This is a genomic window from Candidatus Darwinibacter acetoxidans (assembly GCF_041936445.1).
In the GTDB taxonomy this organism is placed as follows: domain Bacteria; phylum Bacillota; class Limnochordia; order Darwinibacteriales; family Darwinibacteriaceae; genus DTU010.
This window is the reverse complement of the sequence record NZ_JBHGXH010000045.1, coordinates 1-106,255: the sequence shown is the minus strand read 5'-3', so window position 1 is coordinate 106,255 and position 106,255 is coordinate 1. Positions and strand designations below refer to the sequence as shown.

The following is a 106,255-nucleotide window of genomic DNA, read 5'->3' as shown; positions in this document are numbered from 1 at the left end:
GGTAATCTGGTATTGAGCCATTTCTGATGTCTCCTCTCTAGGATGTTATGGTTGCAACTTCATTCTAACCGAGGGACACAAGAAATGGCTTCTTTTATTTCATGGGGAAACCAATTTTACACAATTATACGGGCTCAACTGAGTTCGCTGGAATAGCGTGTTATAATACTTAGTGTCAGTAAACTATGCTGACACTTTTTTTATTTGTGAACTGATTGCAAGTGGGGAGGTACCCATGTCATATCGCGGACTGCATCTGCCGGCCGCCGTTTTGGCCTTTGTGCTAGTTCTGGCTGTCGGCTTGTTGGGAAAACACGTATATGAACAGAACCAAATCATCGCTCCCCTGGAGGCAGAGCTTCAGCAGGTGGTGGGCGTTAAGAAAGTGGCCGTACAGCGTTCCCGGGGTGGATGGGGATCGGTGCTGGAGATCTACCTGGATCTGGATGCCCAGGTGCCCCTCGGTGCCGCCTTAGGCCGGGTGCGGCAGATCGCGGCAGACTTCGGCGAAAACCTAGTTATCCATCTGCGGGATTCGGCCAGCCCCGAGCTCCTGCAGTTGTATGAACAGGTGCAGCTGGCCGCAGAAGAGGCGGTTATCACTGGCAAGTTCACTCTGCTGGCGGAGCGGGTTGGACAGCTCGCGGGAAGCCGCGGTGCCGGATGGGAGCTGTCTGTGGATCGAAATTTCATTTATATCTCCCTAACTGATGGGGAACACATGCTCCGGCGGGTGATCAGCCGCGCCCCGGAAGGTCAGGAGCTTGAGTTTCATGTGGATGGAGGTGCTTGGGGTTGAAAGCGTGGGCGAAGGGGCTGGTCCTCGGTGGGGGATTGGCGCTTCTGGTTCTGGCTGTGCTCTCCGGCCTGGACATGACGATACTTCTTTTTCCCTTGAGCCTTTTGGCCTTGGGAGCGCTTTTGATCCACGGCCGCGGGGGGCTGACATCCCGCTTCGCCCCGGCCAGGCTGGGCGGCGAGGAGAGCAGCGTGCCCGCGGTTACCTTTTCCCAGATCGGAGGACAGGAAACGGCCAAACGGGAACTGTTGGAAGCCCTCACCTTCCTTAAGGAAAGTTCCCGCACTAAGCAGCTGGGGATCAGGCCGCTCAAAGGCGTTCTCCTTGTGGGCCCTCCCGGCACAGGCAAAACACTCATGGCCAAGGCCGCGGCCAATTACACGGCTTCCGTTTTCCTGGCTGCTTCAGGCTCCCAGTTCGTGCAGATGTATGCTGGAGTAGGTGCCAGCAGGGTGCGTCAGCTGTTCAAGCAGGCCCGAACCATGGCTGAAAGGGCCAATAAGCCCAGTGCCATCATCTTCATCGACGAGATCGACGTTTTAGGTGCAAAGCGGGGGAAGAACGTAAGCCACCTGGAGTATGACCAGACCCTCAATGAGCTGCTCACCCAGATGGACGGGATAGAAAGCGGCGAGGATGTGCAGATTTTGGTGGTGGGCGCCACCAATCGCGCTGATCTCCTGGACCCAGCGCTGCTTAGGCCGGGGCGGTTCGACCGCATTGTCCAGGTGGAGCTGCCGGACAAGGCGGGCCGCCTCCATATCCTGAACATCCACGCAGCGAACAAACCCTTGGCTGCCGATGTCTGCCTGGAGCAGATTGCCGCAGAAACCCACGGCTTTTCCGGGGCCCACCTGGAAAACCTTTTGAACGAAGCGGCCATCACTGCGCTGAGAGACGGCAGGCAAGAGATCACGCAAGCGGATCTGCGGGAGGCTGTGGAGAAAGTAATGCTGGGCGAGAAATCAAGCCGCCTGCTGCAGAAAGAAGAGCGGGAGCGGGTGGCCTACCACGAAGTGGGGCATGCCGTCATAGGTGAATTGGTGCGGCCCGGTTCTGTGGCCTCCATTACCATTGTCTCCCGTAACCGAGCCTTGGGCTACATCAGGCAGGCCTCCCAAGATGACCAGTATCTCTATACAAAAGATCAGCTGCTCCAGGCCATCCAGGTATGCGTGGCGGGGGCGGTTATGGAAGAGATCATCTTCGGCCAGCGTTCCACTGGAGCCGCAAACGACATTGAACAGGCGGTAAGCCTTGCCAAGCGCATGGTGTTTGCGGGCCTGTCCCCCTTGGGCATTGTCAGTTCCGATCTGCCCGCGGCTGAACTTAACGCTGCTGTCGTGCAGATCATTCAGGAACAGGAAAAGCAGGTGAGGAAGATCCTATCCAGCAGGGTAGATGAAGTGAGAAGCATTGCCGCCCATCTGCTGCGGGAAGAGACAATGAACGGAGATGAGTTCCGCCTGCTCCTGGAGGCGAAACAAGCTTCCTGAATTGGGGCTGGGGAACGGTCTGAACCCGGCCCCTTGCGCGCCTAGAGCCTTACTCCCAGAAGTTCAGCATTGAGCCCTTCTATGATCTCGGGAACGATGTGTGGATAGCGCCGGCTCAAGTACTTGAGCCAACTCTCGGTGTTCTTGTCCTCCAACTCCACAAAAGCCCTGAGGAAGTCCTTGATTACAGCCAGCCCATGTTTCCGATAGAGGCCATGAAAGAGAAGCGTTCCCTTGAGGTGCACCTGCTGAGGCCTTTGACCGTCGCGAGTTCGAATCGGCTCCGGCTTTTCTTCAGTGCAGTAGCCGAGTATAGTGTCGTGCACATAACTCTCCTGGCCGTTTTCCAGCAGAAAGGCTAAGGCCGACCATTCGGCACTTGTTTCATTTAGCCAATCTTCCCAGTTGCCGGGGGCGCCACAGCACCAGTTGTGGGCCAGCTCATGCCCTAGCATATGGATCAGCTGTGTCTCTGTACTCAAAAATCGGTTAAGGATTATGGTGCGGTCTATGTTGTAGGCTCCCGCGTTGAGATCTGTTGGCAGCAAGACAATGGGCACCTCACCTGCGGTGCTGCAGCCATATAAACTCTCGAAGTACGGGAGCAGCTTGTCCAGACTGTGCACGCACACCGCCGCCTTCTGGTCGTCCATTTCAGTTTGGGGATAGTAGTAGATAACTCCACGCCTCGACGTCTGGCGTTTGCAGTTTTTCAGGGCGATAATAAAGAGCTCGTCTTCTTGTGGACGATAATGCCAGGCGTTCTCGTTGGGTACGAAGTGAGAGTTCAAAACCACGTAATCCTGGCCAAGGTGGATGAACACTTCCGCATCCCACCAAGTCCCACCCGGAGAGATGCGGCCTGGATACCATCCGCTTGCCGCGTTGACTGCCAAAATGTCGTCCGTGAATATCGTGTGCTGGGCGCGGGATGCACCAGAGTATAATACGGAGAATTCTGTGCCCAGGGAATCTTGGACTATATAGCGCTTCCGATCTGCCCGATAGGGAGAGCCACGGCTGTCTTCTCTCGCGACCTTAAACTCGAGACTTCTACCGCTGCTGTCGACTATTTTTTCCACCTGATAACCGCGAGCCAGTTCAAAGGAAAAGAAGCCGGCAGGCGGTTCGCAGAAGGTCAGCAAGCATTCTACTTGAACAGCCGCGCGTTGTTTCCAGAGTCTGAGCCGCATCCGGTCCATATCTAACCACCTTTACCGCCCTTGAGGGATTCTGTCTTTCCTGCGCGAAAAAATTCGCCAGAGACGAATAGAAACCCTGTTAGCCGGCGCGCAGTGCAGCGGACAACACTTCTTGGTTGTTCGCCCAATTCGAACCTGCTATAATCAAAGGGGTCCAGACTAACGGATCAGAAGACGTGCAAGCAGCGCCGTGATGCCGGCGGCCATGATGGGGCCCACAGACACCCCGCCAAAGAAGGAAACACTGATCATCACGCCGATCAGGATGCCGGGGACGATGGAAGGCTCGGCGGCTACGAACTCCAGGCCCTGGCTGTTGAGGTACGCCCCCAGCAGACCGCCTACGATGGACATGATGCCCACCGGGCTGAGCAAGGACGAAACCAGGCTCTTCAGGGTGACCTGTCCAGAAGCGAAGGGTACCATGAGGGCAATGGTCAAAAACAGCAGTCCTGCTTCCAGGCCGCGGGTCTGAATCAGCGGGAAAAACCTGTTGAGGCGCATGAGATCAAGAAAAAAGACGATGGCCGCGGCCGCACCCAAGAGGTTGTTCCTGGACAGGATGGCCGCGACAAAAATGATCAGCAAGGGCAGCGAGGAGTGCATTTTCATCCCCCCTTGGATCATCCTATTCCCAACTCGGCGCGCTATGAAAGGGATGATGGCTATCAACGCCCGATCTCACTTGGGATTCATTACAGACAACTCTGTTTTCATGACCTCTCTGTTAGCTTGGGCCATTGCCCAGCTCTTGAAGATCGTTTCCTGGGCAGTGATGCGGCGCAAGCTGAATTTCAAGCGCTTGGTGGAGCCAGGTGGAATGCCCAGCTCCCACAGCGCCTTTGTCACCTCGTTGGCTACGGGTGTGGGCCTTGTGGAGGGGTTTGACTCTACGCTGTTTGCCTTGGCCGCGGTGTTCGCCTTGATTGTGATGTACGATGCCGCGGGCGTGCGGCGCGCGGCGGGCAAGCAGGCCCGGGTGCTCAACGCCATTATTGAAGATCTCAACCGCCGGGAGCTGCACCCCGAACGCCTGCGGGAACTTTTGGGGCACACCCCGGTGGAAGTGGTGGCGGGGGCACTGTTAGGCGTACTTGTCGCTATCTGGCGGCTTTAGCAGAAAGGCACAGGGGATTCCTGTGCCTTTCTGCCCTTCAGGGACTCCAGATCTGGGGGGTGGAGTAGTAGCCAACAAAGCCGTTCATGCTCACCGCGGCCACTACATACCTGATTTCCGAGGGGAGGTCCTCGGGATCTAGAGTATGGAGGAAAGATGTTGTAGGGATGGGTATAGAATTTAGGGGCTGGAAGCGTTCTAGAGGGCTGTTTTTGGCTAAGACGATGTAGCCCTGGAGGTTGAGGTGTTCAACTGGTGCCCACGTGATCTCCACCTGTGGGCCGCTGCCGTTCACGTTGAGCCAAGCTGGGGCTGGAAGCAGGGTGTCCACCCGTCCGGTGATAAAGAGGTCCTCCGTTTCCGGGCGCCAGGTTATGGACACTTCCTCGTTTTCCGCAATGTCGATTAGCTGCCAGATGCCGACGCCTAGTCTGTTGCCCACGTGGAAGGTTTCGGTGTACAGCTCGATCTTAAACTCATAGCTTCCGGGGCTGATTTCCAGGGTTGCTTCGAAGGGAGCGTCCGCATCTTCTCGGATTACTTCATACAGATCGTCGTTGAAGTAGATACGGGCGCGCAGGGCTTCTTTGCGGAAGATGTAACCGTCCAGATCGATGGTGATATGCACGGTGCTGGCCGCGGGCTGGAGTACTAGCTCAACCGTGGTGGGGCGGCCGTAGGTGATTTCGACGGGCTGGGGTTTGCTCTGGAAATGCACCATTCCTTCGGCATCAACCAAAAACACGGTGAGTTCCCAATTGCCGATGGGCACCTGCAGGACGCCCTGGAATTCGTTGTTCTGTACAGGAACGGTGGTTTCCACCATGTGTTTGCCCCGGCTGAGGATGATGCGGGCTTCCACAACTTCCACCGGTGTGGAGTCTAGGCTGCCCACAACTGTGAGGGGCGAAAGAGGGGTCAGGGGTGCAGCGGTTAGGCAGGCACTGGTGAGCAGCGCCAGGGAAGTTGCCAGCAGGAGAAGCACACTGGGTACGCTGCTTTTCCTCACGGTGAGCCTCCTTGCTCTCCCTGGGCGCGCTTTTAGTATAACATAGGCATACAGAAAAGTAAAGAGAAAAAGATAATATTCTGAAAATGGAGTGAGGGCCATGCGGGCAGAGTTGGTTATAGTGGGTACGGAGCTCCTGTTGGGGGAGATCGTGGACACCAACGGGCCGTTCATCGCCGGCCATCTGGCGGATCTGGGCATCGATGTCTACTATAAATCCACCGTGGGAGATAATCTGACTAGGCTGCAAGAAGTGCTCAGCCGCGCCCTGGGCCGCTCCGACCTGGTGCTGATCAGCGGAGGCTTAGGGCCAACGGAAGACGATCTAACCCGGGAAGCGGTGAGCCTGGCCGCCGGATGCCCCCTGGAGGAGGATGCCCAGGCCCTGCGCTGGATCGAAAACCGCTTTTTAGAGCGCTACGGCTCCCTCAGCGCCATGAGCCCCCTCAACCGCAAACAGGCACTCTTTCCCCAGGGGAGTGAGGTGATTCCCAACCCCGTGGGTACCGCGCCCGGTTTCTGGTTGGAAAAACAGGGGAGGATTGTGGTGGCCCTGCCGGGAGTGGCCCAGGAACTGCGGGCTATGTTCAGCGAGACAGTTCTGCCCAAACTGCGGAAGCTCTCTGGCCCTGAAGCCCTGATCATCCGCAATTTGCACTTTTCCGGCATTGGCGAGTCCAGCCTGGCTCAGCTCCTGGCCGATCTCATCGCGGAACAGACCAATCCCACCCTGGCCCTTTATGCCTCCGGGGGCACAGTGCGGGTCCGCTTAGCGGTGAAGGCCGCCAGCAGGGAGCAGGGCTTGGCGCTCATCGCCCCCCTGGAGGAGGAAATCAAGCGCCGGGCCGGGGATTACTTCTACGGGGTAGACAAAGAGTCCCTGGAAGAGGTTGTAGCCAAGGCTTTCTTGGAGCGGGGACTCACCCTGGCGGTGGCTGAATCCTGTACAGGCGGGCTCATCGCCCACCGCCTCACCAACATACCCGGCAGTTCAGGGTTCTTCCAGCGGGGCTATGTGGTGTACACTAACCAAGCGAAGATTGAGGATCTGGGTGTGCAGCCGGCCACTTTGGCCGCCTTCACTGCCTACAGCCCCGAAGTGGCCCGGGAAATGGCGGCAGGTGTGCGCAGCCGCGCCGGAACCGATTACGGCCTGGCGGTTACGGGCATTGCCGGCCCCGGGGGAGCTGCTCCCAATAAGCCAGTTGGCCTTGCATATATCGGCTTAGCTTGCGGGGACAATACTATCGTGCAGAGGCATTTCTGGAAGGGCACGCGGGAGCAGATCAAGGAGAGGCTGGCCTGCGCCGCCCTGCAGCTTCTGTGGAAGACCATCAACACTGGAATCTGACTAGGGGAGGATGGGGTGCCCATGGAGCAGCGGACCAAGAACCGGACCAGACATCTGCCGGTTCTTTTTGTTGTTTTGGGCCTCATCTTCTTCCTCAATCTGTTCTCCAGCACCGACTACCGCTTCTTCGCGGTGGTGGTGAACCTGAAGGTACTGGTGGGCGGTACGGCGCAAACCCGCCTGGTGCTGCCCCCGGTGGGAGAGGTCAGGGCCCGCACCCACTGGCTGCCTGTGAGAATCAGTGCCGAACTGCGCAGCGTGGAGCTGGGTGCTCTGCGCCAAACGGTGTTTTCCCCCCAATTTCAGGCAGACCAGGTGCTGAATCAGGTGCAGGCAGCAGCATCCAGGATCATCTTTCATTTCCTTTTGAAACTGGTCCTCCTGGCTTTCTTGGGCGCGATGACTGGCCTTTTGCTTTTGGGTGTACGCAGCGGCCGCAAGCTGCTCCAGGGAGGGCTCCTGGGTATACTGGTGGTCTTGACCGCCGCCGGGCTGATTTATATCACCTACGAGCCTGACGCCTTTCAGGAGGTGGAATATGAAGGGATGATCGAGGCGGCACCCTGGCTGCTCACAGTGGTGCGGGACGCTTTGGACCAAGTGGAGGAACTGGGGATGCGGGTGCAGACCCTGGCGGCAAACCTCTACTCCGCGCTGCAGCGGCTGGAAGAGGTCGGACCCGTGGGCCTGGTGGAAGCGGATGTGCTGGTACTGCATGTCTCCGATATCCACAACAACCCCGTGGCCTACAACTTCGCCGCGCAGGTGGTGGAAAGCTTCGATGTGGATCTGATCCTGGACACGGGTGATCTCACCGATTGGGGGACCGCCCTGGAGGCGGAGATCACCAGGCGTATTGAGGCGCTGGGCCGGCCCTATGTCTTTGTTTCCGGCAATCATGATTCACCCCAGGTGGTGCAGCGTCTTCTGGAGACCTCCCACGCTGTGGTGCTGGGGGAACCGGTGGTCATCGCCGGGCTCCACATTGCGGGCACGGGCGATCTGGTGGCAGGCAGTTACCTGCCCACTCCAGCTTCCCCTGGGGAACTGGCTTCCCTTGCCGAGGAGATCAACGCCTTCTGGGCCGCTAGGCCAGATCGACCCCACATTTTCATGGTGCACAATCACCGCGTGGCTGAAGCGTTGACTCCCGGCCTTTTCCCTGTGGTGGTTTACGGTCATACCCATCTTTGGGGGGTCAGGCAGGAGGGTACCACCGTGTACAGCAACGCCGGCACCACAGGTGCCGCGGGCATCCGTGGTTTCCAGGCTAAAGAGCCGCTGCCCTACAGCCTTTCCCTGCTCTACTTCGTGCGCTCGGAGGATGGCAGCTTGCGGCTGGAGGCGGTTGATGGGGTCCATGTGGCGGGACTGGGCCAGAGTTTTTCCCTGCAGAGAACATTTGTGGAGCCCGGCAGGAATAGGGGAGGCGATGTAGAACTATCACTCTGAAGTTCTGGAGAAGGTCTTGGTTACTTGTGCTTTGCTCGGGGAAACGCTTTGGGCTTAATGGGACCACTGTGCGTCTTGTTGGGCAGTTTCTCCTCTTTTTATGAGCCGCGGGCGAACATGTGTTTTAAGAGAAAGGAGCGAAATCTGCAGTGGAAGAGAAGCAAAAGGCTTTAGATAGAGCCATCTTGCAGATAGAAAAGCAGTACGGCAAAGGCTCGATCATGCGCTTGGGCGAGCAGACCAGCTTAGATTTGGAGGTCATCCCCACCGGCTCCCTGTCTTTAGACATTGCCCTGGGCGTGGGGGGCATTCCCCGGGGCCGGATCGTGGAGATCTACGGGCCCGAGGCTTCAGGGAAAACCACTTTAGCCCTGCATGTCATGGCTGAAGTGCAGAAAACCGGGGGCATCGCGGCCATGGTGGATGCGGAACACGCCCTGGATCCCAGCTACGCCCGGGAAGTGGGGGTCGACATCGATAATCTGCTCATTTCCCAGCCGGACCACGGCGAACAGGCCTTGGAGATCGCTGAACACCTGGTCCGCAGCGGTGCGGTGGATGTGGTGGTGATCGATTCGGTGGCCGCGTTGGTGCCTAGGGCAGAAATCGAGGGCGAAATGGGGGATGCCCATGTGGGCCTCCAAGCGCGCCTGATGTCCCAAGCCCTCAGGAAACTTACCGGGGCCATCAGCAAGTCCAACTGCACGGTGATCTTCACTAACCAGCTGCGGGAGAAGGTCGGCGTCATGTTCGGCAATCCCGAAGTGACCCCTGGCGGCAGAGCTCTGAAGTTCTATGCATCCATCAGGCTCGATGTGCGGCGCATCGACTCCCTGAAGCAGGGAAGCGAAATCGTGGGGAACCGTACCCGGGTGCGGGTCTTGAAGAACAAAGTTGCGCCCCCCTTCAAAGAAGCGGAATTCGACATCATGTACGGTAAAGGAATCTCTAGGGTTGGCGACATTTTGGACTTGGCAGCCGCTTTAGATCTGGTCAACAAGAGTGGCGCCTGGTACTCCTACGGCGATGTGCGCCTGGGTCAGGGGCGCGAAGCCGCTAAAGAGTATCTAACGCAGCATCCCGAGCTCGCGGACGAGCTGGAGATGAAGATCAGGATAGCCAAGGGCTTGATCAAGGCAGGCGCCCAGGAGGTTGCAGAAAAGAGTGAGTGAGACCAAGGCTGAGGATGCCAAGGCGGCGGCACTGCGCCTTCTCGCGGCGCGGGACCGCAGCACCCAGGAACTGCGCATCCGTCTAGAACGCAGGTTTGCCCCGGCGGAAGTGGAAAAGACCATCAAGTATCTGCAGGAGATCGGCTATCTAGATGATCTGCGTTTTGCCCGCATCTACGTAGACTACCGGAACCGGAACCGACCCACCGGCAACTACCTGCTGCGCATGGAGCTGAGCAGCAAAGGGATCCCCGACAGCCACATCGAAGAGGTGCTCAACTCGCCGGAGGAGGAATATGAACTAGCCCTGAATCTGGCGGCACAGCGCCTGGGCCGCCTGGAGAGGGCCGATGCCCTGGAGCGCTGCGCTAAAGTCTATCGATTCCTGCAGCGCAGGGGATTTCCCGGCGCGGTGGCCAGGAAAGTGATTAGGGAACTCCTTGACAGGGATCCAGAAAAAGAATACAATTAAAGCGAGTTGTTCGGCTGTGCTAGCCTAGGTATTCGAAAACGAAATGAGAAGTCTGAGCTGAAAAGGAACTTGAACACTGGGGAAAGCTGAGTTGCGGCTCGGCTTTCTTTTCTAAGGGTGTGAAACGAAGGAGGTGAATGCTATCGAGCTATTGATTGCGTTGATTAAGTACGGATTAGTGGCAGTGGTTGCCCTGGTGGCTGGCTACTTTGTGAGAAAACTCTCAGCTGAGGCCACCATCCGCTCCGCCGAGGAAGAAGCCCGCAGGATCGTGCAGGAAGCTGAACGTGATGCGGAAAGCAAGAAGCGGGAAGCCTTGGTGGAGGCCAAGGAGGAAATCCACAAACTCCGCTCGGAGATGGAAAGGGAAGCTCGGGAACGCCGGGCTGAACTGAACCAGTTTGAGCGGAGGGTCTCGCAAAAGGAAGAGGCCCTCGACAAGCGGGCCGAAGCGCTGGAGCGCAAGGAAGAAGCACTGCAGCGCAAAACGCGGGAAGTGGAACAGCGGCAAAATGAGGTGAGCGAACTTCTGGCCAAGCAGCGGGGGGAGCTGGAGAGAATATCCCAGCTGACCACGGAAGAAGCCAGAGATATGCTGCTTAAGGCTGTGGAGGAAGAAGTCAAGCACGAAACTGCAATGCTGATCCGTGACCTGGAGAATCAAGCACGGGAGGAAGCCGAAAAGCGGGCCCGTGATATCATTTCCCTGGCGATTCAGCGCACCGCTGTGGATCATGTGGCCGAATCCACCGTTTCTGTGGTGGCGCTCCCCAATGATGACATGAAGGGGAGGATCATCGGCCGGGAAGGCAGGAACATCCGCGCTTTGGAGACGCTCACAGGTATCGACCTGATCATCGATGATACGCCTGAAGCCGTTATCCTGTCTGGATTCGATCCGGTGCGCAGGGAGATCGCCCGCATTGCTCTGGAGCGCCTCATTGCCGATGGACGCATCCATCCGGCCCGCATTGAGGAAATGGTGGAAAAGGCGCGCAAAGAGGTTGATGCGGCGATCCGCGATGCTGGGGAGCAGGCAACACTCGAAGCAGATGTGCATGGCCTGCATCCTGAACTGGTTAAGTTGTTGGGCAGACTTCGTTTTCGAACTAGCTATGGCCAGAACGTGTTGAAACATTCGATTGAGGTAGCTCATTTGGCCGGGATTATGGCCGCCGAGTTGGGGGTCGATGAGCGCCTGGCTCGCCGGGCCGGTCTGCTGCATGATATCGGCAAGGCCGTAGACCATGAAGTGGAAGGTACCCATATCCAAATCGGCATTGAGCTTTTGCGTAAGTACAGAGAGAATGAAGATGTCATCCACGCCGTGGCCTGCCACCACGGGGACTATGAAGCTCAAAGCGTGGAGGCGGTCTTGGTGGCTGCCGCGGACTCCATATCCGCAGCGAGACCAGGTGCCCGGCGGGAGACTCTGGAAAGCTACATCAAGCGCCTGCAGAAGCTGGAGGAGATCTCCTCTTCCTTCGATGGGGTGGAGAAGTCCTACGCGATTCAGGCAGGCCGGGAAGTGCGGATCATTGTGAAACCCGAGCGGGTCAGTGATGCTTCTGCGGTTCAGTTGAGCCGGGAAATTGTGAAGAAGATCGAGTCTGAGCTGGAATACCCGGGTCAGATTAAGGTGACCGTGATTCGCGAAACCCGCGCGGTGGAGTATGCCAAATAGGACCAGGCAGCTGCCTGGTTCTATTTTTCCAGATGTTGAGGGGAAAATGGAGGAGAGAGCTTGGACATCGGCGGCACTCAGGTAGATCTACTCATTGCCATTCTAGTACGTTTTCCAGCCATAGGAACCATCCACTGTGAACCTGAGACGGGGACGCTGCGTTTGGTCTTTCTGATTAGAGGGGCTGAGCAGGACTTCGAGGATTTTGCCAGGCGCTTCCAGGCGCATTTGGCTTTGTTCCACAGGCTCAGGAGAAAAGGGTCCCCGGAGGCGGTGCTGAGCCAAAAGGAGAACGGACAGCTCACCGTGGTGGAAGTCACCCGTGACCTGGCAAACATCTCCCTGGCGGAGTTGAAGCTCATCGTGGAGCTGTTTCGGGACTATTACGGCGAATGCCTGGTTCAGGACGGGCCCGCGATGGTTGAAGAGGATGCCTTCGAGCAGGATCTGCTCATCGAGGCCCTCCTCAATGAACGGGGGGAAGTGGGACCGGAACGCCTAACAGGATTCAGGGAAAATGGCAGGGTACTGGTGTACAGCACCATTTGGGGGGTGGATAGGCGATGAATGTACTTATCTTAGGCGACATCTACGGCCGCCCCGGGCGGCGGATCGTCGCGGAGTACCTGCCAGAATTGGTGGAGCAGTATAAACCCGTCTTGATCGTGGCCAACGGCGAGAATGCCGCGGGTGGTTTCGGGCTCACCCGCAAGGTGGCGGAAGAGCTGTTTGCCCTGGGTATCCATGTGCTCACCAGCGGCAACCACATCTGGGATCAGAAAGAGATGTACGCCTACATCGGCGAAGATCCCCGCATTTTGCGCCCGGCCAACTATCCGCCGCAGGTCCCTGGGAACTCCGTTTACCTGCACCGCTGTCAGGGTGCTGTTGTAGCGGTGGTCAGCCTCATGGGGCGGGTGTTCATGGGCGACTATGACTGTCCCTTCCGTACAGCCGACCAGATTTTGGCCTCCCTGCCCCCGGAGGTAACCCATGTGATCATCGATTTCCATGGGGAAGCGACTTCGGAAAAAATCGCCCTGGCTCACTATCTTGACGGGAGGGTGAGCGCGGTTGTGGGTACGCATACCCACGTTCCCACCGCGGACGAGCAGATCCTGCCGCAGGGTACCGCTTACATAACGGACCTGGGCATGTGCGGGCCCATCCACAGCGTCTTGGGGGTGGATCCCCAGATTGTGATCAACAAGTTCTTAACCCAGCTGCCCGCGCGGTTTGCCGTGGCCAAGGGGCCCGCAGCCTTGAACGGCGTTGTGATTTCGTTAACTGAAAACGGACTGGCAGAAGGAATTTTGCGCCTGAATCTTCAATAAATGCGTATAATAGGAGGATTTTCCCAGTATATATCTAATAAGATATTTGAGGATACCACGTAAGTAGTAGCGCTTTCACCTAAGGAGGTCACACGAACATGGAAGTATTGAAAGTGTCGGCACACTCCACCCCCAACAAAGTCGCCGGTGCGCTCGCTGGGAAGGTGCGCGAAGAAGGCCGCGCGGAGATTCAGGCCATCGGCGCGGGTGCCTTGAACCAGGCAGTAAAAGCGGTGGCTATTGCCAGAGGTTTTGTGGCCCCTAGCGGAGTGGACCTAGTGTGCATTCCGGCGTTCACCGACGTCATAATTGACAACGAAGAAAGAACTGCCATCAAACTGATTGTGGAACCAAGATAGCGGCGCAAGAAGTAAAAGCGACGGACAGCCCATCCCACAGGGGTGGGCTCTTTTACTAGGCTGAAGCTGGGAGGCTGAGACAGTGTTCATTTTTGATGCCCATATCGATACCTTGTCGCGCCTTCTGACCCGGGGTGAGAAACTGGAGGATGCCCAGGGCCATGTTAAACTGGAAGATCTGCAAGCAGGAGCGCGGGCCCAGTTTTTTGCGGCCTTTGTCGATCCCCAGTACTACCACGGGTTAGCTCTGCACCGGACCATGGAAATGATCGACCTCTTCTGGGAGACTCTAGCTGCCTACCCAGAGGCTTTAGCCTTCGCCGGGTCGGCGGAGGAGATCATTCAAGCAACCGCCCAAGGCCGCACCGCCTGCCTCTTGGCCATCGAAGGCGGGGAGGCGCTGGAGGGGAAGCTCTCCATGCTCCGCCTCTTTTACCGGCTGGGGGTGCGGCTTTTGACCTTGACCTGGAATTTCCGCAATGATCTGGCCGCGGGCCAGTGGGAGGGTCCCCAAGGGGGAGGCCTGAGCAGATTCGGGCGGGAAGTGGTGGAGGAGATGAACAGCCTAGGCATGCTGGTGGACGTGTCCCACCTCAATGAGCCTGGGTTCTGGGATGTTCTGGAGGTAAGCACAGATCCGGTCCTGGCCTCCCATTCCAACGCCCACGCCCTGTGTCCCCATCCCCGCAATCTCACTGATCAGCAGATCCGGGCTTTGGCGGATCGGGGGGGAGCGATCGGCGTCAATTTCTGTGCCGCTTTTTTGGAACCTTCGGCCCAGGCCACCAGCGAACATGTGGTGGAGCAGATCGCCTATCTGCTCCAGGTGGGCGGTGAGGACTGCCCCGCCCTGGGCTCGGATTTCGACGGCATCAGCCAGGTTCCTGAGGGGCTGGAAACCTACAATCAGATTCCAAAGCTGATCGGGCTTCTGGAGAAGAGGGGATTTGGTGCAGCGGTCATCGAGAAAGTGATGGGCGGTAATTTGCTGCGCCTCTGCCGGGAGGTCCTTGGTTAAAACCCCTGCCCCGGGGTTATGCTACAGGAAAAAAGGGGGCTTACCGTTGGCAAGTCATGTGGTCAAGGTAATCGAGCTTGTGGGTGAGTCGGATCAGAGTTGGGAAGATGCTGTCCAGGTTGCAGTGAAGCAGGCCAGCAAGACCCTGCGGGGTATTACCGGCGTTGAAGTGCTTAACTGGTCCGGCAAGGTGGATGAACAAGGTGAAATAGTCGGCTATCGCGCCAATGTGCACGTGGCCTTTGCAGTGGAAAACTAAAGCGGATGGAAGCGGCTTAGGATAACTAAGCCGTTTTTTGGTTATACTACCCTCAGCAAATCAAGAAATGGGTGACAGGAGATGGATTGGATGGGTGCTGTTATACGTTTTATCGTTTCCGCTTTGGTGCTCATGTTGGTGGGTTTTATCCTTCCCGGCTTTAGAGCCCTCTCCTTCTTCCATGCCCTGTTTGCAGCGGTGGTCATCGCCGTTTTGGGCTGGGTTGTGGAAAGCCTGCTGGGTCGAGCTGTCTCTCCCTACAGCAGGGGGATCGTGGGCTTTTTGGTTTCGGCGGTGATCATCTGGGCCGCGCAGTTCATCGTTCCGGGTATGGAGGTTTCGGTGATCGGAGCTCTGCTGGCAGCTTTTGTCATCGGTATCATTGATCTTTTCGTGCCCACCACCATACGCTGAGGCACATTTCCCACTGCCTCGCCCCGTGGAGCTCCGCTCCGGTCAGGGGCGGTTTTTTTAGGGAGTGATGGTATGCCCAAGGCTCGGTTTGCCGTGTCCAAGAAGCTCGAAGAGAACCTGGAGGTGCTCAAGGAGGAACTCGGGTACGGGGTTACCTTCGATCTGGTCTTCCGCAGGCTGCGGGTGGCCCACAAACAGGCCTGTTTGATCTTTTTTGATGGTTTTATCCAGGACGAAGCGGTGATCCATATCCTCAGGGCCCTGCAGGCGGTGCCCCGGATGGGGGTCACCCTCGCCGCCCTCCAGCAGGATCTAGAGAATGTGATACCCTACTTCGAAATGAGTATGGCCGACAGTTTAGAGGCCGCCATGGACCAGGTCCTTTCCGGTGCCATGCTGCTGCTCATCGATGGCGTCCAGGAAGTTGTGGTGCTGGATGTGCGGCAGTACGTGGTGAGGGGTTCGGAAGAACCCACCCTGGAGAAGGTGACCCGGGGTTCCCGGGATGGGTTTGTGGAGACTGCCCTGTTCAACATCAACTTGATCAGGCGTCGGATCCGCGATCCCCAGCTGCGCTTTGAGGCCCTGCAGGTGGGGCGCCGCTCCAAAACGGATGTAATGGTGGGTTATATCGAAGATGTGGCCGACCCCAGCCTGGTCAACGAGGTGAAAAGCAGGATTGAGGCCATCGACCGCGATGCAATTCCCATGGGCGGCAAAAACCTGGAGGAGTACATTCTGGGCACCGTGTTCAACCCCCTCCCGGTAACCCGCTATACCGAGCGGCCCGATGTGGCCGCGGCCCACCTTTTGGAAGGCCATGTGGTGATCATCGTGGATACCACTCCCTTTGCCTTGATCGTACCGGTAACCCTGTGGCACTTCACGCAGCACGCGGAGGAGTATTTTCAAAATCCTCCGGTGGGGACTTACCTGCGCTGGATCCGCACCGCTGGGATTATCGGTTCTTTGATCCTGCTGCCCCTCTGGTACACCCTGGCGGTGAGCCGCAACCTGCCTCCCTGGATCTCCTTTATCGGGCCGAAGGATCCGGGGCGTTTGGCCTTGTGGCTGCAGCTTTTGCTGCTGGAAGTGGGCTTGGATCTGATCCGCATGGCCCTGATCCACACCCCCGATTCCCTGGCCACTTCTTTAGGTATAGTGGGAGCCATTATCCTCGGCGATTTGGCCGTGTCCATCGGCCTGTTTACCGGAGAAGCCATCCTCTACACGGCCATCACCGCCATCTGCGGTTTTGCCACGCCCAGCATTGAGCTGAGCAACGCCCTGCGGCTCTTTCGCTACGTCCTTTTCTTGGGCGCGGTGGTGGGCGGGTGGTGGGGCCTGGGCGCAGGGCTCTTGGTTACGCTGCTCACCATGGGCTTGACCAAATCTTTCGGTATCCCTTATCTGTGGCCTTTGGTTCCCTTTGACGGTCCGGCTCTGCTCAGGGTGCTGTTCCGCTATCCCATCCCCCAGGTGGCGGTACGGCCCCGCCTTACCCAGCCCCAAGATCTGCGGGCCCAGAAAAGGGATCGCCCAAGGAGGTAGCCGCCATCAGACAGGTTGGGATTCCCCGTGCCTTTTACTATTTCCACTACTACCCCCTGTGGCAGACTTACTTGGCTGAACTGGGTTTTCAGGTGGTCAGCTCGCCCTGGACCAATCAGGAGCTATTGGAACTGGGCCTGGCCTCCTGCGTGGACTGCGCCTGCCTGCCCTTGAAGGCCTATGTGGGGCATGTGCAGTTCCTGGTCCAGCAGGGACTCAGCCTGCTGTTTGTACCCCAGGTGGTCAGCCTTTTCCCCAAGGAATGGACCTGCTCCGTGCTCCTGGGGCTGCCTGATCTGGTCAAGCAGTATGTCCCTCCCTCAGTGCGGCTGCTCACACCTGTGCTGGATGCCCGGCGGGGCATCCACCAGCTGACCCTGCAATATCTGCACTTCGGGCTCCAGTGGGCAAGGCCCTCCCCAGTGCTCAGGGCCTGGCGTAAGGCCGTAAGGGCCCAGCGGACGTGGGAAAGGGCCTATCAGGCCGTAAGCTCCCCAGGGCGCTTTCGCTTACTGCTCCTCGGTCCGCGCTATCTCACTGATGACCCTTACCTCAACGGAAATCTCCGGGAGAAGCTGCGGGACTTGGGGGCGGAAGTGCTGTGCCCCGCCGATTTTTCCGATGCCACCACCGCCGCAGCCTGCAGCCTTCTCCGCAAGCGTCCCTACTGGACCTGTACCCGCCGGTCCCTGGGCGCGTTGGCGCATGCTGTACCCCAGCTGGACGGGGTGGTGACCATCTCCCCCTTTGGCTGCGGGGCAGAGGCCATGCAGGGCGTTCTGATTACCAGCCTCACGGGGACAAGGATCCCCCACTTGGAGCTCCATGTGGACGAGCACACAAGCCCCGTGGGCCTGTTCACCCGGCTGGAGGCCTTTTGTGACCTTCTGGAAAGGAAAAGGAGCGGATGAAGATCACCTTTCCCCACATGGGAAATGTGTACATAGCTGTGGAAGCCTTTCTGCGGGGGCTGGGCCATGAACCGGTCACCCCGCCGCCCAGCAGCCGCAGGACTTTGGAGCTTGGCAGTTTTCACAGTCCGGCGGAGGTCTGCCTGCCCTTCAAAATCGCCCTAGGGAACATGCTGGAGGGAATGGCCCAAGGGGCGGAGGCGGTGCTCATGATCGGCGGTTGGGGCCCCTGCCGTTTGGGCTACTACGCCGAGATTCAGCGGCTGCTGCTGCAGGCCCTGGGCCGGGAGGTGGAGTTCATCACCCTCGAAGTGCCCCGGCGGCCCTATGCCCCTTACGCAGCTAACCTGCGCAAGCTCATCGCCCCCACGAGGTTCAGTTCCTTGGCCCGGGGCGCGGGTCTCAGCTGGGCTAAGCTCAAGGCGGTGGAAGAGCTGGAAGGCCTTGCCCTCAAGGTACGGCCCAGGGAGATGCGGCCCGGTGCCGCCACGGAGTATCTCCAGGAGCAGCTGGAACGTTTGCGTGCCGCCGAGACGGCAGCAGAGGTGGAAGAGCTCCGACAGGCGGCGCGCCGGGACCTCCCACAGCTTGCGGGCCGTGAACGGAACCAGCCCCTGCGCCTCGGGATCGTGGGGGAGATCTATACGGTGGTGGAGCCCTTTGCCAATCTACGCCTGGAGGAGCGCTTGGGTTACCTGGGCGTGGAAGTGGTGCGCACCATCAGCTTGGTGGAGTGGGTGACCAACCACATCTTCAAAAAAGCGGCGGGCCTTTCCAGCCTGGCACCACTTAGGCGTTTGGCCGCCGGCTACCTGCGGGGTTTCATCGGCGGCCACGGTTTAGAAAGCATCGCCCGCAGCGTGGCTTTGGCCAGGCAGAACCTGGACGGCATCATCCACATCCTTCCCCTATCCTGCATGCCCGAGATTGTGGCCAGGGGAATTCTGCCGGGCCTCAGCAGGGAACAGGGGATCCCCGTGCTGTCCTTGGTGGTTGATGAGCATACGGCGGAAGCGGGCTTCCAAACCAGGTTGGAGGCCTTTGTGGATTTGGTGGGGAGGAGAGTGGGGAGCCTTGGGCACAGGCAGAGCAGTGTATCTCGGAGTTGATGTGGGCAGCGTGAGCACCAATTTCGTGCTGTTGGATGCCCAGGCGCCAGGTGCGGCGGTGGTTTGGAAGCAGTACCTGCGGACCCAAGGCGCGCCGCTGACCGCCTTGAAAACCGGCTTGAGCCTGCTGAAGGAGGCAGGTGATTGGGAGATCCGGGGAGTGGGTACCACCGGCAGCGGCCGGGAACTGGCGGGGGTGGTGCTGGGAGCCGATCTGGTGAAAAACGAGATCACGGCCCATGCCGCGGCGGCACTGAGCTGCGACAGTACCGTGGCCACCATCGTGGAGATCGGGGGCCAGGACTCCAAATTGATCATCCTGAGGGATGGGGTGGTGGTGGATTTTGCCATGAACAACGTGTGTGCCGCGGGTACCGGCTCCTTTCTGGATCAGCAGGCCCATCGGCTGGGCATTCCCATCGATGAGTTTGGCGCCCTGGCCCTGCGCAGCAAGAATCCCGTGCGCATTGCCGGCCGCTGCACCGTTTTTGCCGAATCGGACATGGTGCATAAACAGCAGCTGGGCGTAGATCTGGCGGATATCGTGGCGGGATTGTGCGCGGCCATGGTGCGCAACTTTCTCTCCAGTCTCGCCAAAGGAAAAGAGCTGCGCCCCACCGTGTTTTTCCAGGGAGGGGTGGCGGCCAATGCCGGCATGCGCCGCTTCCTGGAAGAGGCTTTGGGGTACGAAGTGTGCGTCCCGGAGCATTACGATGTGATGGGGGCCCTGGGCATTGCCCTTTTAGTTAAGGAATCCCTACAGGCGGCGGCCAAGACGCGTTTTTGCGGTTTCGAGAAGATCCTCCAGAGCGAAGTCAACACCCGCAGCTACCAGTGCCGGGGCTGTCCCAACGCCTGCGAGATCTCTGAAATTTGGCGCGAGGGAATCTTCCTGGCCAGCTGGGGAGCGCGCTGCGGACGGCAGGGCCGGGCTGAGCAGAGCAGTTGAGCTAAGTTCGGGCCCTATCTGGCAGGAATCCCCTTTTTGTGCTACTATGAAGGGGAGTGGATAACTGGGAGGTTTTCTCGATGCCGAGTCTCGAACAGATCATCCTGGCGGTACCAGCCATTCTTCTTGCCATCTCCTTCCATGAGCTCGGGCATGGCTATGTGGCCTACAAGCTTGGCGACCCAACACCCAAGTACCAGGGGCGCTTAACACTGAACCCCTTGGCCCATCTGGATCCCCTGGGCACAATCATGCTCGTCCTCTTCCGCATCGGCTGGGCGAAGCCGGTAATGATCAACTCCCAATATTTCAAGAATCGGCGCCAGGGTACCCTGCTGGTGTCTTTAGCAGGCCCCATGGCTAACGTGCTCTTGGGCTGGTTTTTCTACAATGTGCTCAGGCTGGCCGCGCCTCGGCTACCGTATACCAGCTTTTCCAACACCCTCATGGTGTTTCTGCTGATCAACGTTAATGTAAATCTGAACCTTGCCGCCTTCAACCTCATACCTATTCCACCCCTGGACGGATCCCACATTGTCGCGGGGCTGCTGCCGCCGAAGGCGTCTTATAGGTACGCTCAGCTGGCCCGTTATGGGCCTGTGCTTTTGGCTGTACTGCTCATCTCCGGCAGGGCCACTTGGATCATCAGTCCGATCTATCGCGTTTTGTCCCAGCTCTTGATGCGTTTATCCCTTTAGGTGGCGCTGCCATGGGCTATGTGGTGAAACTGGAGGTCTACCAGGGTCCCTTTGACCTCCTCCTGGATCTCATTGCTAAGAACGAGGTGGATATCTGGGATATTCCCATTGCCACCATCGCCGAGCAGTACCTGGAGTATCTGTATTCCCTGCAGGAGAAGGATCTGGCCATTGCCGGTGAGTTCTTGGTCATGGCTGCCACCTTGATCCGCCTCAAGTCGCGGCTGCTCCTGCCCCAGGAGCCGGTGGAAGAGGATGGGGACGCAGAACCGGAGGATCCCCGCCGAGAACTGGTTGAACAGCTGCTGCGCTATAAGTTCTTCAAGGAAGCGGCGGAGTTTCTCAAGGCCCGCTATGGCGAGGCTGTGCGCTTTTACACCAAAGGCCAGCCCCTGCAGCGGTACAACCTCACGCCCATCTATACCCGGCCGGTGGGGGACTTAACCGTGGACGACCTGCGGGCTGCCTATGAGCAGCTCCTCAGTGAGCGGGTCAAGGAGCCCCCGGTGCACGAGGTGTATTCCCGCATCTCGCTGCAGGAGCGCATCGCTCTCGTACGCCTGAGGCTTGTGGGCAAGCCCCGAATTGGTTTTCGCGACCTTTTGGAGGAGTCAACTCCCAGCGAAGTTGTGGGCACTTTGCTGGCCATCTTAGAACTGGTGCGCCTGGGCGAAATCCGGGTGGTGCAGACGGGTTTGTTCGGGGAAATCAGCATTCAACCCTACCTTTGGGAAGTGGAGGTCAACACATGACGCTGGCAGAGGCAAAAGTCATCGTGGAAGGGCTGATCTTTGCCGCGGAGCGTCCCCTCAGTGCCCAGGAAATTGCCGAAATCATCGAGCTGGATCCAGCCACGGTGGAGGCACTGGTGGAGGAGATCCGCAAAGACTACGGGCCCCGGGCGCTCACCATCCGCATGGTGGCCGGGGGCTACCAGCTGGTGACCAAGCCGGAACTTGCTCCCTGGATTGAGAAGCTGGGCAGGCCCGTGATCCATGCCCCCCTTTCCACGGCGGCCACGGAAACGCTGGCCATCATCGCCTACGAACAGCCCATCACCAGGGCGGAGATCGAGCAGATTCGCGGCGTGCGCTCGGACAGTGCCCTGAACAGCCTGCTGGAGCGGGGGCTCATCTGCGAAGTGGGCCGCAAAGAAGGCCCAGGTAGACCCATCCTCTATGGAGTTACCGAGCGATTTCTGGAGCATTTTGGTCTGCGCAGCCTCGACGAGCTTCCCCTGAAAAGCATAGGTGAATGAAAATGATGGCAGATTAAGACTGAGTGGAGGTGGCCCCATGCTGCTCAGTCTTTTTTTGCTGCTGATCATCTTGCTCCTCACCGCAGCTTTTCAGGTGGATCTGGAGTTCAGCCTGGATCAAGGTAGTGTGCGCTCCAGAATCAGATTCGGGGCTGCGGGGCTGTCCTTCACCGTTCCCCAGAGGCTTCTGGCCCGAGTGGGACAGCTGGTGCGCCGGCGCGGGCTGCAGACCCCACGGCAGATTTGGCAGGGTCTTAAGCTGGGCCTGCGCCTGCTGGATAGCTTTGTGCAGCGAGTGGAGCTCTTTGACCTGCAGGCAATCTGTGGTACAGGTGACCCTTTCCTCAGCGCTTTGGGCTGCGGTGGGCTCTGGAGCGTCCTCGGCCCCTTTTTCGCGGGACTGGGCGCCACCGGCCGGCTGAAATCTCCTCCCCAAGTTTCCGTCCAGCCCGAGTACGAGCAGGTTCGCCTGCGGCTTTACCTCCACTGCATATTCCGCTTTCGACTTGGTCAGATTATAGTCAACGAGTTGAAACGAGCAGCCTTACCCCGGCAGGCAAGAACTAAGGGCTAAAGGAGCGGAGTTATGACCAACAGACATCCCATTGAAGGACTCATGCAGACTGCCATGGAAAGCCTCAAGACTATGGTGGATGTGAATACCATCCTCGGTGATCCGGTGGAAACGCCCGATGGGGCGGTGATCGTTCCGGTCAGCAGGGTAAGCTTCGGGTTTGCCGCAGGCGGCAGTGAGTTTGCCACTGCCGGCGGGAAAGGAAGTGAGGAACACCATCCCTTTGGGGGAGGAAGCGGCGCCGGCATTGCCCTCAACCCGGTGGCCTTTTTAGTGGTGAGCCGGGAGAGCGTGCGGCTTCTGCCTGTGAGCCAGTCGGCCATCTACGACCGCCTGATCGATGCGGTACCCCAGCTTCTCGACCGCATTCAGGGCATGGTGCAAGGTGAGCGCACCACCGATGGAGTAGTGCGCACAACTTACAAGGTCTAACGGCAAATATCCCAAGCGGAGGGTTCCAGGTCGGAGCCCTCTTTTTTCTTGCTGTTTGCCCTAAACTTGGGTATTATTGGACTGAAAGGGGAGTCGGCGGTGGAGCGGCTGCAGAAAGTCATGGCCCAAGCTGGAATTGGCTCCCGCCGGGCCTGCGAAGAGCTGATCAAAAACAACCGGGTGCTGGTGAACGGCAAGCCAGCCGTTTTAGGTCAGAGGGTCGATCCGGAAAAAGACGAAATCCTCGTGGACGGCAGGCCCCTAGGTGCCCGTGAACCAAAACGCTATATCATCCTGCATAAACCCCGGGGCTATGTGACCACCAGCCGGGATCAGTTTGGACGCCCCAGTGTGCTGGATCTGGTTTCGGTGCAGGAACGGGTTTATCCCGTAGGCCGCCTGGACTATGATTCAGAGGGCCTGGTACTGCTCACCAACGACGGTGAGCTCGCTTTCCGGGTAATGCATCCCAAGTTCCAGCTGCCGAAAACCTACAGGGTGCAGGTGCGGGGTCAGGTGACGCCCCAGGCCATCGACCGCCTGGCCAGGGGCATCGTCCTGGAAGATGGCCCCACGGCGCCCGCGGAGGTGGAGCTCCTGCAGGCCAGCGGCGACAGCTCGGTGCTGAAGATCACCATCCGGGAGGGGCGCAACCGGCAGGTCAGGCGCATGTGCGCAGCGGTGGGGCATGAAGTGCTCCGTTTAGTCCGGGAAGCCATGGGCCCTCTTACCCTTGGGGGCTTGGCCGCCGGGAAGTACCGCGTCCTGCGCCCCCAGGAGATCCAGCAGCTGCTGAGGGCGGTGGGACTATGAGCGGCCCCGTTGTGGTCATTGGTGCGGGGGCCTCAGGGCTCATCGCCGCAGGTTTCTTGGCCCAGAGGGGTGCCCGGGTTCATGTTCTGGAGAAAATGCCCCGAACCGCCTGTAAGCTGCGCATTTCCGGTAAAGGCCGCTGCAATCTCACCAACAACATGCCCCTGGAGGACTTCATTGCCCAATATCCCGGGAACGGCAGGTTTTTGTACAGTGCTCTACACCGCTTTTCCAATCGGGACTGTATGGATTTCTTTGCTGGGCTGGGCGTGGAGCTCAAGGTGGAGAGGGGGCAGCGGGTGTTCCCAGTCTCCGACAACGCCCACGAAGTGGCAGATGCCCTGGAGCGCTTTGCCCGCAGCAATGGTGCCCAGATCTACCTCGGGCACAAGGTGGTTAGCATAGAGCTCTTGCCCTCAGGCGGTGTTGGCCGGGTGGTGGCCGTCCACGGCGGCCAAGAGAGAGTGTTTGCTGCCTCCGCAGTGATCGTGGCCACAGGTGGCTTGAGCTATCCGGGAACCGGTTCCACCGGGGATGGGCTGCTTTTTGCCCGCAGCTTAGGCCACACCATCGTAGAGCCCAGGCCGGCCCTGGTGCCCATCAAGGTGGAAGAGCAGTGGGCCCCGGAGCTGGCGGGTCTGAGCCTTAGGAATGTGGAGTTCCAGGTGGAAAACCCCCAAGGAGGAAGAGCGCGATTCTTTGGCGAATTAATGTTTGCCCACTTTGGCTTAACAGGGCCCATTGTGCTCACCGCCAGTGAGCAGATCGGCCTTTGGCTCAAGGCCAGCACCGGCAAGCTCAAGGCCTGGATCGACCTAAAACCCGCCCTCAGCCATGAGCAGCTGGATCAGAGACTGCTGCGGGATTTCGAGCGTTTTGCCCGCAAGCAGTTTAAAAATGCCCTGAAGGCGCTGCTTCCCAAGGGTTTGATCCCTGTGATGGTGGAGCTTTCCGGCATCGATCCGGAAAAACCGTGCCACCAGATCACCAAAGAGGAGCGGGCTAGGCTGCGGGGGCTGCTCAAGGGCCTGCCCCTCACCATCACCAGGACGCTGCCCATTGCCGCGGGCATCGTCACCGCGGGCGGAGTTGATGTGCGGGAAGTGGATCCGCGCACCATGGAGTCGAAGAAAGTGAAGGGGCTGTCTTTCTGCGGAGAAGTACTGGACGTGCATGGAGTGACGGGCGGTTTCAACCTCCAGGCGGCGTTTTCCACCGGTTTTTGCGCCGCGCATGGTGTTAACCTGACCTAAGCTCCCCATGGCAGTGCGCTGAGGAGAGGTGACTGTAAGTCGTGAAGATTGCTATAGATGGCCCGGCAGGGGCGGGCAAGAGCACCATCGCCCGCTTGGTGGCCAAACGCTTAGGGCTGCGCTATTTGGACACAGGTGCCATGTACCGCGCCCTGACCCTGGCCGCTTTAGAGCGCGGCGTCCCCTGTACAGATGAGGAAGCGCTTTTGAGGGTGGCCACCTCGGTGGATTTGGAGATCGTGTTTGATGAGGAGACCAAAGGCAACCGGGTTTACCTGGATGGCCAGGATGTCACTGACCTGATCCGCCGGCCCGAGGTCAATGCCTATGTGTCTTTGGTTTCCAGCCACAAGAAGGTTAGAGATTTCATTGTGGCCCTGCAGAAGGAAATCGCACGGCGGGGCTGTATTGTTATGGATGGACGGGATATCGGGACGGTGGTCATGCCCGATGCCGATTGGAAGATCTTCCTCCATGCCAGCGTGGAGGAAAGGGCCCGGCGGCGTCTAAGGGAACTGCGGCGCAATGGGCACGATGTTGATCTCCAGGAACTGGCGGAGCAGATCCGCCAGCGGGATCACTTCGATTCCACGCGCGCCATTTCACCCTTGAGGAAAGCTGAGGACGCCGTGGAGGTGGATACCACCCACCTGAACATCGAGGAAGTGGTTGCTCGGGTGCTGGCCATCATCAAGGGGGAAGCATAGGATGTATATGGTCCTACGGGCTATCGCGCGCCTGATGCTACTCCTGCTCTGCGGGCTGGAGGTCTCGGGGTTGGAGCATGTCCCCAAGCAGGGCGGGGCCATTATTGCCGGAACTCATACCACCATGATGGATCCTGTGGCCATCGCCGTTGTTGTGCCCAGGCCCGTTCATTTCATGGGCAAAGTGGAGCTGTTTAGAAATCCCGTTCTGCGTTTTCTGTTCACGCGCCTGCATGGCTTTCCCGTGCGGCGGGGGCTGGCGGACAGGGAGGCCATCCGCACCGCGCAGGACAGGGTCAAGGCAGGTCATGTGCTGGGCATCTTCCCCGAAGGCACCCGCAACACCACTGCCGAGGATCACCTGCCCCTGCAGGGGGGAGCCAGCCTGATTGCCATCAAGACCGGCGCGCCCATCATTCCCGTGGTGATCTCTGGTTTTAAGCCCTTCAAGCTGCGCCAGCCTGTGCGGGTGGTCTTCGGCCGCCCCATTGACCTGGGTGGCCCCCGCCGGGCGACAAAAGCTGATGTTTTGGAAGGAACAAAAGCGATTTCCGCCGAATTTAGTTACCTATTAAGCAGGAATAATCAAGGGAGCAGAGAAATACAATCAGGGACGCTTGTTTAGAGTCCCTGTTTCGGAGGCATAATAAGGGAGGGGGAAGGGTGGAAATAGTATTGGCAGATGCCGCAGGCTTCTGCTTTGGGGTCAAGCGAGCCTTAGACTTGACCACCAAGACTCGCAAAGAAGTCGACCCGGCCACTCCAATACACACTCTAGGTCCACTTATTCATAACCCCCAGGTTGTGGCCCAGCTCGAGGCCGATGGCATAAGAGTTATGGACCGGCCTGGAGACGCCAGTTCAGGAGTAGTCATTGTCCGCTGTCATGGTGTTGCACCGCAGGTAATGGAAGAGCTGAAAGCACGGAACTTCCAGGTGGTTGATGCCACTTGTCCTTTTGTCCAGAAGTCCATGCGGTGGGCTAAACAGTTGAGCGAAGAAGGGTATCAAGTCATTATTGTCGGTGACAGGTTTCATCCAGAAGTACAAGCCGTTTTGGGTTATGCCGGTGAAACTGCACTAGTTGTAAGTAACCCTCAAGAGATCCGCAAGCTGCCGATAGCAAGTCGCGTCGGTGTTATAGCACAAACAACTCAATCAGTCCAAAACTTCCAAGCTTGCGTCGAGGAACTGGTTGGGAAAGTGGAGGACCTGAAAGCCTTTGATACCATCTGTATTGCTACCGAACAGCGGCAGACGTCGGCACAGGAATTGGCCGCCAAAGTGGATGTTATGATTGTTATTGGAGGTCGAAACAGCGCCAATACAAGGCGATTGGCGGAGATATGTGAGGAGCAGGGGACGGTCACGTATCATATAGAAACACCAGATGAGTTGCGGCGCCAGTGGTTTGCTGGCGTGCGACGGGCTGGGGTGACGGCCGGAGCCTCTACTCCAGATTGGTTAATTGAGGGGGTACTTGCAAGAATGAGCGAATTTAGTGAAGAGAAAGGGACAGAAACCATGGAAGAGACAGTACAACCTGTCGAAGCAGAGCTGGAAGCATCCACAGCACAACCAGTGGAAGCACAGCCCGAGGAAACCACACCAGAACCGGCTGCAGCAGCGGAAGCGGCGGCAGAGGTCACCGAAGAGGCCACAGAGCCTTCTTCCCAGGAGGAAGCAGTGGAGCCGGCGCAGGAGGAGGCAGCGGAACCTACGGCCTCCGCAGCGGCAGAGGCTGAACAACCAGGCGAAGCCGCACCTGAAGAGGCGAAGCTAAATGAAGTCCAGATGAGCGAATATGATGTCCAGATGCCCACTCCCGGAGCCATCATCCAGGGTAAAGTGGTGCAGATTTCCAGTGATGAGGTCCTGGTGGACATCGACTATAAATCTGAAGGACGCATTCCCCTAAGCGAACTCAGCTTCATCGCCAATGCCAATCCTGAGGACATCGTGAGCGTGGGCGATGAGATTCACGTTAAGGTCTTGAAGGTGGATGACACCGAAGGCAACGTGATTCTTTCCAAGAGACGGGCCGATGCCGACCTGTCTTGGGAAAGGCTAGAGAAGCTTTACGAAACAGGGGAAACCCTGGAAGCTAAGGTCATTCAGGTTGTCAAGGGCGGTCTGTTGGTCAACGTGGGCGTACGTGGCTTTATCCCTGCTAGTCATGTTTCCCGCGGTTTTGAGAATAATCTAGAGAAATACGTTGGCCAGACCCTGGAGCTTAAGATCATCGAGCTGGACCGCTCCAAGAACAACGTGGTCTTCTCCCACAAGGTAGTACTGGAAGAGCGGCATGCCCGGGCCAAGGAAAAGGCCTTTGCCACCCTGGAACCTGGCATGAAGATTCCAGGTGTCGTCCGCCGGCTGACCGACTTCGGTGCCTTTGTGGATATCGGCGACGGCGTGGAAGGACTGCTGCATGTGTCTGAGATGGCCTACAGCAGGGTAAATCATCCTTCCGACGTGGTTGCTGAAGGCGATGAGATCACGGTCATGGTCTTGGGCGTGGACAAGGAAAGGGAGCGCATCTCTCTCGGCTTGAAGCAGACCATTCCTGATCCCTGGACCACCGTGGGCGAGCGCTACGCGGTTGGCCAAAAAGTAAGTGGGGAAGTCACCAGGGTGGTTGACTTCGGTGCCTTCGTCAAACTGGAGGACGGCATTGAAGGGCTGGTCCACATCAGCGAGCTCTCCCACAAACATGTGGCCAAGGCCGAAGATGTGGTTAAGTCGGGCGATCAGGTGGAGGTCAAGGTGATCAGTGTAGATCCCGAGGCCCGCCGCATTGGCCTGAGCATTAAGGAGCTGGAGCCCAAGCCGCAGCCCCAGCCCAAGGCCAAACAGGCCCAACCCAGTGTGATGGAAAGCAGCGATCAGGAACTGACAACCAATATTGGCGACATGTTTGGGGATCTGTTCAAAGACGATCTGCTGCAGTAACTCAAGCTCGCAAAATCCTGTAGGCTGAAGCCTGCAGGATTTTTTTATGGATACACTACCTTCAGCAGGGAACACTAGAGGCAGGCGTTTCAAACAACCGGGGAGGGATCTGCATGCCCGTGGGAACTGTCCTGCTTTTGGTGGTGGCCGCCTTGATCTATTTCGGCGTCGGCCAGCGCCTGCTGGACCGCATGCGCCTAACAGATACCCAGGCACTGATTGCCATCGCCTTAATGATCGGAGGAAGCTTCATCACCCTGCCGCTGCGCACCGGCCGCACCACGGTGGGCATCAACCTGGGCGGCGGCTTAGTTCCCCTGGGCCTGGTGGTCTATCTGCTGATTCGGGCAGATACGGCCCGGGAGAGGGTGCGCTCCCTTGTGGCCGCATTAGTGACCGGCGGGGTGGTCTATGGGATAAGCCAGTTCACCGACTTTGACCCCTCCAGCCCCTACCTCTTCATCGATCCCCTGTGGCTGTTCAGCATCGTTGCAGGCATTGTAGGCTACTTAGCAGGCCGCTCCCGCAGGGCCTCCTTCATCGCGGGCGTTTTGGGGCTTTTTGCCGTGGATTTGGTCCACTTCGCCCAGGCTCTTCTGTCCAACATGCCCACCCGCGTCGTCTTGGGAGGTGCCGGAGTGTTCGATGCCCTGATCGTCTCCGGGCTGATCGCCGTGGGCTTGGCTGAGTTTGTAGGCGAGACCAGGGAGCGCCTGCAAGAGGGGGGTGAAGAGCTGTGAGAGTGGGAATGCGCTTAGCTTTGGCCCTGCTGGCGTTCTGCCTTCTCATCGCTTTCCCCGAGGTTACCAAGGCGGATGAAAGAAGGGATGGGGGCTACTTCACCCTCCGGGATGAATCCGGGGAAATGATCACCATGACCGCCAGGGAACTGGATCCGGGCGATCAGTACATCGCCGGGGACAACCGCCTGTTTGACGTGGTGCGCACCGAGGGGGACGAAGTGCTGGTGCGGTTTGTGGAAACGGTGGAACTGCCCGATGTGAGCGGCGAACTCCTGGGGGCACAGGTGGCCCAGGCCGAAGAAGGGGGAGGTGTGGTGGGCATCTACCACACCCACAACGATGAATCCTATGTACCCACCAGCGGAACTGAATCCCGGGATGATGGGCGGGGCGATGTCCTGGAAGTGGGTAAGACCCTGGCCAGCGGCTTAGAAGAGCAGGGGCTCACCGTGTACTGGTCCGATAACAGCCATATTCCCCACGACGGCCAGGCTTACATACGCTCCCGGCGCACCGCGGTGGAGCTGCTGCAAAACGAGCCCGATACCCTCATCGACGTCCACAGGGACGCCACCCCGCCTGAAGTCTATGAAACGGAAGTTGAGGGTGTCCCCGCAACCAAGGTGCGCCTGGTGGTGGGCCGGCAGAACCAGAACCGGGAAGCGAACCTGGAATACGCGAAACGGTTGAAGGCGGTGGCGGATCAGCTCTACCCGGGCCTGGTCGAGGGAATCTTCGATGCGAAAGGCAACTACAACCAAGATCTCGGCCCCAAAACCATCCTCTTGGAGTTCGGAGCCCACACCAACCGTCTGGATCACGCCAAGCAGGCAGCGGAATTCTTCGCCAAGGTGATCCCCGCTGCCGCAGGACTTACCCCCAGCAGTAAACAGGCGGCTGAGGAGCAGATCAGCGGTGGAGCGAGCCGTTCGCTGGTTTGGACGGTGCTCATCGTGGGGGCAGTGGGCGGGGCCTTTCTCCTGATCAGCCGGGGGAAGATCGGGTCCCTCGCAGGCTTTTTCCGCAGGGAAGCGGGCCTTGGGGAAAGGGATCCGGAGACGGATGATGACCGGTGAGCCACATCCCCAATTTGATCCTGGCCACCTTGGCGGGCTTTTTAGCCCGCCTCTACATGCTGCGCCGGGATTACAGACAGTATCCCAGCTACCCCCAAGGCTGGGCAGTGCACCTGTTTGTGGGTTTCATCGGTGCCGCCATTGGAGCAGTGGTGGTGCCCGCGGTTTTGGACAAGGAGTGGGCCGCGGTTTCTTTCTTGATTCTGGCTGCTTCGCAGTTCAGGGAGGTGCGCAGTGTTGAGCGGGAAACCCTCCGGGCCATGGAAGCCACAGAGCTGGTCAAGCGCGGCACCGCCTACATCGAAGGCATCGCCCGAGTGTTTGAAGCCCGCAACTACCTGTCCATCTGGGTGGCTCTGGTGGTGGCGGCAGCTGCTGAACTGGGGCCTGGATCCCTGTGGGGCAAGGCTGCTGTCTGCGCCCTGGTGGGGGCCGCGGCCACCTGGCTTTTAAGCGGCCTCATGAAGGGGCAAAAGGTGGGGGATATTGCCGGGGTGGAACTGGCGGAGATCCAATTTGACCAGGCCCTGCTCAGGGTCGAAGAGACAGTAATGATGAACGTGGGTTTGGAAACGGCCCGGGCCGTTTACCGGGAGCGGGGCTTGGCGGCCAAGATTATCCCCAGTGGTCCCAACGCCAAGGCCACCTTGGCCAATCTGGGGCAGATGCAGGCCATCGCCCATGACGTCTCCGCGATGATCGGGGTGTATATGGACGTGGGGGAGCAGGAGTTCATCCCCATGGTGCGGAGAAACCCCTCCAGCGGCTGCCTGTACCTGGTGATGGTGCCTTCCGAGGCTGATCAGGATGCCTTTCTCACGGCGGTACGGCGGGTGCCCGTGTTGGAGGGGGCGGTGCGCAAACCGTTAACCTCGGTGGCGGGAAAAATGATGGATTGAGGGGGAGCAAGGTGAAACTGATCTTAGCGGTGGTGGCCAGCGACCACACCCAGGTGGGGGGTGGAGCCCCCATCTTCTACGCGTCCAGCCCGGAGCAGAGGGCGGAATTGGCCCTGCTCATCGCCAAAGTGTTGGGTGCCGCGGTCCACGATCTGCACAATGGAGTTCTGGTGGTGGTGCAGCATTAAGGGCAGAGAGGAGGAATTGCCCGGCAGATAGCGAAGAATCCATATCTAGGATCGAACGCTGTTGAGGAGAGGTATGGATGACTAGACCAATCGTGGCCATTGTGGGCCGGCCCAACGTGGGCAAAAGCACTCTTTTCAACCGTATTACCGGCGAAAGGACCGCCATTGTGGAGGGGCAGCCGGGGGTGACCCGTGACCGCATCTACGGGGATGCCCACTGGCTGAACACCTACTTCACAGTGATAGATACGGGTGGAATAGACTGGGAAGAGGACGTGATAACAAGGCAGGTCAGGCAGCAGGCCCTGCTGGCTGTGGAAGAGGCAGATGTGATTATCTTCATGGTGGATGGGCGGTCAGGCCTAACGGGAGTGGACGAGGAGATCGCCGACATCCTCAGGCGCAGCAGCAAACCGGTGATTCTCTGTGTTAATAAAGTGGAGTCCACAGAGCAAGCCTGGGAGGCGTCTGTGGATTTTTATTCCCTCGGTTTAGGGGATCCCATCCTGATCTCCGCCGAGCACGGGCGCAATGTGGGCGACCTTTTGGATGCGGTGGTGGCCCATTTCCCCGAAGATGCCCAGCTGGAAGAGGATGATTATCTGAAGATCGCCATCGTGGGGCGGCCCAATGTGGGCAAGTCTTCCCTGGTGAACAAGATCCTCGGGGAAGAGCGGGTGATCGTCACCGATATCCCCGGCACAACCAGGGATGCCATTGACACGCACTGCACCTTCCAGGGTCAGAAACTCACCTTGATTGACACAGCGGGTCTGCGCCGCAAGAGCAAAGTGGAAGAGAGTGTGGAATATTATAGTGTGATCAGGACCCTCAGGGCCGTGGAACGCTCGGACCTCACCATTGTCATGCTGGACGGCACCGAGGGCCTCACCGAGCAGGATAAGCGGATCGCTGGTTATGCCCACGAAAAGGGCCGGGGCATCATCCTGGCGGTGAACAAGTGGGATTTGGTACCCAAGGAAACCAACACCATGCGCGATTATGAAGCCGCGATCAGGGAGGAGCTGCAGTTTTTACACTACGCGCCCATGGTCTTCATCTCAGCCCAGACCGGTCAGCGCATTCACAAGCTTTTGGAGCTCTGCCTAGCGGTGAATGAGGCGAGGAATATGCGCCTTTCCACCGGGCGGGTCAACCAGATCATCCAGGATGCGGTGGCCATGAACCAGCCTCCCAGCGACAAAGGGGTTCCCCTGAAGATCTTCTACGGATCGCAGGTGCAGGTCAAGCCCCCGGTGTTTGTGCTCCACGTGAACCGGAAGGATCTGCTGCACTTTTCCTATGCCCGCTACCTGGAAAACCGCATCCGCGAGGAGTATGACTTCATGGGTACCCCGATCATGATTGTGGCTAAGGAGAGGGAAGAATGACTTATCTGTTGATCGTGGCCGCGGCCTATGTGCTGGGGAGCATACCCTTTGGCCTTCTGGTGGGCAAATGGTGGGCCAAAGTGGATGTGCGCAACTACGGAAGCGGCAATATCGGTATGACCAACGTGCTGCGCACCGCAGGCTATATACCTGCCCTGCTTACGCTCATCGGCGATGTGGGCAAGGGTGCTGCGGCTGTTCTTTTGGCCCGGCGTTTCTTGGCAGAACCCATCTGGAGCCTTGTGGCTGGCATGTTTGCTATGATCGGCCACAACTGGCCGCTGTTTTTGGGCTTCAAGGGGGGCAAGGGAGTGGCTACTGTCGCGGGTGTGCTCGCGGTTTTCCGGCCGCCGGCCGCGCTGATCCTGTTTCTCACCTGGCTGGCGGTGCTTTTGGCCTTCCGCTACATCTCCCTGGCTTCCATCACCGTTGCCGTGTGCCTGCCCTTGGTGCTGCTTTTGTTGGGCGCAGGCTGGTTTGAAGTGCTTTTGGGGGTTTTGGTGGGGGCCATCACCGTGTACCGCCACCGCAGCAATATTGAGCGCCTGCGCAAGGGTACGGAGTTTCGGTTCGGCGAAAAAGTGCAACGATAGGTTCTCTCAAGGGCCCCGCTGGGGCTCTTCGCTTTACTTGGGGAGATCGGCGGCTGTCTTAGAATGCTGTTATATTTCTCCGCCCGCGGTAATATAGTATACTGTCCAACCTTATGGGGGTGAGGACGCCTATACTTAGGAGGGGAGCCTAAATGGAAAAGTTTAACATTTTTTCCCATATCGCGGAGCGGACCGCCGGCAGCATTTACATAGGCGTGGTGGGCCCTGTGAGAACGGGGAAGTCCACTTTCATTAAACGGTTCATGGACCTTTTTGTCATGCCCAACATCACCGACATCTACCTGAAGGAACGCACCAGGGATGAACTGCCCCAAAGCGGCGCGGGGCGGACCATCACCACCACTGAGCCCAAGTTCGTCCCCGATGAACCGGTGGAAATCACCTTCGCCGAAAGCGTCAAGGCCCGCATCCGCCTGGTGGACTGCGTGGGCTACACCGTGGCCGAAGCCAAAGGTTACATGGACGAAAGCGGCCCGAGGCTCGTGCGCACTCCGTGGTTTGACCACCCCATTCCCTTTCAAGAGGCCGCGGAGCTGGGTACCCGCAGGGTAATCAGCGAGCATTCCACCATCGGTTTGGTTGTGACCACCGATGGTTCAATAACGGACCTGGCCCGCAGCGAATACGAGGAGCCAGAAGCCCGGGTGGTTGGCGAGCTGCAGGCTTTGGGCAAACCCTTCATCGTGGCCCTGAATTCCATCCACCCCAACAGCCCGGAAACCCAAGCTTTGGCCCGGCGCCTGCAGGAAGAGTACGGGGTGACGGTACTGCCCCTGGACTGCCTGCGCATGACCCAAGAAGATATTCTGCGCCTCTTGACGGAAGTACTGATGGAATTCCCCCTGCGGGAGTTCAACCTGCGCCTGCCCAAGTGGGTGAGGGAACTCAAGGAAGATCACTGGCTGCGGCAGATCTATGAAGATCTAGCTTGGGAGACGGTGGGGCGCCTCAAAAGGGTCAAGGATGTTCAGGAACTGGCGGTGCAGGCTTTCCAAGAGTCGGAATATGTCCAGCTGGTGCAGGTGGAAAGCCTTGATTTGGGTACAGGGAAGGTCACCCTGGGCGTCGTCCTGGACGGCCAGCTCTTCTACAAGATTCTAGCGGAGATGACCGGGCTGGAAGTGACAGGCGACCACCATCTCCTCCGTCTCATGCAGGATCTCACCGCGGCCAAGCGGGAATATGATAAGATCTCGGCAGCCCTGCAGCATGTGCGGGAGACGGGCTACGGCATTGTCATCCCCAGCCTGGAGGACATCACCTTTGAGCAGCCGGAACTGATCAAGCAGGGGCGCAATTTCGGCATCAAGCTCACGGCCAGCGCTCCTTCGATCCACATGGTCCAGGCCAGCATCCAAACGGAAGTGACCCCGTTTGTGGGCACCGAAAAGCAGGGCGAAGAACTGATCCGCTCCCTAACGGAAGAGTTCGAGCGGGATCCCAACGTTTTGTGGGAGCGGGACTTCTTAGGTAGATCGCTGCAGGATATGGTGCGGGAAGGGATCAACAGCAAGCTCTACCGCATGCCGGAAAACGCCCAGGAGAAGCTGCAGGAGACCTTGAGCAAGATCATCAACGAAGGCAGCGGCGGGCTGATCTGCATCATCCTCTAAACCCACGTAGCCCGGCTCCCCCAGGTGAGAGCAGAGTTGTTCTCACCTTTTTTACTGGCCGTTAATTTCCTCCTGTCCCCCGTATGTTATCTTAATATTAGCTGTTAGGGGGGCAGAAGCATGGGAATCATTGTGCAAAAATACGGAGGTTCGTCTGTAGCTGATCCGGAAAAAGTCATGGCTGTTGCCCGGCGGGTGGTGGCCACCGCCCGGGAAGGGCATCAGGTGGTGGTTGTGGTCTCGGCTCAGGGTAAGACCACGGACCTGCTCATTGCCAAGGCTAAGGAGATCTCCCCGAATCCGCCCAAACGGGAACTGGACATGCTCTTGGCCACAGGTGAGCAGATGTCCATCGCGCTGCTGGCCATGGCTATTCATGCCCTTGGGCAGCCGGTGATCTCCCTGACCGGGCCCCAGGGGGGCATCCTCACCGATACCCAGCATACCAAAGCCAGGATCCGCATGGTGGACGGTGCCCGTATCCGGCAGGAGCTGGACAAGGGGCAGGTGGTGATCGTTGCCGGGTTCCAGGGCCTCACCCCCAACAACGATATTGCCACTTTAGGTCGTGGCGGTTCCGATACCACGGCGGTGGCGGTGGCTGCAGCCCTGGATGCAGCCGTCTGCGAGATCTTTACGGATGTGGATGGAGTGTACACTGCCGATCCCAGGATTGTGCCTGGGGCTAGGAAGCTGAAGGTAATTGACTATGGGGAGATGCTGGAACTTGCCTTTCAAGGAGCGAAAGTCCTGCAGCCCCGGTCGGTGGAAGTGGCGGCCGTGTATGGGGTGACCATCCATGTTCGTTCGAGTTTTTCCGATGAAGAAGGAACTTTGGTGAAAGAGGTGGGCTCATTGGAACGGGAAATCACAGTGACGGGTGTGGCCGCGGATGAAAACTGGTCCAAGGTGACCCTGGTTGGCGTTCCTAGCGATGTGCAGACCCTGTGCGCAGTCTTTTCAGCCCTTGCCCAAGCTGGCATCAACGTGGACATGATCGTCCAGGCTGCTGCTTCCAAGGGCAGGACCCATCTGAGCTTCACAGTGACGCGGGAAGATTTGGCCGAGGCCCTGGGGGTTATCGACACCCTTAGGGCGGATCAAGATTGGGAAGTATTCGCGGACGATAACGTGGCTAAGGTATCCATAGTGGGCGCTGGGATGATGACCAACCCCGGTGTGGCTGCGAAGATGTTTGAGGCCCTCACGCAAGTGGACATACCCGTTTTTGTGGTCTCTACCTCAGAGATCAAGGTATCCTGCTTGGTCCCCCGGGGCCGGCACCTTGAGGCCGTGCGGGCCTTGCACACAAAATTTGAGCTGGATCCGGAGAAGTGACTTGCTTTTTTGCAGAGAACATGGTATCCTTATAAATGCGTCGGGGCGTGGCGCAGTTTGGCTAGCGCGCTACCTTGGGGTGGTAGAGGTCGCCTGTTCAAATCAGGTCGCCCCGACCATTTTTTTGGAGAATTTCAAGCGAAATGCCAAGCAAGAAGTGAAGCTCTAACCCTCTCCGAGAGAGGGTTTTGGTCAAGGACACAATCGAGATGAGTGATGTTCCAGAGACGGACAACTAGGCACCTGCGCAGGTGCCTTTTCCTTATCTAAGCAAAAATCTAAGCAACAGGGCGGGGAAGCGGTGGGCCAAGACAGGACAATGTTCCGGCTGGACATTGCTTTTTGCTTCTTAGCAGCGCTCTTCTGACAGGAAGTTGGGGAAAGGTGTGGAAATGAATGGTAAGGCCACAGGTAGCTGGGAAGGTATAAGATGGCCTGCGCTGCCCGGAGCTAACCGGGGTGCTTCCCACCGTTATTTGTGTTATAATTTGGAGAGTGCTGGGCAAGTTCAGTTCTTAGCAGGATTGCGGCCAGTTTTTGCTAAATACTCCATAGGGCGTGAGGAAAGAGGGGATGCCATTGCTGAAGAAGGCGGTTTGCGCAGCTCTTTTATGTTTCCTGCTTGCCCAGGCTGCAGCGGCAGCTTCCTTCACGGCGGTAGCCGAACCTGAGCTGTCGGATGCCCAGGTGCTGGTGGCGGACCTGTACGGCACGGGTGAGCAGAACCTGCTCCTGGGAAAGGAGCAGGGCGTCTTCATCCTGACCGAAGATGGACCAAGGCAGCTGATCGAGGTGTTCGGCCGGGCTTCAGCCCTGGCCGTTGGTGATGTTACGGGGGACTTCCGCAATGATCTGGCCATTGGCACAGATCGGGGCGGCGCGCTGTACTTATATACAGAACGGGCCGGAGTTTGGGAACGCCACGGCCATGCCCAGTATCTTTGGGATACCATCTGCCGCTTGGGTATCCATGATTTCAACAGCGACGGCTGGGGCGATGTGGTCGCCTTAAGCGACAGGGGAGAGGCCTACGTCTACCTGTCCCGTGAGGGAAATCTCTTTCCCCTCTGGAAAAGCCCCTCGGGGGAGGTAGTGGCCGGGCTGGAAGTGTTGGATGTGGATGGAAACGGCTATCCTGACCTTGTTTTTGCCCTGCGTTCAGGTTATGTGGCCGTCCTGACCTGGGTGGAAGAAGAATTTGTCACCTTATGGGAAAACTACCCTTGGGGCAGTGTGGAAAGCTTGGTGATCATTCCCCACAGCGCTGCTCCAGAGTGGCTGGTGGTTACCAGCCAAAAGATGCTCTACGCCTGGCGCTGGCAGAACGGGGAAGTGGTGCAGAGCAGAAAATTCGAAGCCAAGGCCCTGGGTGAGCACCTCCTCTACATACCCCAGGAAGGTTTGCTGAGCCTTTCCAGCGCCACTGGGATTTCCCTCTTCGAGCTCCAGTCCGCAGCGGTGGTGGAGAAGTGGAGGGTGCCAGGTCTCTTTGGCGACAGCGCTTTTTACTATCAAGGGCAGTTCTACTTCCGGGACCAGACCAATGCTTACCTGAAACTGGTGGAGGGCAGTCCCCAATGGCGGCTCTTCGTCTATGAAACCGAAGTCACACCGTTCGTGGGTGTAACCGAGCATCAGGGTGAGCTCTATTTCAACTTGCTGGATCTGGCCGAAGTGCTGGATCTCACAGTGGATCTGGCCAGCGGCTGGCAGGTGGAGTCCACCACTGGCGCGGTTATCCTTAAACCTGCCAGCACCACGGCGCAGTGGCGGGGCCTGGAGATTCCCCTGGCCAGTCCCGTGCTGGAGGAAGGGGGAGTGCCTTACGTACCAGCTGAGGTCCTACCCCTTTTGGGCTGGACTGTGCAGATCGATTCCCGGCGCCAGCAGGTGGTCTTCCTGGAAAACTGGGGTTGGTGGGTTTAGGCAGGGAAGCTTTTCTTGCCATGAGGAAGGAAATTATGGCGAACTTGTTGAATCTAGGCGTGGTATAAAAGACTTCAGATGTTAACATAAGGGTTCACTAAGAGGAGGAGAACGTGTGAAGGAATACGGAACAGAGTTCTTACGTAATGTGGCCTTGGTGGGCCATGGTGGTACGGGCAAGACCTCATTGGCAGAAGCCATGCTGTTTGTCGCCAAGGCCGTTAACCGCCTGGGCAAGGTGGATGATGGGACAACAGTGATGGACTTTGATGCAGAGGAAGTGCGCCGCCACATTTCGATCAACACCGCTCTGGCACCTGCTGAGTGGAAAAACCATAAAATCAACATCTTGGATACACCAGGCTATTTCGACTTCGTAGGTGATGTGATCGCGGGCTTAACGGTGGCCGATGCCGCGCTTTTGGTGGTCTGCGCTTCTTCCGGTGTGGAAGTGGGTACAGAGAAGAGCTGGACCTATCTGGAAGAACGGGGTTTGCCCCGCACCGTGTTTGTCAACAAGATGGATCGGGAAAACGCCAACTTCAGCATGGTTGTTGAACAGCTGCGCAGCTATTTCGGCCCCAAATTGGTGCCGGTTCAGCTGCCCATCGGTGAAGCCGAAGCCTTCTCGGGCATCGTGGATCTGGTGGCCATGAAGGCGTACATCAAAGACGGAGATTCCCTCAAGGAAGGCCCCATTCCCGCAGATATGATGGATCAGGTGGAAGCAGCCCGGGAAGAGATGATTGAGGCGGCCTCGGTTGCCGACGAAGACCTGATGATGAAGTATCTGGAAGGGGAGGCCCTCACGGACGAAGAGATTGAGAAAGCGGTCCGCCTGGGAACCCAGACCGGTGAGATGGTTCCCATTCTCTGCGGCAGCGCCCAGTCCACCCTGGGGATTGCCCTGCTCAACGATCACATCGTGCAGCGCCTGCCTTCGCCTGTGAACCGCACCATCACCGCGACCAACGCCGCCGGGGAAGAGATCACCATCGGTGCTGCCGATGGAGAGCTGGCTGCCCTGGTCTACAAGACCATGGCCGACCCTTATGTGGGCAAGCTCACCTTGTTCAGGGTGTTCTCGGGTATGATGCGTTCTGACAGCAGCTGCTTCAATGTGCGCACCGGCCGCGATGAGCGGATTGGACAGCTGTTCCTGATCAAGGGTAAAGAACAGATTCCCGTAAGCAAAGTGGGCCCAGGCGACCTAGGAGCCGTAGCCAAGCTGCAGGATACCACCACCAACGATACCCTCACCACCCGGGAAGCCAAGATCAGCATCAAACCTATCGAGTTCCCGCAGCCCAACATGATCTTGGCAATCCAGCCCAAGGCTAAGGGCGATGAAGATAAGATCGCATCCGCGCTGGCGCGTCTGTCGGAAGAGGATCCCACCATTAAAGTGGAGAGAAGAACAGACACAGGCCAGAACCTGGTTCACGGTATGGGCGATGTGCACATTGAGATCCTCACCAGCCGCCTGCAGAAGAAGTTCGGCGTTGAGGTTGAGCTGAGTACTCCGGTGGTGCCTTACCGGGAAACCATCCGGGGCCGGGCCAAGGCGGAAGGCAAACACAAAAAGCAGACAGGCGGCCGCGGCCAGTACGGGCATGTCTTCTTGGAACTTTCCCCGGCTGATCCCGATGCGGAGGATCGCCTGATCTTTGAAGATAACATCTTCGGCGGTGCCGTACCCCGCAACTACATCCCCGCGGTGGAAAAGGGCCTGCGGGAGATCCTGGACGACGGTCCCTTGGCGGGCTATCCTGTGGAAGGGGTACGGGTTTCGCTCTACGACGGTTCTTACCATCCCGTAGACTCTTCCGAAATGGCCTTTAAGATCGCCGCATCTTTGGCCTTCAGGAAGGGCTTTATGGAAGCCAATCCGGTGCTTTTGGAGCCCATCATGAACGTGGAGATCACGGTTCCAGAATCGTTTATGGGTGATGTGATGGGCGATCTGAACAAAAAGCGCGGCAGGATCCTGGGCATGGAGCCCAGGGGCGGCATGCAGGTGATCCGGGCGCAGGTCCCCATGGCAGAGATGTTTAAATACGCCATCGACCTGAGATCCATGACCCAGGGGCGCGGCTCCTTCACCTCGCAGTTCAGCCACTACGAGGAGGTTCCCGCCCAGATCGCCGAGCAGGTGATCGCCGAAAGCAAGAAAAAGGACGAGTAGGCTAAACTCTGCGGTTGTCCAGAATGCAGCCCCCCAAGGGGCTGCATATTTTTCTGTACGAGGCATAGGTTTTATGGGGTGATCTCCATGAAAAAGCGGAACAACCTGGACACCGCAGGCTTTTGGCTGCAGCCCATGGCGGTGCTGCAGGGCACGGCGGTGGCCTTGGCTCTGCTGCTCCTCACTTCCCTGGGGCTAGCCTTAGCAGTATATTTCCTCCCCTGGCAGGCGGCACCCAACCTCCTCAATCTTCTGGCCCACCTGGCGGTGTTTGCGGGGGCTGCCTGGTCCGGCAAAAAGTGCCTGAAGAAGGCCTGGATACACGGGATTGCGGTGGGGCTGGCCTCCTTTGTGCTGCTCGGCTTTTTGGGTTCTGCGGATATTGCTCTCCTCACTTGGCTGTGGTGGCAGAAGCTTCTGCGCATGCTCTTTGTGGCCATGCTCGGCGGCATGATGGGAGGGCTTTTGAAAAGAGGCTGAAGCAGAGCTGTGAAAATTTCTGGCAGCGCAGGACTAGGCCCACGATTAGCGAAAGAGATCAAAGAACCCTATATTCATGGAGGAACGGCCGTGTCTGTCATGAGATGCCTTGCAGCCTGTCTCGTGGTATTTGCCGTCAGCTCCTGTGTCCTGGCGCAAACGGCGAGGTTTACAATGCTGGAAGCGGCTCCTGATTGGGATGACCTGGTTAGGCCGTCGGTGGTTATGGCCGAAGTGCTCACAGACACTCCGGCCTACAGCTCCTGGGACGGTGGGGGAAGCAGAACCTGCACCTTCCATGCCGGGGAGACAGTGGAGGTTGTCCGCGACCACGGCTTCCAGTGGTACTTGATTCGGGCCGGAGACGGCCGGGAAGGTTGGGTGCGCGACGGAACGCTGGCCATCCCCAGTGATCCGGAAACCAACAGCTATCGACTGCCCAGGCGGTTGGTTGAAGAGTATGTGAACGTGCGGGGGTTCACCTCCAAGACGGATCAGCTGGTCTGGGTGGATCTTGACAGGCAGCTCACCCATGTGTTCACAGGCGGCCAGGGCAGCTGGGAGCTGGTGCGCACCATGCTCTGCGCCACCGGGAGGAACATTTCCCCTACCATACGGGGGCTCCATGAGATCGCGGAGCGCGGCGAATGGTTTTATGTGGAAAGTTCTGGTCAAGGAGCAGAAAACTGGGTTCGGTTTCATGGCCCCTACTTGTTCCATGGCCTGCCCATGGACAAAGAGCACACCATCCTGGATCTCACCTTAGGGCAGAGGCGCTCCGCCGGCTGCATCCGGCTTTCCATGGAGGACGCCCGCTGGTTCTACTCTTTTATCAAGCGGGGAACAACAGTGTTTGTTTACTAATGCGCCGCCCCATCGTCTAGATGGGGTGGATTTCTACGGGGAAAAGGGGGAATGCCTGAAGAGCAGACAAGCAATGATCGAGGAAAGGACCGGGGAACTTGATGAGAGCAAGAGAACATTTTCCAAGCACTAATAGGGCATTAGTCGGTCAAATGGTGATGTTTGCCCTGCCCATCATGGCGGTCAACCTGCTGCAGCTGGTCTTTAATGCAGCGGACATGATCGTGGTGGGGCGTTTCGAAGGGGCCAGGGCCCTGGCGGCGGTGGGGGCCACAGGCTCTTTGTTTAACCTCATCGTCAACTTGTTTATGGGTCTGTCGGTAGGCACCGCAGTGATTGTAGCTCAAGACTACGGGGCCCGCCGGGTGGAGGGGATCCGGCAGTCGGTGCATACATCCATCGCCGTCAGCCTGATCGGCGGCGGGGTGGCCACCGCCATCGGCCTCAGCTTCTGCGCTCCCCTTTTGCGCTGGATGGGGACTCCCGAAGACATCATCGGTCTTTCTACTTTATATATGCGTATCGTTTTCGCCGGGATGCCCGCCAGCATGGTCTTTAACTTCGGGGCAGCTATCCTCCGGGCGGTGGGCGATTCCAGAAGGCCCATGTATTTCTTGGTGGTGAGCGGCGCCGTGAACGTGGTGTTCAACCTGTTCTTCGTCGCCGTGCTGCGCCTGGGTGTGGCCGGCGTGGGCTGGGCAACCGTCATCTCCCAGTATTTGGCCCTGATACTGATCATGATCTCTTTGTCGAGGCAGGAGGGAGCTCTGCGTTTTCAATGGCAGAGGCTGAAGATCCACCGTCAGAAGCTCGTACAGCTTCTGAGGATCGGGGTGCCCGCGGGGCTGCAAAGCGTACTCTTTTCAATATCCAACGTGCTGATTCAGTCGGCGGTGAACTCCTTCGGCACCACCATGGTGGCGGCCAGCGCTGCCTCGTCTAACGTGGAAAACCTGGTGGCTACACCTATGAACGCTTACTACCAGGCTGCGATAACTTTTACCGGCCAAAGCATGGGCGCGGAGGATTACGACCGCATTGACCGGATCGCCAAAAACTGCACCGCTTTGGTGTTCGTGACGTGGCTGATTCTAGGCGGAATCACCCTCTCCTTTGGCCGCACGCTGCTGGCCTTTTACACCACCGATCCCGCGGTGATCGAGCTGGGCATGCGGCGGATGAAGGTACTCATGTCTTTGTACTTCACCTGCGGCATCATGAACGTCTTCCCAGGGCTGACCAGAGCCATGGGCTACTCGGTACTTCCCATGCTCTCCACGCTGGTGGGCGCCTGCCTGCTGCGCATTGTCTGGCTGGCCACGGTGTTCAGGCTGTATCCCACCCAACTGGTGCTGTTTGCGGTGTACCCGGTGACCTGGACCATAGCTGGACTGGGGCAGGTAGCCAGCTTCTTCTACGCCCGCAGCCGTATCCGCAAACGGGCCGTGCTGTCTCAGGGGCAGGCTGAAGCAGCCATTTGACCGTGGAGAGGAGAAGGATGATGAACACATGCCCAGAGCGGTCCGTGGGCCGCTGGCTGTCCATTTTGCATCGCATGACCATGAAACATGTAGCTGATGGCCTCAAGGAGCATGGCGTAGGCAGCGGCCAGGCCATGTTCCTTCTGGAGCTCTTTCACTGCGATGGAGTGCGCCAAGAGGAGCTTTCTCGGCTGTTGAACGTCGATGGAGCCACCACGACGCGCGCCATCACTAGACTAACTCAGGAGGGTTTGGTGGAGCGGCGGCCTGATCCGGAAGATGGGCGCGCCCACCGCATACACCTTACGCCCAAGGCGGCCGGGCTTCAGGCACATTTGCTGCAGGTTGTGAGCAGCTGTGATGATCAGCTGCTGAGCGGGCTGAACGATGAAGAACAGGAGCTGTTCCTCAAGCTGTTGGTGAAGATGGGCCAGGCGACAGCTCCCTCGGGCCGCTGCGCCGGCTGCAAGCTCAGCGCGAACTGCCCCTGACAGCCATGCTTTTCTCTGCCTAAATGGAGATCAATGACGAATACGACAACGAGAGGGAACCATAACAGAGAGGCCTCGCAAGCGAGCTGGGGAGGGTGCGCGCCAGGCAGGAACCGGTTATGGCAGGGCACCTCCAAGCTGCCAGCTGATCATGGACCAGAGGTGTTCCATCTAACGATTTGGACGGCACAAGATCTCGTCCCCAAGGGGACGGGATTTTTGCCAAGTGGAGCGAACTAGGGGGGCACCGGAGTAAGGCCCAGAGCCCCCGGTTTTTTGGCCCTCGTGGACGAGCTTAAGCTTCGGTCGCGCGTGGGAAGGAAGGGGTTACGCTGCCCGGGCACTCCGCCCGTCCGCGGGGAATAAGGGAAGTGGTCCTACGCTGGGGGAGACCAGCTGTTCATGAGCCCAGGCGAGCTCTTTAGGTACTATGTAACCAAGGCCTGCCGCTTTCTTTTAGGACCAGGCCTGTCTAGGAGGGATAGCTGTGGGGGAGAGGCCTGAACATCTGAGAGCACCGGTTTTGGTCACCGGCGCGGCGGTGGTGGTCTGCCTGGTGAGTTTCCTAGTGGACCTGAGGGTATCTGTCCCGGTGGGGCCGGCCAAGTTGGCTGGTATTCTCTTGGTGGTGTTGGGCATGGGACTTGTCTTGTGGGCGGCCGCTTACCTCAAGGGTTCGCTGCTGGGAGCGGTGCAGCCCCTGGGAGAACTGGTTCAAACGGGCCCCTACCGCTTGGTGCGCCATCCGGTCTATGCGGGAATGGCCATCGCCGCCTGCGGTATCCCCGTTTCCACGCGGAGCTGGTTAGGTCTCTTGGCTGTTTTTCTGCTGTTCCTGCCGGCTTTGGTGTACCGGGCTAGGCTGGAAGAGGAGGCACTGCAGGAGCGATTCGGTGCGGTTTGGGAAGAATACGTTTTACGGACGGGGTTCTTTCTGCCGCGGCTGCCCCAGGGTGAATCCCACGGAAAAGCATAAAGGGCGCAGTGGGTTACAAAGGATTTCCCCGCCGCGAGCAGAAGTGTAATGGGCAATACTGATGCAGGGAAGTGGTACTGTGCAGCTGTCTTGGCACGATGGGATCGAGAGCTTCCTCCAAGAAACGCTGGAACACCTGGAAAGGGAGGAAGCCCGCCACAACCTCTTGCTGGGTCTAGCCCTCATTCTCCAAGAGCACCCAGATGCCTGGGATGAGGTGTTCCTGGTCACGGTGCGGGCCGGGCGCGACCTGGCCGCAGCGGGACTTATGACTGTCCCGGCCAATTTGATCCTCTACACAGCACCGGGCGTGGATCTGGAGGAGACTCTATCGTGTTTGGCCAACGGTTTTCTGGAAGGGGGAATAGCGCTTCCGGGAGTGACCGCCCCCGCGGCAGTCTGCCAGCGGTTCGCGGCTTTGTGGGCAGAGCTCACGGGCTGCCGTGCCGAGTTGGAGATGCCCATGCGCCTCTATGAGCTCAGGCAAGTGACCGCAGGGGTGATTGGGGAAGGAAGCCTGAGACTTGCCCGGGAAGAAGATCTGGACTTCGTCATCGGCGCGATCGCCTCTTTCGAGAGGGATGCGGGGTTGAACAGCGCCCCAGACCTGGAGCGCATAGGCCGCCTGGCCCGCAGACTCGTGGCGCGGCGCGGTCTCTATCTGTGGGAGCACGGGGACAGAATTGTCTCCATGGCGGCGAAAACCCGCCCCACTCGCCACGGGATCTCCATCAACCACGTGTACACACCCCAAGGGCTGCGCCGCCGGGGCTATGCCACCAGCTGTGTGGCAGCCCTTTGCCAGCTGCTCCTGGACGAGGGGTACCAGTTCTGCACTCTGTTTGCTGATTTGAACAACCCCACATCTAACAGCATCTACCAGCGCATCGGATTCCGACCCATCGGTGATTTTGCCGGCTACACCTTTGGGAGCGATGGACCATGATCATCAGTGCCAGCCGCCGCACTGACATCCCTGCTTTCTATGGGAAGTGGTTCCTGGAGCGCCTGAGGGCCGGATTTGCCTATGTGCGCAATCCTTTCCGTCCCCGGCAGGTGACCAGGGTTGAGCTCCACCCCGAGCTGGTTGACTGCATTGTCTTTTGGACCAAGAATCCCGCACCCCTGCTTTCTGATCTGGACAGCATAACCGATCTGGGCTACAACTTCTACTTCCAGTTCACCTTGACGCCCTACGATCGGACCATCGAGGGGAACCTCCCCGAGAAAAAGGTCCTGGTGCGCACCTTTCAGGAACTGGCGGCAAGGATTGGCCCCGCCAGGGTGGTTTGGCGCTATGACCCCATCATCCTCAGTGAGGATCTGACCATTGCCAAGCATGTGGAGCTCTTTGCTCAGCTGGCCGCGGAGCTCAAGGACAGCTGCGAGCGGTGTGTCATCAGTTTCCTCGACTTCTACGCCAAGACCAAGCGCAACACCCGGGGCCTAGGCTTTTTGCCCATCGGCCCGGAGGATATGGAGGTGCTCGGTAGGGAGCTGGCCGCAGTGGCACGGAGCGCGCAGATGGAGATCTGCACCTGTTCTGAAGCGGTGGATTTGAGCCCCTGGGGCGTCAAGCCGGGCAAATGCATCGATGATGAACTGGTGAGTAGGATCACTGGGCGGTCCCTCAGCCTGAAAAGGGACAGGAACCAGCGGGCCAGCTGTGGGTGTGTGGAGAGCATCGATCTGGGAGCTTACAACACCTGCCTGCACCAGTGTCGATACTGCTACGCCAACGCCGATCACGCAGCAGCCAAGGCCAATTGGACTCGCCATGATCCGGCTGCGCCTCTGCTTCATGGACGAACTAGTCCACAAGATGAAATCCGTGTGCGGCGAGCATAGGCACAAAAAAAGAGGCTAAGCAGCCTCTTTGTTCATGCTCTTTTTGAGTCCCTTGGCGCGCCACGCGCCCCGTTTGAAAAAGCCGTAGGTAATCAGTGCACCTAAGGTCCAGGCCACAAGCAGGGAGACGAAGGTAGATTCGGGCCTGCCCGTGGGATACTGGGGGCTTCTGGTGAAGTAGGCGAGGGTGTAGGCCAAGGGCACGCGAATGATCACCGTGGTGATGATGGAGATCCACATGGGAGTTATGGTATCCCCGGCACCCCGCATCACCCCGGAGAGGGACTGGGTGACCGCCATGGCGATGTAGCCGAAGGCTAGGATGCGCAGCATGCGCTGGCTCAGGGCCACCAGTTCAGGGGTAGTGGTGAAGATGCGCATAAGGTAATGGCCAAAGAAAAGCAGAACCACGGTGATGGCCGCGGATACGCCCACGGCAATCAGGGTCCCTTCCTTGGTGCCCCGGTCAACACGGTCTAGTTTGCCGGCACCAACGTTTTGGCCTGTGAAGGTGGTCATGGCACTGCCGAAGGAGAAGTTGGGCATCATGGCAAAGCCGTCGACGCGCATGACGATCACATTGGCGGCAATGACCATTTCTCCGAAGGTATTCATCAGGGACTGCACCATGATCATGGCCATGGAGAAAATGGCTTGGGTTAGCCCGGAGGGCAGGCCCAGCTTGATCACGGCGAGAGAAAGCTCCCTATCCAGCTTGAGCGCGGCGCGGTTAAGGTCGAAGTGCTCCCGCATCCTGGCCAGCTTGCCCAGACAGAGCACGGCGGAAAGGGCCTGGGCCAGCACCGTGGCCAGGGCTACACCAGGGACCCCAAGGCCAAAGCTGGCCACAAAAATGATGTCCAGGACCACGTTGAGCGCGGTACTCAGAAGCAGGAAGACCAAGGCGGACACGGAATCCCCCAGGCCACGCAGAATTCCGGAGAGGATGTTGAAGTAGGAAAAGCCAGCGCCGCCCAAAAAGAAGATGTTCAGATAACCTACGCACCAATCGATGATGGAAGCGGGCGTGTTCAAAAGCTCGAGCAGCGGACGGGTTACCAGAGGCCCCACCACCATGATGATCACAGAGGTGATGGCGGTAAGGGTCAGGCAGTTGCCGATGGTCTTGGAGAGATTCTCCCGATCTCTGGCGCCAAAATACTGGGCTACCATAATACCTGCGCCCACCGAAATGCCCACAAACAGCACCAGCAGCAGGTGGAGGACCGGGGCGGCACTGCCCACGGCGGCCAAGGCGTTGTCTCCGATATAGCGGCCCACGATGATGGAGTCTGCCGTATTGTACAGCTGCTGCGCGATGTTGCCGATGAGCATGGGGATGGAAAATTCGAGAATGCGTTTCCAAGGTGGGCCTTGGGTCAGGTCTTTAGCCGCGAAGAGTTCTCTAGCCTTGGCCATAAGCAACCTCCTTCCAAAATGAAAAAACAGAAGCCTCCTGGGGCTCCCACAAGTATCATAGCTTGATTCTAGTACTCCTTTTCACTTCTGTCAATAACCAGTGCCAGTAAAGGAAAAGGGTGTGCTGTGCCGAATAAAAAGGCAGGCATCTTAAAGCGGGGTAAGACCGATGGAACTTTTGATCATCCGCCACGGTCAGTCCCAGGCGGATCTGGAAGACCGCCATGAGGGCCGGGCCGATTTCCCCCTTACTCAGCTCGGGGTCAAGCAGGCCCAGCTGCTGGCGGAGTGGGTGCAGGAGCGCTTTCCACCTGAGCTCATCTTGTCCAGTCCCCTGCAGCGCGCCAGCCGCACCGCGGAGATCCTCCGCGGGGCCACAGGGGCGCCCCTGCAGCTGGAGCCTGCCTTGATGGAGTGGAACAACGGGCTGCTGGCGGGACTTGCCCGGCAGGAAGCAGCGGAGCGCTTTCCCCTGCCGCCAGGGGGTCGCAGGCCCCACGATACCTACGCTGAGACCGAGTCCTTCATCGAGTTCAGGGCACGGGTAGAGATGTTCTGGTCCAAGTTCACCTACGAGTATATCCTGCCAGGGGCTTTTAAGCGGATTGCCCTGGTTAGCCACGCCGGCACCATAACTCAGCTCTTTCGCTGTTTTTTGGGGTTGCCCGTGGTGTGTGATTGCTTCTTCAGCACCGGCGATACGGGGGTGCATCTTTGGTCGCTGGAATCGGGGAGAAGAACCATCGTCTTTGCCAACAGTCTGGAGCATCTCCAGGCTTTAGGGTAGAAGGGAGAGTACTATGACAGGTATCGGCAGAGAGTTCATGGAAAAGACCAAGTATCAGCACCTGGCCCCGTCCCACCAGGATCTGGGACTGCCCCAGCCGCCTCTGCAGGTTGCGGTGCCAGCTGACGCCGTTTTCATCGAACTGCCGCCAATTGAGCAGATTAAGGTTAAGGAGATGGACTTAAGGACGGCCATGGCGGCCAGGCGCTCAAGGCGCAAGTATGCCCGCACCGGGCTGACTCTAGCCGAACTTGCCTACCTGCTTTGGTCTACCCAGGGCGTGCAGCAGGTGACCGATCGACCGTCCACCCTGCGCCCTGTGCCTTCGGCTGGTGCCCGCCACGCCCTGGAGACGTACCTGCTGATCAACAGGGTGGAAGGGCTGGAGCCGGGGTTGTACCGCTATGTGGCCCTTGGACATAAACTGTTGGCAGTTGACCTGGGCGCGCAGCTGGCCTGGGAGATTGCCCGCGCGGCAGGCGATCAGCCCTTTCTGGCCGAAAGCGCCGTTACCTTTCTCTGGGCTGTCGACATCTACCGGATGACCTGGAGGTATGGGGAGCGGGGCTACCGCTACATCCTCCTGGATGCCGGCCATGTGTGCCAGAATCTCTACTTAGCATCAACCGCCATCGACTGTGGGGTTTGTGCCGTCGCTGCCTTCGATGACGATGAGCTCAACAAGCTCTTGGGACTCGATGGCGAGCAGCATTTTGTCGTTTACCTTGCTGCGGTGGGTAAAACCGCAGCCCAGTGGGGGTGACCTGTTGGACAGAAAAGAGTTTGCCCGGGAACAGAAGTGGTTGGACCGGGTTTACAAAGAGATAGATGAACAGCTGGCCGAGCAGGAAGCGCAGGTCAGGGAGTTCTACGCGGAGATGCGGGAAATACGCCGGTCCCTCAGCGAAGAACACCGCATCAGCTCAGCCGGTGATAAACGCCTCATGGACGCTGCCCAGCGCATCGTGGAGCTGAGGCACGGAGCGGTGGAGTTCGGCATCCAGCACCGCCTCCTCAGGCAGCTGCGCGCCCTGGAGAGAAACCCCTATTTCGGCCGCATCGATTTCCGTGAAGAAGGGGCACCAAGCAGTGAGGCGATTTATGTAGGTGTGCGTTCGCTTTTGGACCGGGCCACGGGCTGGCCGCTGGTTTACGATTGGCGGGCGCCCATTTCCAGCATGTTCTACGATTACGGTTTAGGCGAGGCCCAGTACACCGGCCCCGGCGGGACCTATCGCGGTGAGATTACCCTCAAGCGCCAATACGGGATCAAGCATCGCCAGCTGCAGTACATGTTCGACAACGAGCTCACCATTGACGATGAGATCCTGCGGGAAGCCTTGGGGCGCAACGCCACAGCCAAGATGCGCACCATTGTCAACACCATCCAGCGGGAGCAGAACCAGGCCATCCGCAACGATCAAGACGCTCGCCTGTTGGTGGAAGGAGCAGCCGGCAGCGGGAAAACCTCGGTGGCGCTGCACCGGGTGGCCTATATGCTCTACAAATACCGGGAAAGCCTTGAACCGGAAAACATCTTGGTGTTTTCGCCCAACAAGATCTTCAGCGACTATATCTCCCAGGTTCTGCCCGATCTGGGCGAGGAGAACGTACCGCAGCTGACCTATCGAGAATTTGCCGAGTCCTTCTTTGACTGGCAGTGGGATGTGGAAACCCACGTCGCTTACCTGGAAGAGCTGCTCAGCCAGGATGAGGATGAGCGGCAGCGGCGCCTGGAGAGGTGCAGCTTCAAGTCATCACCGGCGTTTCAACGGGTGCTGGATGCCTTGATCCAGCTGGTGACGGGGGAAGCGGCTGCTTTTTCCGACATCTACATGGGCAAAAAGCTCTTGATGTCCGCCGCCGAACAGGAGAGGTTGTTTGGGGAAAGCTACGCCTATCTGCCGGTGCAAAAGCGCCTGCTGAAGATCCGCCAGCGCATCCTCCATGTGCTCCGCCCCCTCAAGAAAAGGCGCCTGAGGGCGGTGCTCAATGCCATCCAGCAGGAAGCGGCCTTTGAAGGAGAAACCTGGTTGGCCAAGGCCCGGGAGGCGGTGCGGCGGGTTCGGCGGGAGCTGGAGCCACTACTCACCCGCCTGAACAGCCAGTACAAGGTGGACAGCATCACCTGGTATCGGCGCCTGTGGCAGGATCCCGGACTGTGGGAAAGGGTAGCCGGAGAACTCAAGGCTCCCTCCGGAGCAGGGGAGAGCCTGCGCACTTTGGACGAGGGCTGTATTGCCTTTGAAGATGTGGTGCCCTTGATGTACCTCAAAGGCGAACTGGAGGGCTACCCATTGCGGCGGGGCATCCTGCATGTGGTGGTGGATGAAGTGCAGGACTACGCCCCCCTGCAGCTGCGCGTACTGACCAGTACCTTCCCCGCGGCCCGCTATACCCTGGTGGGCGATGTTTACCAGTCCCTCCATCCTTATGTGTGGGGCAGCAGCGCCGACCAGCTGGAGGAGCTGTTTGCCGGCCTGGACCTGCGGACTGTGAGACTGAACAAGAGCTATCGCTCTACCCAGGAGATCTTCCGCTTCTGCAGTGCACTGCTGGGGGGTTCCGGCGCGGAAACGGTGCTGCGCACGGGAAGAAAACCACAAGTCTATCAAACAGCTCCCGGGAAGCAGGTTGAACTCATCGCAGGGAGGATTAAGGCGCACCTTGAGAACGGGTATGAGATGATCGCCGTGATCACCAAAACCGCCCAGGAGTGCCACCGGATCTATGGAGCCCTGCGGGAGCTGGACCTGGAGGTGGAGCCCACCCTCTTGGTGAAGGAGAGCGGTGAGTTCCAGAAAGGTGTGCTGGTGCTTCCGGTGTTCTTAGCCAAGGGGCTGGAGTTTGATGCGGTGATCATCGCCGATGCCAGTAGCCAGTGCTATGGCGCCGGGCATGACAAACGCCTCTTGTATGTGGCCTGCAGCAGGGCACTGCACGATCTGGATTTGGTCTGTCCCGGAGAGTTATCCCCCTTCCTGAGGAGTCTTCCTGCCGAGCTTTATGGGGTTGAGGGAGCTTGAGCTTTGTGATATACTAGACAAAGAATAACGATGTGGAGGAGAGCGATGTTCAGCTAACCAACACCGGTGACATGAACACTTGTGGAAGGGGCCTTCAGTCCAAGGCCTAGTTTGTGGTCGCCATGTTGGGCAGATGAACTGCTCTCTTAAGGTGTGTGCTTCGGCCCGCCTTAACTGCGCGATTTGTCTGCTTGCGTCCAAGCAGACTTCTTTTTTGCCCTCCTGCGGCCGCTATGCGGAGGTGTAAAGATGCTTGTCATCAAAAACCTTACCTTGATAATGACCAAAGACCTCCGGGTCTTGCTGGAGGATTTTAGTTTTTCCCTCCAGCCGGGGATGAAAGTGGGCCTCATCGGCGAAGAGGGGAACGGCAAGTCTGCGCTCCTGAAGGCCATTGCTGAGCCGGAGGCTTTGCGGAGCTATATGGAAATCCAAGGCGAGATCATCACCGTCGGTGAAGTGGTTGGCTATCTGCCCCAAGTGCTGCCTTCCGAGTTCTTGGAGCAGAGCACCAGATGGTACCTGCACTCCAAGGTGAACTGGGACGACTTCGACTACGGGACCTATTACAGACTCCTGGATGAACTGGGTTTCCCCGAAGACCGCATTTCGGAAAGCATCTCAATGCGCCACCTTTCAGGCGGGGAAAAGATCAAGTTCCAGCTCCTCTGTGAAATGCTGAAGCGACCTACGGTGCTGCTTTTGGACGAACCCAGCAATGATCTGGATTTGCAGTCCGTCAAGTGGTTGGAGGGCTTTATCCGCCGGGCGAAGATCCCCATGGTTTTCGTGTCCCACGATGAGCTGCTCCTGGACCGCTGTGCTAACACCATCATCCATCTGGAACAGCTCATGCGCAAGCGCAAGCCCCAGCATACCATCGCCCGCCTCAGTTACGGAGAGTATGTGCAAAACCGTGAGCAGCGCATCCTCAGACAGACCCGCCTGGCCCAGAAGGAACGGGAAGAATTCGAGGCCAAGCTGGAGCGCTACCGCAAGATCTACCAGCGGGTCCAGCACGAGCTGAGGACTGTGTCGCGGCAGGCTCCTTCCGTGGGCAAAAACCTCAAGGACAAGATGCACAGCGTGAAAGCACTGGGCAAGCGCTTGGAGCGGGAACAGGAGCAGATGACCAAAAGGCCAGATTACGAAGGAAGCATCAATGTCCGCTTCGACGGAGCCATCACCATCCCCCGGGGCAAGGTGATGGTGGATCTGCACCTTAAGCCTCTCCGGGCAGGTGAGCGGGTGTTAAGCCGCAGTGTGCGCCTGCACATTACAGGTCCGCAGAAGGTGTGCATTGTGGGGGCCAACGGGGCGGGGAAGACCACGCTTCTGCGGGCGGTAATCCAGGATCTGGCGGCCAGGGGTATCAAGTACGGCTACATGCCCCAGGATTACACGGAACACATGGATCCCCAGCAGAGCGCTGTGGAATTTCTCAGCCGCTCCGGAACCAGGGAAGAGCTCACCACCATCCGCACCTACTTGGGCAGTCTCAACTTCACGGCGCAGGAAATGGACCATGCCGTGGCGGAGCTCTCCGGCGGCCAGCGGGCCAAACTCTATTTCGCCAAGATGATCCTGGATCGGGCAGAGGTTCTGGTTTTGGACGAACCTACCCGCAACCTTTCGCCCCTTTCCGGTCCGGAAATCCGCGCTGCGCTGCAGGACTTCGGCGGCTGCATCATCGCCGTGTCCCACGATCGGAAGTTCATCGCTGAGGTCTTCCAGGAGGTGCTGTCCTTGGACGAAGAAGGTCTGCATCCCGTGGCCGTTTCTGCAGAGCTGGAGGATAGCTAAGGGCAGAAGACATAGCTAGGGGAGGAACAGGCCGGAACAGCAGTTAGGCGGGCCCGCCCTTGAGGATTTGGCTCGATCATCCTCTTGGGCAGCCCGCGCTACTACTCTAGGTTCGGCTTAAAACCCGCCTATCCCCGCGGGATTAGGCTGGAGGACGACTCCGCTGCAGATGTCCTTTTGGTGCTGGAGCTCCACCAGGGCACAGTACGCCACTGCGAGCACTGCAGTAGAGACAGAACTGGAAACCGCAGCCCTGCCTGCTACAGGCTGCGGTTTTTGCGCGCGTTGCGGCGTGTAGCTTGGCCTACCGGCTGATCAGGTACACAGCGTTGGTCAGGTCTTAGAGGAAAGATGGACTGAGATGGTGAATATTACCAGTGCAGATCGCTGGAAAGGAGGGAGGGGGGTGCGGTGGAAGATTATCGCCGCGCTGATCGCAGCCGTGGTCTTGTGTCTGGCCGCTGGTACACGGCTTACGGAGCAGACTGCTCAAATACCGCAGGCCTATGGCGATGTGCGGGGGCAGGATTTCAGCCAGCTGGATCTGAGGGAGGTCGAGGATCTGCTGTTTAGGCTCTCGTTCGACACCAAGACGAAGTGGCCTGAGCCAACCTTATTACCCGAGGGTTTTGACCCGGCAAAGCTCCTGGAGCTGGGCAAGGAACCAGGCCTTGGGATCAGGGAGCTGCAGGCTCTGGGGTTGACTGGCGCTGGCGTTACTGTGGCATACATCGATCAAGCCCTGCTCCTGGACCACAGCGCCTATGATAATGTGAAACTGCACTACGAAGAGCTCCTACCATCCCAGCCGTCCATGCATGGCCCGGCGGTGCTCAGTCTCTTGGCCGGGCGGGAGATCGGGATCATTCCAGAAGCCGAGGTGTACTTCTTTGCCCACAATGGGGGGCCGGAGGGGAACAAGTACGAGGCCCTCGCCCTAGAGCGCATTGTGGAGCTGAATGCTGAGCTTCCGCCGGGGAAGAAGATCCGTGTTGTGGGCATATCCCATGCACCGGCGGACTCTGTCAACAAAGAGTACGCGGATAAGCTGCGTGCTGCGGAGAAAAAGGCCAGAGAAAGCGGGATCATGGTTGTGGACTGCGACTATCCTTTGCTGACGGCGGGCGTCAGGGGATACGGCAACCGAGAAGACTACTGCAGCTACGAGCTCAGCCCCTGGCTGAAGGGTGTTCCCGAGTCTTTGCTGCCGGGACGGCTGATCGTGCCGGCGGACGGCAGAACAACGGCTGCAGGCTACTTAGGCGATCCCGACCACTACATCTACTGGGCAGAAGGGGGCTTCAGCTGGGCTGTGCCCTATGTGGTGGGCCTTATGGCCATGGCCCTGCAGCTAGACCCAGACCTCACCGAAGAAGAGATCTTTTTCCACCTGCACTCAACTGCCCACGAGCATCTCGGTGCCGACTTCGTGAATCCGAGGGGCTTTCTAGAAAGCGTCGCCGCGGCAGCTGGGCTGTCGCTTGAAATGTCCATCGGCCATCTCGATTCTCCGTAGTTCCGGCGCCGGACGGTGCGGGTTTGCGTTTTCTTTTTGTGAAACTCTGCTCAACCTAAAGCCAGCGCAGCCCTAATATGGTATAATTGAACAGGCAGGTTTGGCGCAAAATAAAAAGCACGAGACTTAATGTCTCGTGCCCATTTGCCCAGATTTGCCAGGCGGGCTTTCCATAAACCCGCAGATAGAAATGGCAGGGGAGACAGGACTCGAACCCGCAGCCCTCGGTTTTGGAGACCGATGCTCTACCAATTGAGCTACTCCCCTGCGACAGTTATTATCTTAGCACAGGAACGGGGTTTGGTCAATAGGGTGGGCAGGAATTCCCCGGTACCTGTCTAAGTAGTTAGCCGGTAACAACAAAAAAGGGAGTGGGGTATTTGGCAAGAACCGTTTTAGGAAAAGTACCAGTGGGAATCTCCAACAGACACATCCATCTATCTCAAGAGCACCTGGAGGCGCTGTTTGGCCCCGGGTATCAACTGACTGTGCGCAAGGATCTGTCCCAGACCGGGCAGTTCGCGGCCGAAGAGACGCTTACCATCGAAGGCCCGAAGTCTGCCCTTAAAAATGTCCGGATTTTAGGTCCCGTAAGGAAGGAGACGCAGGTGGAAGTATCGCGCACCGACGCTTTTGCGTTGGGCTTGCAGCCGCCGGTCCGGGATTCCGGGTATTTGGCTGAGTCTCCAGGCATTAAGCTCATCGGCCCCAAGGGCACAGTGGAGCTGGACAAGGGCGTGATCATCGCACAGCGCCATATCCACATGAATTCTGCCGATGCGGAAGCCTTCGGCGTGAAGGACAAAGACATCGTGTCCGTGCGCGTTGGCGGCGAACGGGGCCTGGTCTTTGATAACGTCTTGATTCGGGTACGGGATGATTTCGTGCTGGAGATGCACATCGACACAGATGAGGCAAATGCCGCCATGCTCAACAACGGCCAGTTGGTGGAGGTATTACGCGACTAAACGAGAGAGGTGGTATGTATGGATCTGCAGAAGATCGCCAATGTAATTCGCGGCTTGGCTGCGGACGCAGTGCAGAAGGCCAATTCGGGCCACCCGGGAGCACCCCTGGGTCTGGCTGATGTGGGCGCAGTGCTTTATTTTGACTTCCTCAAGCATAATCCGGCCAATTCCAAGTGGCCCAACCGTGACCGCTTCATCCTTTCCGGTGGCCACGCGTCCATGCTCCTTTATTCCCTGCTGCATCTTTCGGGCTATCAAGTTTCCCTTGATGACATCAAGAACTTCCGGCAGCTGGGGTCCAACACGCCCGGCCACCCGGAATACGGTGACACCGACGGAGTGGAGACAACCACCGGACCCTTGGGACAGGGCATTGCCAATGCGGTGGGTATGGCCATCGGCGAGCGCATGGCCGCGGCCCGCTTTAACCGCCCCGGGTTTGAGGTGGTTGACCATTATACATATGTGTTGTGCGGTGATGGAGATCTGATGGAAGGTGTCAGCTCCGAGGCTTCCTCCTTGGCTGGCCATCTGAAGCTGGGCAAGCTCATCGCCATCTACGACTCCAACCGCATCACCATTGAAGGATCAACCGATTTGGCCTTTACCGAATGCGTCAAGACACGCTATCAGGCCTATGGGTGGCAGGTTTTGGAAGTTGATGGTCACAACATCCCTGAGCTGCAAAAAGTGATTGCCCAGGCCAAGGAAAACCAAGAGCAGCCCACTTTGATCATTGCCCGTACGACCATCGCCAAGGGCGCGCCCACCAAAGCTGGCCTCGCTGAAACCCACGGAGCACCGCTGGGCGCTGAAGAAGTTGCGGGACTGAAGCAGGCTTTGGGACTGCCTGTGGACCAGGATTTCTACATCCCCGAAGAGCTCCAGGATCTGCCCGAGAAGATGCGGCAGCGGGGCAGGCAGCTGGAGGCGGAGTGGAAGGAACTGTTCGAGCGCTGGGCGCAGGAATACCCACAGCTCGCGGAGGAGTGGAACTCCTGGCTCAGCGGCACCCTGCCTGATCTGAGCGATATCCTCACCATGTTTGGTCCAGATGCCAACATGGCCACCCGGGCCGCCAGCGGGCAGGTGCTGAACGCCATCGCCCGCAAGGTACCCAACTTGGTGGGCGGTTCAGCTGACCTGGCGCCGTCGAACAACTCGTTCCTCCATGGCGAGGGCGTGATCAAGGCCGGTGATTTCAGCGGCCGCAACTTCAGTTTCGGCGTGCGGGAGCACGGTATGGCTGCCGTCCTCAACGGTTTAGCCCTCTATGGCCATTTCCGGGTCTTTGGCGCGACCTTCCTCGTGTTTTCCGACTACATGCGGGGCAGTATGCGCCTGGCGGCCTTGATGAAACTGCCTGTGGTCTACATTCTCACCCACGACTCCGTATACGTGGGGGAGGACGGGCCTACCCATCAACCGGTGGAAACCACAGAGTCCCTGCGGCTCATCCCCAACCTGGCGGTTTACCGCCCGGCGGACGCGGAGGAAACCGCCTGGAGCTGGGTCCAGGCCATGAAGCGCCAAGATGGGCCCACCGCCTTGGTTTTGACCCGCCAGAGCCTACCCATGCTGAAAAAACCCCAGGGCTGGGATTTCACCAAGGGTGCCTATGTGATCCGGGAAGAGCAGGAGGATCTGGCCATCGTCTTGGTGGCCGCGGGCAGCGAAGTGAGCTTGGCGCTGCAGGCCGCGGAAAAGGTGGAAAAACCAGGCTTGGGCGTGCGGGTCGTTTCCGTGCCCAACCGGGGGCTCTTCCTCAAGCAGGATGAAGCCTATCGGCGCAAGCTGATCCCCGAGGATGTGCCCACTTTAGCCATTGAGCTGGGCGTGGCCACGGGCTGGTACTCCATCAACCCCAAGGGCAGGGTGGAGGTGTACGGCCTGGATCGCTTCGGTGCCAGCGGCCCGGGTAAGCAGGTCGCGGAATACCTTGGCTTCAGCGTGGATGCCTTGGTGGAGCGGATCCAGAGTATGGTGAAATAGCAGATAGGAAGAGGCTGCACAGTAAAGGGCAGCCTCTTTTTTTCTAGAACTGTCTGGGTTGGTACATCCCTCCCGATTGATGGGGCAGCTGGCTTTCGTAGCCCTGGAATTTCTGATACTCCTTGGCCACCTGACTGGGCTGCTCAGGATGGAGTGAATACCAGCCCTTTTCAAACATGAGGTTGAACACATCCCGCGCCGCCTGGTGGGTCTCATTGAGGATGCGCATCACCTCGTTGTGCAGAGTCTGGTGGCTGGCTTCCCGGGCAAACACATTAAAGCCATCGGTCAGCCATTTCTCGGTGGCCAGCATATCATTGAGGCAGTCCCGATCGTTAAACTGAGTGCCCTGCTGCACCTGGGTGCTGGGGTTTTTTATGGTTGGGCTCGCCGAGCCCTGAAAGCGCGGTTGATAGCTTCCGTAGGGGCGGTTGTGGCTGTTCATGGTGTCCCTCCTTTACTGCCTGTAGCCTTGGTAGCCGAAATGGTCATGGTCGTGCTCCGTGTTGTTCAGCTGGTTGAGCAGAATATCGTAGTGCGTTTGATGCAGCTGGCTGATCTGCTCCAGCTGATGCTTGATCTGCTGGTCCGAGCACTGACTGGCCAGGAAGTGGGCCTTCTTCGACGCCAGCAGTTCCCAAGACAGCGCATCCGTGAGGTAGTTGCAGTCTTTGGTAGACAGTACTCTGGGAGGCTGCCCCATGCGATACTGCTGTGTATATCCTTCGCGATACATCAGAAACCCCCTTTTCCGTCTTTCAATACTAGATTACCCTGCCCTTAGCAAAACAACCCAGAAAATTACCATCGGCAAGGAGGAAATTCCTAGGAGAGGGTGAATAGATACTAAGTGGAAAACTTATAATTAGTGGACTAAACATTTGGCTATGCTAAACACAGGAGGTAAGGTCATTTAATGAGTGAATTGATTGCCAACCGCAAACACCGCCAGGAGATTCTGAAGGGTATTATCCGCGACATCCATGCCGGAGCCGATGTGGAAGAGGTCAAAAGCCGCTTTGCTGATCTTTTGGCCCAGGTGGGGCCGGCGGAAATTGGGGAAATCGAGCAGGCCCTGATCAATGAGGGCATGCCGGTGGAAGAGATTCAAAGGCTCTGCGATGTCCATGTGGCGGTCTTCAGAGATTCCCTGGAAAAGCAGTTGACCGGCGCGGCTGCCCCGCAGGATCCCGCGGAAGAAGCCCTGCACGACCTCAAGGAGTTCAACAAGAAAACTGGCGCGCTTGTGGAAGAGATCCGCGGCATTCTGGACCAGATCAGTTCAGCTCCAGATGGAGCAGATCATTCGGCCCAGCTCGCAGCCTGGGCCGCTAAACACCAGCAGCTGCTGGAAGTGGATAAACACTACGCCAAGAAGGAAAACGTCCTTTTCCCATACCTGGAGCGCTACGGCATCAGTGGACCGCCCATGGTCATGTGGGGCAAGCACGATGAGATTCGGGCAGCCTTAAAGGAAGTGACTCAGGTTATCGCCAAGGCTCAGGAAAAACTGTCAGGAGCCCAGCTGGCCGCGGACATCGGCAATATTGTGCTGCCGGCCCTGGCAGATGTGTCCGAGATGATCTACAAGGAGGAAAACATCCTCTTCCCGCTTTGCCGCGAGACCTTTACGCAGGATGAGTGGCGGGAAATCGGGGCCCAGTTCAAAGATCCCCTGGCCACTGTGTATAAGAGCAAAGAAGCAGAGGCTAGAACGGCTACAGGTGGTGCCATTGAACTGGAAGTTGGTGCCCTCACACCTGAGCAGCTCAATCTGATCTTCAGCCACCTACCCGTGGATCTCACCTTTGTGGATGAGAATGATGAAGTAGCTTTCTTCTCCTTAGGTCCGGAGCGCATCTTTGAACGCACCAGGGCCGCCATCGGCCGCAAAGTGCAGCTCTGCCATCCGCCCAGCAGTATGGGAGTTGTTGAGCGGATCCTGGATGATTTCAAGAGCGGGCGCAGAGACGTGGCGGAATTTTGGATTCCCATGAAGGATATGCTGGTGCACATCCGCTACTTCGCGGTGCGCGACAGCCAGGGCCGCTATCGGGGCACTCTGGAAGTGACCCAGAACATCGCTGAGATCAAGAAGATCACGGGCGAAAAACGCATCTACGACTACGAAAGTTAAATCAGTCACTTCCGACTATCCCTCCATGTTAGGTGGAGGGATTTTCATCGCTCGGGAAGAAATCAAAATGGAAGTATAGGCTCAGGAGGGGCTGATTGAGATTTCGGATCGACTGATTTTCCTGGATGTGGAGACAACTGGTCTAGATCCTGAGCGGGATCGCATTATCGAGATCTTCATGCTTGCGCTCAGCAAAAGCGGGGAGGTGGCCCAGTATGAAACCCTGATCAACCCGGAAAGGCCCCTGCTCCCGGAAATTGTGGAGCTCACCGGGCTGACCGATGCTGATCTCAAGGATGCACCGCTGGAAGCGGCCGTGGCTCCAGAGATCAGGGAGTTTATTGGGCTGGGCACCCCTGTGGCCCACAACCTAAGCTTCGATCTGCGCTTTGTCAATGCCATGTTCCGGCGCAACAACCTTTTGGAGCTGGGTGAGGGTGGCCTGGATACTCTGGCCATCAGCAGGGCGCTTTTCCCCAAGCTAGCCATCTACCCTGGGGGCGGCGGCAGCCATCGGCTCAGCAATCTAATGTACCATTTCCGCCTGGACGGGGCCTACGCCAATGCCCACCGGGCCCGGGAAGATGTGCTGCTCCTGGTGGAGGTCTTCCGGCATCTGCAGGACTACGCCGCGGGACGGGGCAGCTTAAGCTACCCCGAACCGCTGATCTACGGCTGTCCCACCTGCGGGTCGGTCATGTATGTTAACCGGGAAGACGGCCGGGACGTGCTGGTCTGCAAAAACCAGCCCTCTTGTCAGGTAAAACTGGTTGTCTAGGGGGTTGACATATACCCCGTGGGGGTATATACTAGAGACGAAAGAAGTTCTCGATTGAGGAGGATGCTAAAATGCCAATGACAGTGACCGATCAGGATTTCCAGAGCAAGATCTTGGATCATAAAGGCGTATCTTTTGTGGATTTCTGGGCAGGCTGGTGCGCACCGTGCCGGATGCTCGCTCCCATCGTGGAGGAACTGGCCCAGGACTATGCCGGTAAAGCCCAGATTGCCAAGCTGGATGTGGACGCCAACCAGTACACCGCCCGTCAGTACGGTGTGATGAGCATTCCCACCATGATCATCTTCAAGGACGGCCAAGAAGTGGACCGTCTAGTGGGTGTAATGCCCAAGGAGATCATCGCTTCCAGGCTCGATAAATGGCTCTCTTGACAAACGGGAAAATCTGCGCTATGATATAAGCGGTGACGCGGGGTGGAGCAGTCTGGTAGCTCGTCGGGCTCATAACCCGAAGGTTGCAGGTTCAAATCCTGCCCCCGCAACCAAATTTGCCAGCAAAATGCCAGTTCTGCCTAGCTTCAGGCCCGAACTGGCTTTTCTGTTGCCGGCTGCAGGCTGGACGAAGAGGTTTGGAGGTCATCACTATGCCGCTGCCTGTAATTGCAGCCGTTATTCGGCAAGGCCAAGAGGTACTGCTGTGTCAGCGCAAAGAAGGGGCCCTGGCCGGCAAGTGGGAGTTTCCAGGCGGTAAGCTGGAAAATGGAGAGAGCCCGGAGGAGTGCCTGGTTCGGGAGATCGAGGAAGAGCTGGGCATCCAGATAGAGGTGGAGCAGATCTATCAGGCTGTGCATGCCCACTACGACCACGGCGACTTTTTGATCATCGCCTACCTAGCCAGGCATCTCGGGGGAGAGATCACCCTCCGGGTCCATTCCGCTTACGCCTGGGTGGACGTGGCTGATCTGGACGAGTACGACCTGGCGGACGCCAATGTACCCATCGCCAGGAGCCTAAAAGAAAACAGCAAGCCCGCCGGGACCGGCGTGGGTACCCACGGTGGGGCCGATTAGTCCTTCAATGATCTCTTTGGGCCCAAGTTCCTTTTGGACCAGGGCCTTCAGCTCATCCACGGCGTCGGCGCCGTAACTGTGGACAACCGCCACTCGCCGCTGGGAAAAATCGATTCCATGCCCTTTAGCCTTGTCGATCAAGGCCTGCAGGGCTTTTTTTGTGGAACGCACCTTGTCATCCACTTCCACGGTTCCTTCCTGGGTGATCTTCAAAATGGGTTTGATCTTCAGCATGGTGCCCACCAGTCCCTGGGTTTTGGTCAAGCGTCCCCCTTTCACCAGGTGGGTTAGGGAGTCGATGGTGAAATAGGCTCCAGCGCTGGCGCGGTCTCTTTCCAGCTGCTGCAGCACTTCCGGCAGGCTCTGGCCCCCCTGGAGCATTTCTCCCGCGGTGATCACTAAAAGGGCCTCGCCGATGGAGGCAGATTTGGAGTCGAAGATGTGGATCTTGTCCGTCTGCAGGATTTCCTTGGCCAGGTGGGCGCTCTGCAGCGTGCCGCTGAGCTTGGCAGAAATGCCGATGTAGAGGATGGTATACCCATCATCGAGATAGGGCTGGAACGCCTCTACGAAATCATGGGGGTTGGCCTGGTTGGTGGCCGGCAGCTCTTTGCTTGCCGCCATCTTCTTCCAGAAATCCACAATGGAGAGGGTGACCCCGTCCTTATATTCCTCTTCGCCGAAGATGACAGTTAAGGGAATCACTCCCACGTTATACCGCTTGCGGTACAGCTCTGGTAGATCCGATGCACTGTCTGTAAAGAGCTTGATCTTGTCCATGGTTTCATCCTTTCTCCAAAGTCTAGGCTACCAAGTTCGACCTTGGCGCCGGCTTCCCTTCGGACCAGATCGGCGCTCTGCTGCTAATGGACGCCTTTGTTCCCGCCATCCCTTGACTTGGCGGCGGGCCCGTGGGTATAATTAGTCTAAAGCAAAGACAGGGAAGGGGAATAGTACCTTCGTCCCTCTGGTCCAGAGAGTCGATAGGTTGGTGGGATATCGAACCAGATACGAAGGGAATGGGCCCTGGAGTCGCCAGGCTGAACGGACAGTAGGCCTGGACGGTTGTCCCCCGTTACGGGATCAAGGAGCGGATCGCAGAGGCGATCAAGCAGGGTGGCACCGCGGTAGTTTTATCGTCCCTTTCTCGGGGGGCGGTTTTTTTATGGAACAAAACCATGCGCAAGGGAAAGGATGAGGAGAGACGATGGCTGTTGAGCATACGGAATATGGAACGTTTGAAGCGTCTTTGGCCAGGAGCAGGGCGCTGGAAAAAGAGCTGCGGGAAAATCCGGAGAAACACAAAATCCTCACCGGGGATCGGCCCACGGGGCGCCTGCATATCGGCCATTACTTTGGTTCCCTGCAGAACCGGGTGCGCCTGCATAAACTGGGCGTTCCCACCTTTATCGTTATCGCCGATTACCAGGTGCTCACGGACAGGGACACGTTCGAGACCATCAGTGAAAACGTCCACCAGCTGGTCATTGACTATATCGCCGCGGGGCTGGATCCCCATGATGGGAAAACCTTTATCTTCCCCCACAGCCATGTACCGGAGCTGAACCAGCTGCTGCTGCCGTTTTTGACGCTGGTCACCATGGCGGAGCTCGACCGCAATCCAACTGTGAAGGAGGAAATCGCCGCTGCCGGCCTGAAGAGCATCAACGCGGGGATGTACACCTACCCGGTACACCAAGCCGCGGACATTCTTTTCTGCAAGGCCACGGTGGTGCCGGTGGGGAAGGATCAGCTGCCCCACTTGGAGCTGACCCGCACCATTGCCCGCCGCTTCAACAACCGCTTCGCCAAGGATCAACCTGTCTTCCCGGAGCCCCAGGCGCTCCTCAGCGAAGCACCTTTGATTTTGGGCCTGGATGGCGCCCAGAAGATGAGCAAGAGCCGGAACAACGCCATCATGCTCAGCGCGGATGAAGACGAGACGGCCCAGCTGATTAAAAAGGCCAAAACCGACTCTGAGCGCCGGATCACCTACGACCCGGAAAACCGTCCTGAGGTTTCCAACCTCCTGCTGCTCACTTCGCTTACCACCGGGCGTCCGCCGGAGGAAATTGCGGAAGAGATAGGGGATGGCGGGGCAGGGCAGCTGAAGAGGATGCTCACCGAATCCCTCAATGAGTACCTGCGGCCTCTGCGGGCCCGCCGCAGGGAACTGGAACAAGATCCAGCCTACATCCGCCAGGTGCTGCGGGACGGCATCAAGGCCGCCCGGGAGGAGGCCATTAAGACGCTGGAGGAAGTCAGGGCAGTTATGAACATGGCCTTCTAGGGGTGAGCCAAGTGGTATGCTCAGGGAACTGACCGCCATTGACGAACAAATGATCGATTTTGCTTGGGAATTGGGGAAGAGGGCAGAAACTGCGAGCTATCCCCGGCCCAGCTCCCGGGCACAGCTCCTAGAACGCCTGCAGAAGGCGGTCCACCCTGACCAGGAAGGGGCACTGGGGTATTATGCTGGAGGGCTGCTCCAGGGGATTTGTACCTATTTTTGGGATCCTCAGGAGAGATATGCCCAAACAACCCTGTTCTTGCTGGAGAGGAGCGGCTATCCCCAGGCCGCCGATGAGTTCACGGCCTTCCTACGGGATCGCTTAGGCGGCTATGAACTGCTGGTGGGCGTGTCCGCCGCAAATGATGCTGCCGTTAGCTATCTACAGGATCGCGGCTTCGTCTGTGTGGAGGCGAGTATTGACACTAGACTAGCCCGGTGGCGCCGGCAAACTGTCGACCAGGCGATCGTGGTGGAAGCCATAGGCCCAGCCAGTTTCGGGGAATACGCGGCTTTCCACGACCAACACGCGCTGCCCTTGGAGATGTATTGGCACAGCAAGAATATCCAGCGGGAACTGGAGCGCTTCAGGATCCTTGCTGTGCGCCAAGGGGGCGAGATCCGGGCCAGCATTTTTGCCAGGACGTACCCCGGGGGTGCAGAGATAATTGGCCACTTCGCACCAGATGGAGCCTACGCGGTGAGGGAGGCTTTGCTCCAGAGCCTGCTGGAATTGCTCCATCGAGGGGCGAGGCCGCCAGAAGAGGTTGTGTACTTCATCGATGAGGGCAGTGACCTGGAGCTGCAGGCAGCTTTGAACGCCGGGTTTGAGATCAACGATCACTACCGCTGCTATAGGTGCATCCTCTGACGATAACGGGACGGGGGAGGACTCAAATCCACCGTCCCGTTTAAAATCATTTCGTAGTTTACATAATATCCCTTATGCGAAGTAACAGAAAACGCAGGCGGGGGGAGGTACAAAAAATCCACCCTCCAGGTTTTCCTCCCTTGGGTGGATCTGTTTATCCTGTTTGCTTTTGGGCCGGAGTTCTGACGCTCTTAGTTGCTTCCACGTCTGTGCAGCTGCCACGCTCAGCTCAGCGGCTGGCCAGGTGCGTCGCCTGGAGCCGTTTTACTTCCACGGTGAGGATCTGCCCGGGAAAAATCTCCGCGGAACTGAGCTGATTGAGTTCACGGATGCGGCCCACTGCGTCCCGGGGATCTGCATCGGGCATCTGGCTTACGGCAATGTCCCACAACGTGTCGCCTGGCTGGACCACAATTTGCGTGTAGATGCGCTCTGTGCCCGCCTCGATCCAGCAGCGATCAAGGGCGCTCAGCTTGACTACAATGGCTGCTGCGCTCAGCACCAGCATCAGCAGCAGTGCAAATACCCAGATGGTCGTAACTGCGCTCTGTGCCTGGCCCCGCATGGCTGTGTACCTCCTGCCGAACAAGTGTTCCTTCACTTGTAGTATATAGGGGAACATATGTTTTGTCAAGCCTTTTCAGAACAATTGTTTGACCGCTCCCCGCTGACCATGCTATAATGAACTCAGCGAAGCCGAAATCAAGCCTTAGGAGGTCGTGGTATGCCCAAGCTTTCCGAGCGTCAGCGCAAGATCCTGGAGTTTATCAGAAGCGAAGTGGCCACCAAGGGGTATCCCCCTTCTGTCCGGGAAATAGGCAACGCAGTAGGCTTGCGCAGCAGTTCCACCGTCCACGGCCACCTGACCAAATTAGAAGAACTGGGATATATCCGGCGGGACCTCTCTAAGCCCCGGGCCATTGAGCTTCTGGACGACGCTCTGGCGCCGCGCACCCGGATGGTCAATGTGCCCTTGGTTGGCAAGGTAACCGCCGGCACGCCGATTCTAGCTGTGGAAAACATCGAGGATTATTACCCCATACCGATGGATTTGGTTGAGCATGAGGATGTGTTCATGCTGAGGGTGAAGGGCGACAGCATGGTTGAGGCGGGCATTCTCGACGGCGACTTCGTCCTGGTGGCCCGCCAGGAGACCGCCCTCAACGGGGAAATCGTGGTCGCGCTCATCGACGGCGAGGAAGCCACTGTCAAGCGCTTTTTCCATGAAGGCACCCACATCCGCCTGCAGCCGGAAAACGCAGCCCTAGAGCCTTTGCTCGTGGATGATGTGCGGATTTTGGGGAAGGTAATCGGGGTATTCCGCAGGATTCACTGAAGGTTGAAGGCAGAGAAATCAGAGACGAGCAGCGCTTTCACTGCTCGTCTTTTTTGTATTCCCCATAGGTGATCAGTTTGCCGTTGATCACTTCGCTGTCCACCACATCGTATTTGGCATCGAAATCAACGGTGGCTTCAATGCGCTGATAGCACCTGGAACCCACCACGGTCTTTCTGACGAAGTACTGCCCGGGACCGAGTTCAGCATCTGGTCCCTCCCGCTTTTGCAGTTCGCTGGTGGTTCTCAGTCTCACCGGGATTTTTTCTCCGCATCTGTCACACTGTACATAGATCCAGATGGCGTACCTACCATCCCGCTTCACATAACCGGTCTTGGCCTTGGACCTGGACCGGCCAGGCGCAAAAAGTCTGGCGAGAAAGTCCATGTTTTTCTGCCTCCACATCCACGATTCTATGCACGTACATTTACTTTGGCATCCACGGGACTTTCTCCTGCAATAAACAGAAAAAAGACTTCCAGCGCCTCTTTAACCCCCTGGTCTTTGCTGCCGGAAATAAAGTGAGGTAAACCTGCATATCTCTCCACCGCAAGGAGATATGTCTGGTTTACCCCACATTCCAAAACCTGCTTGTGCAGCCACTGGTAGACGCTGCAGCGGGCTAGTGCATAGCTTCTCCAGAAATCTGGATCACTTCGGTACTGGCAGAACACCAGGTCCTGCTGGGCAAGGCACATGCAGCGCTTTAAAGCTCTCAGCACGTCAGCCTGGGCCAAAGCGATCATAACGTCCCGGTCCCCCCTTATTGGTCACTTCCCTCCTGCTCGGCACCGACTGGGATGTATACATACTGGACTTTGCCATCGATGACCAGTTCGTAAAAGTCGCAGAGCTGTTCGTCTTTTTTTAGTGAACCGATGTAACGGGCCTGATGCTTAAACTCCAGCGGTTCCCTGCCCATAGCCGGCTCCCCCTTTCTACCGCCCGTTCTAGTTTATTATCACTCCAAATCTTGGTCCCTATACAAAAAAGGTGCCGCACTCACGTGGGCACTCTCTTCCGGCTGCGCAGGCGCTCAAGTTCTTGGTAATTGGTCAGGTCAAACTGCAGGGGCGTAACGGAAACGTAGCCTTGATCCACAGCCACAATATCGATGTCCAGTTCCTTGGACTTCAGGGTGCCCGGGGTGCCCCCCAGCCAGTAGTAGCTGTCACCCCGGGGATCCCGGCGCATCTGCACCATGCTCTCATAGCGGCGCACTCCAAGCCTGGTGAAGCGCACCCCTTTGATCTCCGCCTTGGGCAGGCCTGGGATATTGATGTTCAGCACGCCCGCCTGCGGCAAGAGGTCGGGGTGCAGGAGAAATCCAGGGTCCTGAAAGAGCAGCTCCCGTACTATCTCCGCGGCATCAGATAGATACTCCTCGGGCCCTGCCAGGGAAAAGGCGATGCTGGGGATACCGTTCAGCACCCCTTCCAGGGCCGCGGCCACGGTTCCTGAATACAGCACATCGGAACCGAGGTTGGCGCCGTGGTTGATGCCAGAAAGCAGGAAATCAGGTTTCAGCCTGAGTCCGTTCAAGGCCATGATCACGCAGTCAGCTGGCGTACCGTTGAGGATATGGCCCTGCTCCGTCTGCCTGAGGCGGAGCGGCCGGTGGATGGTGATGGCATGGCTCATGCCGCTGTGCTGCTGCTGGGGGGCGACCACGGTCACCTCTCCCCTGTCCTGCACAGCGCTGCGCAGAGCAGCCAAGCCGGGGGCGGCAATTCCGTCGTCGTTCACAAGCAAGATCTTCACCTGGCATCACCGTCCCCATCCTATTTGTAACTAGCCCTTTTTACCCCCGGTGTTGAGACCAGCTCTTCGATGATGCTCACCCGGCTGTGCCTGGGGGAAATATCCACCTGGAGGTCCAGCTTGGCTTCCCCGGTATCACTCCCGGACAGCTCCACGTTGAGCACATCCACTTCGAACTTGGCCAAAACCGCAAAGACCCGGGCCAGCTGACCGGGTGTATCCTGGATGACCATGGTCAGCGTTTCATGCTTGGTGGTTATGTACCTCCACTCCAGCTGGTTGAGGACCAAGAGGGTCAGGACTACCAAAATGGTTCCCAAGATGCCGGAAAAATAAAGGCCTGCTCCCACCGTAAGGCCAATTCCCGCCACTGTCCAGAGGCTTGCCGCGGTGGTGAGGCCGCGGATGTTGGCACCTTCCCGCATGATCGTACCTGCACCGAGGAAACCGATGCCGCTCACCACCTGCGCGGCGATGCGTCCAGGTTCGCTATGTTCCGACGGAAAGGCGTAAGCCGAAACGATCATGATCAAGGCGGAGCCCATGCTGACTAAGATGTGCGTTCTAAAGCCCGCCGGGCGGCCGTGGCTTTCCCGCTCCAACCCCACCAGGCCCCCCAGGATGAGTGCCAGTACTAATCGTGCCGCTATTTCCACGTTGGTAATCTCCAACCGGTTCACCTCCCTAGTCTAATCTGCTAAGCCCATCTCCCTGAGGACGAAGCGCAGGGCGATCTCCACATGCTGCCGGGACATGCCGCCCTGCAGATAGCCGATGTATGGTTCCCGCAGGGGCCCATCCGCACTCAGCTCGATGGAAGAACCTTGAATGAAGGTGCCGCCGGCCATGACCACTTCATCAACATAACCCGGCATCAGGCTGGGGACCGGCAGGTAGTGGGCATCAACCGGTGCGGCCTTTTGAATGCCCCGGCAGAAGCTGAGCAGCTCCTCCCGGGAGCGGAACTTGATGGCTTGTACGATATCGGTGCGCGGTTCCTCGGGCAGCGGGGCCACTTCATAGCCCAAGCTGCGGAACACCTCTGCCGCCAGGAGCGCACCGTAGATGGCTTCTCCCACCAGATGGGGTGCCAAAAAAAGGCCTTGGAGCAGGGATCTGGCCAGGCCGAAGGATGAGCCCAGCCTCCCAGCAAGGCTGGGTGCCGTGAGGATCTCGGCGCAAAGACCCACCAGGTCTGTTCGCCCTGCGATATAGCCTCCGCTCACCGCCAGGGCACCGCCGGGGTTTTTGATCAGCGAGCCGGCGATGAGATCCGCCCCAGCTTCCAGCGGCTCGAAAACCTCCACAAACTCCCCGTAGCAGTTGTCCACAAAGACAATGCAGTCTGGATTGGCTTCCCGCACCGCTTTGATGCCCGCGGCCAGGTCGGCGATGCTTAAGGAGGATCGCCAGCTGTAACCCCGGGAACGCTGGAAAATGGCCATCTTCGTTTTCGGGGTGATCTGTTTCCCGATGGCCTCCAGATCCAGATGGCCCGTGGGCAGCAGGGGAATCTCCCTGTAGCTGATACCCCGCTTAACCAGGCTTCTAGGTGAGCTTCCCCTGGTTCCAATCACAGCCTGCAGGGTATCATAGGGCGGGCCGCTGGCGGAGACCAGCTCATCTCCGGGCTCCAGAATGGATAGACAGATCGAAATGGCGTGGGTGCCGGAGACAATCTGCGGCCGGCAGAGCGCCGCTTCCGCTTTGAAGACGTGTCTGTATACTTCCTCCAGGGTCTCTCTGCCCGGGTCGGCGTAGCCATAGCCTGTGGCCTCACCGAAGCTGTGACTGGCCACCTTCGCGGCGTGGAAAGCCCGCAGGACCTTTTCCTGATTGGCGAGGACCACAGCCTCCATGGGAGTATAGTAAGGAGCGATTCTCTCTTTGGCCTGCTCAATCAGTTTCACTGGGCACCTCTGCGCGCATGGCAGCCCCGAAACTGCCTTTGATCTGGACCCGTTTGCCGGGGAGCTTTTCTAGGATGCTTTCTTTGATCGGTTTTTCTGAATAGATGTGCAGACGCCAAGCCCCGCTGGAGGTTTGAAACATCTCCAGCTCACCGGTGATGCCGTGTTTGTTCCACAGTTTATCTGCTGCAGCCCGCACTTCTTCTTCGGTGGCAAATTCTAGTGCGATGGTGTTCATGGCTTCGACCTCCTCCGGAGTTATCATGAAGTCTTCGGTAAACCTTGGGCAAATCCTGCTTCTAGGGATCGCTTCCCCGGAAATCAACCGGGGAGATCACGGTAAGCTCGCCTTTGGTCAGCTCCCCCTTCCCCACCAGGCGCACCGCCTGGCGGCGGATCACCTGCTCCACAAGGTTGCGGACCGCCCGGGCATTGCCGAAGGTTGCCGGATCGCCCTGGCGCAGACGGCGGATCTGCCGGATCAGCTCCTGCTGAGCCCGGGCTGTGAGGGTGTACTCCCTCTTTTCCAGCATGGCCAAGGCGATCTTGTAAAGCTCAATATCGGTGTAGTCGGGGAATTCCACCGTGATGGGAAAGCGGGAGCGCAGCCCGGGATTGGCTTCCAGGAAACTGTGCATGGGCTGGGGGTAGCCCGCCAAGATAACCACGAAGCTGTCCCGGTGGTCTTCCATGGCCTTAACTAAGGTATCGATGGCTTCTTTGCCAAAATCCCGCTCCCCGCCCCGGGCCAGGGAATAGGCTTCATCGATGAAGAGCAGGCCTCCCTGGGCCTGTTTAATCACTTCCCGCGTTTTCTGGGCGGTTTGTCCTATGTATTGGGCCACCAAATCCGCCCGTTCCACTTCTACGGTATGCCCCTTTTGCAGGATGCCCATTTCCCTCAGCATCTTGCTGAGCAGGCGGGCCACGGTTGTTTTCCCCGTGCCCGGATTGCCGACAAAGATGGTATGTAAGACCATGGGTTCACAGGTTAGCTGCAGCGTCTGGCGGTATTTCTGAATGAGGGCAAAGGCCTGGATTTCCCGGATCACCCGCTTCACGGACTGCAGCCCCACCAGGGCATCCAACTCGGCCTGGAGTTCCCGCAGGCGTTCCCGCTGGCGATCTTCTAGGCCTTGGAAAGCGGTGGTAGACATCCCAGCCACACCTTCCTTTCCCCTCTCATCTATACGCCGTCGGGGGGCGGAAGGTGTCATGGGGAAAACTCTCGCCAGAGATCGCGGATGGTTTCCAGCACGGCGGCATCGCTAAGTCCCGTGCGGTTCAGCCAGTGGATGCGCTTGTTGCGCCTAAACCAGGAAAGCTGCCGCTTGGCGTAGCGGCGGGTATCCCGCTTGAGCAGCTCCACCGCCTCCTCCAGGGACATCTCTCCCCGCAAATACATGGCGATTTCCTTGTAGCCCAGGGCCTGCAGCGCCGTGGGCTGGCTGGGGTATTTCTCCAAAAGACCCGCCACTTCTTCTACCAAACCCTGCTCCAGCATGAGGTCCACTCGCCGGTTGATCCGCTCATAGAGCTCCTGCCGCTCTCGGGTCAAGCCCACATAAAGGGGGTCGTAGGGACGCTTCTGCTGCTCCCGTTTCTGCTGAAGGAGACTGATGGGCTCTCCCGTACGCCGGTAGACCTCCAGGGCGCGGATGATGCGCCGGAGGTCATTGGGGTGCAGGCGCTGGGCGCTGACGGGGTCCACCCGCTGCAGCTCCCGGTGGAGACTTTGGGGGTCCCGTTCAGCCTGCTCCTCCAGCTCTTGGCGGATTTTGGGATCGGCTGGGGCATCGGGAAACAAAAACCCCTGCAGCAGCGCATCTACGTAAAGGCCCGTTCCCCCGGTGAGCAGAGGCGTTGTCCCCTGGGCCTTTAGCTCACTGAGGACCTGCTCCGCCAGGTCCACATAGTCCGCCACGTTAAAGCTTTCATCGGGGTCCACCACGTCCAACAGGTGGTGGGGCACCCTGCGGCGCTCTGCAGGGGTGGGTTTGGCGGTACCGATATCCATACCCCTGTAGACCTGCATGGAATCGGCGGAGATGATCTCTGCCTTAAACTCCTCTGCCAAAAGCAGGCTGAGCTCCGTTTTGCCCACGGCGGTTGGTCCGATGAGCACCAGGATTTTCTGCTTTTCCACCTCATCCCTCCTACAGGCGGCCGAAGCGTCTGAGCAGCTCTTCCGTTTCCAGGCGCACAATGATGGGGCGTCCATGGGGACAGGTAAAGGGGTTTTCAGACTGGGCCAATCCGTCCACAAGTGCCCTCATCTCCCGCTCCTCCAGGTACTGTCCGGCTTTGACCGCACCTTTGCACGCCAGGGTGATCAGGGCTTCTTCCTTGCTGCCCGTGGTTTTCCCGGCGTTCTGCGCGATCTCCAAAATCTCTTCCTTCCAGCTTCCAGCGCTGTGGGCGAGGAAGCTGGGCACGGCCCGCAGGATGAAGCTGCTGCCTCCGAAAGGTTCCAGTTCCACCCCGAACTCGGCCAAAAGCTCCAAAGACTCTGCCACCAGGAGCGCCTCGCTGGGGGTAAACTCGAGGTGCAGGGGCAGGATCTCCTGCACCTGGATGGCCGACTGCTCCCAGGCCCGGCGGAACTTATCCACTAAGATCCTTTCGTGGACGATATGCTGGTCCAAAATCCACAGCCCCTGGGGCGTTTCCAGGAGGATATACGTTTGGTGCAGCTGGCCGATGATCCGTCCGCTCCGCAGCATGGCGCGCACATCATCAAGACTACCTGCTGTATAATCCCCAACCGCCGTCTCTTTTACGCCGGCGGCTGCCTCTCGCCCTTGGTCAGCGCCCCCTTCTGCCCCCCGAACCCTTGGTTTGTGCTTGCGGAGCACCTGATCCATAAACTCCCAGGTCTCCGGCTGCCAGCGCAGCATGGCCTGGACCGCTGGCTTGGCAGTCCTGGGTGGAGCGGAGGCGTTTTGGGGCTTAGTGAGCTTGGGTGCGATGTTTCTTCCCGCCAGCCCAGCCCGGACCGCCTGAAGGGTTTCGTTGAAAATGGCCTGTTCGTCGGCGAAGCGCACCTCCAGTTTAGCCGGGTGCACATTGCAGTCCACCAGTTCCGGTTGGATCTCCACCACCAGCACCGCCCAGGGGAAGGTGCGCTTAGGCAGAAGCCCTTCGTAGGCCTTCTCCAGGGCAGCCCGCAGGGTCCTGTTTTCAATCACCCGCCCATTGACGATGAATACCTGGCCGCTGCGGTTGCCCTTGGCCAGCTGCGGTGTCCCGAGATAGCCTTGAATCCGGCCCCAGGCGGTGGTGGTTGACAACTTAAGCAGCTGGGGTTCTACGTTTTTGCCCTCCACCAGGAGGATGCTGTCCAGGAGGCGGCCGCTGCCGGGGGTGACCAAGCTGGTCTTGCCCTCCACCACCAGGCGAAAAGAGATGTGGGGATGGGCCAGGGCCAGCCTGCTGGCGAGCTCCACCACCCTTCTGCGCTCGGCCGTGGGGGATTTCACGAATTTCAGCCTGGCGGGGACGTTGTAGAACAAATCCCGCACTTCCACGGTGGTACCCGGGGGCGTTCCCACCGGCTCCACTTGGTATTCTCCGTTGACGTTGAGGATCTTGTAACCCGTTTTCTGCTCCGGCGGCCGGCTGTATAAAGTCAACTTAGAAACGCTGGCGATGCTGGGTAAAGCCTCACCCCGGAAACCTAAGGTGTACAGGGCGAAAAGATCATCCACTTCAGAGATCTTGCTGGTGGCATGGGCTTCAAAGGCCAGTCGCAGGTCATCTCGGGCAATGCCCGATCCGTTATCCTGCACCCGGATCAGCTCCATACCGCCGTTTCTGATCTCAATGGTGATCTGGGTAGCCGCGGCGTCGATGGAGTTTTCCACCAGTTCCTTAACCACCGAAGCGGGCCGCTCGATCACCTCCCCCGCGGCAATCTTCTGGGCGACTTCGGGGGGCAGGATCTTAATCTGAGCCATTTTGTTCACCGCCCCTCTTTTGACGCAGTCTGTCCTGCCAGACCACCAGTTTCTGCAGCGCTTCCAGGGGTGTGATGCTGTTCAGATCGAGGTCTAAGAGCTCCCCTTCCACTTCGCTGGGGGCTAAATCTTCACTGACCGCCGTCTCTAGAGTTGATGTATCGTAGTCTAAGGTCTTGAACAGATCCAGCTGGAGGGGACCGCTGCCCCTGGTTTCCAGCTCTTCCAGGAGCTCCATGGACCTTTTGATCACCGCAAGAGGCACTCCCGCCATACGGGCCACGTTAATGCCGTAGCTGCGGTCGGTGCTGCCGGGGGCCACCCGGTGCAGGAAGAAGATCTCCCCTCCCCTTTCTTCCACCTCCATGCGGTAACTGCGCAGCCGCTTGAGGGAGTATTCCAGCTTAGTCAGTTCATGGAAGTGGGTGGAAAACAGGGTGCGGGCCCTGACCTTGTCGTGGATGTACTCGATCACCGCCTGGGCGATGGCCATGCCGTCAAAGGTGCTGGTGCCCCTACCCAGCTCGTCCAGGACGATCAGGGAGCGGCGCGTGGCATTGAGCAGGAGTTCTGCCGTTTCGATCATCTCCACCATAAAGGTGCTCTGGCCCGTACTGAGATCATCGCTGGCACCGATGCGGGTGAAGATGCGGTCCACCAGTCCAATCTCCCCGTAATCCGCGGGGATGAAGCTGCCCATCTGGGCCATAATTACGATCAAGGCCACCTGCCTGAGGTAGGTGCTTTTCCCGGCCATGTTGGGTCCGGTGAGCAGGATCACCTGCTGCTTGTCATCAAAACAGACATCGTTGGGCACAAAGCTCCGCTCAACCGCTTCGATCACCGGATGGCGCCCGCCGCGGATGTCCATGGTTGGCCCTTGGGTCATGCGGGGCCGCACGTAGTTGTGGCGTACCGCCGCGGTGGCCAGGCTCTGGAACACATCCAGGTTGGCCAGGATGCGGGCGTTTTCCTGGATGGCCTCCACGTGCTGGAGAACCTGTTCCCGGATGGCCAAAAAGAGCTCGTACTCCAGCTCCTTAATGCGCTCATCCGCGCCCAGAACCAGCGCCTCCTGTTCCTTGAGCTCGGGGGTGATGTAGCGTTCGGCGTTGGCCAGGGTCTGCTTGCGCTGGTAATCCTCGGGCACTAAATGGGCGTTGGGATTGGTCACTTCGATGTAATAGCCAAAGACGCGGTTAAAGCCCACCTTAAGCGATTTGATCCCGGTGCGCTCCCGTTCCGCCGCTTCCAGATTCTTGATCCACTCCCGGCCGCTGCTGCGGGCCTGGCGCAGCTTGTCCAGCTCCGGGCTGTAGCCTTCCTTGATTAGGTTGCCGTCCCTGAGGGTGATGGGGGGTTCATCTACGATGGCGGAGTCCACCAGCTGCACAAAATCGGTGAGGGGATTCAGCCCTTGCACCAGCTCCCTCAGGAGCGGGGTCTGGACCTCGGCAAAAAGCTGGCTGATGGCGGGGATTTTACCCAAGGAGGCAGCCAGGGCCCGTAGGTCCCGCGCGTTCCCCCGGCCGGTCACCAGCTTGCTCAAAAGGCGCTCCAGGTCGTATACCTCGTCCAGGAGCTGGCCCAGCTCCAGACGGAGCGCGGTCTGTTCCACCAGAGTCTCCACCGCAGCGTGCCTGGCTTCGATTATCTCCAGATCCACCAGGGGTTTTTCCAGGTAGCTTTTGAGCAGCCTGGCCCCCATGCTGGTTACTGTGTAATCTAAAACCCCCAGGAGGGAGCCGGTTTTCTTCCCTTCCCTGATGGTTTGGGTAAGCTCCAAATTGCGGCTGCTGTGGCCGTCGATCTGCAGGAACTCCTCCAGCTTGTAGCTGGCCACGGCGCGAATGTGGCTCAAAACGCCCCGCTGGGTATCCTGCACATACTTAAGGGCCAGGCCCGCGGCGAGGATCTCCGGGGCGTTCCTCAGGCCAAAAACGGTCAGGGAGCTGACCTGGAAGTGCCTGAGCAGGGTCTCGCTGGCCCGGGCCAGCCCCGGGGCATCTTCCACCACACTGATCACTGCCCCGGAAGAAGCGGCCAGGGCCTCCACGGCCTCCTTTTGGGGAAAATCGGGAGTCAAGAGGATCTCCGCGGGCTTGAGGCGCCTCAGCTCATCGCTGAGCTGCAGGAAGCTGTCGGTGGAAACGGTCATGAACTGGCCCGTGGACATGTCCAGGGAAGCCAGACCCCAGCTTTCCCCTGCGCTGCCCAGGGCCACCAGGAACTGGTTTTCTGCCCCGTCCAGGTTCCCTTCGATGAAGGTGCCGGGGGTAACCACTCGGATCACATCCCGCTTGACAACACCCTTGGCCTGCCGGGGATCCTCCAGCTGCTCGCAGATGGCCACCTTGTAACCGCTGCGCACCAGTTTTTCCAGATACCCCTCGGCCGCATGATAGGGAACCCCGCACATGGGAATCCGGCCCTGAGGACCGGCTTCCCTGGAGGTGAGGGCGATCTCCAGGATCTTGGAGGCCAGCTTGGCATCTTCACCAAACATCTCGTAAAAATCGCCCAGGCGGAAAAAGACGATGCTGTCTGGGTACTGCTTTTTGATCCCGTAGTACTGCTGCATCATGGGGGTCAATTTCAGGGCGAATCACCTCCCAATTACGCCTGGGGCTGCACAACCCTTCCCCGCAGCGTCCAGGTACCCGCTTCAGTTATCTCCACCGTAACTAGTTCGCCCATAAGCTCCTGGGATCCTGCGAAATGGACCTGGCGGTTGGTGCGGGTGCGCCCCACTAGGCCCTGGCCATCGGTGCCTTCCACCAACACTTCCTGCTTTGTACCCACGAGCCCTTGGATGTGTTCGGCGCTGATCTTGTTCTGCAGCTCGATGAGGCGGTAAATCCGTTCCTTTTTCACCTCTTCCGGGACCTGGTCGGCAAAGCGGGCCGCGGGCGTCCCTTCCCTAGGTGAATAGATGAAGGTAAAGGCGGAATCAAACCGCACCTCTTCCACCAGGCTCAAGGTTTCCTGGAAATCCCCTTCCGTCTCTCCGGGGAAGCCCACGATGATATCGGTGGTCAGGGCGATCTCCGGCACCGCCTGGCGCACTTTTTGCACCAGGTCCAGGTACTGTTCCCGGGTGTAGCCCCGGTTCATGCGGCGCAGCACCCGGCTGCTGCCGGCCTGCACCGGCAGGTGGAGGTGTTCGCAGACCTTGTCCAGCCCGGCCAGGGCGTCGATGAGGTCGGGCCCCAGATCCCGGGGGTGGCTGGTGGTAAAGCGGATCCTAGCCAAACCCTCTATGGCGTTAAGCTCCGTCAGGAGCTGGCTGAAGGAGGTGTCGATGGAAAGGTCCTTCCCGTAGGCGTTCACATTCTGCCCCAGGAGGGTCACTTCTTTGTAGCCTGCCTCCACCAGCCCCTCCACTTCCGTAAGGATGGACTCAGGCAGCCGGCTGTGCTCCTTGCCCCTGACGTAGGGGACGATGCAGTAGGTGCAGAAGTTGGTGCAGCCGTAGATAATATTGACAAAGGCCTTTAGCCTGTGGCTGCGCTCCACGGGGAGGTTTTCCCGGAAGTCCTGCCCCTCCTCTTCATAGGGGGCCTCATCCCACACTTCCACCACCCGCTCTCCCCCTTCGGCCCGGGCCAAAAGCTCCGGCAGCCGGTGGATGTTGTGGGTGCCGAAAATGAGGTCCACATGGGGCAGCTCCCGCAGGATGTTCTGCCGTTCCTCCTTCTGCTGGGTCATGCAGCCGCAGATCCCGATGAGCAGATGGGGCTTGGCCTCCTTCAGGCGCTTGTAGCCGGCCATGTGTCCGTAGACCTTCCGCTCGGGGTTTTCCCGCACGCAGCAGGTGTTGTAGAGTATCAAATCGGCCTCTTCCACCTCTTCCGTTTCTGCATAGCCCAGGGAGAGCAAAAGGCCTCTGATCACTTCTGAGTCGTGGTCGTTCATTTGACAACCCATGGTCTTAAGGAAAAACTTCTTCATAGTCAGGTACTCCTTTGGATATGGTAAGTGCCCTCCTAATTATACTATGCCTCACCCTGCTTGACCAGAGCCCCCTCGGTATGCTTTGCAGAGCCCTGGGCATAATGATCTCGAGGGAGGGTTGCCATGCTCATCACCTTAGCCCGCACTCTGTTCCTCTATACCCTCGTGATGGTCACCATGCGCCTCATGGGCAAAAGGCAGATCGCACAGCTGGAACCTTTTGAACTGGTTATTGCCATCATGATCGCGGAGCTGGCGGTCATTCCCATGCAGGACCGGGATATACCCTTGATCAACGGCGTCATCGCCATTATAACCCTGCTGTTTGTGCAGGTGAGCTTCAGCGTGCTCAGTTTGAAGTTTTTGTGGTTCCGGTCGGTTTTGGATGGGCGCTACAGCGTGATTATCGCCAACGGAGTAATCCAGGAAGCGGAGATGCGCAAAGCCCGCTACAACTTGGACGAGCTCTTGGAACAGCTGCGCCTCAATTCCGTGTTCAACCTGGAGGATGTGGAGTTCGCGGTTTTGGAAACCAGTGGCGATCTCAGCGTGCTGCTCAAATCCCAGGCCAGACCCGTAACCCCAAAGGATCTGCAGCTCGAAACCGGGTATGAAGGACTTCCCCTGGTCTTGATCCTCGACGGCAAGGTCATGCATGGCGAGCTGGAAAAGGCCCAGCTCGGCGAAGGGTGGCTCCGCACTGAGCTGGAAAAGCGCGGGGTGAAGGACCCCGGGGAAGTCCTAATTGCCACGCTAAGTACCACGGGACGGCTCTTTGTGCAGCTGAAAGAGGCTGTCCGGCGTCAAAGGCGGTGAGGAAAAACCGTGAAGCTTTGGGCTGTCATGTTCCTGGTTATGGTTCTCATAGTGGCGGGCGGGCTTTACTTGGAGAACACCATCCTAAAAACCACCGATCAGATCTCCCGCTCCCTAAACACCATCCAGGAAGCGGTGAGAAACGACCAGTGGTCAGATGCCCTTGAGCTGGCGGATCGGCTGGATAAGAGCTGGTCCAGGTACAAGACGGTCTGGGATCCCTTTATCCACAACCACGATCTGGAGACCATCACCATCCACCTAGCCAGGCTCAAGACTTTTCTGGAGACGGCCGACAGGGGCCACGCTTTGGCTGAACTGACCAATATCGAAATTCAACTGCTGCAGCTGCGGCAGCAGGAGGTGCTCAGCCTGCAAAACGTGCTTTAGCCCCGGCCGAAGGAGTAGTACTTGTGCACCTGGCCCGTGACCAGACCCACAAAGGCCCCCGTGGGCAGGGCAAAAAAGAGCATGTAGGGGAGATAAGCAAAAATGCCCACGGTCTCAATGACCACAGAGGCCACCAGCAGCTGGGCTACATTGTGGGTGACCGCGCCCACTAGGCTAATGCCCAGCAGGCTGAAAAACGTGGAGCCGAACTTGTACACCAGCCCCATAACAATGGCACTGGCCAGTCCACCCGCGAAACTGAAGAAGAAGGTTACCGTCATAAAGGTTCCGGCCAAAAGCGACCCTAAAGTGGTGCGCAGGATGGAGACGACCACGGCGTCCCGTATACCGAAATTGACCACCACATAGAGGGTGATAATATTGGCCAGCCCCAGTTTGAAGCCGGGGACAATTAGGTCCGTTGGCATGGGAATAAGTCCTTCGAAGATGTGTAGGGCCATGGCCAGGCCCGTTGCCAGGCCCAGGTAGACCAGGCGGCGCGTTTGTGAATAGCCCACTGAGTGCTGCTCCTTTAACCGTGGATTTTGTGCGAACCGCTGTAGACCGTAAGGTTGCCCTCGTGCAGAAATGCTTTCACCTGCGATGCGGTCTCGTCGAACTTGTAGGACTGCTGGCCGATGCACACCACCACATTGGGATGAACGAGGCTAGCGGTGATCCGCCCGCCCTTGAGCAGGGTCACCTTGGTGACGATGCCTGTGGGACCGCCGAACTCCCTGGCTGTGATCGTGCCCGTTTCCACCGTCACCTGACCGCCGCGGAATATGCCGCTGGGAGCTGCAAAACCCCGGCCCGCGAGAACTGTGGAATAGAAGCAGCCCTGTCCTGTGACGGTCACCGTGCCCGAAGCCTCCACCCTGCTGTTCTGAAGATAATGCACCCGGGCGTTGGCTTCCGAAACACCCAGCTCTTCAATTCTGGCCATACTCTGCAGCACAAGCCGGTGGTACTTTTTCAGCTCATCCAGGCCGCCCGCGAACAGAGTACTTGTTCTAAACAGGGCCGGATCGAGGAGATCTAAGAGGGAATCCTCCCCCGCCTCGGCCGTTTCTTCTTTAGTCTTCTCCTTTTGGGCCTGCTGGAAACCGGCCAGATCCTTGAGGAGTCTGGGCAGGTCGGAAAACTTTAGTTCCACCAGATGCTTCACTAGATTTTCAAAGGAGATGTGCTCAGCCTGGGCGGCCACTGATTGGGCAGCGGTGATCAGGCCCTCCAAGCGTTCAAAGATCTTCTCCAGGAGATTGAGCAGCTGCATCCTGGCCACCGAGGCTGCCCCCGCATACAGCTGAGAACGGACCACATTGCGCAGCACGGTGATGGAGCCCATGGTGCGCAAGGTCGCTCCGCTCACCAGTCCGTGCACCACGATGGAGCCCGTTTTGGACTGGACCCTGACGTTTTCCAGAACGCTGCCCTTGATGATGATGTCGCCTTCCATGGTGATGTTGCCGGTGGAGACATCGGCGTCACCGGAAAGCTCAAATACCTCTTTAACCCGGATCACTCCGCCCTGCAGATAGGCCAGGCCGGAAACGGCGGCGATGGCCTGCAGCCCATCTTCGCTGAGCATCGCGCCTTCCCCCACCTTGAGCTGGACGTCCTGGATGGGCCTAGCGGGGATGATTTCCCCGTACACATTCCTGCCCGGTTTCCCCGGCTCACCGGGATCCTTAACCGCCAGAACGGCGCCCTTGGGCACGCCTTCGGTGCCGTGCAGCTCGTAGTGGTCAACGCGGATGGCCTCCAGATCCACCTCCGGCGGTTCATCTTGAAACACGTATTTGATGGAGGCATCCCGGCCCGGTGTAGGTGGGGTGCCCACCGCCAGATCAAAAACGCCCCGCTGGGCCTGGAGGAGTTCCGGCGTGAGTTCACTGAGGCGCAGCCCGTGCTGAAGACCTGCGGCCACCGCGATCTCCCGTACTGCCTCTACCGATAAAGCCGGCGCTGCCACCTGCTCCTTCAGTACCTGCAGGCGCAGGCGGCTGCGGGGAGATTGATCCGCCAAGCGGTGCCTAAGGCCCGGTGTGCGCTCCCAGATGAGCTGGGCCTTGGTTTTGGTTTCGTCAACTATTATATCATAATGCAGCTGCGGCTCGCTGTCTGCGGGCAGGATAATCTCCAGGGGCTCCAAACCCTCCGTAAGCAGCACTTCCTTCTCCACCTGTTCGCCCCGGTAGAAGACCTCCACGTCCGGGCCCAACTCGATCACCGGGGGTGCCCCGCCCGGGGGCGGCGCTTGGTACTGGAGCTTGCCGTCAACGACGGCCACAGTTCCCACGCCTGGGGCGGATGTGGGCTTTGTGTCCTTGAGGGTTAGGCGTACCTGGGCAGGCTGGGCTTTCCGCCGCAGCAGGCCCCGCCTTGCCGGCTCCTGCAGGATTTCCACTTCAACCTGGTCCCTGGCCGCGCCAAGTTCAGCCAAGGCAGCAGCGATGGCTTCTTCGATGGTTTTTCCTTCGCCCAGGGCCTGTCGTTTTGTCACTTACCTGCCCCCCCTTACGCTGGTTTTCGGTAAATGCAGTAGCTGACCCGCTCCAGTCCGAAGCTGGCGGGATCCATGATCTGTTCCGCAGAACCCACGATAAAATAGCCGCCGGGATTGAGGGACTGGACAAAGCTCGTGATCAAGCGCTTTTGGGTAGTACTGGTGAAGTAGATGAAGACGTTGCGGCAGAGGATCAAGTCGAAATTCCTCTCATAGGGGTCTTTCAGCAGGTCATGCTGCTTAAAGACCACCATGCCTTTGATGCTGTCGGCAATAGCCCAATTCCCGTTTTCCAGCTGGGTGAAATACTTGTTGAGGTACTTAGGGTCCAGACCGTCCACCTGACTGGGCAGGTAGATGCCTGCTTTGGCCTTTTGCAGCACCGCTTCGTCCAGGTCGGTGGCCAAAAGCAAACTGGGTGTGTAGCGGCCTTCCCTGAGGAGCATGGCGATGGAGTAGACCTCGGCGCCAATGGACGCCCCGGCGCTCCAGATGCGGGGGCGGCGCAATTTGCCGATCGCGGGCAGGACCACCTCCTCAATAACATCGAAAACCCGCTGATCCCGGAAGAAACTGCTGGTGTTGATGGTCAGGTATTCGATGAACTTCTCCCTGTGCGCCCGATCTGTAGTCAGGGTTGCAATCAGGGCATCGTAGGAGGCCAGTTTATGCCGGTCCAGCCACTGGTTGATCCGGCGCCGCATCTGCTGTTCTTTATACGCCGTAAGATCGATGCCCAAGGTCCTGTCGATATCCTTTTGCAGCTTCGCATAATCCCTCATAGACGACTCACCCTATCCTAAGGCAGCAACCAAGTCTGTGATCACGCCGCCGATTCTCTCCAGAGGAAGAATGTAATCGGCATTGCCTTCATCGGCAACAGCCTTGGGCATGCTGTAGATGACGGAGGTGGCCCGGTCCTGGGCGATTGTGATACCTCCCGCCTCTTTGATCTTGGCCATGCCCCTGGCCCCATCCCGGCCCATTCCAGTGAGGATCACCCCGATGATGTTTTTCCCGTAGACGGCAGGCAGGCTTTCCATGGTCACATCAATGGCCGGCCGCAGGAACATCACCCGGTCTTCTTGGTTGAGCAGGACCCGGCGTTCCGGGGTGATCACCAGATGGTAATCCCCGGGAGCCACCAGCGCTTTACCGTTTTCCACCAGATCCCCTGTTTCGGCCTCCTTTACGGGGAAGGGAAACAGGGTGTTGAGCCGTTCAGCAAAGCTTTTCGTAAAGTCTTTGGGCATATGCTGCACCACCACAATGCCCGCGGGCAGGTTGGCGGGAATATGGGCGAATACCTCCTCAATGGCCTTGGGGCCGCCGGTGGATGAACCGATAACCACCACTTTGCTGGCTGCACCTGTGGGTGCCGGGGGCAGGGTGGGTAGGGGACGCTTAGGTGCCGCGGCGGGAACTCTCTTGGGCGCGGGCAGCTGGGCCAGGGCGGCACAGCGGATTTTGTCCACCAGTTCCTGGGCGATGCTGTGGAGATCCACCGCTCCCGGGCCCGCGGGTTTGGAAACAAAATCCACTGCACCCAGGGCCAAGGCCTGGATGGTTGTCTCTGAGCCTTGGCGGGTTCGGCTGGAAAGCATCACCACCGGAAGCGGCTTTTCGGCCATGATCCGCTTCAGCGTCTCCAGGCCATCCATCACCGGCATTTCCACATCCAGGGTGACCACATCCACCTGCAGCCGCTGCAGCTTTTTCAGGGCATCTTCCCCGTTGCGCGCATAGCCTGCCACTTCCAGATCTGGCTCTGCACTGATTATTTCCACGATCAGTTTGCGCATAAAGGCGCTGTCATCCACTACGAGAACCCGTATGGCCATGCTGTTCACCTCAAATCTGCACAGGCTCCTTGCCGATGGCTGTTACAGTCACTACTCCGTTGTCAACAAAAAAGCGCATTTTGCGCCCATGATTGCCTGCCACATCTTGGCCCACGATGGGAATTCCGTGCTGCGTGAGAAGCTCTGTCACTGCTTGAATATTCTGCTGTCCGATGCTGATGGTATTGAGGCTGAGGTTGGGAAAAAGATTGGCACCTCCGGCCAGCTTGGCTTGGAGCCTGCTTTTGCTGGCCCCCAGGCGGAGTGCCTCTTGAATCATGGCGGGAATACCAGTATCGGCGTATTTGCCCGGCGGCGCCCCTTGGTCATTGGATCTGCTGCGCGGGAGAAAAATATGGCCCATCACTCCAACCTTGACCTTGTGGTCATAGAGGGTTACGCCGATGCAGGAACCGAGACCAACAGTGGTGAGGATACCGTGATTCTTGGCGGAACTGATTTCTCCCATGTTGACAAAAACCTCTGTCATCCCAGATCCTCCAAACCAAACTGCCGGGCTATTTTCCTGAAGTCATCTTCATCAGGGAGAAAGATAATATGGCCTTCTATTTCCTCGCCTTCCGCCGAAAACTTGGTGCGAATCACCGTTACCTCGTTGGTCACCTCTGCTCCCGCCAAAATGCTTTCCCACACCGCACCGGCCATGTCAATAGCCAAGCCAGGGACACTGGGCATCATGAGCAAATTGGTCATCTTGGATAGGGCGTTGAGAAAGGAGGTCACCATGATATTGCCCAATTCCTGCAGGGCCGAGCGGCCCAGTTCATCGATTTCCTCTGTTTCCTGCCCGGTTAAGAGTCTAACCAGGAGCCGGGCAGTGTCCAAAGGGTGCAGGCAGGCCATGTAGCCCCGCACATCGCCTGAAATGACAACAAAGATGCCCACAACCACCTGTTCAAGCCCGCCCATGTAGTCGGCGGCTTCTGTAAAGGGCAGCATTTGGGCATCGGGAACTACCAGCTTAAACATGCGGCCCTGGAGCATCTGGGATAGGGCTATGGTGGCATGGCCAGTGCCGATGACCGCCAGTTCCCTCAGGAAATCCAGTTTCTGTTCGTTCACGGTCCTTCCCCCTTAGGCACCGATCTTGCGCAGGGACTCCACCACCCGTTCCGCATCAAAGGGTTTGACCAGAAAATCCTTGGCTCCGGCGCTCAGGGCCTCAATGACCATGGGTTTTTGCCCCATGGCACTGCAGACGATGATCTTGGCCTGGGGGTCGATTCTCATGATTTCTTTGATGGCGGTGATGCCGTCCATCTTGGGCATGGTGATGTCCATGGTCACCAGATCCGGCTGAAGTTCCCGATACAGAGCGATGGCCTCTTCCCCATCTGCTGCTTCGCCCACCACTTGGTAGCCGTTCTTTTCAATAACGTTTCGTAAAGTCATGCGCATGAAGGCGGTATCGTCAGCAATTAAAACCGTCTTGGCCATGTGCTCAACTCCTATCCGATTAGGGTGCTATTGTCAATGATCAGGGCTACTTGACCATTGCCCAGGATGGTGGCCCCGGCAATACCCCTGACATCACCGACAACACTGCTCAATGATTTTATGACAATCTCCTGCTGCCCGATGAGATCTTCCACGATGAATCCCGCTTTTTCGCCCTTGACCCAGACGATGATCACCGGTAGAGGACCGCTGCGGTCCACCGGTGTAAAGCCCAGGCACCCTGCGAGATCATAAAGGGGCAGTACCTCATCCCGGAGCATGATTACGTCATGCTGCTGGATGCTTTTGATCTGCTCCGGCTCGATTTGGATGTTTTCCCGTACGGCCTGGATGGGAATGGCCATGATCTCGCCATCCACCTTCACAAGCAGGGCCTTGATGATGGCCAAGGTCAGAGGCAGTTTGATGATGGTGCGTGTGAACTTTCCAGGTTCAGACTCGATATCAATGGTTCCGCTGAGGGATTCCACGGTGGTCTTCACTGCATCCAAGCCCACTCCCCGCCCAGAGAGGTCTGTAACCACCTCTGCGGTGCTGAAACCGGGGTGGAACAGGAAATGAACCGCCTCCTGCATGGAGATCTCCCCAGCATCGCTGGGCAAGAGCCCCAGGGCAGCGGCTTTTTCCCTAATGCGCTCCAGGTTCAAACCCTGCCCGTCATCGCTGATCTCAATCAGAATGTGGCTGCCTTCATGGCGGGCACTCAAGCGGATGGTGCCCACAGGAGACTTGCCTTGGGCAATGCGCTCCTCCCGGGGCTCGATCCCGTGGTCGATGGCGTTGCGGAGCAGATGCACCAGGGGATCCCCGATCTGGTTGACAATGGAGCGATCCAGCTCCGTGGTTTCGCCGGAGATCTCCAGGTGAATCTCTTTACCCCGGGCTTGGGCCAAGTCCCGGACCATGCGGGGGAAGCGGTCAAACACCTGTTTGATGGGGACCATCCGCAGGCTCATGGCCGCATACTGCAGTTCTGTGGTAATGCGGTCCAGCTGATCCAGGGCGCCCATGCGGTCCACCGCTTCGCCGCTCCGCACCATCTCCAGCACCTGGGTGCGGCTGATGACCAGCTCTCCCACTAAATTGATCAGCTTGTCCAAGCGCTCGGTTTCCACCCGCACCAGCGGTTCCTGCCGGGCAGTCCTGAGGGGAGTGGACGAAGCCGCCTGTTCCGCCGTGGCAGAGATCTCGCCTCCGCTCTGCTTGGCCGCTTCCCCGCCCTCAGTAGGGGAAAGCTCCTCCACCTGCGCGCTTTCTATTTCAGGAATGCCTTCAATAATCTCTTTGATCCGCTCGCCCGGTTCTTTCGTTAAGATTACCAGGGCAAACTGTCGGTCGAAATGCTCATCCTCCAGATCCTGGACGGACGGGTTGCTCTGCACAATGGCGGCCACCTGCTCCAGGGCCTGGAACACCGTGTAGACCCGCACAGACTTGAGGATGGTCTTGGGTTTGAGAACCACCGACACGGCGAAAGCGTGGTAACCTTGGGACACCCCCTGCTTGATGGTTTCCCGGTTGAACTCATTCAGCTCTGCCGTAAAGAACCTCTCCTCCCCCACCCCAGGTGCGGCCTGGCGGGGCGCGTTCACCAGCGCCCGCAGAGCTGCAATCTGCTCCCCGTATGGACTGAGCGGCTCCTCGCTGATGGTCTGTTCCAGGAGCAGCTCCAGGGTGTCCACCGCGGCAAACAGTACATTGATCACGTGGGTGGTGGGCTCAAGCTCACCTTCCCGCAGCAGGTCCAGGACGCTTTCCATTTCATGGGTGAACTCGGCCAGTTCCTCGTATCCCATGGTGCCCGCCATGCCCTTTAGACTGTGGGCGGCCCGGAACATCTCATCCACGGCGCTGTGGTCCTGAGGGTTCTTTTCCAAGTTGAGCAGGTCCTCATTGAGGGACTGCAGGTAATCCCGTGCTTCGGCAGCAAATACTTCTCTAAATGAACTCAAATCCATGGGCTTACCCCCTTCGCCAACTGGCCAGCTAACGGATGCTGGTTATGCGGTCTTGAGGCGCAGCTATTTCCGTAATCCTCACTCCAAACTGCTCGCCCACCACCACCACTTCACCCCGGGCAATCAAGGTGTCGTTGGCATAGAGATCGATGGGCTCGCCGTGTAGCGACTCCAGTTCCATGATGTGGCCGGGGCCCAGCCGCAAGATATTATCTATGGTCATCTTGGTACGCCCCAAAATGGCCCTAACCTGCACGGGAATGTCCCGGATCAGGTCTATATTGAGATTACCCAGATCATAGCGGACAGGTTCGGGGGCCGGCCGTTCCTCCGGTGCAGCGCTGGTGGCCACCGGCTCCTGCTTTAAGTCTTCCCAGTCCATGGTCGCGGCCGGCTCTTCCCCGCCGGAGGGGGCAGGTTCCGCTTGGGGCAGCAGCGCCCGCACCATCTCCCGGGCAAAGTCGATATCAATAATCTGGAGCATAGTGCTGTCCACCAGGCCTTCTATCTCCACACGAAAAGCCACAACCACTACAGGCTGCTCCTCGGGCAAATCGGGGGCAATGGGATCCTGCGCCAGGTCCCGCCAGGTGGTGGTGGGCGGTGAAATCTCAATCTGCCGCCCAAACAGCTCGCTCATGGAGGTGGCCGCTGAACCCATCATCATGTTCATGGCTTCGGTGACGGCGCTGAGATAGAGCTCGTCCAGCTGTTCCGGGAGGTTTGTCCCATCTCCGCCCATCATCAAGCTGGCAATGATCAGGGCATCCTCCTCCCGGATCACCAGGAGGTTGGCACCCTGCAGCCCCTGCACATAGGCTACATTCACCACGATACAGGGGATGGGGTAAGACTCGGCCACCGCCCGTGCGGTGCTCACATAGACGTTGGGAACGGTGATCCGCACCTTGTGGTTGACCAGGGTGCTGAGTACGGTGGCGGCGGAACCCATGGAGATGTTGCCGATCTCCGCCAGGGTATCCTGTTCCATGACGTCCAGGTAATTGTCGGTTTCCAGCTCGGCAGACTCCTTTTTCTGGGCGTATTCTTGGAGCAGGGCATCCAGTTCCTCTTGGCTCATGAGATCATCATTCATCATCCGGCCCTCCTTCGACTGCGGGCTCCAAGACGGCGGTAATCACCACACCCAGCCGCGCGCCGAGCCTGCCAGGTGTCCCCTTGAATTTCGTCATGGAACCGATTTTCACATCCAGGGTCTCGTGCTTCTTGCGATCCAGCACCACAACATCGCCTGGGGCCAGATCCAGCAGGTCCCCCACGGTGACTGTGGTCCGGCCCAGTTCCACTTCCACCGGCACCACCGCCGAGCGCACCTGTTGTTTGAGGAGCTCGATGCGCTTGGGATCGGGCTGCTGCAGCGATTCAAACATGCGGATGTGGGTTAAGTTCTTCAAGATGGGCTCTAGCGTCCGGTGGGGCAGGCAGATACTGATCATATCGCTGAACTCCTGCAGCTCAAAACGCATGGTGATCAGGGCCACCGCATCGCGGTCGGCAGCCACCTGCAGGAACTGGGGATTGCTTTCCATATAATCCAGTTCAAAGTGGAGTTCCGCCACATCCCGCCAGGCATCGCTGAGCAGTGAGGAGAGGGTGCTGAGCACCTGCCGCTTCAACACCGCGATTTCGATATCCGTCAGACTGCGGGATCGGCGCATGGGGATGCCATCACCGCCGCACAGCCGGTCATGGAGCAGGAAGGCAATGTCCGGTGTAAACTGGACGATGGCGTAGCCCTCCAGGGGACGCACTTGGTAGATGCTCAGAACTGAGGGGTTAGGTAGAGAACGCACGAAATCTCCAAAGAGGATCTGTTCGATGCTTTGTACCCTCAAATCGATTCGGTGGCGGAGCTTAGCCGACATATAACCTGCATAGGTGCGGCAGAACTGTTCGTGAATCCTGTGCAGGGCCCGGATGTGCTCCTTGGAAAACTTGTTCGGTCGGCTGAAGTCGTAGCGGGCCTCGCCCTCTTCCTCCGCGTCCGTGTCCAGTTCGAGCTGCAGGTCTGGCTGGGTGGCAGCTTTAATTAGAAGGTCGATTTCTTCCTGAGTTAGAATGTCCTCCACCTTCCTCACCTCCTGTGGCGCGCCAAAAGATCACTTCTCCCGTTAGTTATCGGCATGGGAAGGCGCTTACTTGAGCTGTTCCTGTGCCTCTTCCACCTCTTGATCCTGCAGGCTCTGCAGTTGGATTTTTTCATCTGTGCTCAGGATCTTGTCCACATCCAGGAGGATCAAAAGCCGGTCATCCACTTTACCCACTCCGGCCAGGTAATCGGCCCGCAGTCCCGCGATATTGCTCGGCGGCGGTTCGATGGCCTCTTCTGGCAGGCGCAGGGTCTCGGTGACCGCATCCACGATGAAACCAACCAGACCATTATTGATCTCCAGCATAATGATGCGCGTATCTTGGGTCTCTTCCTGGGGTTCCAGCCCAAAACGCTTGCGCAGGCAGATTACGGGAATAACTTCGCCCCTCAGGTTGGTGACTCCCTCAATGTAATCCGCCACATGGGGCAGCCTGGTGATATGCCGAGGTTTGACGATCTCGCGCACATCGGTAATTTCCACACCAAACTCCTCGTTGTGCAGGCGAAACACCACTAATTGTCTCTCTTCCATGGGGATCCCCCTTCCGCCGAATCCTTAGTGGTAAGATAAGAAACGGTTCTACATCACCTAAAAGTTTCCTCTCTTCTTCAGATAAAGTTCTACTCTGCCTCTGGTTTTCCTCCCCCAAGGAAGGGCAATAAACAACCCCCAGGCCCAGTTCCCGGGGGTTATCGATGTGGTTTGCTGATTAGGGCCAAGAGGCTGCTGAACACCACCGCGGCCGCAAGCCCCAGGCCCGTGATCTCGAAGGCTCCCGTAAACAGCCCCTCCCAGCCCAAGCGCTTCACCTCGGAGATCATTCCGGTGGTGATTGAGCTGCCAAAGCCCATGACCGGGACCAGGGCCCCCGCACCGGCGAACTCCTGAAAAGGTTCGTACAGCCCCAGGCCGTTCAGTACCGCACCTAGGATGACCAGCCCCACCAAGACATGGGCAGAACTGCATTTGACCGTATCAAAGATGAGCTGGGCGATGGCGCAGATGGTGCCGCCCACCAGAAAGGCAATGAGATACTGCATTTTTCTCCTCCCTACTGCTCCAAAGCGATGGCATGGGCGATGCAGGGGATGGACTCGCCCTGCAGCACTGTTAAGGCACTGAGCAGCGCCCCTGTGGCCACGATCAAGGCCCGCCGGGCCTTGGCTGAGTTCAAGCGGTTGAGCACGTAACCCAGGGTCATGACAGCAACGCAGGCAGCGCCGCTGCCCCCGGCTCCCACCGGCTGCCAATCACCGAAGATCTGGCTGCCTCCATCCTGCAGCCTCTCCAAGCCCTCAAATCCCTCCCTTTCCAACAGCAGCCGCAGCATCTTGCGGCCCTGTTTGCCCAAATCTCCCGTGAGCACCAGATCGTAGTCCTGGAGGCTGCGGCCTGTGTCCGCCAGATGCGCCTTAATGGTATGGAAGGCAGCCGGTGCCATGGCACTACCCATATCATGGGGATCTTTGAGCCCCATGTCCACTACTTGCCCGAAGGTGGCATGGGTGATGCGGGGTCCCCGGTCGGCAAAGCTCAAAATTGCTGCTGCGGCACCGGTAACCGTGACATGGTTGGTCTGCAGGTGCTGCACGTTGAGTTCGATGGGATAGCGGAACTGCCGCTCCGCCGTCTGGTAGTGGCTGGCCGTGCCGATGAGCACCTGCTGGGCAAAATCCCCCTCCAGCAAAACCGCCCCTAGACCCAGGGCTTGCGCGAAGGTGGAGCAGGCTCCGTAGATGCCGAGAAAGGGTACGGGATAGGTGCTCGCCGCCAGGCAGGAGGTGGTGATCTGGTTGAGCAGATCGCCCGCGATGAGGAACTGTACATCTTCGATCGCGGTGTCGTGCTGCTCTAAAGTCTTGGTGATGGCCAGCTCCAGCATGAGGCGTTCCGTCTTTTCCGCCGTTTTCTGGCCCAAAGTGTCGTCGGGGAGGATTTCATCGAAGTCGAGGGCGTGGGGGCCCTTCCCTTCCCTGGGCCCCACCAGTGTGTAGCTGCTGGTGATGCGGGGGGCCCGGCTGAAGGTGAGGGTTCTTTGGCCGATGCGTTTGCTCAAGGCGATCCCCCTCAAAACAGCCCCAAGACCAGCGATTTGATCAAGGCGACGATAAAGCCGGAGAGGATGCCGTAGACGATGACCGGTCCAGCGATGACAAACATCTTGGCCCCCATGCCCAAAAGGAACCCTTCCCTCCGGAAGTCAATGGCGGCGGAAGTTACAGTATTGGCAAACCCCGTGATGGGCACAGCCACCCCTGCCCCGGCCTTTTCGGCGATTTCGTCGTACACTCCCAAGGCGGTGAGAATGGTGCCCAAGAGGATCATGGCTGCCAGAGTCACGGCCGCGGCTTCGTTTTTGGTCCGTTCAAAGCTCTGGGCAATGGTGAGCACCACTTGGCCGAGGGCGCAGATCAGCCCACCAACAAAAAACGCCCACAGCATGTTCTTCACAATGGGACGGGGCGGTAGATTCTCCTGGACCAGCTGCTGATATTCTTTGGGCTGCAACAGCGTCACTCCTTTCCTGCGCGTTAGTAGTATGCTGCCTGCAGCCCAAATTATGCAAAAAGCGGGGCCCCTAGGGACCCCGCCGCCGAAAGCAAGCCTTAGTTGCCGCCGGGACTCATGAAGAAACCGATCACCGCACCAATGGCGCCCACCGCAATACCCACGATGGCCAGGGTTTTGGCGGACTTGAGCTCCTTGTCCGCGGTTTCTTTATAGGCCGTGAATTCCTCTTCCAAGGCCTTGATCTGCCGCTCCAGCCGCTGTTCCCGGATGAGGGCGGCGTTGAGCTGCGCGTTCACATCGGAACCCAACTCCTGCTTGATATCCTCCAGCATGGAGCGGTCCTCCCGCAGGACCACGATTTCCGCCTTGGCTTCCTCCAGCTGGCTGGCGAGCTCATCCCGGCGCTGCCGTTCACCGTGGAGCATCACAGCCAGGTTCTGGATATCCTTTTCCAGCTGCTGGTTGTTCTGGAGCAGCTGGTCCATCTGCGCGCTGATCTGCGCATCGGAGCTCTGCAGGGCGGCGAAGACCGCATCCTTTTCCCCGACCCAGTTCTGCAGCTGGGCGATCTCATCGCCCTGGGAGATGATCTCCTTTTCCAGGACGATCACGGCGTTGAGCAGTTCCGAGATGCGCCGCTCGTGCTCGTCCAGGTTCAGGGACAAGTCGCCCAAATCGCCTCTCTGCTGGGCCATGCGCTGATCCAGCAGATCCTCCAAGCTCTGCAGTGCGCTGTGGTAGGCCGCAAGTTCCCGGCGGATGGCTTCCACCTGCTCTTCCATGGCCACCTGCGCGGCCACCACACGGCTGACCCGTTCTTCTGCAACCAGGGCGTTTTCTTCGACGCGCTTCACGCTATCCCGCAGGCCCTGCTGGTCTGCGTACCAGGTGGCCAGATCCTCTTCAAACCTGGTGCGCAGATCGCCGATGGCCGCCAGATCCCCCGTTGTACCCCTGACCCTGGTCACCTCAATGTCTTCCAGAAGCCTGGCGATGACACTGGCTAGACTGTAGCGGTCAACGGCCCGGGTTCCCTGGAAAGTTCCATCCTCAAACACGGTTAGGTAACCCTTGGACACAACGGTGTTCACCGCGTGATAGGCCCAATGGTCAACGGGAACATCTTTGATCGTGGTTTCCGCAAAGGCGGGGACTGCCAGGCTGAAAACCACGGCCAGAACCAGTCCATAGAGAACTTTCCTTTTCATGCAAGTGAGCCTCCTCGCTATCTTGGTTGAATCAAAACATCTCTATGTTCCACTTCAAAATACGATGGATCAAGGATGGCTTCCGGGATGATCACCTTCACATCATCGATGCTGACCCGAGCCAGACCGGCCTTTTTCGCCCGGAAGTAGATGGTCAAAAGGGTGCCGTAGGCGTTGTCCAGCTTGCTGGTGCGCTCTGCCTTCAGACCCAGGACTTGGCCGGTGTCGTTGGCAATGAAGGGCATGGTCCAGCGGGTAGTGCCCGGCGTTTCACCGTCGGCCACAAACAGAGTCCCCATGGAGATATCCAGGGTTTTGCCCACGATCTCCAGGCGCTCAGGATCAAAGGACAAATCCAGTTCCACGCCCAGGAAATCCGGGATGTTGGTGGCCCAGATGGGCAGTTTGAAGTACTCGCCTTCCCTCACCAGACCGCCGCCGGCCACCTCCGGCTCACCCACCCAGACCTTGGGTTTGAGCAGGGGGATGATGATGGACATGGTACGCACCGTCTGCTCGCCCCGTGGTGAGGTGATGCGCAGGGAGTAGCCCAAAGGCCCACCGCCGAAGTAACCGGCCTGGGGCCGCAGCACCCACTTAAAGGAGAGCTCTTCCCCGGCCTCAATGGTCCCCGGGAAGCGTTTGGCGCTTTGTCCCGGCAGAAGCTCCAGCATGGGGTGGAGCAGCTCGAAGGTGCCGCCGTAATAGGCGGATCCTCCTTCGTTGCGCAGGAAAACGGTCACGTCGAAGGTGGCTGGGTCAAAGCGTTCGTCTTTCACCCCCAGTGCCGGAGGTGCGCTCACCAAGACCTGCAGCCGGGCCGGGCTGAGCACCTCGATGGTACGGGTTGCCCTGTTGGTTTCACTGTTGGTGGAAGTCACCACCACTTCGTAGGTGTAGACCCCTTCCGCGTTGCTCAGGGCCCGCACCTGCCAGCCGGTCTGCGCGGTCTCGCCCACCGGCAGATCGCCCAAGGCCACCTTGGCCGGGCTGCCCACCAGCTCCAGCTCCCTGGGGAGTCTCAGTTCGGCCACCACATCCAGGGCATCGGCTTCGCCATCATTTTCCACGTAAGCGATGATGGAGAAGGTCTGGAATCCTTCCGTATCGGCAGGTACCTGGGCCGGCGAGGTTACACCCACGATCAGGTCGCCCGCGGCGATGGTTACGCCGCCCAAACCGTAATATGTAACGTAGCTGCGGGATTCACCCGGCGCCAGCACCACTGGGTCCCAGAACAGGGCTATGGCGCTGTCCAGCTCCCATTCCCCGATGCGGGTGTAATCCCGCCCCGGGATAAAATCAAAGTTCCAGGGGGCATCGGCAACACTGCCCCAGTTGGTGAAATAGACACGATCGGGAGGGGTAATCCCCGGCTTCCTCAAGGTTCCCTGGGCCATCACCCTGGGATCAGAGAGGGAGTCAAAGGCCTGCCAGAATTCGGGCATGTTCTGGGAATAATAGACGGTATCCGTGGTCAGGGCCCGATCCTCCACCCGGAAAGGCGCCCCGTCGTTGGTCCCCAGCATGGTGTCCAGCATGAGCCGGAGTCCCACCATGTGGGCTTCCGTATCCGTGTTTTCCACGTGGTACTCGATCTGGGCCGTATCCATCAGGCCGGTGGTGCTGCTCCGGGTGATGCTGAGCACCTGCCAGACCTGGATGGGCCCCAGTTTCCAGCTGCTCTCGATCTTACCATCCACAATGGTGGGGGGCTGTACCATCTCGCCGTACAAGCCGTCGAAACCCGCCCGGCGATCCGTGGGGTTTCCGTAAATCCAGTTTTGGTTATCCACCTTCACCGTGGTATAGGACGTCCAGGGGTCGTCACCGCCGTAGATCAGCGCTTTGTGATCATCGTTGTCGCGACCGGGGTCGCCCCCCGTCGTACCCACGGAAAACCGGCCGCCGTTGAGCTCCCCGCCATTGACCACGATCCGGATGTACTCATTGCCTATCTCCACGATCTCTTGGGCCGAGGAGGCTGCGGCCACCAGCATCACAAGCGCGAGGGTTAGCAGCCCCAAGACAATCACTGGTTTTTTTGGCATCTGCTCTATCCTCCCGTTAAGGCACGTTCAGCCAGCGGACCTCTCCGTATTCCACACTGGAGACGAAACGGTTGTCCTCTTTGCTGAAAACAACGGCAACTTCCCAGCTGTAGTCATAGGGCTGGCTGGGAAACGTCCACATGTCCTGCACATATTTCAAGGCCTGGGTGTCCAGGCGGCTGTCGCCTGAGGACCTCTCCAGGATCACGTTGAGAAGCTGTCCGTCGGCTGACACTTCAATAACCAGGAACACCACACCTTCCACGCCATCGTGTTCGGCGTTCTTGGGATAGGTGGGAATTCCTCCCCCATGCAGGCCCCGGCCGCTGGCCGGCGGCGGTGGCGGAGGTGGAGCGGTCTGCGCCGTTCCCGTGCCGGACCGGGCCTGGCCCGGCTCATCATCGGAACCGCCTGTACCCGTTCCTGAGCCGCTCACGTTTTGGGAAGCGGGTCGCTCTTCGGGTTCAGGGCGCGGCTCAACCGGCGGTTCGATCTCCTCTCTGGCCAGGGGTTCCGCCGTCACTTCAGGTCCCTGTTCACTGCTGATGAGCTCGCCTGCCCCCTCTTCCATCACGGCCTCCCTGGGAGGCTCGGGGCTGGGCAGCTCCTCTTGGGGAGCTGTGGGCTCGGGGTCGGGAGTGTACTCTGGCTCCGGCTGATCGGGGCTGGCCCGCTCCACTAGCGGTTCCTCCACTGCGGGTGCCTGGGGCTGGGCAACGGCCTCTTCCTGCGCAGGCTGATCAGGCAGAGGCCGGGGATCTGTGACCCTGGGTACCGTTCCCTGGGAGAGGGGATCGGTAACCGGCGATGGTCGGGGGTTTGTGGACCGTTCCACATGCATGATCTGGATTACGCCCCCTCCCGCCATACCGGGCACATCCACTTCCAGACGGGAAGCCAGGTCGGGTAAGGTAAAGAACAGGATGGCATGGAGAACTACGGAAATCAACAAAAACCTGTTCAGCCGCGGTTCATCACCATACAGGTTGTGCACATACCTCTCTCCTTTCTCCCTACCTGTCCTGCTCAACTGCCAGGCCCAACCGGTAGCCGCCTACGCTGCGTACCTGGTCCAGAGCATTCACTACGTATTCGTAGCGCACCTCCTTGTCGGCCTTCACAATCACGAACATATCGGGATTGACCCGCAGCCTTTCAGCCAGCACTTGCTGGAGCTGGGCATTGGAAACCCTGCTTCCAGAAACGTACATGTTCCCTGACTTGTCCACAGCTATTTCAAACCTGGCGGCGGCTTGGGGATTGCCCGTTACCGCCCTGGGCAGTTCCACGTTCAGGCCTAAGGGTGCAGTTCTCACCGTGAAAAACACCATAAAAAAGACCAACAGGAAAAAGACAACGTCAATCATGGGAGTGATGTCGGGCCCGCGATGCCGCCCTCGCGTGCGTTGGAAGTTCATTAAAACTCACTCCTCGCCTCGAGAAGATTGAGCAGTTCGGTGGATTTTTTATTCATGTCGGCGATGTTCTTGTCGATGATGGTGTTGAGGTAAGCGTTGAGGGCCATGGTGGGCACGGCAATGGCCAGACCGGTTGCCGTGGTAATCAATGCCTCAGCGATTCCCGCACTCAGCTCCGCCGCCTGTCCAATGCCTTCCAAGGCTGCGATCACGTTGAAGCTTTGGATAATCCCGGTTACGGTACCCAAAATCCCCAAGAGGGGTGCGATGGAGATGATCAGCTCCAAAACGACCATACGCCTTTCCATTTTGTATACCTCATCCCGGCCAACTGCTTCCATGCTCTCTTTGATCTCGGCGCGGTCTTGATCATAGTGGGCTATACCTGCTGCCAAAACGGCGGCCACAGGTCCCCGGGCCTTTTTGGCGATCTGCATGGCTTCCAGCACCTTACCTTGGCCTAGGGACAGCTTGATGTCTTCCATCAGATCATCGGTATCCACCCGTGAACGCAGTAAGTACCACAGTCGTTCCAGGCCGACTGCTACCGCGAAGATGGAGCAGAACAGTAAGGGAATCATTACTGGACCACCGAGTGCGAATATTTTGAGCATTAATACCCCTCCGTTTGCGTGCTAAAGAAATACATGTTCTTGTTTTCGACACAGGCGAAGATAATCCTTTGCTCCATTCCAGTTTCCGTGTATAAGATTCGTGCCGCGCCAGGCGTTCTGGGGGATGAACGAAGAAAGAACCGCAGTGGTGCGGTTCTAAACAGCCCGGGCGGGCTTCTCTTTGCTGAAGTGCTGCCTGGAGACGGCCATGAGCAGGACTTCTTCTTTTCTCTCTCCCCCAAAGGAGCGCTTGAGTTTACCTTCCTTTTTGAAGCCGGCCTTTTCGTAGCAGCGGACAGCGGCTGTGTTGGTGGCGTGGACCCGGAGGTAAACCCGGCGAAGGTTCATGGTCCCGAAGGCATGCTCCAGAAGCGTTGTGACCGCATCGCTGCCAAAACCCCGCCGCCGCTTGGCCGGATCGAAGATGTGAATCTTCAGCTCCGCTTCGCCGCTGCGCCAGGCGATGTGATCCAGCTCCACCTCGCCGATCACTTCGCCCTTAACCAGGATCTGATAGTGCATGCGGCAGCGGCCCGGCGTTTGCAGCTGCAGCGCGATCTTTTCCCCCGTTAACTGCGACATTCCCCCAACTCCCTCAACTTGCAAATTAGCTCAGCGACTTCCCGTTCAGCTCAGGGAGATTCTACTCAAGCTAATTCGAGCCGCAGGGGGAATGCCCTGCAGGGAATAACAGGCAGGGTCCCCGCGCCTTTAGCGCCGGGCGGCCAGATCCTCCAGCCATTGGGCGGGGATGGTATAGCTGCCCAGGTAGATTTGATCCTTTCCACCGGGCCCGTGGCAGTCGGAGCCGCCGCTGGGTAGGAGGCCAAAGCGGCGCGCCAGCTCCAGGTAGTGGGCGGTTTGGGCCTGATCATGGCTGGGGTGGATCACTTCTAAGCCCACCAAGTCCGCTTCCACCAAAAGGGGCAGGACATCCAGGTTGGGCAGAAGGCCCGGATGGGCTAAAACCGGCACGCCGCCGGCTTGGATGATCAGCTCCACCGCCCGAGCCGGCTCGATTTTGTAGCGCGGCACATAGGCGGGGCACCCTTCCCCAATCCAGTGCTGGAAGGCTTCTGCTTTCGTTTCGACTACGCCCTTTTCCAGCAGTACAGAGGCGATGTGGCTGCGGCTCACCACCTCTTCCCTCGCGTATTGAAGCACATCATCAAGGCTGATGGGAACACCTAAGCCCCGCAGCAGCGCCAGGATCTTCTCGGTGCGCTCGATGCGCGATCTTCTGAGGATATCCAGCTGCTCCTGGAGGGCTGCATTGGCGGGGTCGATCCAGAGACCCAAAATGTGTACATCGGCCCCATCGGGCGCCGCGGCGTTGATCTCGATGCCCGGAATCACCTCCAGGCCTGGGGGCGCCTGGCTTTGCGCGGCCTCAATACCCGCGGTGGTATCGTGATCTGTGATGGCGATGGTTGTCAGGCCTCGCTCAACCGCTTGGCGCACCAGTTCCTGGGGTGTCCAAGTGCCATCAGATTCAGTTGTGTGGGTATGCAGATCTACAGACAAACTAACCCTCTTTTCTACAAATCGTGACGCAGTTGGCGGATAATGCGAGCTTCCATGCGCGAAATCTGCGCTTGGGATGTGCCAAACTCTTCAGCCACCTGGCTCTGGCTTTTTTCCGCGAAATAGCGGAGGAGGATCAAACGCCGCTCCTCCGGTTCCAGCTTCTCCAAAGCTTGGCGCAGCAGGAAGTGTTCCTGGCTGTCGGAAACGGCCACCACATCTTCCAGGGCCGGGGCATCATCGTCGCCGCTGCCTAAGGTGCTCTGGAGGGAGTAGACCGGCGCCACTGCCTCCAGGGCACAGACCACTTCTTCCGGCGCGGTGTTCAGCTGCTCGGCGATCTCGGAGATGGTGGGGCTGCGCCCCAGGGACTGCTCCAGGGCTTCCTGGGCCCGCAGGGCTTCGCTGGCCAGCTTCCTCAAGGAACGGGAAATCTTCAGCGGTGAGGAGCTGCGCAGATGCTGCCTGATTTCCCCCATGATTTTGGGGACGGCAAAGGTGGAAAACTGCACATCGAAGCTGAAATCGAAATCCTCAATGGCCTTGAGCAGGCCCAGGGCACCAATCTGCACCAGATCTTCCCACTCCACCCCGCGGTCGGCAAAACGCCTGGCGATATTGTGCACCAAGGGCAGGTTCGCCTCAACCAGTTCACCCCGGGCCTCCACATCTCCCTGCTGAGCTTGGGCAATCAGACGCCTAGTTTGTTCCATATCCATGGTGGATTATCCTTCCGATCGGGGCGGCACTTCTTTGATCAAGATCACCTTGGTCCCTTTCTGTACTTCGGAAACCACCAGCACTTCGTCCATGTATTCATGCATAAAGGTGAAGCCCAGGCCCATCCGCTCCTCGGGAATGGTGGTGTAGCCTGTTTCCTGCGCCTGCTTGACATCGGCAATGCCCTGGCCGTAATCCTCCACCACAATGGTCAGCTTCTGATCCTGGTAGGAAGCCTCTATCCGGACGATGCCTTCGCCCAGCTGGTAGCCGTGGATGATGGAATTGGAAACAGCTTCGGAAACGGCCACCTTAATGTCCTCCAGCTCATCCAGCGTCCAGTCTAGCTGGCTGGCAAACAGCGCCACGGCCGTGCGGGCAAAGGCCACGTTGCGCGTGTCGCTGGGAATCTCGAACTTGACCCAATTGGTGCCTGCCATTAGAGTTGTCCCCCTTCGACCCGTTTTAGCACATCGGCAGTGGAATCGGCGAATTCAGAGATCTTTTGAAAGCCTGACATCTGCAAAACCCGCTTGATGTGGGGATTGGCTTGTACAAAAAAAAGCCGGCCTCCCCTTTCCTCCACATCGCGATAGCGGCCGAGAATCACTCCCAATCCTGAACTGTCGATGAACTGCAGGTCTTGAACATCCATGATTAAGTATTTGATCTGGGGATGGGTGGTGAAGAACTTGGCAAGCTGTTCTTTGAAGTGCGGTGAAGTATGCAGGTCCAGTTCGCCCCCGAGCCTCGCGATGAGTGCTTGTCCCACCGTTTCAAAGCTGTACTGCACAGGCTTCCCTCCCAATTACCATGCTAAAGACTTTTTCGAGGCGCGGCCTGGTTTACCTGCAAAGAAAAGGAAAAAAAGCCCATTTTCAGGCTCAGAAGATGGCCTGGGCCAGGGCTTGGGCCAGGCGGTAGACCAGTCCCGGGAAGGAAAGCCTCTCCACAGGCTGGCCCACGGTGAGGGGGCTGCTGCCCAAAACCTCATCTTGGTACATGACGGTGATGGTGCCAACCGTCTGGCCCTGGGGGATAGGCGGGCGCAGTTCCGTATCTAGCTTGACCACGGTGACGAAGTCAACCTCTTTGCCCCGCTCCACCGTAATGTAAAAATCATGGGGCAGGACCACATCCACCGTTTTGGGCTTGCCGGTGGGGCACTCCAGGCTGCCCACCGCCGCTCCCTTGGGGTAAAGCTGCAGGCTCTGGTATTTGCGGAACCCGTAGTCCAAAAGGGCCCGGGCCGCGCTTTCCCTCTCTTCTTCCGTTTTGTGCCCCAAGGTGACCGCGATCAGGCGCAGCCCATCCCGCTTGGCGGTGGCCACCATACAGTAGCCCGCTTCCGTGGTAAAGCCCGTTTTCATGCCATCCACGCCGTAATAGCGCCTCAGCAGCTTGTTGGCGTTCCAGAGCACGGGGATCTTGGTGCTGTCCGCCCGCATGGTGTACTCATAGGTGGAGACATAGTCCATGAGCAGGGGCACCTGCAGCGCGTGCCGCGCGAGCAAGGCGGCATCCCGCGCGCTCATCAGGTTCGGGGGCTTCCCCTCTTCCGGCAGGCCGGTGCAGTTCACAAAGGTGCTGGCGGTAAGTCCCAGCTCCTTGGCCCTTTGGTTCATCAGTTCCACAAACTGCTCTTCACTGCCGGCCATGTATTCGGCCACCGCCACCGCGGCATCGTTGGCGGAACCCACGGCAATGGCATACACAAGCTCACCTAAGGGCAGCTGCTCCCCCGCCTCCAGCCAGATGCGGGATCCCCGTTTGCTGGCCGCGAAGGGGCTGGCGGTGACCAGATCCGTAAGGGCTAGCTCGCCGCGGTCCACCGCTTCTAAAATCAGGACCAAGGTCATCAGCTTGGAGATGCTGGCTACCGGCAGGGGCTCTTGGCTGTCCTTTTCCAGAAAAACCCGTCCGCTGTAGGGGTCCATCAGGTAGGCGGCCCTGCCCGTGGGCTCCAGGGCGGCGGCCGGCCCCGTGCACACCGCTAAACAGAGCAGGGCAGCTAGACACCTGGCCATCCAGTCTGTGCGCACCGCTAAAGCCCCCCTTCCCCACTACAATAAATATGGGGCCCAGGGCCCCATTATACGTCTTCTGCGGTGATTTTCCGGTAAACCAGGGGTCTAGCTGGCGGCTTCTCTCCGCCCAGGGCAAAGGCTGCCAGGGCTTCCTGAAAAGCGGCCTCCAGGCGGCCTTGGTCGTTGGCATAGATCTCGGCCAAGTCCGCTCCCGCTTCCACGTAGTCGCCGCTGCGGACCTTGAGTTCGATTCCCACCGCCAGATCGATGGTGGAATCCTTGGTTTCCCGGCCGGCCCCCAGGTGCATGGCGGCCAAGCCTAGGGCCAGGGGATCGATCCCTTGGATGTAGCCGGCCCGGGGTGCCTTGAGGCTGGCCCGGTGGCGGGCTTGGGGGAGCAGGCTCAAATCTTCCGCGACCCGGGCATCGCCGCCCTGGGCTGCCACCCATTCCTTGAACTTCTCCAAGGCTGCGCCGCTGAACAGGCTCTCTTCCAGCTTGGCCCTGGCCTCGCCGGCCTGGGCTGCGGCCCCAGCCAGGAGGAGCATTTCGGTGCCCAGCTGCAGGCAGAGCTCGGTGAGGTGCGCGGGGCCCTGCCCCTGGAGGGTCAGGATGGCTTCCTTCACCTCCAGGGCATTGCCGATGCAGCGCCCCAGGGGCTCGTTCATGTCCGTAACCAAGGCCACTGTGGCTTTACCTGCCAAGGTGCCGATCTGCACCATGGCCTTGGCCATCGCCACGGCCTGCTCCTCCTCCTTCATGAAGGCGCCGCTGCCCACCTTAACGTCCAAGACAAAGCCATCGGCACCGGCTGCAATCTTCTTGCTCATGATGGAAGAAGCGATCAGGGGGATGGACTCGATGGTGGCGGTCACATCCCGCAGGGCGTAGAGCAGCTTATCGGCGGGGGCCAGCTCGCCGGTTTGGCCCACCACACCCACGCCGATCCTGTTCACCTGGTCGATGAACTCCTGGGGACTGAGGGCCGTACGGTAACCGGGGATGCTCTCCAGTTTGTCCACGGTCCCCCCGGTGTGGCCCAGACCGCGGCCGGACATCTTGGCCACCGGCACCCCGGCGCTGGCCACCAAGGGAGCCAGAACCAAAGTGGTGGTGTCGGCCACTCCCCCTGTGGAATGCTTATCCACCTTCACCCCCCGGATTCCGCTGAGATCCAGGGTATCCCCGGAACCGGCCATGATCAGGGTCAGGTCCGTGATTTCCTCCGGCTCCATGCCCTGGAAGTACACGGCCATGGCCCAGGCAGCCATCTGGTAGTCGGGGATCTCGCCGCGCACATAGCCTTGGATGAGGAACTCCAGCTCCTCCCTGCTCAGCCTTCCGCCATCACGCTTTTTCTGGATCAGCTCCACAGTGCGCACAGGCTCAACTCCTCTCCTTGGGCAGAATCTCCCGCAGGAAGCTCACTCCCACGGTCTCATAGGGGATGCCGAAATAGTCGGCTGCCGTTTTGGCCACATCGGCAAAGGTGCTGCGCACACCCAGGTTCACCGGCTCCACCCCCTGGCCCACCACCAGCAGGGGCACATACTCCCGGGAGTGATCTGTGCTGATTGTGGTCGGATCGCAGCCGTGGTCCGCCAGGATAAACAGGAGATCGCCCTCCTGCAGGGCGCCCTTGATCTCCGGCAGCCGGGCATCAAACTCCTCCAGGCCCTGGGCATAGGCTTCCACGTTATTGCGGTGGCCCCAGAGCATGTCGAAATCCACCAGGTTCACAAAGATCAGGCAGTCCTCCTGTTTGGCCGCGAGGAGTTCCACTAAGCGGTCCATCCCCTGCTGATTGCTTTTGCTGGGAACCGCTTCAGTGATGCCCTGGCCCGCGAAGATATCGGAGATCTTCCCCACACCGTAGACAGGGATGCCGCTGTTGGTCAAAGCATCCAAGATCGTGGGCCCGAAGGGAGCCACGCTGAAATCCTGCCTGTTGGCGGTGCGCTGAAAGGCGCCGGGCCGGCCCACAAAGGGCCTGGCGATCACCCGGGCCACGGCGTGGGGGCCGGTGAGCAGCTCCCTGGCTATGCGGCACCACCCGTAGAGCTGTTCCAGGGGTACCACCTCTTCATGGGCGGCAATTTGAAACACGCTGTCCGCGGAAGTATAGACAATGGGAAAGCCCGTTTTCAGATGCTCTTCCCCCAGTTCGTCAATGATCACGGTCCCGGAGGCGGGGTAGTTGCCTAAGGTTTTCCGGCCGATGCGCCGTTCAAACTCGGCCATGAGCTCCGGAGGAAAACCGTCGGGATAGGTGGGAAACGGCGCCTTTAGGATCAGACCCGCGATTTCCCAGTGCCCCGTGGTGGTGTCCTTACCCTTGGAGAGCTCCGCCATTTTGCCCCAGGCCGCCTGGGGCTGGTCTGTGGGGGGTACCCCCTTAACTGGGATGATGTTGCCCAGGCCGAGTTTCTGGGCATGGGGCATGTTCAAGCCTCCCACCGCTTCTGCCACATTGCCCAGGGTGTTGCTGCCTTCATCGCCGTAAAGATGGGCGTCGGGAAGCTCCCCCACGCCTACACTGTCTAGAACCAAAAGCACTAGTCTTTTCACTTTTCTTCCCCTTTCCAAGCTCTAGGATGCGCTTGTTTATAAACCTCCCTCAGATGCCCTTTATCCAGATGGGTATAAATCTGCGTGGTGGCCAGGTCGGCATGCCCCAGCATCTCCTGGACCGAGCGCAGGTCGGCGCCGCGCCTTAAAAGGTGGGTGGCGAAGGAATGCCTGAGCATGTGCGGGGTGATGTTCTTTGTGATCCCCGCTTCTTTCGCCCTGGCTTTAATAATTTTCCAAAAGCCCTGCCTGGTTAGGCGCCGCCCCCGCTGATTGACAAAGAGCGCCCTTTCCCGGAAGTTTTTGCACAGCCGGGGCCGGGCATGTTTGAGGTACAGGTCTGTGGCCCTGAGGGCATGGGAACCGATGGGCACGATGCGCTCTTTACTCCCCTTACCGATGCAGCGCACAAAGCCCAGTTCATCAATGTCACCCACATCCAAGTCCAAAAGCTCCGAAACCCTCAGTCCCGAGGCGTAGAGCACCTCCAGCATGGCCCGATCCCGGTAGCCTGCGAGCTTGTCCAGTTTAGGCGCTTCCAAAAGGGCGGCAACTTCCTGTTCACTGAGGATCTCCGGCAGCCGGCGCGGCAGCTTGGGGGTGGCAATGTAAAGGCAGGGATTGTCAGCCACCAGGTCTTCTTCCACCAAATAGACGAAGAAGTTCTTGAGGGCCGAAATCTTGCGCGCCCGACTGCGGGGCGCCAGGTTCTGATCCGCCAGGTGCTTGAGGTAGAGCTCCACCTCGGCGGCATCGGTCTTCTCCAGGGAGCGCCCCCGCTGCTGCAGGAACTCCTGGAATTGGCGCAGATCGCTTAAGTAGGCCTGGACACTGTTTTCCGAGAGGCCCTTTTCAACCCGCAGGTAGGCGGAGTATTCCGCTAGGGTTCTAGACCAGTTCACCAGCGGTCCTCCCTTCAAGCCAAAAAGCCCCGCCCCAGCTGAATGAGGAAGGGGGTGAGATAGGTTTCCACCACCGCAGCCGCCAGAAAGAGCAGCCCGCTCACCAGGGCCAGGAAGGTGGAAGTAGCCAGCTGACCGTGGATCCCCTCTTTGGAGCGGCCCACCAGGGTGCGGAAGGCGCTGCCCGCGAAGGACAGAGCCCCTCCCGCCCCCAGAAGCAGGGCGGGAACCATCAAAGCGTTATGGGGCAGGATGCAGGTGGTGGAGAGAACCAGCCCCTTGACCACCGCGTCCTGCACCAGAAAACCAACGGTAAACCCCAAAACGAAGCCCCGCACAAACACAACGGCCAAAATGAGGGGTGCTCCGATCACCGTCAGGCCCAGGAGGAAGATGAGCCCCGCGGTTTTGATCACGTTGTCCCGGAAACTCCCGTAAAAGAGCTGGGCTTTGTCCAGGGTTTCAGCACTGCCCTCGGCTAAAGTGAGATAGACGGCGGAGATATAACTAGACAGATCCTCCTTCTGAACCGGTGAAAGCTTGTGGGTGGCCAGGGCACCGAAGCCCAGGCCGGTAACAAACAAAAGGATGAGTGCCACATAAAGGGGAAGGTGGCGCCAGAAATAGCGCACGATCAATTCCCACAGGGCTCCCGCTAGAAACACTGCCCCCACTCCCTTGGTTCAAAGCATCATCTAACTTTATGCCCGAACCACAGGGAATATGTTAGAGCAGATGGTAAGTACTGTTGATGGTGATCACCCGCCACGGGCAGGGAGAGCCTTTGGGGCTGTGGGCCAGCTCGGAAATGCCCCCGTTGCTCTGACTCAGGCACTGGGAGCGGCTTAAGGGTATCTCCAGCAGAGCAGCTAAAGTGAGGCGCAGGGCAGCCCCGTGGGAGACCACCACGATGGTTTCCCCCGCATGCCGGTCCACCAGTTCTTCCAAACAGCCCCTAAAGCGCCGGACCACATCCGCCGGGTCCTCCCCACCTGGAATGGGGTGGCTGGAGCGATCCTGCAGGCGGCCGTAGTACAGCTCGGGGTAGCGCTCCGCCACTTCCTTGCGGGTCAGGCCCTCCCACACCCCGAAGGACATCTCCCGGAGGCGCTGGTCTAAGGTGGGCGTGAGCTGGTGATGCTCCGCGATCAGCTGGGCAGTTTGCACCGCCCGCCCCAGATCGCTGGTGTAAACCGCAGCAATCGGGCGCTTGCTGAGAAACTGACCCACCCGCCTGGCCTGAAACAGCCCCAAATCCGAGAGGGGGCTGTCCTCCTGACCCTGATAGCGCTGTTCTAGGTTCCAGGCGGTCTCCCCGTGCCTGACGAGAATAACCGTGGTGGCCACTGCTCCGCCTCCTTCAAACCTTCGTGATCCGGCTGGGTTTTCCTCCCTTTGCCGAGGCAGTGTGCCTTTGAGATACAGTATACAGGATTTCCCTGGGCGTGCCTAGCATGCGCAAGAAAAAGAGCGGGGCTGTTGCAGAATGAACGTTGATTAGTTCATCCTGCACGGCCCTTTTTTGTCTAATAACGAGAATACGGGCTCGCGAAGGAGCCCGTACCCTGGTATAATTTAGTTATGCAAACAAAACTATACACCAAAGATTATA

At 58.6% G+C, this 106,255-nt stretch carries 111 protein-coding genes, 3 tRNA genes and 1 other annotated feature; of the genes, 63 read left to right on the top strand and 51 right to left on the bottom strand.

The genetic code is table 11. The annotated features are described in order from the left end of the window. The first annotated feature begins 235 nt into the window (after window positions 1-235). Complete coding sequence (locus ACE4YL_RS02110) at window positions 236-799, top strand: hypothetical protein (RefSeq protein ID WP_461359820.1); 564 nt, start codon at window positions 236-238, stop codon at window positions 797-799. Continuing rightward, a complete protein-coding gene (locus ACE4YL_RS02105; protein ID WP_461359819.1) occupies window positions 796-2,295 on the top strand; it encodes an AAA family ATPase in 1,500 nt (499 codons plus the stop codon). The genes ACE4YL_RS02110 and ACE4YL_RS02105 overlap by 4 nt, the downstream gene beginning before the upstream one ends. A gap of 41 nt (window positions 2,296-2,336) precedes the next feature. Here the strand turns inward: ACE4YL_RS02105 and ACE4YL_RS02100 are convergent, their stop codons facing one another. Together ACE4YL_RS02100 and ACE4YL_RS02095 are read right to left on the bottom strand one after the other, a co-directional pair. Beyond that, a complete protein-coding gene (locus ACE4YL_RS02100) occupies window positions 2,337-3,377 on the bottom strand; it encodes a hypothetical protein (protein WP_461369079.1) in 1,041 nt (346 codons plus the stop codon). Window positions 3,378-3,656: 279 nt separating this feature from the next. Continuing rightward, a complete protein-coding gene (locus ACE4YL_RS02095) occupies window positions 3,657-4,103 on the bottom strand; it encodes a DUF441 domain-containing protein (protein ID WP_461359817.1) in 447 nt (148 codons plus the stop codon). Window positions 4,104-4,158: 55 nt separating this feature from the next. Here ACE4YL_RS02095 and ACE4YL_RS02090 point away from each other — a divergent pair, with 55 nt between their 5' ends. Beyond that, window positions 4,159-4,614, top strand: coding sequence for a divergent PAP2 family protein (locus ACE4YL_RS02090; protein ID WP_461360133.1), 456 nt, complete (start codon window positions 4,159-4,161; stop codon window positions 4,612-4,614). Between the two features lie 37 nt (window positions 4,615-4,651). Here ACE4YL_RS02090 and ACE4YL_RS02085 read toward each other — a convergent pair whose 3' ends face one another. After that, window positions 4,652-5,623, bottom strand: a complete 972-nt coding sequence (locus tag ACE4YL_RS02085) for a hypothetical protein (RefSeq protein WP_461359815.1) — start codon at window positions 5,621-5,623, stop codon at window positions 4,652-4,654. A 100-nt stretch (window positions 5,624-5,723) separates the two neighbouring features. Between ACE4YL_RS02085 and ACE4YL_RS02080 the strand changes: the two genes are divergently transcribed. The 43 genes from ACE4YL_RS02080 (at window position 5,724) to ACE4YL_RS01870 (ending at window position 46,458) form a co-directional block, all read left to right on the top strand. Continuing rightward, window positions 5,724-6,974, top strand: coding sequence for a competence/damage-inducible protein A (locus tag ACE4YL_RS02080; RefSeq protein WP_461359814.1), 1,251 nt, complete (start codon window positions 5,724-5,726; stop codon window positions 6,972-6,974). A 21-nt stretch (window positions 6,975-6,995) separates the two neighbouring features. Beyond that, complete coding sequence (locus tag ACE4YL_RS02075; protein ID WP_461365298.1) at window positions 6,996-8,426, top strand: metallophosphoesterase family protein; 1,431 nt, start codon at window positions 6,996-6,998, stop codon at window positions 8,424-8,426. Window positions 8,427-8,575: 149 nt separating this feature from the next. Then, entirely contained in the window at window positions 8,576-9,598 is a 1,023-nt protein-coding gene (gene recA, locus ACE4YL_RS02070; protein ID WP_461359813.1) for a recombinase RecA, read from the top strand. After that, window positions 9,591-10,070 carry a regulatory protein RecX gene (locus ACE4YL_RS02065; protein WP_461359812.1) on the top strand — a complete coding sequence of 160 codons (480 nt, stop codon included), beginning with the start codon at window positions 9,591-9,593 and terminating at the stop codon, window positions 10,068-10,070. The genes recA and ACE4YL_RS02065 overlap by 8 nt, the downstream gene beginning before the upstream one ends. 142 nt (window positions 10,071-10,212) lie before the next feature. Then, complete coding sequence (gene rny / locus ACE4YL_RS02060; RefSeq protein ID WP_461359830.1) at window positions 10,213-11,754, top strand: ribonuclease Y; 1,542 nt, start codon at window positions 10,213-10,215, stop codon at window positions 11,752-11,754. A gap of 60 nt (window positions 11,755-11,814) precedes the next feature. Further along, complete coding sequence (locus ACE4YL_RS02055; protein WP_461359811.1) at window positions 11,815-12,321, top strand: hypothetical protein; 507 nt, start codon at window positions 11,815-11,817, stop codon at window positions 12,319-12,321. Further along, window positions 12,318-13,088 carry a TIGR00282 family metallophosphoesterase gene (locus ACE4YL_RS02050; protein ID WP_461359810.1) on the top strand — a complete coding sequence of 257 codons (771 nt, stop codon included), beginning with the start codon at window positions 12,318-12,320 and terminating at the stop codon, window positions 13,086-13,088. Before ACE4YL_RS02055 ends, ACE4YL_RS02050 begins: the two co-directional genes overlap by 4 nt. A gap of 98 nt (window positions 13,089-13,186) precedes the next feature. Next, a complete protein-coding gene (locus ACE4YL_RS02045) occupies window positions 13,187-13,447 on the top strand; it encodes a stage V sporulation protein S (RefSeq protein ID WP_461359809.1) in 261 nt (86 codons plus the stop codon). 82 nt (window positions 13,448-13,529) lie between these two features. Beyond that, window positions 13,530-14,465 (top strand): dipeptidase, encoded by a 936-nt coding sequence (locus ACE4YL_RS02040; protein ID WP_461359808.1) that lies wholly within the window; start codon window positions 13,530-13,532, stop codon window positions 14,463-14,465. Window positions 14,466-14,511: 46 nt separating this feature from the next. Continuing rightward, window positions 14,512-14,724 carry a dodecin family protein gene (locus tag ACE4YL_RS02035; RefSeq protein WP_461360130.1) on the top strand — a complete coding sequence of 71 codons (213 nt, stop codon included), beginning with the start codon at window positions 14,512-14,514 and terminating at the stop codon, window positions 14,722-14,724. An 81-nt stretch (window positions 14,725-14,805) separates the two neighbouring features. Continuing rightward, window positions 14,806-15,138, top strand: coding sequence for a phage holin family protein (locus ACE4YL_RS02030; RefSeq protein WP_461359806.1), 333 nt, complete (start codon window positions 14,806-14,808; stop codon window positions 15,136-15,138). 72 nt (window positions 15,139-15,210) lie between these two features. Then, window positions 15,211-16,689, top strand: coding sequence for a spore germination protein (locus ACE4YL_RS02025; RefSeq protein ID WP_461359805.1), 1,479 nt, complete (start codon window positions 15,211-15,213; stop codon window positions 16,687-16,689). A gap of 5 nt (window positions 16,690-16,694) precedes the next feature. After that, the gene (locus tag ACE4YL_RS02020; RefSeq protein WP_461359829.1) at window positions 16,695-17,600 is read left to right on the top strand and encodes an acyl-CoA dehydratase activase-related protein; all 906 of its coding nucleotides are present in this window, start codon (window positions 16,695-16,697) and stop codon (window positions 17,598-17,600) included. After that, window positions 17,597-18,709: a 2-hydroxyacyl-CoA dehydratase gene (locus ACE4YL_RS02015; RefSeq protein ID WP_461359804.1), complete on the top strand. Its 1,113-nt coding sequence runs from the start codon at window positions 17,597-17,599 to the stop codon at window positions 18,707-18,709. The genes ACE4YL_RS02020 and ACE4YL_RS02015 overlap by 4 nt, the downstream gene beginning before the upstream one ends. Further along, window positions 18,675-19,658, top strand: a complete 984-nt coding sequence (locus ACE4YL_RS02010; RefSeq protein ID WP_461359803.1) for an acyl-CoA dehydratase activase — start codon at window positions 18,675-18,677, stop codon at window positions 19,656-19,658. Before ACE4YL_RS02015 ends, ACE4YL_RS02010 begins: the two co-directional genes overlap by 35 nt. 80 nt (window positions 19,659-19,738) lie before the next feature. Continuing rightward, window positions 19,739-20,356, top strand: a complete 618-nt coding sequence (locus ACE4YL_RS02005; protein WP_461359802.1) for a site-2 protease family protein — start codon at window positions 19,739-19,741, stop codon at window positions 20,354-20,356. Window positions 20,357-20,367: 11 nt separating this feature from the next. Continuing rightward, a complete protein-coding gene (locus ACE4YL_RS02000) occupies window positions 20,368-21,108 on the top strand; it encodes a segregation and condensation protein A (protein ID WP_461359801.1) in 741 nt (246 codons plus the stop codon). Continuing rightward, a complete protein-coding gene (gene scpB, locus ACE4YL_RS01995; protein ID WP_461359800.1) occupies window positions 21,105-21,614 on the top strand; it encodes an SMC-Scp complex subunit ScpB in 510 nt (169 codons plus the stop codon). The genes ACE4YL_RS02000 and scpB overlap by 4 nt, the downstream gene beginning before the upstream one ends. A 37-nt stretch (window positions 21,615-21,651) precedes the next feature. Further along, window positions 21,652-22,188 carry a DUF2953 domain-containing protein gene (locus ACE4YL_RS01990; protein ID WP_461359799.1) on the top strand — a complete coding sequence of 179 codons (537 nt, stop codon included), beginning with the start codon at window positions 21,652-21,654 and terminating at the stop codon, window positions 22,186-22,188. Window positions 22,189-22,200: 12 nt separating this feature from the next. Then, the gene (ytfJ, locus tag ACE4YL_RS01985; protein WP_461359798.1) at window positions 22,201-22,620 is read left to right on the top strand and encodes a GerW family sporulation protein; all 420 of its coding nucleotides are present in this window, start codon (window positions 22,201-22,203) and stop codon (window positions 22,618-22,620) included. Window positions 22,621-22,719: 99 nt separating this feature from the next. Further along, window positions 22,720-23,433, top strand: a complete 714-nt coding sequence (locus ACE4YL_RS01980; protein ID WP_461360129.1) for a pseudouridine synthase — start codon at window positions 22,720-22,722, stop codon at window positions 23,431-23,433. Next, window positions 23,430-24,686 (top strand): BaiN/RdsA family NAD(P)/FAD-dependent oxidoreductase, encoded by a 1,257-nt coding sequence (locus ACE4YL_RS01975; protein ID WP_461359796.1) that lies wholly within the window; start codon window positions 23,430-23,432, stop codon window positions 24,684-24,686. The genes ACE4YL_RS01980 and ACE4YL_RS01975 overlap by 4 nt, the downstream gene beginning before the upstream one ends. Before the next feature lie 41 nt (window positions 24,687-24,727). After that, window positions 24,728-25,393, top strand: a complete 666-nt coding sequence (gene cmk, locus ACE4YL_RS01970) for a (d)CMP kinase (RefSeq protein ID WP_461359795.1) — start codon at window positions 24,728-24,730, stop codon at window positions 25,391-25,393. Between the two features lies 1 nt (window position 25,394). Then, on the top strand, window positions 25,395-26,018 hold the full coding sequence (locus ACE4YL_RS01965) for a lysophospholipid acyltransferase family protein (RefSeq protein ID WP_461359794.1): 624 nt from the start codon (window positions 25,395-25,397) through the stop codon (window positions 26,016-26,018). A 38-nt stretch (window positions 26,019-26,056) separates the two neighbouring features. After that, window positions 26,057-28,345, top strand: a complete 2,289-nt coding sequence (locus ACE4YL_RS01960; protein WP_461369078.1) for a bifunctional 4-hydroxy-3-methylbut-2-enyl diphosphate reductase/30S ribosomal protein S1 — start codon at window positions 26,057-26,059, stop codon at window positions 28,343-28,345. A gap of 113 nt (window positions 28,346-28,458) precedes the next feature. Next, a complete protein-coding gene (locus tag ACE4YL_RS01955; RefSeq protein WP_461359792.1) occupies window positions 28,459-29,085 on the top strand; it encodes a DUF1614 domain-containing protein in 627 nt (208 codons plus the stop codon). Further along, entirely contained in the window at window positions 29,082-30,164 is a 1,083-nt protein-coding gene (spoIIP, locus tag ACE4YL_RS01950; protein ID WP_461369077.1) for a stage II sporulation protein P, read from the top strand. The genes ACE4YL_RS01955 and spoIIP overlap by 4 nt, the downstream gene beginning before the upstream one ends. Continuing rightward, window positions 30,161-31,063: a YIEGIA domain-containing protein gene (locus ACE4YL_RS01945; RefSeq protein ID WP_461360128.1), complete on the top strand. Its 903-nt coding sequence runs from the start codon at window positions 30,161-30,163 to the stop codon at window positions 31,061-31,063. Before spoIIP ends, ACE4YL_RS01945 begins: the two co-directional genes overlap by 4 nt. Before the next feature lie 11 nt (window positions 31,064-31,074). Continuing rightward, window positions 31,075-31,251 carry a capping complex subunit for YIEGIA gene (locus ACE4YL_RS01940; RefSeq protein ID WP_461358160.1) on the top strand — a complete coding sequence of 59 codons (177 nt, stop codon included), beginning with the start codon at window positions 31,075-31,077 and terminating at the stop codon, window positions 31,249-31,251. A 77-nt stretch (window positions 31,252-31,328) separates the two neighbouring features. Then, complete coding sequence (gene der, locus ACE4YL_RS01935; RefSeq protein WP_461358159.1) at window positions 31,329-32,642, top strand: ribosome biogenesis GTPase Der; 1,314 nt, start codon at window positions 31,329-31,331, stop codon at window positions 32,640-32,642. After that, entirely contained in the window at window positions 32,639-33,235 is a 597-nt protein-coding gene (plsY, locus tag ACE4YL_RS01930; RefSeq protein ID WP_461358158.1) for a glycerol-3-phosphate 1-O-acyltransferase PlsY, read from the top strand. Before der ends, plsY begins: the two co-directional genes overlap by 4 nt. A gap of 152 nt (window positions 33,236-33,387) precedes the next feature. Further along, window positions 33,388-34,869: a stage IV sporulation protein A gene (gene spoIVA / locus ACE4YL_RS01925; RefSeq protein WP_461358157.1), complete on the top strand. Its 1,482-nt coding sequence runs from the start codon at window positions 33,388-33,390 to the stop codon at window positions 34,867-34,869. Window positions 34,870-34,989: 120 nt separating this feature from the next. After that, window positions 34,990-36,207, top strand: a complete 1,218-nt coding sequence (locus ACE4YL_RS01920; protein WP_461358156.1) for an aspartate kinase — start codon at window positions 34,990-34,992, stop codon at window positions 36,205-36,207. A 41-nt stretch (window positions 36,208-36,248) separates the two neighbouring features. Beyond that, window positions 36,249-36,326, top strand: a tRNA-Pro gene (locus tag ACE4YL_RS01915). A 460-nt stretch (window positions 36,327-36,786) separates the two neighbouring features. Then, complete coding sequence (locus ACE4YL_RS01910) at window positions 36,787-38,133, top strand: FG-GAP repeat domain-containing protein (RefSeq protein ID WP_461358155.1); 1,347 nt, start codon at window positions 36,787-36,789, stop codon at window positions 38,131-38,133. Between the two features lie 115 nt (window positions 38,134-38,248). Beyond that, window positions 38,249-40,318, top strand: a complete 2,070-nt coding sequence (gene fusA / locus ACE4YL_RS01905; RefSeq protein WP_461360127.1) for an elongation factor G — start codon at window positions 38,249-38,251, stop codon at window positions 40,316-40,318. 87 nt (window positions 40,319-40,405) lie between these two features. Next, entirely contained in the window at window positions 40,406-40,798 is a 393-nt protein-coding gene (locus ACE4YL_RS01900; protein ID WP_461359343.1) for a TIGR04086 family membrane protein, read from the top strand. Window positions 40,799-40,972: 174 nt separating this feature from the next. Continuing rightward, window positions 40,973-41,662 (top strand): L,D-transpeptidase family protein, encoded by a 690-nt coding sequence (locus ACE4YL_RS01895; protein ID WP_461367045.1) that lies wholly within the window; start codon window positions 40,973-40,975, stop codon window positions 41,660-41,662. A 152-nt stretch (window positions 41,663-41,814) separates the two neighbouring features. After that, window positions 41,815-43,143 (top strand): MATE family efflux transporter, encoded by a 1,329-nt coding sequence (locus tag ACE4YL_RS01890; RefSeq protein ID WP_461360126.1) that lies wholly within the window; start codon window positions 41,815-41,817, stop codon window positions 43,141-43,143. A gap of 17 nt (window positions 43,144-43,160) precedes the next feature. Further along, a complete protein-coding gene (locus ACE4YL_RS01885) occupies window positions 43,161-43,634 on the top strand; it encodes a MarR family winged helix-turn-helix transcriptional regulator (protein ID WP_461360125.1) in 474 nt (157 codons plus the stop codon). Window positions 43,635-44,121: 487 nt separating this feature from the next. Next, window positions 44,122-44,610, top strand: coding sequence for a methyltransferase family protein (locus ACE4YL_RS01880; RefSeq protein ID WP_461358840.1), 489 nt, complete (start codon window positions 44,122-44,124; stop codon window positions 44,608-44,610). Between the two features lie 79 nt (window positions 44,611-44,689). Further along, a complete protein-coding gene (locus ACE4YL_RS01875) occupies window positions 44,690-45,556 on the top strand; it encodes a GNAT family N-acetyltransferase (RefSeq protein WP_461358841.1) in 867 nt (288 codons plus the stop codon). After that, window positions 45,553-46,458 (top strand): DUF1848 domain-containing protein, encoded by a 906-nt coding sequence (locus tag ACE4YL_RS01870; RefSeq protein ID WP_461358842.1) that lies wholly within the window; start codon window positions 45,553-45,555, stop codon window positions 46,456-46,458. The genes ACE4YL_RS01875 and ACE4YL_RS01870 overlap by 4 nt, the downstream gene beginning before the upstream one ends. Before the next feature lie 15 nt (window positions 46,459-46,473). Here the strand turns inward: ACE4YL_RS01870 and ACE4YL_RS01865 are convergent, their stop codons facing one another. Then, on the bottom strand, window positions 46,474-47,877 hold the full coding sequence (locus tag ACE4YL_RS01865) for an MATE family efflux transporter (RefSeq protein ID WP_461358843.1): 1,404 nt from the start codon (window positions 47,875-47,877) through the stop codon (window positions 46,474-46,476). A 169-nt stretch (window positions 47,878-48,046) separates the two neighbouring features. On the opposite strand from ACE4YL_RS01865, the gene ACE4YL_RS01860 reads away from it, so the two are divergent. From ACE4YL_RS01860 to ACE4YL_RS01840, 5 genes are all read left to right on the top strand, one after another. Continuing rightward, a complete protein-coding gene (locus ACE4YL_RS01860; protein WP_461358844.1) occupies window positions 48,047-48,664 on the top strand; it encodes a histidine phosphatase family protein in 618 nt (205 codons plus the stop codon). A 13-nt stretch (window positions 48,665-48,677) separates the two neighbouring features. Next, window positions 48,678-49,427 carry a SagB/ThcOx family dehydrogenase gene (locus ACE4YL_RS01855; RefSeq protein WP_461358845.1) on the top strand — a complete coding sequence of 250 codons (750 nt, stop codon included), beginning with the start codon at window positions 48,678-48,680 and terminating at the stop codon, window positions 49,425-49,427. Window positions 49,428-49,431: 4 nt separating this feature from the next. After that, window positions 49,432-51,690 carry an RNA polymerase recycling motor HelD gene (helD, locus tag ACE4YL_RS01850; protein WP_461365050.1) on the top strand — a complete coding sequence of 753 codons (2,259 nt, stop codon included), beginning with the start codon at window positions 49,432-49,434 and terminating at the stop codon, window positions 51,688-51,690. Between the two features lie 249 nt (window positions 51,691-51,939). Beyond that, window positions 51,940-53,493 (top strand): ATP-binding cassette domain-containing protein, encoded by a 1,554-nt coding sequence (locus ACE4YL_RS01845; RefSeq protein ID WP_461358847.1) that lies wholly within the window; start codon window positions 51,940-51,942, stop codon window positions 53,491-53,493. A 406-nt stretch (window positions 53,494-53,899) separates the two neighbouring features. Continuing rightward, window positions 53,900-55,009 (top strand): S8/S53 family peptidase, encoded by a 1,110-nt coding sequence (locus ACE4YL_RS01840; RefSeq protein WP_461359889.1) that lies wholly within the window; start codon window positions 53,900-53,902, stop codon window positions 55,007-55,009. Between the two features lie 191 nt (window positions 55,010-55,200). Here ACE4YL_RS01840 and ACE4YL_RS01835 read toward each other — a convergent pair. After that, window positions 55,201-55,276, bottom strand: a tRNA-Trp gene (locus ACE4YL_RS01835). A gap of 104 nt (window positions 55,277-55,380) precedes the next feature. Here ACE4YL_RS01835 and pduL point away from each other — a divergent pair. Together pduL and tkt are read left to right on the top strand one after the other, a co-directional pair. Further along, window positions 55,381-55,977, top strand: a complete 597-nt coding sequence (gene pduL, locus ACE4YL_RS01830; protein ID WP_461358849.1) for a phosphate propanoyltransferase — start codon at window positions 55,381-55,383, stop codon at window positions 55,975-55,977. 18 nt (window positions 55,978-55,995) lie between these two features. Further along, the gene (gene tkt / locus ACE4YL_RS01825; protein ID WP_461358850.1) at window positions 55,996-57,969 is read left to right on the top strand and encodes a transketolase; all 1,974 of its coding nucleotides are present in this window, start codon (window positions 55,996-55,998) and stop codon (window positions 57,967-57,969) included. Window positions 57,970-58,012: 43 nt separating this feature from the next. On the opposite strand, the gene ACE4YL_RS01820 is transcribed toward tkt, so the two are convergent. Then, the gene (locus tag ACE4YL_RS01820) at window positions 58,013-58,414 is read right to left on the bottom strand and encodes a spore coat protein (RefSeq protein ID WP_461359888.1); all 402 of its coding nucleotides are present in this window, start codon (window positions 58,412-58,414) and stop codon (window positions 58,013-58,015) included. A gap of 12 nt (window positions 58,415-58,426) precedes the next feature. Continuing rightward, the gene (locus tag ACE4YL_RS01815; protein ID WP_461358852.1) at window positions 58,427-58,705 is read right to left on the bottom strand and encodes a hypothetical protein; all 279 of its coding nucleotides are present in this window, start codon (window positions 58,703-58,705) and stop codon (window positions 58,427-58,429) included. Between the two features lie 180 nt (window positions 58,706-58,885). Between ACE4YL_RS01815 and ACE4YL_RS01810 the strand changes: the two genes are divergently transcribed. From ACE4YL_RS01810 to ACE4YL_RS01790, 5 genes are all read left to right on the top strand, one after another. Then, window positions 58,886-60,106, top strand: a complete 1,221-nt coding sequence (locus ACE4YL_RS01810; RefSeq protein ID WP_461358853.1) for a DUF438 domain-containing protein — start codon at window positions 58,886-58,888, stop codon at window positions 60,104-60,106. Window positions 60,107-60,197: 91 nt separating this feature from the next. Then, the gene (locus ACE4YL_RS01805; RefSeq protein ID WP_461359891.1) at window positions 60,198-60,884 is read left to right on the top strand and encodes a 3'-5' exonuclease; all 687 of its coding nucleotides are present in this window, start codon (window positions 60,198-60,200) and stop codon (window positions 60,882-60,884) included. A gap of 71 nt (window positions 60,885-60,955) precedes the next feature. Next, window positions 60,956-61,276, top strand: a complete 321-nt coding sequence (gene trxA / locus ACE4YL_RS01800; protein WP_461358854.1) for a thioredoxin — start codon at window positions 60,956-60,958, stop codon at window positions 61,274-61,276. A gap of 36 nt (window positions 61,277-61,312) precedes the next feature. Further along, window positions 61,313-61,389 (top strand) — tRNA-Met (locus ACE4YL_RS01795). A gap of 99 nt (window positions 61,390-61,488) precedes the next feature. Then, window positions 61,489-61,914 carry a (deoxy)nucleoside triphosphate pyrophosphohydrolase gene (locus ACE4YL_RS01790; RefSeq protein WP_461358855.1) on the top strand — a complete coding sequence of 142 codons (426 nt, stop codon included), beginning with the start codon at window positions 61,489-61,491 and terminating at the stop codon, window positions 61,912-61,914. On the opposite strand, the gene ACE4YL_RS01785 is transcribed toward ACE4YL_RS01790, so the two are convergent. Continuing rightward, window positions 61,855-62,694 (bottom strand): DegV family protein, encoded by an 840-nt coding sequence (locus tag ACE4YL_RS01785; RefSeq protein WP_461358856.1) that lies wholly within the window; start codon window positions 62,692-62,694, stop codon window positions 61,855-61,857. The two genes, ACE4YL_RS01790 and ACE4YL_RS01785, sit on opposite strands and share 60 nt — an antisense overlap. Window positions 62,695-62,845: 151 nt before the next feature. Continuing rightward, window positions 62,846-63,061 (top strand) — a binding site (T-box leader). Window positions 63,062-63,121: 60 nt separating this feature from the next. On the opposite strand from ACE4YL_RS01785, the gene trpS reads away from it, so the two are divergent. Beyond that, window positions 63,122-64,204, top strand: a complete 1,083-nt coding sequence (gene trpS, locus ACE4YL_RS01780; RefSeq protein ID WP_461358857.1) for a tryptophan--tRNA ligase — start codon at window positions 63,122-63,124, stop codon at window positions 64,202-64,204. Between the two features lie 16 nt (window positions 64,205-64,220). Continuing rightward, on the top strand, window positions 64,221-65,075 hold the full coding sequence (locus ACE4YL_RS01775) for a hypothetical protein (RefSeq protein ID WP_461358858.1): 855 nt from the start codon (window positions 64,221-64,223) through the stop codon (window positions 65,073-65,075). A 229-nt stretch (window positions 65,076-65,304) separates the two neighbouring features. Here ACE4YL_RS01775 and ACE4YL_RS01770 read toward each other — a convergent pair whose 3' ends face one another. Beyond that, on the bottom strand, window positions 65,305-65,640 hold the full coding sequence (locus ACE4YL_RS01770; RefSeq protein WP_461358859.1) for a LysM peptidoglycan-binding domain-containing protein: 336 nt from the start codon (window positions 65,638-65,640) through the stop codon (window positions 65,305-65,307). Window positions 65,641-65,799: 159 nt separating this feature from the next. Here ACE4YL_RS01770 and lexA point away from each other — a divergent pair, with 159 nt between their 5' ends. Beyond that, window positions 65,800-66,411: a transcriptional repressor LexA gene (gene lexA, locus ACE4YL_RS01765; protein WP_461358860.1), complete on the top strand. Its 612-nt coding sequence runs from the start codon at window positions 65,800-65,802 to the stop codon at window positions 66,409-66,411. Between the two features lie 37 nt (window positions 66,412-66,448). Here lexA and ACE4YL_RS01760 read toward each other — a convergent pair whose 3' ends face one another. The 12 genes from ACE4YL_RS01760 to miaB form a co-directional block, all read right to left on the bottom strand. Next, window positions 66,449-66,799: a hypothetical protein gene (locus tag ACE4YL_RS01760; RefSeq protein WP_461358861.1), complete on the bottom strand. Its 351-nt coding sequence runs from the start codon at window positions 66,797-66,799 to the stop codon at window positions 66,449-66,451. A gap of 26 nt (window positions 66,800-66,825) precedes the next feature. Then, window positions 66,826-67,158 carry a hypothetical protein gene (locus tag ACE4YL_RS01755; RefSeq protein WP_461358862.1) on the bottom strand — a complete coding sequence of 111 codons (333 nt, stop codon included), beginning with the start codon at window positions 67,156-67,158 and terminating at the stop codon, window positions 66,826-66,828. Between the two features lie 17 nt (window positions 67,159-67,175). Next, entirely contained in the window at window positions 67,176-67,334 is a 159-nt protein-coding gene (locus ACE4YL_RS01750; protein ID WP_461358863.1) for a hypothetical protein, read from the bottom strand. A gap of 80 nt (window positions 67,335-67,414) precedes the next feature. Further along, a complete protein-coding gene (gene surE, locus ACE4YL_RS01745) occupies window positions 67,415-68,173 on the bottom strand; it encodes a 5'/3'-nucleotidase SurE (protein WP_461359887.1) in 759 nt (252 codons plus the stop codon). Window positions 68,174-68,193: 20 nt separating this feature from the next. After that, window positions 68,194-68,844 (bottom strand): MgtC/SapB family protein, encoded by a 651-nt coding sequence (locus ACE4YL_RS01740; RefSeq protein WP_461358865.1) that lies wholly within the window; start codon window positions 68,842-68,844, stop codon window positions 68,194-68,196. A gap of 18 nt (window positions 68,845-68,862) precedes the next feature. After that, complete coding sequence (locus tag ACE4YL_RS01735; RefSeq protein ID WP_461358866.1) at window positions 68,863-70,083, bottom strand: methionine gamma-lyase family protein; 1,221 nt, start codon at window positions 70,081-70,083, stop codon at window positions 68,863-68,865. Continuing rightward, on the bottom strand, window positions 70,070-70,321 hold the full coding sequence (locus ACE4YL_RS01730) for a hypothetical protein (RefSeq protein WP_461358867.1): 252 nt from the start codon (window positions 70,319-70,321) through the stop codon (window positions 70,070-70,072). Before ACE4YL_RS01730 ends, ACE4YL_RS01735 begins: the two co-directional genes overlap by 14 nt. Window positions 70,322-70,382: 61 nt before the next feature. Next, window positions 70,383-71,240, bottom strand: a complete 858-nt coding sequence (locus tag ACE4YL_RS01725; protein ID WP_461358868.1) for an AAA family ATPase — start codon at window positions 71,238-71,240, stop codon at window positions 70,383-70,385. 56 nt (window positions 71,241-71,296) lie between these two features. Continuing rightward, window positions 71,297-72,229, bottom strand: coding sequence for a tRNA (adenosine(37)-N6)-dimethylallyltransferase MiaA (gene miaA, locus ACE4YL_RS01720; protein ID WP_461358869.1), 933 nt, complete (start codon window positions 72,227-72,229; stop codon window positions 71,297-71,299). Between the two features lie 10 nt (window positions 72,230-72,239). Beyond that, window positions 72,240-74,039: a DNA mismatch repair endonuclease MutL gene (gene mutL / locus ACE4YL_RS01715; protein WP_461359886.1), complete on the bottom strand. Its 1,800-nt coding sequence runs from the start codon at window positions 74,037-74,039 to the stop codon at window positions 72,240-72,242. Continuing rightward, window positions 74,026-76,623: a DNA mismatch repair protein MutS gene (mutS, locus tag ACE4YL_RS01710; RefSeq protein ID WP_461358499.1), complete on the bottom strand. Its 2,598-nt coding sequence runs from the start codon at window positions 76,621-76,623 to the stop codon at window positions 74,026-74,028. Before mutS ends, mutL begins: the two co-directional genes overlap by 14 nt. Before the next feature lie 32 nt (window positions 76,624-76,655). Further along, window positions 76,656-77,990, bottom strand: coding sequence for a tRNA (N6-isopentenyl adenosine(37)-C2)-methylthiotransferase MiaB (gene miaB, locus ACE4YL_RS01705; protein ID WP_461358500.1), 1,335 nt, complete (start codon window positions 77,988-77,990; stop codon window positions 76,656-76,658). A 126-nt stretch (window positions 77,991-78,116) separates the two neighbouring features. Between miaB and ACE4YL_RS01700 the strand changes: the two genes are divergently transcribed. Together ACE4YL_RS01700 and ACE4YL_RS01695 are read left to right on the top strand one after the other, a co-directional pair. Continuing rightward, window positions 78,117-78,809, top strand: a complete 693-nt coding sequence (locus tag ACE4YL_RS01700) for a DUF421 domain-containing protein (protein WP_461358501.1) — start codon at window positions 78,117-78,119, stop codon at window positions 78,807-78,809. Between the two features lie 9 nt (window positions 78,810-78,818). Then, window positions 78,819-79,199, top strand: a complete 381-nt coding sequence (locus ACE4YL_RS01695) for a DUF4363 family protein (protein WP_461358502.1) — start codon at window positions 78,819-78,821, stop codon at window positions 79,197-79,199. On the opposite strand, the gene ACE4YL_RS01690 is transcribed toward ACE4YL_RS01695, so the two are convergent. The 30 genes from ACE4YL_RS01690 to ACE4YL_RS01545 form a co-directional block, all read right to left on the bottom strand. Then, complete coding sequence (locus ACE4YL_RS01690) at window positions 79,196-79,717, bottom strand: Gx transporter family protein (protein ID WP_461358503.1); 522 nt, start codon at window positions 79,715-79,717, stop codon at window positions 79,196-79,198. The genes ACE4YL_RS01695 and ACE4YL_RS01690 overlap by 4 nt on opposite strands. 14 nt (window positions 79,718-79,731) lie before the next feature. Then, entirely contained in the window at window positions 79,732-81,705 is a 1,974-nt protein-coding gene (locus ACE4YL_RS01685) for a DUF342 domain-containing protein (protein WP_461358504.1), read from the bottom strand. 14 nt (window positions 81,706-81,719) lie between these two features. Next, window positions 81,720-82,490: a CheR family methyltransferase gene (locus tag ACE4YL_RS01680; protein ID WP_461358505.1), complete on the bottom strand. Its 771-nt coding sequence runs from the start codon at window positions 82,488-82,490 to the stop codon at window positions 81,720-81,722. 12 nt (window positions 82,491-82,502) lie between these two features. Next, window positions 82,503-83,549 (bottom strand): protein-glutamate methylesterase/protein-glutamine glutaminase, encoded by a 1,047-nt coding sequence (locus ACE4YL_RS01675; RefSeq protein WP_461358506.1) that lies wholly within the window; start codon window positions 83,547-83,549, stop codon window positions 82,503-82,505. A gap of 10 nt (window positions 83,550-83,559) precedes the next feature. After that, window positions 83,560-84,039 (bottom strand): chemotaxis protein CheD, encoded by a 480-nt coding sequence (locus ACE4YL_RS01670; protein WP_461358507.1) that lies wholly within the window; start codon window positions 84,037-84,039, stop codon window positions 83,560-83,562. Further along, window positions 84,036-84,632 carry a chemotaxis protein CheC gene (locus ACE4YL_RS01665; RefSeq protein WP_461358508.1) on the bottom strand — a complete coding sequence of 199 codons (597 nt, stop codon included), beginning with the start codon at window positions 84,630-84,632 and terminating at the stop codon, window positions 84,036-84,038. Before ACE4YL_RS01665 ends, ACE4YL_RS01670 begins: the two co-directional genes overlap by 4 nt. A 12-nt stretch (window positions 84,633-84,644) precedes the next feature. Next, entirely contained in the window at window positions 84,645-85,007 is a 363-nt protein-coding gene (locus ACE4YL_RS01660) for a response regulator (protein WP_461358509.1), read from the bottom strand. An 11-nt stretch (window positions 85,008-85,018) separates the two neighbouring features. Continuing rightward, the gene (locus ACE4YL_RS01655; RefSeq protein ID WP_461358510.1) at window positions 85,019-86,986 is read right to left on the bottom strand and encodes a chemotaxis protein CheW; all 1,968 of its coding nucleotides are present in this window, start codon (window positions 86,984-86,986) and stop codon (window positions 85,019-85,021) included. A 28-nt stretch (window positions 86,987-87,014) separates the two neighbouring features. After that, entirely contained in the window at window positions 87,015-88,082 is a 1,068-nt protein-coding gene (gene fliY, locus ACE4YL_RS01650) for a flagellar motor switch phosphatase FliY (protein ID WP_461358511.1), read from the bottom strand. Continuing rightward, entirely contained in the window at window positions 88,075-89,076 is a 1,002-nt protein-coding gene (gene fliM, locus ACE4YL_RS01645) for a flagellar motor switch protein FliM (RefSeq protein WP_461358512.1), read from the bottom strand. Before fliM ends, fliY begins: the two co-directional genes overlap by 8 nt. A 66-nt stretch (window positions 89,077-89,142) precedes the next feature. Continuing rightward, on the bottom strand, window positions 89,143-89,631 hold the full coding sequence (locus ACE4YL_RS01640; RefSeq protein WP_461359885.1) for a chemotaxis protein CheW: 489 nt from the start codon (window positions 89,629-89,631) through the stop codon (window positions 89,143-89,145). Window positions 89,632-89,789: 158 nt separating this feature from the next. Further along, a complete protein-coding gene (locus tag ACE4YL_RS01635) occupies window positions 89,790-90,140 on the bottom strand; it encodes a SpoVA/SpoVAEb family sporulation membrane protein (protein WP_461358514.1) in 351 nt (116 codons plus the stop codon). Between the two features lie 11 nt (window positions 90,141-90,151). Next, the gene (spoVAD, locus tag ACE4YL_RS01630) at window positions 90,152-91,156 is read right to left on the bottom strand and encodes a stage V sporulation protein AD (protein ID WP_461358515.1); all 1,005 of its coding nucleotides are present in this window, start codon (window positions 91,154-91,156) and stop codon (window positions 90,152-90,154) included. An 11-nt stretch (window positions 91,157-91,167) separates the two neighbouring features. Next, complete coding sequence (gene spoVAC, locus ACE4YL_RS01625) at window positions 91,168-91,617, bottom strand: stage V sporulation protein AC (RefSeq protein ID WP_461358516.1); 450 nt, start codon at window positions 91,615-91,617, stop codon at window positions 91,168-91,170. A gap of 89 nt (window positions 91,618-91,706) precedes the next feature. Beyond that, a complete protein-coding gene (locus ACE4YL_RS01620; RefSeq protein WP_461369076.1) occupies window positions 91,707-92,819 on the bottom strand; it encodes an S-layer homology domain-containing protein in 1,113 nt (370 codons plus the stop codon). A 17-nt stretch (window positions 92,820-92,836) separates the two neighbouring features. Beyond that, a complete protein-coding gene (locus ACE4YL_RS01615) occupies window positions 92,837-94,870 on the bottom strand; it encodes a hypothetical protein (protein WP_461369075.1) in 2,034 nt (677 codons plus the stop codon). 16 nt (window positions 94,871-94,886) lie between these two features. Continuing rightward, window positions 94,887-95,864, bottom strand: coding sequence for a TonB family protein (locus ACE4YL_RS01610; protein WP_461359881.1), 978 nt, complete (start codon window positions 95,862-95,864; stop codon window positions 94,887-94,889). Between the two features lie 19 nt (window positions 95,865-95,883). Then, window positions 95,884-96,288: an ExbD/TolR family protein gene (locus ACE4YL_RS01605; RefSeq protein ID WP_461359606.1), complete on the bottom strand. Its 405-nt coding sequence runs from the start codon at window positions 96,286-96,288 to the stop codon at window positions 95,884-95,886. Then, complete coding sequence (locus ACE4YL_RS01600) at window positions 96,288-96,869, bottom strand: MotA/TolQ/ExbB proton channel family protein (protein ID WP_461359605.1); 582 nt, start codon at window positions 96,867-96,869, stop codon at window positions 96,288-96,290. Before ACE4YL_RS01600 ends, ACE4YL_RS01605 begins: the two co-directional genes overlap by 1 nt. A 189-nt stretch (window positions 96,870-97,058) precedes the next feature. Next, the gene (locus tag ACE4YL_RS01595) at window positions 97,059-97,484 is read right to left on the bottom strand and encodes a GNAT family N-acetyltransferase (RefSeq protein ID WP_461359604.1); all 426 of its coding nucleotides are present in this window, start codon (window positions 97,482-97,484) and stop codon (window positions 97,059-97,061) included. A 129-nt stretch (window positions 97,485-97,613) separates the two neighbouring features. Then, a complete protein-coding gene (locus tag ACE4YL_RS01590; RefSeq protein ID WP_461359603.1) occupies window positions 97,614-98,426 on the bottom strand; it encodes a PHP domain-containing protein in 813 nt (270 codons plus the stop codon). A gap of 14 nt (window positions 98,427-98,440) precedes the next feature. Further along, window positions 98,441-99,145: a SigB/SigF/SigG family RNA polymerase sigma factor gene (locus tag ACE4YL_RS01585; protein WP_461359602.1), complete on the bottom strand. Its 705-nt coding sequence runs from the start codon at window positions 99,143-99,145 to the stop codon at window positions 98,441-98,443. A gap of 6 nt (window positions 99,146-99,151) precedes the next feature. Then, window positions 99,152-99,586 (bottom strand): anti-sigma F factor, encoded by a 435-nt coding sequence (gene spoIIAB / locus ACE4YL_RS01580; protein ID WP_461359601.1) that lies wholly within the window; start codon window positions 99,584-99,586, stop codon window positions 99,152-99,154. Continuing rightward, window positions 99,586-99,939, bottom strand: coding sequence for an STAS domain-containing protein (locus ACE4YL_RS01575; RefSeq protein WP_461359600.1), 354 nt, complete (start codon window positions 99,937-99,939; stop codon window positions 99,586-99,588). The genes spoIIAB and ACE4YL_RS01575 overlap by 1 nt, the downstream gene beginning before the upstream one ends. 91 nt (window positions 99,940-100,030) lie before the next feature. Then, the gene (locus ACE4YL_RS01570) at window positions 100,031-101,188 is read right to left on the bottom strand and encodes a D-alanyl-D-alanine carboxypeptidase family protein (RefSeq protein ID WP_461359599.1); all 1,158 of its coding nucleotides are present in this window, start codon (window positions 101,186-101,188) and stop codon (window positions 100,031-100,033) included. 50 nt (window positions 101,189-101,238) lie between these two features. Continuing rightward, window positions 101,239-102,555: a pyrimidine-nucleoside phosphorylase gene (locus tag ACE4YL_RS01565; protein WP_461359598.1), complete on the bottom strand. Its 1,317-nt coding sequence runs from the start codon at window positions 102,553-102,555 to the stop codon at window positions 101,239-101,241. 4 nt (window positions 102,556-102,559) lie between these two features. After that, on the bottom strand, window positions 102,560-103,741 hold the full coding sequence (locus ACE4YL_RS01560; RefSeq protein WP_461359597.1) for a phosphopentomutase: 1,182 nt from the start codon (window positions 103,739-103,741) through the stop codon (window positions 102,560-102,562). Then, window positions 103,738-104,643: a site-specific tyrosine recombinase XerD gene (gene xerD / locus ACE4YL_RS01555; protein WP_461359596.1), complete on the bottom strand. Its 906-nt coding sequence runs from the start codon at window positions 104,641-104,643 to the stop codon at window positions 103,738-103,740. The genes ACE4YL_RS01560 and xerD overlap by 4 nt, the downstream gene beginning before the upstream one ends. A gap of 14 nt (window positions 104,644-104,657) precedes the next feature. After that, the gene (spoIIM, locus tag ACE4YL_RS01550; RefSeq protein WP_461359879.1) at window positions 104,658-105,308 is read right to left on the bottom strand and encodes a stage II sporulation protein M; all 651 of its coding nucleotides are present in this window, start codon (window positions 105,306-105,308) and stop codon (window positions 104,658-104,660) included. 61 nt (window positions 105,309-105,369) lie between these two features. Beyond that, complete coding sequence (locus tag ACE4YL_RS01545) at window positions 105,370-105,990, bottom strand: histidine phosphatase family protein (RefSeq protein ID WP_461359878.1); 621 nt, start codon at window positions 105,988-105,990, stop codon at window positions 105,370-105,372. Between the last annotated feature and the right edge of the window lie 265 nt (window positions 105,991-106,255).

Coding starts and splice junctions, on each gene's coding strand:
- ACE4YL_RS01725 (WP_461358868.1), bottom strand. CDS start 71,240: ATGTCTACCACCGCTTTCCAAGGCCTAGAAGATCGCCAGCGGGAACGC.
- ACE4YL_RS01660 (WP_461358509.1), bottom strand. CDS start 85,007: ATGGCCAAGACGGTTTTAATTGCTGACGATACCGCCTTCATGCGCATG.
- ACE4YL_RS02000 (WP_461359801.1), top strand. CDS start 20,368: ATGGGCTATGTGGTGAAACTGGAGGTCTACCAGGGTCCCTTTGACCTC.
- ACE4YL_RS01955 (WP_461359792.1), top strand. CDS start 28,459: ATGCCCGTGGGAACTGTCCTGCTTTTGGTGGTGGCCGCCTTGATCTAT.
- ACE4YL_RS02090 (WP_461360133.1), top strand. CDS start 4,159: ATGGCTATCAACGCCCGATCTCACTTGGGATTCATTACAGACAACTCT.
- ACE4YL_RS01675 (WP_461358506.1), bottom strand. CDS start 83,549: ATGGCCATACGGGTTCTCGTAGTGGATGACAGCGCCTTTATGCGCAAA.
- ACE4YL_RS02110 (WP_461359820.1), top strand. CDS start 236: ATGTCATATCGCGGACTGCATCTGCCGGCCGCCGTTTTGGCCTTTGTG.
- trpS (WP_461358857.1), top strand. CDS start 63,122: ATGGCTGTTGAGCATACGGAATATGGAACGTTTGAAGCGTCTTTGGCC.
- tkt (WP_461358850.1), top strand. CDS start 55,996: ATGGATCTGCAGAAGATCGCCAATGTAATTCGCGGCTTGGCTGCGGAC.
- ACE4YL_RS02095 (WP_461359817.1), bottom strand. CDS start 4,103: ATGCACTCCTCGCTGCCCTTGCTGATCATTTTTGTCGCGGCCATCCTG.
- ACE4YL_RS01605 (WP_461359606.1), bottom strand. CDS start 96,288: ATGAACTTCCAACGCACGCGAGGGCGGCATCGCGGGCCCGACATCACT.
- ACE4YL_RS01770 (WP_461358859.1), bottom strand. CDS start 65,640: ATGCGGGGCCAGGCACAGAGCGCAGTTACGACCATCTGGGTATTTGCA.
- plsY (WP_461358158.1), top strand. CDS start 32,639: ATGACTTATCTGTTGATCGTGGCCGCGGCCTATGTGCTGGGGAGCATA.
- ACE4YL_RS01640 (WP_461359885.1), bottom strand. CDS start 89,631: ATGGAAGAGAGACAATTAGTGGTGTTTCGCCTGCACAACGAGGAGTTT.
- ACE4YL_RS01585 (WP_461359602.1), bottom strand. CDS start 99,145: ATGGATATGGAACAAACTAGGCGTCTGATTGCCCAAGCTCAGCAGGGA.
- der (WP_461358159.1), top strand. CDS start 31,329: ATGACTAGACCAATCGTGGCCATTGTGGGCCGGCCCAACGTGGGCAAA.
- ACE4YL_RS01820 (WP_461359888.1), bottom strand. CDS start 58,414: ATGAACAGCCACAACCGCCCCTACGGAAGCTATCAACCGCGCTTTCAG.
- ACE4YL_RS01855 (WP_461358845.1), top strand. CDS start 48,678: ATGACAGGTATCGGCAGAGAGTTCATGGAAAAGACCAAGTATCAGCAC.
- ACE4YL_RS01920 (WP_461358156.1), top strand. CDS start 34,990: ATGGGAATCATTGTGCAAAAATACGGAGGTTCGTCTGTAGCTGATCCG.
- ACE4YL_RS01895 (WP_461367045.1), top strand. CDS start 40,973: ATGCTGGAAGCGGCTCCTGATTGGGATGACCTGGTTAGGCCGTCGGTG.
- ACE4YL_RS01775 (WP_461358858.1), top strand. CDS start 64,221: ATGCTCAGGGAACTGACCGCCATTGACGAACAAATGATCGATTTTGCT.
- ACE4YL_RS02030 (WP_461359806.1), top strand. CDS start 14,806: ATGGATTGGATGGGTGCTGTTATACGTTTTATCGTTTCCGCTTTGGTG.
- scpB (WP_461359800.1), top strand. CDS start 21,105: ATGACGCTGGCAGAGGCAAAAGTCATCGTGGAAGGGCTGATCTTTGCC.
- ACE4YL_RS01760 (WP_461358861.1), bottom strand. CDS start 66,799: ATGGACTTTCTCGCCAGACTTTTTGCGCCTGGCCGGTCCAGGTCCAAG.
- ACE4YL_RS01790 (WP_461358855.1), top strand. CDS start 61,489: ATGCCGCTGCCTGTAATTGCAGCCGTTATTCGGCAAGGCCAAGAGGTA.
- ACE4YL_RS01730 (WP_461358867.1), bottom strand. CDS start 70,321: ATGAACACCATCGCACTAGAATTTGCCACCGAAGAAGAAGTGCGGGCT.
- ACE4YL_RS01870 (WP_461358842.1), top strand. CDS start 45,553: ATGATCATCAGTGCCAGCCGCCGCACTGACATCCCTGCTTTCTATGGG.
- ytfJ (WP_461359798.1), top strand. CDS start 22,201: ATGACCAACAGACATCCCATTGAAGGACTCATGCAGACTGCCATGGAA.
- ACE4YL_RS01990 (WP_461359799.1), top strand. CDS start 21,652: ATGCTGCTCAGTCTTTTTTTGCTGCTGATCATCTTGCTCCTCACCGCA.
- lexA (WP_461358860.1), top strand. CDS start 65,800: ATGCCCAAGCTTTCCGAGCGTCAGCGCAAGATCCTGGAGTTTATCAGA.
- spoIIAB (WP_461359601.1), bottom strand. CDS start 99,586: ATGGCAGGCACCAATTGGGTCAAGTTCGAGATTCCCAGCGACACGCGC.
- ACE4YL_RS02080 (WP_461359814.1), top strand. CDS start 5,724: ATGCGGGCAGAGTTGGTTATAGTGGGTACGGAGCTCCTGTTGGGGGAG.
- ACE4YL_RS01865 (WP_461358843.1), bottom strand. CDS start 47,877: ATGGCCAAGGCTAGAGAACTCTTCGCGGCTAAAGACCTGACCCAAGGC.
- ACE4YL_RS01975 (WP_461359796.1), top strand. CDS start 23,430: ATGAGCGGCCCCGTTGTGGTCATTGGTGCGGGGGCCTCAGGGCTCATC.
- ACE4YL_RS01845 (WP_461358847.1), top strand. CDS start 51,940: ATGCTTGTCATCAAAAACCTTACCTTGATAATGACCAAAGACCTCCGG.
- ACE4YL_RS01595 (WP_461359604.1), bottom strand. CDS start 97,484: ATGTCGCAGTTAACGGGGGAAAAGATCGCGCTGCAGCTGCAAACGCCG.
- ACE4YL_RS01750 (WP_461358863.1), bottom strand. CDS start 67,334: ATGGGCAGGGAACCGCTGGAGTTTAAGCATCAGGCCCGTTACATCGGT.
- ACE4YL_RS02005 (WP_461359802.1), top strand. CDS start 19,739: ATGCCGAGTCTCGAACAGATCATCCTGGCGGTACCAGCCATTCTTCTT.
- ACE4YL_RS01655 (WP_461358510.1), bottom strand. CDS start 86,986: ATGGATTTGAGTTCATTTAGAGAAGTATTTGCTGCCGAAGCACGGGAT.
- ACE4YL_RS01815 (WP_461358852.1), bottom strand. CDS start 58,705: ATGTATCGCGAAGGATATACACAGCAGTATCGCATGGGGCAGCCTCCC.
- ACE4YL_RS01900 (WP_461359343.1), top strand. CDS start 40,406: ATGAAAAAGCGGAACAACCTGGACACCGCAGGCTTTTGGCTGCAGCCC.
- mutL (WP_461359886.1), bottom strand. CDS start 74,039: ATGGCTCAGATTAAGATCCTGCCCCCCGAAGTCGCCCAGAAGATTGCC.
- ACE4YL_RS02050 (WP_461359810.1), top strand. CDS start 12,318: ATGAATGTACTTATCTTAGGCGACATCTACGGCCGCCCCGGGCGGCGG.
- fliY (WP_461358511.1), bottom strand. CDS start 88,082: ATGAATGATGATCTCATGAGCCAAGAGGAACTGGATGCCCTGCTCCAA.
- ACE4YL_RS01860 (WP_461358844.1), top strand. CDS start 48,047: ATGGAACTTTTGATCATCCGCCACGGTCAGTCCCAGGCGGATCTGGAA.
- ACE4YL_RS01755 (WP_461358862.1), bottom strand. CDS start 67,158: ATGATCGCTTTGGCCCAGGCTGACGTGCTGAGAGCTTTAAAGCGCTGC.
- ACE4YL_RS01700 (WP_461358501.1), top strand. CDS start 78,117: ATGCTCATCACCTTAGCCCGCACTCTGTTCCTCTATACCCTCGTGATG.
- trxA (WP_461358854.1), top strand. CDS start 60,956: ATGCCAATGACAGTGACCGATCAGGATTTCCAGAGCAAGATCTTGGAT.
- ACE4YL_RS02045 (WP_461359809.1), top strand. CDS start 13,187: ATGGAAGTATTGAAAGTGTCGGCACACTCCACCCCCAACAAAGTCGCC.
- ACE4YL_RS01885 (WP_461360125.1), top strand. CDS start 43,161: ATGATGAACACATGCCCAGAGCGGTCCGTGGGCCGCTGGCTGTCCATT.
- spoIVA (WP_461358157.1), top strand. CDS start 33,388: ATGGAAAAGTTTAACATTTTTTCCCATATCGCGGAGCGGACCGCCGGC.
- ACE4YL_RS01600 (WP_461359605.1), bottom strand. CDS start 96,869: ATGATTCCCTTACTGTTCTGCTCCATCTTCGCGGTAGCAGTCGGCCTG.
- ACE4YL_RS01890 (WP_461360126.1), top strand. CDS start 41,815: ATGGTGATGTTTGCCCTGCCCATCATGGCGGTCAACCTGCTGCAGCTG.
- ACE4YL_RS01615 (WP_461369075.1), bottom strand. CDS start 94,870: ATGCCAAAAAAACCAGTGATTGTCTTGGGGCTGCTAACCCTCGCGCTT.
- ACE4YL_RS01810 (WP_461358853.1), top strand. CDS start 58,886: ATGAGTGAATTGATTGCCAACCGCAAACACCGCCAGGAGATTCTGAAG.
- ACE4YL_RS01670 (WP_461358507.1), bottom strand. CDS start 84,039: ATGACAGAGGTTTTTGTCAACATGGGAGAAATCAGTTCCGCCAAGAAT.
- miaB (WP_461358500.1), bottom strand. CDS start 77,990: ATGAAGAAGTTTTTCCTTAAGACCATGGGTTGTCAAATGAACGACCAC.
- ACE4YL_RS01785 (WP_461358856.1), bottom strand. CDS start 62,694: ATGGACAAGATCAAGCTCTTTACAGACAGTGCATCGGATCTACCAGAG.
- ACE4YL_RS02015 (WP_461359804.1), top strand. CDS start 17,597: ATGAAGATCACCTTTCCCCACATGGGAAATGTGTACATAGCTGTGGAA.
- mutS (WP_461358499.1), bottom strand. CDS start 76,623: ATGATGCAGCAGTACTACGGGATCAAAAAGCAGTACCCAGACAGCATC.
- ACE4YL_RS01680 (WP_461358505.1), bottom strand. CDS start 82,490: ATGAGGGATTATGCGAAGCTGCAAAAGGATATCGACAGGACCTTGGGC.
- ACE4YL_RS02075 (WP_461365298.1), top strand. CDS start 6,996: ATGGAGCAGCGGACCAAGAACCGGACCAGACATCTGCCGGTTCTTTTT.
- ACE4YL_RS02025 (WP_461359805.1), top strand. CDS start 15,211: ATGCCCAAGGCTCGGTTTGCCGTGTCCAAGAAGCTCGAAGAGAACCTG.
- ACE4YL_RS01620 (WP_461369076.1), bottom strand. CDS start 92,819: ATGAAAAGGAAAGTTCTCTATGGACTGGTTCTGGCCGTGGTTTTCAGC.
- ACE4YL_RS01965 (WP_461359794.1), top strand. CDS start 25,395: ATGTATATGGTCCTACGGGCTATCGCGCGCCTGATGCTACTCCTGCTC.
- ACE4YL_RS01635 (WP_461358514.1), bottom strand. CDS start 90,140: ATGCAGTATCTCATTGCCTTTCTGGTGGGCGGCACCATCTGCGCCATC.